The sequence below is a fragment of the Micromonospora sp. CCTCC AA 2012012 genome, from assembly GCF_040499845.1.
Classification (GTDB): domain Bacteria; phylum Actinomycetota; class Actinomycetes; order Mycobacteriales; family Micromonosporaceae; genus Micromonospora; species Micromonospora mangrovi.
The window spans coordinates 2911970-3027312 of sequence record NZ_CP159342.1; the positions used below are offsets into that span (position 1 = coordinate 2911970).

The following is a 115343-nucleotide window of genomic DNA, read 5'->3' on the forward strand; positions in this document are numbered from 1 at the left end:
GACCCGCTCCTTGCCCACCTCGAACTGGGGCTTGACCATCAGCGCCAGGTCGCCGTCGGCCCGGGTGCAGCCGGCCAGGGCCGGCAGGACCAGGCGCAGCGAGATGAAGGAGAGATCGGCCACGGTGAGGTCGACCTCGCCGCCGATCACCTCCGGGGTGAGGGTACGCACGTTGGTGCGCTCGAAGACCCGGACCCGTTCATCGGTGCGCAACGGCCAGGCCAGCTGCCCGTAGCCGACGTCCACGGCCACCACCTCGGCCGCGTCGGCGCGCAGCAGCACGTCGGTGAAGCCGCCCGTGGAGGCGCCCGCGTCGAGGCAGCGCCGGCCGGCGACGGTGAGGCCGCCCGGGGCGAACGCGGCGAGCGCGCCGGCGAGCTTGTGGCCGCCCCGGGAGACGTACTCGGAGACCGGGTCCTCGCCGGTGACCAGGAGCGGGTCGGCGGGGTCGACCATCGCGGCGGCCTTGCGGGCCGTCACCCCGCGCAGCTGGACCCGGCCGGCCTCCACCAGCGCGGCGGCCTGTTCCCGGGAGCGGGCCAGACCGCGGCGGACCAGTTCGGCGTCCAGCCGGTTGCGACGTGCCATGGGTGGTTCTCCGACTCGGTCAGGCCTGGTCGATGGTGGCCAGGGTCTCGCGCAGCGTGTCGTACGCCGCCTCGTACTGGGGGATCTGGTCGGCCGGCGACAGCGCGGCGGCGTTGGCCATGGCCTGGACGGCGGCGTCCACCGCCGGGTGCCGGGCGTCCTCGACGTCCTCGATCGACGGCGGCGGGCCGGGCCGGGCGCCCGACGGCGGCCCGGGACGCGGGCCGACGGGCGGGCCGGGACGGGCGCCGGGCGGTGGGCCGGGACGGAACGGCGTGCTCACCCGTCACCACCCGGCGACTGCCGGCGCGGCGCCGCCTTCTTCACCGGCCGGGACGGCGTGGCCGGGGACCCGTCGGCCGGGGTGCGGGACACGGTGGCCGGCGGCTTCTTCGCGATCGCCTTCTTCGCCACGGTCTTCTTCGCCACCGCGGTGGTGGGGGCCGGCGCGGGCACCGTCGGCGCCGCGGAGACCGGCCCGGTGGCCGGCGGCTGAGCGGTCGACGGGGTCGCCGCCGGCGCGGCGGAGACCGGCCCGGTGGCCGACGCGGTCGTGCCGGCTGACTTCGCCTCGCGGCGCTCCCGCTCCAGCTCGTGCACCCGGCGGGTCAGCTCGGCCACCTCGTCGGCGGTGGCCAGCCCGACCGCGCCGAGGGCCCGGTCCACCTCGAACCGGACCAGCTTGGTCAGCGCCTCCCGGTTCGCCGCGCCGGTGGAGAGCAGCTCCTCGGCCAACGCCTGGAGCTGGGCGGCGGTCGCGCCGCCCTGGCCCACCGCGCGACGCACCGCGTCCTGGGCCTTCTTCCGGGGCGCCTCCGTCAGGCCCATGGCCAGCTCAAGATAGGCGCGCCACGCGTCCTGCATGCCTGAGTCCTTCCGCGGGGCGGTGGTTGCGGGTCTCACGCTACCGGGCGCCCCCGACGGCCCATTGCGGTACGGTGCCGGGGAACGGCGTGGCGTGCGACGAGGAGACGATGTGGCCAGCGTGGACGAGTGCCGGCAGGCGTTGCGGGATCTGGCCGCCCGGCTGGACCGGCACGCCGAGATGCAGGGCAGGATCGATCTGGACCGGACGCTGGCCTGCCGGATCACCGACCTCGACACCGCGTTCCACGGCCGGATCGCCGGCGGGCGACTGGTCGACCTGACCGACGGCGACGACCCGAAGGCGAAGATCGCGCTGAGCACCACCAGCGACGACCTGGTCGCCCTGGTGCACGGTCAGCTCGACGTCGGCCGGGCGGTCACCTCTCGCCGCGTCTCCATCAAGGCCAACCCGTTCGACCTGATGAAGCTCCGCAAGCTGCTCTGAGCCGGCGTCAGGCCGCCAGGCCCAGCGCGGTGAGGGCCTCCGCCGCCCGCGGCGACGCCGCCCGCACCACCGGGCCCGCCGACGCGGCCCAGGCCACCGCGCAGAGCGCCGCCAGCGCGTCCAGCGGCCGACCCGCGCCGTCGAGCACCAGCTCGCCGTCGGTCACGGTGACCGACCAGCCGTCGACGTCCGGGGCACCCGGCACCCGCACCACCGCCGCCGGGTCGAAGAGCCCCGCCAGGTCCTGCGAGACGTACGTGGGACGGCGCGACTCCGGCGCGGCCAGCAGCTCCGCCACGTCGCTGACCCCGGTGAGCACCAGCAGACTGTCCAGCCCGGCCCGCCGGGCGCCCTCGATGTCGGTGTCCAGCCGGTCACCGACCACCAGGGAGCGCCCCCCGTCCGCCCGACGGGCGGCGGTGGCGAAGAGCGCCGGTTCGGGCTTGCCCACCACCACGTCCGGCTCCCGGTCCAGGGCGGTACGCAGCACCGCCACCAGGGAGCCGTTCCCGGGCAGCGGCCCTCGGCCACTGGGCAGGGTCCGGTCGGTGTTCGTGGCGTACCAGCGCGCGCCGGCCCGGACCGCCACCGACGCCTCGGCCAGCTCCACCCAGCCGACCTGCGGCCCGTACCCCTGGATTACCGCGGCCGGTTCCTCGTCGGCCAGGGTGACCGGGCGGAGGCCGACGGCGCTGATCTCGGCCCGCAGCGCCTCCGCCCCGACCACGAGCACCGCGGCGCCCGCGGGGAGCGCCTCCCGCAGCAGTTCGGCGGCCGCAGCGGCGGAGGTGAGCACCTCCTCCGGCCGGGCCGGCACGCCCATGCCGGTGAGCAGCTCGGCGACCTCGCTGGAGCGGCGCGAGGCGTTGTTCGTGGCGTACGCCACCGCCCGGCCCTCGGCGCGCAACCGGCCGACCGCGTCGACCGCGCCGGGGATCGGCCGGTCGATCAGATAGATCACCCCGTCCAGGTCGAAGACGACCAGGGTGTACCCGTCGACCAGCCGTTCCCCGGCGTGCGTACTCACCGCTGTCCGGCCTCCGGGTCACGGTCCGACCGGTCGGCGTGGTCGGCCGACGTACCGGCGGGGCGCTCGTCCGCCGACGCGGCGTCGGCCAGCGACTCCGCCCGGTCCTCGGTCAGCTCGTCGTCGGCGAGGTCGTCGCCGACCACGTCGTCCCGCTCGTCGTCCTCGTCGTCGTCAAGGTCGTCCGCACGGGCGTCGCCGTCGAGGTCGTCGTCCTCGTCGAGGTCGTCCTCGTCCTCGTCGTCGAGGTCGTCCTCGTCGTCGAAGTCGTCGTCGTCCTCGTCGAGGTCGTCGGCGTCGTCGGGCTCGCTGTCACCGCCGGTGAGCGAGGCGTCCGGCTGGGCCGGAACCGCGCCGGGCGTACCCGGTCCCGCGGTTGCCTCCTCCACCGGGAGCTCCTCGTCCTCGTCGTCGCCCTCGATCGACACGCCGTCGAGCTCGAGCAGCCGCTCGGCCGCATCCGTCTCGCCCTCGGAGTCCATGTCGGCGGCCCGGGAGAACCACTCCCGTGCCTCCTCGCGACGACCCACCGCCAGCAGCGCGTCCGCGTACGCGTAGCGCAGCCGGGCCGCCCACGGCTCGGACGAGTCGTTGGTCAGCTCAGGGACCTGGAGCATCGCCACGGCCGCGTCCTTCTGGCCGAGGTCGCCCCGGGCCCCGGCGGCGACGATCAGCAGCTCGATCGCCACGGCCTTGTCCAGCTTCGCCTGGTCGGCGCCGCGGAACAGGTCGATCGCCCGCTCCGGGCGTCCCAGCGCCCGCTCACAGTCGGCCAGCACCGCGAGGTGGCTCTGCAGCCCGCTCATCCGGTGGTAGGTGCGCAGCTCGGCGATCGCCGACTGCCACTCCCCCGCGTGGTACGCGGCCAGCCCGACCGCCTCCCGCACCGCCGCGATCCGGGACGCCAGCCGACGGGCCGCCAGCGCGTGCTCGAGCGCCAGCTCCGGGTCGTCGTCGATCAGCTGACCGGTGGCGACCAGGTGCCGGGCGACCTTCTCGGCCACCGGCTTGTTCAGCGAGAGCAGCTCGGCCCGGACGGCCGTGTCCAGGTCGGTCGCGACGATCTCGTCCGGCAGCACCGGACCGGTCGGGCGGTCGCCCTCGGGCCGGTCCGACCGGTCGTCCCCGCGCGGGCCGGCACCGTAGCCACGCCGGTCGCCGTCCCGCTCGGTACGCGGCCGGTCCTCGCCCCCGCGGTAGCCGCCCTCACGACGGTCACCGCCCTGGAAGCCACCCTCGCGGCGCTGCCCGCCGCCGAAGCCGCCCTCACGGCGCTCGCCGCCCCGGAAGCCACCCTCACGGTTGTCACCGCCACGGAAGCCACCCTCACGACGGTCACCGCCCTGGAAGCCACCCTCGCGGCGCTGCCCGCCGCCGAAGCCGCCCTCACGGCGCTCGCCGCCCCGGAAGCCACCCTCACGGGGACCGGATCGGAAGCCGCCCTCACGGTTGTCCCCGCCGCGGAAGCCACCCTCACGACGCTCACCGCCCTGGAAGCCACCCTCGCGGCGCTCACCGCCACGGAAGCCGCCCTCACGGCGATCGCCGCTGGGCGCGCCACCCTCGCGCGGACCGGACCGGAAGCCGCCCTCACGACGGTCGCCACCCCGGAACCCACCGTCACGGCGGTCACCGCCACGGAAGCCGCCCTCACGGGGCGCCTCACCGTCGCGGCGGAAGCCGCCCTCACGCGGGCCGGACCGGAAACCGCCTTCGCGGTTGTCCCCGCCGCGGAAGCCACCCTCGCGGCGGTCACCGCCCTGGAAACCGCCCTCGCGGCGCTCGCCACCCCGGAAACCGCCTTCGCGACGGTCGCCGCTGGGCGCGCCACCCTCACGCGGACCGGACCGGAAGCCACCCTCACGGCGGTCGCCGCCCCGGGAGCCGCCGTCGCGGTCGTCGCGGCGGAAGCCGCCCTCACGAGGACCGGACCGGAAACCACCCTCGCGGTTGTCCCCGCCACGGAAGCCACCCTCGCGACGCTCACCGCCCTGGAAGCCACCCTCACGACGCTGTCCGCCGCCGAAGCCGCCCTCACGGCGGTCGCCGCCACGGAAGCCGCCCTCGCGACGCTCACCGCTGGGCGCACCACCCTCGCGCGGACCGGACCGGAAGCCACCCTCACGGCGGTCGCCACCCCGGAAGCCACCCTCGCGGTTGTCCCCGCCCCGGAAGCCACCCTCGCGACGCTCACCGCTGGGCCCGCCACCGTCGCGCGGACCGGACCGGAAGCCACCCTCACGGCGGTCGCCACCCCGGAAGCCACCCTCACGGTTGTCCCCGCCGCGGAAGCCACCCTCGCGACGGTCACCGCCCTGGAAGCCACCCTCACGACGCTGTCCGCCGCCGAAGCCGCCCTCACGGCGGTCGCCGCCACGGAAGCCGCCCTCACGACGCTCACCGCTGGGCGCACCACCGTCGCGCGGACCGGACCGGAAACCGCCCTCACGACGGTCGCCACCCCGGAAGCCACCCTCACGGGGGGCCTCACCGTCGCGGCGGAACCCGCCCTCACGGGGACCCGACCGGAAACCACCCTCGCGGTTGTCCCCACCGCGGAAGCCACCCTCACGGCGGTCGCCGCCACGGAAGCCACCCTCGCGGTTGTCGCCACCACGGAAGCCGCCCTCGCGGGGGCCGGACCGGAAGCCGCCCTCACGGCGCTCACCGCCCCGGGAGCCGCCGTCGCGGTCGTCGCGGCGGAAGCCGCCCTCACGCGGGCCGGAGCGGAAACCACCCTCACGGCGGTCACCACCGCGGAACCCACCCTCGCGGGCACCGCCGGGGCGGAAGCCGCCCTCACGGCGGTCGCCGGCGGAGGCGCCACGCTCACCACCGGAGCGGTCGTCACGGCTGCCACGGTACGAGGGACGGTCGTGCCGGCGGGCGTCACCGCGCCCCTGCTGACGGTCGGACCGATCCTCGTAGCGGCGCGGACGATCTCCGCCCTGCGGTTCTGAACTCACAGGTACATCCTTCCTGATTGCGTCCCTAAGACGCTAACGCAGTCGAGGGCCGACCCAAATGGGGCGGCCCTCGACTGGAAGATTGTCCGGCGGTGTCCTACTCTCCCACACCCTCCCGAGTGCAGTACCATCGGCGCTGGAGGGCTTAGCTTCCGGGTTCGGAATGTGACCGGGCGTTTCCCCTCCGCCATGACCGCCGTAACTCTATGAACATGTCAAACACACCGGCACACACACGGGTGTTCGCTTGTTCAGAGTTGCACAGTGGACGCGTAGCAGCTTCGTAGTCAAGTCCTCGGCCTATTAGTACCGGTCAACTGAACCCGTTACCGGGCTTACATTTCCGGCCTATCAACCCAGTCGTCTAGCTGGGGGCCTTACCCCACCAAAGGTGGGTGGGATACCTCATCTTGAAGCGAGCTTCCCGCTTAGATGCTTTCAGCGGTTATCCCTTCCGAACGTAGCTAACCAGCCGTGCCCCTGGCGGGACAACTGGCACACCAGAGGTTCGTCCGTCCCGGTCCTCTCGTACTAGGGACAGCCCTTCTCAAGTATCCTACGCGCACGGCGGATAGGGACCGAACTGTCTCACGACGTTCTAAACCCAGCTCGCGTACCGCTTTAATGGGCGAACAGCCCAACCCTTGGGACCTGCTACAGCCCCAGGATGCGACGAGCCGACATCGAGGTGCCAAACCATCCCGTCGATATGGACTCTTGGGGAAGATCAGCCTGTTATCCCCGGGGTACCTTTTATCCGTTGAGCGACACCGCTTCCACTCGCAAGTGCCGGATCACTAGTCCCGACTTTCGTCCCTGCTCGACCTGTCAGTCTCACAGTCAAGCTCCCTTGTGTACTTGCACTCAACACCTGATTGCCAACCAGGCTGAGGGAACCTTTGGGCGCCTCCGTTACCCTTTAGGAGGCAACCGCCCCAGTTAAACTACCCACCAGACACTGTCCCTGAACCGGATAACGGTCCGAAGTTAGATACCCAAATCAACCAGAGTGGTATTTCAAGATTGCCTCCACCCATACTGGCGTATGGACTTCACCGGCTCCCACCTATCCTACACAAGCTAATTCGGATACCAATGTCAAGCTATAGTAAAGGTCCCGGGGTCTTTCCGTCCTGCCGCGCGTAACGAGCATCTTTACTCGTAATGCAATTTCGCCGGGCCTGTGGTTGAGACAGTGGGGAAGTCGTTACGCCATTCGTGCAGGTCGGAACTTACCCGACAAGGAATTTCGCTACCTTAGGATGGTTATAGTTACCACCGCCGTTTACTGGCGCTTAAGTTCTCCGCTTCGCCCCGAAGAGCTAACAGGTCCCCTTAACGTTCCAGCACCGGGCAGGCGTCAGTCCATATACATCGAATTACTTCTTCGCATGGACCTGTGTTTTTAGTAAACAGTCGCTTCCCCCTGCTCTCTGCGGCCATACAACGCTCCACCCGCGCGGGGCTTCACGTCTCCGGCCCCCCTTCTCCCTAAGTTACGGGGGCAATTTGCCGAGTTCCTTAACCACAGTTCGCCCGATCGCCTCGGTATTCTCTACCTGACCACCTGTGTCGGTTTGGGGTACGGGCCGCTAAGAACTCGCTAGAGGCTTTTCTCGGCAGCATAGGATCACTGACTTCACCTGAATCGGCTCGGCATCACGTCTCAGCCTCCATGCACCGCGGATTTGCCTACGGTACGGCCTACACGCTTACCCCGGCACAACCACCGGCCGGGCTCAGCTACCTTCCTGCGTCACCCCATCGCTTGACTACTACCCGCCAGGTTCCCACGCTCCCCAACCTTGACCCGAAGGTCGCCGCTGGTTTGGGTGGTTAGCACAACGAGGTTCGTCAGGGTCGCTCTTTCGCGGGTACGGGAATATCAACCCGTTGTCCATCGACTACGCCTCTCGGCCTCGCCTTAGGTCCCGACTCACCCAGGGCGGATTAGCCTGGCCCTGGAACCCTTGGTCATCCGGCGGAAGGGTTTCTCACCCTTCTTTCGCTACTCATGCCTGCATTCTCACTCGTGCCGCGTCCACAACTAGGTCACCCCGTTGCTTCACCCCCGGCACGACGCTCCCCTACCCATCCACACACCTGCACAAGGAATCAAGTCCAAGCGAGGTTGAAATGTGAATGCCACAGCTTCGGCGGTGTGCTTGAGCCCCGCTACATTGTCGGCGCGGAACCACTTGACCAGTGAGCTATTACGCACTCTTTAAAGGGTGGCTGCTTCTAAGCCAACCTCCTGGTTGTCTATGCGACCCCACATCCTTTTCCACTTAGCACACGCTTAGGGGCCTTAGCTGGTGATCTGGGCTGTTTCCCTCTCGACTACGAAGCTTATCCCCCGCAGTCTCACTGCCGCGCTCTCACTTACCGGCATTCGGAGTTTGGCTGATTTCGGTAAGCTTGTGGGCCCCCTAGACCATCCAGTGCTCTACCTCCGGCAAGAAACACGCGACGCTGCACCTAAATGCATTTCGGGGAGAACCAGCTATCACGGAGTTTGATTGGCCTTTCACCCCTAACCACAGGTCATCCCCCAACTTTTCAACGTTGGTGGGTTCGGCCCTCCACGCGGTCTTACCCGCGCTTCAGCCTGCCCATGGCTAGATCACTCCGCTTCGGGTCTAGAGCATGCGACTGAATACGCCCTATTCAGACTCGCTTTCGCTACGGCTCCCCCACACGGGTTAACCTCGCCACATGCCACTAACTCGCAGGCTCATTCTTCAAAAGGCACGCCGTCACCCCGCAAGGCTCCGACGGATTGTAGGCGAACGGTTTCAGGTACTATTTCACTCCCCTCCCGGGGTACTTTTCACCATTCCCTCACGGTACTCGTCCGCTATCGGTCACCAGGAAGTATTTAGGCTTACCAGGTGGTCCTGGCAGATTCACGGCAGATTTCAGGGGTCCGCCGCTACTCGGGAACACCCACAGAAGGTCAGCAACTTTCACGTACCGGACTATCACCGTCTACGGTTGGCTTTTCCACACCATTCGGCTAGCCACTGACTTTGTAACTCCTCGAGCGCATGTCAGTACACTCAGCGGGGTCCCACAACCCCGACCACGCAACCCCTGACAGGTATCACACGCAGCCGGTTTAGCCTCAATCCGCTTTCGCTCGCCACTACTCACGGAATCACTAAATTTGTTTTCTCTTCCTACGGGTACTGAGATGTTTCACTTCCCCGCGTTCCCCCCATACACCCTATGTGTTCAGGTGCAGGTGACACCACATGACTGGTGCCGGGTTCCCCCATTCGGACACCCTGGGATCACAGCTTGGTTGACAGCTCCCCCAGGCCTATCGCGGCCTCCCACGTCCTTCATCGGCTCCTGGTGCCAAGGCATCCACCGTTCGCCCTTGACAACTTGACCACAAAGATGCTCGCGTCCACTGTGCAATTCTCAACAAACGACCAACCCACAACCCGAACTGCCCCACACCAGCACCACCACAGTGATCGGTATGCGAGGCCAGGCCATGCCTGGCAGACTCCCGAAGCTTCCGCCTCGGACAAGTCTCTGAAAGACAACCGATGGTTGTTCTTTCAGGACCCAACAGGGTGCTTTACGCCTTTCCTCAGCCGCATCCAGGACATCCGTTCCCACCACCGAAGTGGCTGTACTAGGCGCCCCCGACCGTTGCCGAGAACAAACTGGCCAGTGTCTCCGCCATCTGAGCACCCCGACCCGACATTCGCGGGCCGCGGGCTCCATGCCGTCTTTCGACGGATGGTGCTCCTTAGAAAGGAGGTGATCCAGCCGCACCTTCCGGTACGGCTACCTTGTTACGACTTCGTCCCAATCGCCAGCCCCACCTTCGACGGCTCCCTCCACAAGGGTTGGGCCACCGGCTTCGGGTGTTGCCGACTTTCGTGACGTGACGGGCGGTGTGTACAAGGCCCGGGAACGTATTCACCGCAGCGTTGCTGATCTGCGATTACTAGCGACTCCGACTTCACGGGGTCGAGTTGCAGACCCCGATCCGAACTGAGACCGGCTTTTTGGGATTCGCTCCACCTCACGGTATCGCAGCCCATTGTACCGGCCATTGTAGCATGCGTGAAGCCCTGGACATAAGGGGCATGATGACTTGACGTCATCCCCACCTTCCTCCGAGTTGACCCCGGCAGTCTTCGATGAGTCCCCGCCATAACGCGCTGGCAACATCGAACGAGGGTTGCGCTCGTTGCGGGACTTAACCCAACATCTCACGACACGAGCTGACGACAGCCATGCACCACCTGTGACCGCCCCCGAAGGACCCCCCATCTCTGGAGGTTTTGCGGCCATGTCAAACCCAGGTAAGGTTCTTCGCGTTGCATCGAATTAATCCGCATGCTCCGCCGCTTGTGCGGGCCCCCGTCAATTCCTTTGAGTTTTAGCCTTGCGGCCGTACTCCCCAGGCGGGGCGCTTAATGCGTTAGCTGCGGCACAGGGAACCGGAGAGGCCCCCCACACCTAGCGCCCAACGTTTACAGCGTGGACTACCAGGGTATCTAATCCTGTTCGCTCCCCACGCTTTCGCTCCTCAGCGTCAGTATCGGCCCAGAGACCCGCCTTCGCCACCGGTGTTCCTCCTGATATCTGCGCATTTCACCGCTACACCAGGAATTCCAGTCTCCCCTACCGAACTCTAGCCTGCCCGTATCGACCGCAGGCTTGGGGTTGAGCCCCAAGTTTTCACGGTCGACGCGACAAGCCGCCTACGAGCTCTTTACGCCCAATAAATCCGGACAACGCTCGCGCCCTACGTCTTACCGCGGCTGCTGGCACGTAGTTGGCCGGCGCTTCTTCTGCAGGTACCGTCACTTACGCTTCGTCCCTGCTGAAAGAGGTTTACAACCCGAAGGCCGTCATCCCTCACGCGGCGTCGCTGCATCAGGCTTCCGCCCATTGTGCAATATTCCCCACTGCTGCCTCCCGTAGGAGTCTGGGCCGTGTCTCAGTCCCAGTGTGGCCGGTCGCCCTCTCAGGCCGGCTACCCGTCGTCGCCTTGGTAGGCCATCACCCCACCAACAAGCTGATAGGCCGCGAGCCCATCCCAGGCCGAAAAACTTTCCACCAAACGCCATGCGGCATAAGGTCATATCCGGTATTAGCCCCCGTTTCCGAGGGTTATCCCAAAGCCTGGGGCAGGTTACTCACGTGTTACTCACCCGTTCGCCGCTCGAGTACCCCGAAGGGCCTTTCCGCTCGACTTGCATGTGTTAAGCACGCCGCCAGCGTTCGTCCTGAGCCAGGATCAAACTCTCCAACAAAAACTTGTTGAAAAACTGTCCCGGCAACAAAATGTTGCCAAAGGAATCCCCACCAGCCAGACAAAAGCCTGACCAGTGCGGGGTATAAAACAATTGGCACTGGCTTATCAAGCACCCTGTTGAGTTCTCAAAGAACAACCACACATCGCCGGAAGCTCCACATTCGCGGAACCCCGTCCGGGGCATTTCATTCGTCTCGCACCCGCCGCTCTCGCGCCAGGCACTTTTACTACGTTACCCGGTGGTTTCCGCCGCGTCAAACCGCTCTGTAGCGATCCGCGCCACTTCGACCCGATTCCGGGCGCCACGATTCAGACCGGCTTTCGCCGCTCTCCCTCGTGGCTTCCGGCAGGCCGGCCGCTGCGGTCTCCCGCATGCTCGCCCGTTTCCCTGCCGGCGTTGAACCTTACCCGGTCGGTTCCGCCTCGCCAAATCCGCCTCGCGGCGAATCCGGGGCACCACCCGGAGGTCCACTCCCGCGCTCCGGCCTCGCAGGCTCTTTGGCCTGTTTCGTCCGTTCCGCGCTGGCAGAGAGAAAGTTACGCCCCCGGGGAGTTGATCGTCAAATTCCCCGGGGGCGTCCCGCGTCACATCGCTCTCAACGCGTCATTTCCGCAGCTCAACGCCCGCGAAGGAGCGCTTGCCCCGCCGCAGCACCAGGTAGCGGCCGTGCAGCAGGTCGGTCGGCGCGACGGTCGCGTCCGCCTCGGTGACCCGGGTGTTGTTCACGTAGGCCCCGCCCTCGGCGATGACCCGGCGGGCCTCCTTCATGCTCGGCACCAGACCCGACTCCTTGAGCAGCCCGGCGACGTCGGGCAGTTCGGTGAGGTGGACCAGACCCGCCTCGGTGAGCGCGGCGCGCAGCGTCTCCGGGGCCAGGTCGTCCAACGACCCACGGCCGAAGAGCGCCTGACTCGCCGCGACCGCCTGGGCCATCTCCCGCTCGCCGTGCACCAGCGTGGTGAGCTCCTCGGCCAGGGCCCGCTGGGCGAGGCGGGCCGCCGGGCGCTCCGCGGTCTCCTTCTCCAGCGCCTCCAGTTCCTCCCGGGAACGGAAGCTGAAGTAGCGCAGGTAGCGGGTGACGTCGCGGTCGTCGGCGTTGACCCAGAACTGGTAGAACGCGTACGGGCTGGTCATCTCCGGGTCGAGCCAGACCGCGCCGCCCTCGGTCTTGCCGAACTTGGTGCCGTCGGACCGGGTGACCAGCGGCGTGGTGAACGCCTGGACCGGCCCGGCACCCCGCCGGCGGACGTAGTCGACGCCGGCGGTGATGTTGCCCCACTGGTCCGAGCCGCCGTACTGGAGCTGGCAGCCGTGCCGGCGGTGCAGCTCGAAGAAGTCGTTGGCCTGGAGCAGCTGGTAGCTGAACTCGGTGAAGCTGATGCCGGTCTCCAGCCGGGCCTTGACCACCTCGCGGGCCAGCATCTTGTTCACCGGGAAGTGCTTGCCGACGTCGCGCAGGAACTCCACCACCGACATCTCGCCGGTCCAGTCCAGGTTGTTGACCAGTTGGGCCGCGTTCTCCCCGGTGTACGACACGAACGGCGAGAGCTGGTCACGGATGCGCTGGACCCAGCCGGCGACCACCTCGGGCGGGTTGAGGGTCCGCTCGGCGCTCTCCTTCGGGTCGCCGATCTGGCCGGTGGCGCCGCCGACGAGCAGCAACGGCCGGTGCCCGGCGAGCTGGAGCCGGCGGGCCGTGGTGACCTGCATGAGATGGCCGACGTGCAGGCTCGGGGCGGTCGGGTCAAAGCCCACATAGAAGGTGGCGCTCCCGCCGTCGAGCAGCGCGCGCAGCTCGTCGAGGCCGGTCGAGTCCTGGATCAGGCCCCGCCACCGCAGGTCTTCGGTCAGGGAGTCCCGCCCGTGCGGGAGGTTGCTGTCGGTCACGGTCACCGATTGTCCCCCATCGCGGGGCGCGGACCGTACCGGGTTTGCCGGCGGCGGGGCGGCTAGGCTGGCGCTCCGCACACCGCGAGGAGGAACTGCCGTGGAGATGCCGGACGTGACCGGGGGCTTCGTCGAGCTGCTCGGCCTCCAGTTCGACGAGGTCAGCGGGGAGAAGGTGGTCATCCGCTGGCGGGTCCGCCCGGAGCTGCACCAGCCCTTCGGCATCCAGCACGGCGGCGTCTACTGCTCGGTCGTGGAGACGGCGGCCAGCGTCGGTGGCGCGCTGTGGCTGGGCGACAAGGGCCAGGTCGTCGGCGTGGCCAACCAGACGGACTTCCTGCGGGCGGTCCGCGAGGGTGAGCTGACCGCGGTGGGCACGCCGATCCACCAGGGGCGCAGCCAGCAGCTCTGGCAGGTGGAGATCGCGGACGAGGCCGGCCGGCTGGTCTCCCGCGGCCAGGTCCGGCTGCAGAACCTCACCGACGCCTGACCCGTCCACCAGATCCGGCCGCCGGCCGGCCGTCGGGTCGGACCGACACCGCCGGGCCGAACGAGGACAGCGCCCGGCCAGCTGCGTGATTCGGCGGAAAAGGGTACCCCAGCGCCGATATCGTCGCGTCGATGACACCCTCCGATCCGCCGCCGCCGTGAGGAAGCTGCTCGCCGCCACGCTGGGCGTGCTCTCCGCCATCGGCGGCTTCGTCGACATCGGCGATCTGGTGGCGGCGAGTCAGGCCGGGGCGCGCTTCGGCATGGCCCACGCCTGGGTGCTGCTGGTCGGGGTGCTCGGCATCTGCGCGTACGCGGAGATGGCCGGACGGATCGCGGCGGTGAGCGGCCGGGCGGTGTTTGACCTGGTCCGCGAGCGGTTGGGGCCGCGACTGGCACTGCTCAACCTGGTCGCCTCCTACCTGGTCACGGTGATCACCCTGGCCGCGGAGCTGGGCGGGGTGGCGCTGGCGCTGCAACTGGCCTCCGGGGTGAGCTACCTGCTCTGGGTGCCGGTGGCCGCGCTCGCGGTCTGGCTGGTGCTGTGGCGGATGCGCTTCGAGCTGATGGAACGGGTCTTCGGTCTGGCCGGGCTGGCGCTGCTGGTCTTCGCGGTGGCGCTGCTCGCGCTGCCGACCGACTGGGGACGGCTCGGCCAGCAGGCGTTGCAGGTCAGCGCCGCCGGGCACGGCTGGGGCACCTACTGGTTCGTGGCGGTGGCGCTCTTCGCCTCCACGGTCAGCCCCTACGAGGTGTTCTTCTTCTCCTCCGGCGGGGTGGAGGAGAACTGGAGTGCCGCCGACCTGGCCGACGCGCGGTCCAACGTGCTGATCGGTTTTCCGGTGGGCGGCTTCCTGGCGCTGTCGCTGATCGCCACGGCCGCCGTGGTCTACCACCCCGGCGGGACGTCCCTGCAGACGTTGGACCAGGTGGCGCGGCCGGTGGTGCTGGCGTTCGGCGGGATCGGCCTGGCCGTGGCGGTGCTGGCGTTCTTCGCGGTGACCTTCGGCGCCGCGCTGGAGACCGGCATCTCGGCGGCGTACGCCGCGTCGCAGTACTTCGGCTGGCAGTGGGGCAAGCGGGTCAGCCCGCGCGAGGCGGCCCGGTTCCACAGCGTCCTGCTGGTCAGCGTGCTGGCCGGGATGCTGCTGCTGATGACGACCGTCGACCCGGTCGCGCTCACCGAGTACATGCTGGTCCTGAGCGCGGTGGTGCTGCCGCTGACGTACCTGCCGATCCTGGTGGTGGCGAACGACCGGACGTATCTGGGTGACCGGGTGAACGGGCGGTGGAACAACCTGCTCGGGGCGGTGTTCCTGCTGCTCATCGTCGTCGCGTCGGTGGCGGCGATCCCCCTGGCGATCGTGACGGGGATGGGGCGGTGAGGATCCAGCTCGGCAAGCGGCTGCTCGACCGGCAGATCGTCGACCGCGACGGTCGGCTGATCGGCCGGGTCGACGACATCGGGTTCGCCGTCGACGCCGACGGCTTCCCGTACGTGGACTGCCTGCTGACCGGGCAGGGGGCGCTCGGGCAGCGGATCGGTGGCCGGGTCGGGCGGCTGCTGGTCGCCGTCGCCGACCGGTTCGTCGACGACCCGCCGGTGCCGCCGGTGCGGATCCCGCTCGCCCTGGTCGACCGGCTGGACAGCGTGGTGCGGCTACGGGTGGGGGCGGCGGAGCTGCCGCCGTCACCGGTGGAGTCGTGGCTGCGCCGGCACCTCATCGACCGGATCCCGGGAGCCAACCGTGCGAGCGGGTGAGCTGCTCGGGCGGACCGCGTACGACCTGCACGGCCGGCGGCTCGGGCGGGTGGTGGACGTGGTGGTGCGGGGCGGTTTCCCGCCGGCGACGTTCCGGCTGACCGACGTGATCGTCGCCGGGCACTGGTGGACCCGGGTGACCGGGCGGCTGATCGGGCCGGAGCTGCACCCGGCGGGCCCGTGGCTGCTGCGCGCGACGGCGCGGCTGCTGGGGCGCAGCACCCGTCAGCTCCCCGTCGACCAGGTGCGCCTGCATCCCCCGGTGCCCGACTTCCCGTTCGGCACGCCCCGCCCCGACCGGCTCTGACCCCGCGGGCCGCCGGCTCAGCTGCGGGCCTCGTCCAGCACCGGCAGGTCGGTGTCGTCGGCGGCGTCGCCCTCGGCCGGGGCGTCGCGGCGGATCCGCACCTCGCTGATCGCGTGGTGGTCGATGTCGGCGACGACCAGCTGCCAGCCGTCCATGGTGACGCTCTCCCCCGCCACGGTGGGGATGTGCCCGAGGCAGGTGAGCACCAGCCCGGCGACGGTGGTGTAGTCGCCGGCCGGCCGACCGGGCAGCTCCACCCGCAGGTTCGGCAGGTCGTGCACGGGGAAGGTGCCGGGCAGCACCAGCGCGCCGTCGGGCTCGGTGCGTACCGAGCTGAGATCCCGGTCGGTCTCGTCGTAGATCTCGCCGACGATCTCCTCGAGGATGTCCTCCAGGGTGACGATCCCGTCGACCGCGCCCCGCTCGTCGACGACCAGGGCGATGTGCTGCCGCTCCGCTTTGAACTGGCGCAGCGCGTCCACCACCGGCAGCGAGTCGGGCAGCAGCATGGGCGGGCGGGCGATCTCGTCGACCGGTCGGTCGTCCGGCACGCCGACCAGGTCGCGCAGGTGGATCACGCCGACCGCCTCGTCCAGGCCGCCGTGCCGGACCACCGGGGCCCGGGAGTGGCCGGTGGCGGCGAGGACCAGCCGGGCGGCCTCCGCGGTGGTCCCGCTGTCGAGCGTGAAGACCTGCAACCGGGGTACGAGCACCGCCCGCAGCTGCCGGTCGGCGATCTCCACCGCACCGGCGATGATGGTCCGCTGCTCCTTGGTGAAGCCGTGGTTGCCGGCGACGATGTCGCGCAGCTCGTCCGGGCCGATCTCGTCGGGCTGGTGCTTCGGGTTCAGGCCGAACAGGCGTACCACCAGGTCACTGGTGGCGCCCAGCGCCCAGACGGCGGGCCGGGTGAAGGTGGCCAGCAGGTCCAGCGGCTTGGCGACCATGAGCGCCCACCGCTCGGCGGACTGCATGGCGATCCGCTTCGGGGCCAGCTCACCGAAGACCAGCGTGACGAAGGTCAGCGCCAGGGTCACCACCACGATCGCGACCGTCTCGGCGGCGTCGCCGAAGAACCCGAGCAGCGGGATCAGCGGCTTCGCCAGGGAGACCGCCGCCGCGGCGGAGGCCAGGAAGCCGGCGAGGGTGATGCCGATCTGGATGGTGGCGAGGAACCGGTTCGGGTCCTTGGCGAGCCGGGCGAGGGTGCGGCCGGCACGGCTGGTGCGCTCCAGGCGCTGGAGCTGGCTCTCCCGCAACGACACCAGCGCCATCTCGCTGCCGGCGAAGACCGCGTTGACGATGACCAGGACTCCGACCAGGGCCAGTTGGCTCCAGTAGCTCTGCACGCCCGGTTCTCTCCCTCACGCGGCCGGCACCGGCCGACCGGCCGACGCCGCCGACCGGAGGACCCGGTCGGCGTAGGCCCCTCTGTGCCCCGTGGAGGGGTCGCGCAATCCTCCCCGCGGGTCAGGCCGGCGCGGGCAGGTCGAGCACGTACGCGTCACCCTCCGGGCGGAAGCCCAGCCGGTGGTAGTACGGGGCGACCATGCCCGGCGGGCTGACCACGCGACGGAACCCGCGGTCGGTGAAGAGGCTGCTGCGCCGGTAGACGAACTCGCCCGGGGTGAAGTCGCGGAACCGCTGGGTCACGTAGTCGAGGTCGATCTGGGCGACCCCGCCGGCCTCGGCGTGCGACACCACCACCCCGACCACCTCGTCGGCGCGGACCACCAGGAACGCCGACCGCCGCCCGTCGCCGGGCGTCCAGCGGAAGTCCGGGTTGAACCGGGCGATGTCGGCGGCGTGCACGCGCAGGGTGTGGGCGAGGAACGCGTCGTCGGTGCCCACCTCGACGACCTGGTAGGTCTCGTCGTCGTGCCGGGTGGCCAGCATCTTCCGCAGGTACCACACGTTGATCACGGCCAGCACCACGTTGAGCCCGACCATCGGCCAGACGTGCACGGCGGCGTTGTAGCCGATCAGGATCAGACAGCCGACCAGGTTGAGCGCGCGCAGGCGCAGGATGCGCGTCTGCAACAGGGACCAGACCAGCAGCGCGGAGCCGGCCCAGCCGACGAGTTCCAGCCAATTCACCCTGGGGAGACTAGTGGTCGTGCTGGTCAGCCGACCCGGCGGGCAACTCCAGCACCCACTCCTGCACCTCGGTGCCCCGGCCGTGGGCGTACCCGGAGTCCTCGCCGACCACGACGAAGCCGCACTTGCGCAGCACGGCGAGGGAGGCGCGGTTGTCCTTGGCGGCGCGGGCGTGCACCGGCCGCTGCGGCACCTCGCGCAGCAGCGCGGTCAGCGCGGCGGTGGCGTGACCGCGACCCCACCGGCGCGGGTCGATCCAGTAGCTCACCTCGGTCTGCTCGTCGACCGGGAAGGCCGCGACGTAGCCGACCACCTCGTCGCCGGCCAGCACGGTGCGGTTGACGATCCGCGGGTCGGCGCGGATCCGCGCCCAGTGCGCGTCGAAGGCGGCCCGGTCGGCCGGGTCGGCGGGGCCGAAGGCGGCCATCCAGTTCGCCTCCGGGTCCTGCTGGTGGGCGAAGAAGGCGGACAGGTCCTCGTCGCGTACCGGCCGCAGCCGCAGCTCACTGGTCACGGCCGGAGGATACGTCTGCGCACCGACACGATCGGGACCTCTGGCCCGGTCGGCGTCCCGTCCGGCCCTGCCGGCCGGTGCCCGCCGGTTGCTACCAACGAGGGGACGGGGGTCGAGCGGTAGCGGAGCGGAGGCCGGGACCATGCCCAAGTACGTCTACGACTTCATCGAGGGTGACCGGAGCAGGGCCGACCTGCTCGGCGGCAAGGGCGCGAACCTCGCCGAGATGACCCGGCTGGGGCTGCCCGTCCCGCCCGGCTTCACCGTCAGCACCGACGCCTGCCGGGCGTTCCTGGCCGCCGGGTCGCCTCCGGCCGGGCTCTTCGAGGAGGTGACCGCCCACCTGCGGCAGGTCGAGGCCAAGCTGAACCGGTGGCTCGGCGACCCGCACGACCCGCTGCTGCTGGCGGTCCGCTCCGGCGGGCGCTACTCGATGCCCGGGATGATGGAGACGATCCTCGACATCGGGCTCAACGACGCCACCGTCGGCGGGCTCGCCGCGCGTCTCGGTGACGAGCGGTTCGCCTGGGACTCGTACCGCCGGTTGATCCAGATGTTCGGCCGGACCGTGTACGGGGTGCCCACCGACGAGTTCGAGCGGGAACTGGCGGCGCTGCGCGCCACCGCCGGGGCCGGCGGGCCGAACGCCGGGCAGCTGCGGGACCTGGTCGAGACGTACAAGAAGATCTTCCTGCGGCACGTCGGGCACGACTTCCCGCAGGCCCCGCACGAGCAGCTCTTCCTGGCCGTCCGCGCGGTCTTCGAGTCGTGGAACTCGGAGCGGGCCCGGCTGTACCGGCGGCAGGAGCACATCCCGGACGACCTGGGCACCGCGGTCAACGTGATGGCGATGGTCTTCGGCAACCTCGGCCCCGACTCCGGCACCGGCGTGGCGTTCACCCGCGACCCGGCCACCGGCGCGCCCGGCGTGTACGGCGACTACCTGGCCGACGCCCAGGGCGAGGACGTGGTGGCCGGCATCCGCAACACCGTCCCGCTGCCCGAGCTGGAACGCCTCGACCCGGTCAGCTTCCACCGGCTGCTGGAGATCATGACCACCCTGGAGCGGCACTACCGGGACCTGTGCGACATCGAGTTCACCATCGAACGCGGGAAGCTGTGGATGTTGCAGACCCGGGTCGGCAAGCGCACCGCCGCGGCGGCGTTCGTGATCGCCGGGCAGCTCGTGGACGAGGGCCTGATCACTCTCGACGAGGCGCTGCTGCGGGTCACCGGCGGGCAGCTCGCCCAGCTGATGTTCCCCGCCTTCGACCCGGCCGCGGCGCCCGCGCCGCTGGCCGCCGGGGTGGGCGCCTCCCCCGGCGCCGCCGTCGGACGGGTGGTCTTCGACTCGGCCGCCGCCGCGGCGGCCACCGACCCGGTGATCCTGGTCCGCCGGGAGACCAACCCCGACGACCTGCCCGGCATGATCGCCGCGCAGGGGGTGCTCACCTCGCGGGGCGGGAAGACCTCGCACGCCGCCGTGGTGGCCCGGGGCATGGGCCGGACCTGCGTCTGCGGCGCGGACGCGCTCGACATCGACCCCGACCGCGGCGAGTTCACCGTCGGCGACCGGGTGGTCCGGGCCGGCGACGTCATCTCGATCGACGGCACCACCGGCCGGATCTATCCCGGCGAGGTCCCGGTGCAGCCCTCCCCGGTGGCCCGTTACCTCGCCGGCGAGCTGAGCCCCGAGGCGGACCCGCTGGTCGCGGCCGTGCACCGGCTGCTCGGCCACGCCGACCAGGTCCGCAAGCTGGGCGTACGGGCGAACGCCGACACCCCGGACGACGCCCGCCGGGCGCACCGGTTCGGCGCCACCGGCATCGGGCTGTGCCGCACCGAGCACATGTTCCTCGGCGAACGGCGGGAGCTGGTGGAGCGGCTGATCCTGGCCGACGGCCCGGACGAGCTGACCGCCGCGCTGGACGCGCTGCTGCCGTTGCAGCGGGCCGACTTCGTCGGCATCCTCGCCGCGATGAACGGGCTGCCGGTGACCATCCGGCTGCTCGACCCGCCGCTGCACGAGTTCCTGCCGCCGCTGGCGGAGCTGACCGCGCGGGTGGCCCGCGCCGAGGCGCTCGGTCGGGACCCCGGCCGGGACGCGACGCTGCTGGCGGCGGTCCGCCGGATGCACGAGGCCAACCCGATGCTCGGACTGCGCGGGGTGCGACTCGGCCTGGTGGTGCCCGGACTCTTCGCCATGCAGGTCCGGGCGGTCGCCGAGGCGGCGGCGCAGCGGATCCGGGCCGGCGGCGACCCCCGGCCGGAGATCATGGTGCCGCTCGTCGGCGACGTGCGGGAGCTGGCCGCGGTGCGGGACGAGGCGGAACGGGTCCTCGCGACGGTCGACGGCGCGCCGGAGATCCCGATCGGCACGATGATCGAGGTGCCGCGGGCGGCGCTCACCGCCGGGGAGATCGCCGCCGAGGCGCACTTCTTCTCGTTCGGCACCAACGACCTCACCCAGACCGCCTGGGCGTTCTCCCGCGACGACGTCGAGGGCTCGTTCTTCAGCACCTATCTGGAGCGCGGCATCTTCCCGGTGTCGCCGTTCGAGACGATCGACGCGCGGGGCGTCGGGCGGCTGATCCGGCTGGCCGTGGCGGAGGGCCGGGCAGCCCGCCCCGAGCTGACCATCGGGGTGTGCGGGGAGCACGGCGGCGACCCGGACTCGGTGGCCTTCTTCGCCGAGGCGGGCCTGGACTACGTCTCCTGCTCGCCGTACCGGGTGCCGATCGCCCGGCTGGCAGCCGGGCGGGCCGCCGTCGAACCCACCACCGGCACGTCCGACTCCCGTTAGGAGGGCAGCGCGATGACCGCGATCTTCAACCCGACCGGGACCGCCCCGGCCAGCCCACCCCTGCCCCGGCCGGCGTCCACGCCGGCTCCCGCCCCGACCGCACCCGAGCCGGTCGCCCCGGTCGCCCCGATCGGGCCGGTGCTGGAACTGCCCGGCACGCCGGCCGCCGCGCTGGTGCCGGTCACCCACGCCGGCCGGCCGATCGGCGCGTTCGTGCTCGCGCAGGGGCGGGTCCGGTACCGGCGGGTGGTCGACCCCGACCAGCTCGTCGCGGCGGCCGCCGGGGCCTTCGCGGTGGCCGTGCTCACCGCCGCCGTCGCGGTGACGGCCCGCCGCCGGGCACCGGCGATCGGCGCGGTGACCATGGGACCGGGCGGCTGGGTGAGCCTGCGCGGCGTACGCCCGTCGACCCTGCGGCCCGCCGACCGGCCCTGGTGGGCGCGCGTGCTGCGGGCCCGGCGGCTGGTCGTCGAACGCTGACCCGCCGCGACCGCCGCCGGGCGTCGGCCCCCTCCTGCGGGGTCGGCGCCCGGCGGCCGTTCCGGTCCCCGGGGCGCCGGGGTCGACCGGCCCGTCGACAGGGGCGGAGGTCCCGGACCGGTCGGTACCGGCGGCCCTGCCCGGTGGCACCGCCACGCGGAAGGCTTGCGGTGGAAGGTCAACCGGCTCGACGGGAGCAGATCATGACCGGCAACCAGCGCACCCTGGACCCGTGGCGGGGCTTCACCGACGGCCCCTGGCGCGAGACGATCGACGTGGCGGACTTCGTGCGGCGTCACCACGAGCCGTACACCGGCGACGCGTCGTTCCTGACCGGGGCGACCTGCCGCACCCTGGAGGTCTGGGGGCGGTTGCAGGCGATGTTCGTCGACGAGCGCCGCAAGGGCGTCCACGACGTCGACGCGGCCACCCCGTCCACCATCACCGCTCACGCGCCCGGCTACATCGACCGGGACCGGGAGCTGATCGTCGGCCTGCAGACCGACGCGCCGCTGCGCCGGGCGATCATGCCGGCCGGCGGGCTGCGGATGGTGGAGACGGCGCTGAAGGCGTACGGCTACACCCCCGACCCGACGGTGCACCGGATCTTCACCAGCTACCGCAGGACGCACAACGACGCGGTCTTCGACGCGTACCCGGCCGACGTGCTCGCCGCGCGGCGCTCGCACGTCATCACCGGGCTGCCCGACGCGTACGGGCGGGGCCGGATCATCGGCGACTACCGGCGGGTCGCGCTCTACGGCGTGGACCGGCTGATCGCCGAGCGGAAGGCGCACAAGGCCGCGCTGGACGACCGGCCCTCCACGGACGACGTGATCCGCGACCGGGAGGAGCTGGCCGAGCAGATCCGCGCGCTGGGCGAGCTGAAGGAGATGGCCGCCTCGTACGGGTACGACATCTCCCGTCCGGCCGCCACCGGCCAGCAGGCCGTCCAGTGGCTCTACTTCGCCTACCTGGCCGCCACCAAGGAGCAGAACGGCGCGGCCATGTCGCTCGGCCGGACCGCGAACTTCGTCGACGTCTATCTGCGGCGGGACCTCGCCGAGGGGCGCCTGACCGAGATGACCGCCCAGGAGCTGATCGACGACTTCGTGATCAAGCTGCGGATCATCCGGTTCCTCCGCACCCCGGAGTACGACCAGCTCTTCTCCGGCGACCCCACCTGGGTCACCGAGGCGCTCGGCGGGATGGGCGCGGACGGTCGGCCGCTGGTGACCCGGACCAGCTTCCGCTACCTGCAGACCCTCTACAACCTCGGCCCCGCGCCCGAGCCCAACCTGACCGTGCTCTGGTCACCGCGGCTGCCCGACGGGTTCCGGAAGTTCTGCGCCCAGGTGTCCCTGGACACCAGCGCCATCCAGTACGAGAACGACGACCTGATCCGCCCCGCGTACGACGACGACACCGCGATCGCCTGCTGCGTGTCGGCCATGCGGGTCGGGAAGGACATGCAGTTCTTCGGGGCGCGGGCGAACCTGGCCAAGGCGCTGCTCTACGCCATCAACGGCGGCCGGGACGAGCTGACCGGCGAGCAGATCGCCCCGGCGACCCCGCCCGTCGACGGCGAGACCCTCGACTACGACGAGGTGCTCGCCGCGTACGACCGGACGCTGGACTGGCTGGCCGAGACGTACGTGGACGCGCTGAACGTGATCCACCACCAGCACGACCGGTACGCGTACGAGCGGCTGGAGATGGCGCTGCACGACCACCCGGTGCGCCGCTTCATGGCCACCGGCATCGCCGGGCTCTCCGTCGCCGCCGACAGCCTCGCCGCGATCCGCTACGGCCGGGTCAAGGTGCTGCGCGACGAGACCGGGCTGGCGGTCGACTACCTGGTCGAGGGGGAACCCCCCACCTACGGCAACAACGACGACCGGGCCGACTCCATCGCGGTGTGGCTGACCGAGACGTTCGCCGAGAAGCTGCGCCGGCAGCGCACCTACCGCGACGCCGAGCTGACCATGTCGGTGCTGACCATCACCTCGAACGTGGTCTACGGCAGGCACACCGGCAACACCCCGGACGGCCGGCGGGCCGGTGAGCCCTTCGCGCCCGGGGCGAACCCGATGAACGGGCGGGACACCCACGGGCTGGTCGCCGCCGCGCTGTCGGTGGCGAAGCTGCCGTACGCCGCCGCCCGGGACGGCATCTCGCTGACCGGCACGGTCACCCCGGACGGGTTGGGGCGCACCCGGCAGGAGCGGATCGACAACCTGGCCGGTGTGCTCGACGGGTACGCCGACGCCGGCGGCTTCCACCTCAACGTCAACGTGCTCGACCGGGCCACCCTGGTCGACGCGATGGCCCACCCGGAGCGCTACCCGCAGCTCACCGTCCGGGTCTCCGGGTACGCGGTGAACTTCGTCCGCCTCACCCCGGAACAGCAGCGGGACGTGGTGTCCCGGACGTTCCACGGGTCGCTGTGAGCACGCCGACGCCCGGGCCGGTCCGGCCCGGGCGCACCGGCGGGCCGCTGACCGGGGCCGTCCACTCGTACGACCTGTCGGTCGGGGTGGACGGGCCCGGCACCCGCTTCGTGGCGTTCCTCGCCGGCTGCCCGCTGCGCTGCCGGTTCTGCCACAGCCCGGACACCTGGTACCGGCGCAGCGGCCGGCACCGCACGGTCGACGAGCTGATGGCGGAGGTGGCGAAGTACCGCCGGTTCATCACGGTGGCCGGCGGCGGGGTGACCGTCAGCGGGGGCGAACCGCTGCTGCAACCCCGGTTCACCGGCGAGGTGCTGCGCCGCTGCCACGACCTCGGGCTGCACACCGCGCTGGACACCTCCGGCTTTCTCGGCGCCCGCGCCGACGACGCGCTGCTGGACGCCACCGACCTGGTGCTGCTGGACGTCAAGTCGCGGGACCCGGCGACGTACCGGCGGGTGACCCGGACCGGCGAGATCGCCCCGACGCTGCGCTTCGGCCGGCGGCTCGCCGACCGGGGCACTCCGATCTGGATCCGGTTCGTGCTGGTGCCCGGGCTCACCGACGACGAGGCGAACGTGGCCGGGGTCGCGGACTTCGCCGCCGAGCTGGCCACCGTGCAGCGGGTCGAGGTGCTGCCGTTCCACCGGTTGGGCGCGCACAAGTACGCCGAGCTGGGCATCACGTTCCCGCTGGCGGGGACCGAGCCGCCGGGCGCCGAGCTGCTGGACCGGGTACGCGGGCAGTTCGCCGCGCGGGGGCTGACCGTCTACTGACCCGCCGCCGGGGTGGTCCCCCGGCGGCGGTCGCAATCAGCCGGTCCGCGGCAGCGCGGTCGGGTAGCCGTACAGGTCGAGCAGGCGGACCCGGGAGGACTGGAGCCGGTCCACCACCACGCTCATGAACCGGGTGGTGAGCTGCCGGCCGAGCCGGTCGTCGGCCTCCATCAGCCGGCGCACCCCCTCCGCGGTGAACTCCACCGCCGTGCTGCGCTGCACGGCCACCGCCCCGAACTGCCAACGGTAGGGCGGGAAGAGCCAGGACCAGCCGAGGACACCGCCCGCGCCGATCGTCTCGATCCCCACGTCGCCCCGGCCGGGCACCGGGAAGTCCAGCGCCACCTGGCCGCCACGGACGAGCCAGAACCGTTCCGCGGGCTGCCCGGCCCGGAACAGCCGGTGCCCGGGGTGCCACACCACCGGGCGGGCGTAGCCGGTCAGCCGGGGCAGCCACTCCTCGGGCAGTCCGGCCAGGAAGGGATGTACGCGGAGCATCTCCAGCGGGGTCATCGCACTCGCGCCTCCGTGCTCGGGTGAGGGACCCGGCGTACCGCCGGGCCCCTCGGGTCTGGTCACCGCCGGCCGGCGTGCTCCGCCTTGACGGGGGGCTCCACCTTGACGGCGGGCTCGACGGTGATCGGGATCTCGCGGGCGGTCGGCTCGGTGAGGCCGACGGTCGCGGTGATCTCGAGGATGCCGTCCGCGTACCGGGCGGCGATGGTCTCCTCCTTGACTCCGCCCGGCAGCGGGATCAGCCGGGAGAAGGAGCCGTAGTGGAACTCGGAGTGGACCTTGTCGGTGTGGCTCTCCCGGCGGACCACGTCCAGCCGCAGGGTGTCGCCGGTACGGGTGATCCGCACGTCCTTCGCCGGGTCGATGCCGGGCAGTTCGGCGCGCACGACGTACCGGTCGCCGTCGAGGTAGTCCTCGACCCGGATGGTGGGCGCCAGCATCGGCAGCCAGGACAGGTTCGTCCAGTCGAACGGCGCCAGGGCACCGCCGCGGAACTTGGTGGAAGTGGACATCTCCGACCTCCTTGTCGATCGTCCTGAGTCCATCCGACTCCCCACCGGGGGCCCGGCGTCAGGGCCGATGGTCCCGGGCCTCGCGGGCGCAACGCCTCTGCCGCCACACCTTCGACGGGACGACGGTGGAGCGGGACGGTGCGCGCAGTCGGCGCGCCACGAGGACGGAGGCCACCGGTGGGCACAGTCGGTACGACGACCCGGACCGGCCGGCCCGCGGCAGCCGCCGTCCCCGTGGCACCGGTCGGCCTGAGCGCGGCGACCGCCGAGGCGCGGCTGCGTACCGACGGCCCGAACCGGGTGGCCCCGCCACCCCGCCGGCACCTGGCCGTCCGGGTCCTGCACCAGCTCACCGACCCGCTGGTGGCGCTGCTGCTCGCCGCCGCCGTGCTGACCACGGTGCTCGGCGACCACCCGGACACCGCGGTGATCCTGCTGGTGGTCGCCGTGAACACCGCGATCGGGGTGGCGCAGGAGCTGCGCGCCGACCGGGCGATCGCCGCGCTGGACCAGCTCGCCGCGCCGACCGCCCGGGTGGTCCGGGACGGACACGACCTGATCGTGCCCGCCGCCGAGGTGGTCCGCGACGACCTCGTCCGGGTCGAGGCGGGTGACGTCGTCCCGGCGGACCTGCTGCTGACGCAGGCCAGCCGGCTGCGGCTGGACGAGTCGGCGCTGACCGGTGAGGCGGCGCCCGTGGCCCGGGACGCCGGCGGGGAACTCGCCGCGGGCACGGTCGTCGCCACCGGCCGGGGCACCGGGGTGGTGCTGCGGACCGGGCCGGCCAGCGCGCTGGGCCGGATCAGCGGCCTGGTCGCCGGGACCCGCCCCGGCCCCACCCCGTTGCAGCGCCGGCTGACCGGCCTCGGCCGGGTCCTCGGGCTGGTGGCGGTGCTCCTGTCGGGTCTGGTCTTCGTGCTCGGCGTGGCCGGCGGGCGGCCGGCGGTGCAGATGGCGGTCACCGCGGTCAGCCTGGTGGTGGCGGCGGTGCCCGAGTCGCTGCCCGCCGTGGTGACCCTGGCCCTGGCGCTGGGCGCCCGCCGGATGGCGCGGTCCCGGGCCGTTCCCCGCCGGCTGCACGCGGTGGAGACGCTCGGCTCGGTGACGGTGATCGCGTCGGACAAGACCGGCACCCTCACCCAGGGGCGGATGGCGGTGCAGCGGGCGGTCACCGCCGACGGCGCCGGCTACGCGGTCACCGGCACCGGCTACGCGCCCGAGGGCGTGGTACGACAGGACGACGGGCGGGTGGCCGTACCGGACGAACTGCGCCGCCTGGCGCGGGCCGGGCTGCTCTGCAACGACGCCGCGCTGGCGCCACCGGACGACCGGCGACCGGAGTGGACCGCCGTCGGCGACCCGCTGGAGGCGGCGCTGGTGGCCTTCGCCGCCCGGTGCGGCCTGGACCCGGAGGCCACCCGCGCGGCCTGGCCCCGGGTCGCCGAGCACCCGTTCGACCAGGACAACCGGCGGATGACCACGGTGCACCGCAGCTGCGGCCGGGGCTGGCTGGTGGTGTGCAAGGGCGCGCCGGAGAACGTGCTGGTCGCCCCGCTGGTGGACGCGTCGGCGGAGGAACTCGCCGCGCTGACCGCGCGGGCGCACCTGCTGGCGGCGGAGGGGCTGCGGGTGCTCGCCGTGGTCAGCGGGTGGGTCGGCACCGCGCCCGACCCGGCCGCCCCGGTCGGCCTGCGGCCGGTGGGCCTGGTGGCGGTGGGCGACCCGCTGCGCGCCGGCGCCGCCGCGCTCGCCGACAGCTTCGACCGGGCCGGCGTACGCCTGCTGCTGGTCACCGGCGACCACCCGGCCACCGCCGCGGCGGTCGGCGGGCAGCTCGGCCTCTGGCGCGACGGCGACCCGGTGGTCCGGGGCGACGACGGCGACCCGGCCGACGCGGACCCGGCGACCCGGGTCTTCGCTCGCACCCAGCCGGACCAGAAGCTGGACATCGTCGCCGGCCTCCAGGCCCGGGGCCACGTGGTGGCGATGACCGGCGACGGCGTCAACGACGCCCCGGCGCTGCGCCGCGCCGACATCGGGGTGGCGATGGGCGGTGGCACCGAGGTGGCCCGCCAGGCCGCCGACCTGGTGCTGGTCGACGACGACCTGGCGGTGGTGGCCGCCGCGATCGGCGAGGGCCGCCGGATCTACGACAACATCCGCCGGTTCCTGCGCTACGCCCTCGCCGGCGGGGTGGCGGAGCTCGCGGTGATGCTGGCCGGACCGCTGTTCGGGCTGGCGCTGCCGCTGCTGCCCGCGCAGATCCTCTGGATCAACCTGCTCACCCACGGGGTGCCCGGGGTGGCGCTCGGCGCGGAACCGGCGGAGCCCGGCACGCTGCACCGCCCGCCCCGCTCCCCGCAGGAGTCGGTGCTCGGCGCGGGCCTGGGCCGGGACGTGCTGCTCACCGGCGGGCTGATCGCGGCCGTGACCCTGGGCGCCGGCGTGGTCGCCGCCCACGCCGACCGGCCCTGGCAGTCGGTGGTCTTCCTGGTGCTCGGCCTGGCCCAGCTCGGGGTGGCGCTGGCGGTCCGCGCGCGTCGCCTCGCCGGCGCCCGGCGGGGCAATCCGGGGCTGCTCGTCGCGGTGGCGGCCTCCGCGCTGCTCCAGGTCGGCGGGGTGCTCGTCGGCCCGTTGCGGGCGCTGCTCGGCACCGCTGCGCTCGGTGCCGAGCAGCTGCTGGCCTGCGCGGCCGTCGCGGCGCTGCCCGGGCTCGTGCTGCGGCTGACCCGCCGGTGGCGGTGAGGACGGGACCATCGTCCCGGCGCCCCCGGGACCGCCGGCCCTGCCCGCCCGCAGCGCCGCGGAGCAGGCTGGAACCGGACGAAGGAGGACGTCATGACCAGCAGATCCGGTGCCCCCGTCGTGGTGGGCGTGGACGGTTCCCCCTCAGCTCTGGACGCGGTGCGGGTGGCCGCGCGGGAGGCGGCCGCCCGGCACCGGCCGCTGCGGGTGGTGCACGCCTTCATCTGGCCGCTGCTCGGCACGCCGCTCGGGCCGGTGCCCGGGGGCCCGCCCGACGCCGGCCTCCAGCAGCAGGCGCTGTCCCTGCTGGACGAGGCGGTCGACGAGGCCCGCAAGGTCTCCACCGACGTGGTGGTGACCGGTGAGGTGGTGGCCGGCGCGCCGGTCGCGGTGCTGCGCCGGGAGAGCCGGGACGCGGCCCTGCTGGTGCTCGGCCACCGGGGGCTGGGCGGCTTCGCCGAGCTGCTGGTGGGCTCGGTGGCGGTCCAGGTGACCGCCCGGGCCGACTGCCCGGTGCTGGTGGTGCGCGGCGAGGCGCGCGCCGACGGCCCGGTGGTGGTGGGCGTGGACGGCTCGCCGCTGTCGCACGAGGCGATCGGTTTCGCCTTCGCCGAGGCCGCGCAGCGCGGCACCATCCTGGTCGCGGTGCACGCCTGGCTCTATCCCGCGCCGGTCGGCCCGGGCGACATCGTGCCCCTGGTGTACGACGTGGACACGCTGCGCGCCGAGGAGGAGCGGGTGCTCGTCGAGTCCCTCGCCGGCTGGTCCGAGCGCTATCCCGAGGTGCCCGTGCGGCACCGGCTCGTCGCCGGCACGGCGGCCCGGGTGCTGGTCGAGGAGTCCACCGACGCGCAGCTGACCGTGGTCGGCGCGCACGGTCGCGGCGCCCTCGGCGGACTGCTGCTCGGCTCGGTCAGCCACGCGGTGCTGCACCACGCGCGCAGCCCGCTGGCCATCGTCCGGCACCCGAAGGACGGCGACGGCTCCTGAGGCGTCCCGGTCCCCCACCGTCCGCGTCGACCGCTCCCCCGGCCGACGCGGACGGCTCCGTCGGTGGGGCAAATGCGCGGCGGTGACGGCGCGGGCGTCCACAATGACCTGACCGACCTCTGGGGGGAGTCATGAACCGACCTGTCGTGGTGGGCGTCGACGGATCGCCGTCCAGCCTGGTCGCCGCGGAGCACGCGGCCCAGGCCGCGAGTCGGCGTTCCCGACCGCTGCACCTGGTGCACGGCTACCTGCACCCGCTCGGGTACGGCGTGCCGCTCAACCCGTACGACCTCGGGGTGCCGGCGCCCACCGAGGAGGCGCAGAAGATGCTCGAACAGACCGCCGCCGACCTGGTGACGCGGCACCCCGGGTTGACCGTGGAGGTGCGTCAGGTCGCCGGCGGGCCGGGCGCCGCCCTGGTCGAGGAGTCCCGCCGGGCCGACCTGGTCGTGGTGGGCAGCCGGGGGGTGGGCGGCTTCGCGGGGCTGCTGCTCGGCTCGGTCAGCGCCCAGGTGGCGCTGCACGCGCACTGCCCGGCGCTGGTGGTCCGCCCCGCCGAGCAGCCGATCCCGGTCGGTGGGCCGGTGCTGGTGGGGGTGGACGGCTCGGAGTCGGCGGCGCTGGCCGTACGACTCGCCGCCGAGGAGGCGGTCCGGCGCGGCGCTCCCCTGGTGCTGCTGCACGTCCGCGCCGCCGACGACGGGCGCGGGGTGCCCGACGAGGTGGCCGAGTCGGGTGCCGCCGGGCACGCCGAGTCGACCGACCTGCTCGCCGGTACGGCGGCCCGGGTCCGCTCCGACCATTCCGGGCTGCCGGTCGAGGAGCGTACGGTCCGGGCGGCCGAGCCGGAGCAAGCGTTGATCTCCGCGAGCGGGCAGGTCGCGCTGGTGGTGGTCGGCTCGCGGGGTCGGGGCGGCTTCGCCGGGCTGCTGCTCGGCTCGGTCAGCCAGGCCGTCGTGCAGCACGCGCACTGCCCGGTGCTGGTGGCCCACCCGCACGAGCCGGCGGACTGAACCGGGCGTACCGGATCGGTGGGGTCCGGAACGCGGACCGCCGGCCGCTCCGGTGCGGAACGGCCGGCGGGCCGGGGTGTCGTGTCCGCCCGGTCAGGCCGGGTCGCGGCCGGCGAGCAGGTCGGTGAAGGTGGTGGTGAGGGCGAACGGGTCGGCCGGGCCGGTGGCCGCCGGCCGCCGGTCCACCTGGTCGGCCAGCTCCGCGCCGGCCCGGCGGATCCGGCCCCGCAGCGCGCCGTCGACGCCCTCGCCGGACCAGTCCTCCGGCGCGGCGAAGACCGCGGTCGGCACGACCACCGCCCGCAGGTAGGCGAACATCGGCCGGAGCGCGTGCTCCAGCGCCAGCGAGTGCCGGGCGGTGCCGCCGGTCGCGCCGATCAGCACCGGCCGGTCGACCAGGGCGCCGGGGTCGAGCACGTCGAAGAAGGACTTGAACAGGCCGTTGTAGGAGGCGTTGAAGATCGGTGTGACGGCGATGACGGCGTCCGCGCCGGCCACCGCGTCCAGCGCCGCCCGCAGCGCCGCCGACGGGAAGCCGGTGAGCAGGTGGTTCACCACGTCGTGGGCGTGCTCGCGCAGCTCCACCGGGCGGATCTCCACCTCGGCGCCGCGCCGGGCCAGCTCGTCGCGAGTGGCCGCGGCGAGCTGGTCGGCGAGCAGCCGGGTCGACGAGGGCTGGCCGAGACCGGCCGAGACCACGGCGAGGGTACGCCGGGTCATCGCTCCTCCTTCGCGCCGGTCAGGCTCGCCTCCCGCGCGGCGACCAGCGACGCGTGGGTCGGCGCCTCCGGCACGTGCGCCGGTCGCAGCGTGTCGAACTCCTTGCGCAGCACCGGGACCACCTCCTCGCCGAGCAGGTCGAGCTGCTCCAGCACGGTCTTCAGCGGCAGGCCGGCGTGGTCCATCAGGAACAGCTGGCGCTGGTAGTCGCCGACGTACTCGCGGAAGCCCAGGGTGCGGTCGATGACCTCCTGCGGGCTGCCGACGGTCAGCGGCGTCTCCCGGCTGAACTCCTCCAGCGACGGCCCGTGCCCGTAGACCGGGGCGTTGTCGAAGTACGGCCGGAACTCGCGGACGGCATCCTGGGAGTTGCGCCGGAGGAAGACCTGCCCCCCGAGCCCGACGATCGCCTGCTCCGGGCTGCCGTGCCCGTAGTGCGCGAAGCGCTCCCGGTAGAGGCCGACCATCCGCTGGGTGTGCTCCTTGGGCCAGAAGATGTGGTTGGCGAAGAAGCCGTCACCGTAGTAGGCGGCCTGCTCGGCGATCTCCGGGCTGCGGATCGAGCCGTGCCAGACGAACGGGGGCACCCCGTCGAGCGGGCGCGGCGTCGAGGTGAACGACTGGAGCGGGGTGCGGAAGCGTCCCTTCCAGTCGACCACGTCCTCGCGCCACAGCCGGTGCAGCAGGTCGTAGTTCTCGATGGCGAGCGGGATGCCGCTGCGGATGTCCTGGCCGAACCACGGGTAGACCGGCCCGGTGTTGCCGCGGCCCATCATCAGGTCGACCCGGCCGTCGGCCAGGTGCTGGAGCATCGCGTAGTCCTCGGCGATCTTCACCGGGTCGTTGGTGGTGATCAGCGTGGTCGAGGTGGACAGCAGCAGCCGGGACGTACGCGCGGCGATGTGACCCAGCAGCGTGGTGGGCGACGAGGGCACGAAGGGCGGGTTGTGGTGCTCGCCGGTGGCGAAGACGTCGAGCCCGACCTCCTCGGCCTTGAGCGCGATGGCCACCATCGCCTTGATCCGCTCATGCTCGGTCGGCTCCCGGCCGGTGGTCGGGTCGACCGTGACGTCGCCGACGGTGAAGACTCCGAACTGCATGACCCGCTCCTCGTGTGACTCCCGGACCGGTGCGTCCGGGTCGCCCCGCACAACATGCTTGACGCGTCAACTATTTCCGTCGGGTGCGGGGGACGTGCCGGCGGTAGGCGCTCACCGTCGGGTCGCCGGCGATCCAGAACCGCCACGGCACGTCGTGGGCGCCGGTGACGCCGACCCGGGGACCGGCCTCGACCGCCGCCCCGGGCACCGGCACGGGGGCGGGACGCAGCCGCACCGGGCCGTCCGCCAGCAGGTCCGCGCCGTAGGCCGTGCGGTCGACGCCGAGGGTGGCGCAGAGCCGCGCCGGCCCGCGCGCCAGGTCCACGTCCCGGCGTACGGCGGGGCGCCGCGCCCGGGCGACGTCGAGGCCGTCGACCACCTCCCCGGCGCGCAGCAGCACCGCCGAGGCCTCCCCGTCGGGGCCGGTCACCACGTTCATGCACCAGTGCATGCCGTAGGTGAAGTAGACGTAGGCGTGCCCGGCCGGCCCGAACATCACCGCGTTGCGCGGGGTGCGCCCCCGGTGGGCGTGCGAGGCCGGGTCACCGGCGGTGCCGGCGTACGCCTCGGTCTCGGTGATCCGGACGGTGACGTCGTTGGCGGTCAGGGTGCAACCGAGCAGGCCCCGTGCCGCCGCCACCACCGGGCCGGCGAGCAGGTCGGCCAGCTGGGCGCCGGTGTCCGGGTCGACGGTGGTCATGGTCCGACCCTAACCGGCGGCCGGGAGATGAGCAGGACTTGCTTTCAACGGAGTGTTGACAAAGCATCGTTCAAGGGGCTGTGATGGAGCACATGGTCACCCTGGACAACGACCCGTTCACCGCTCCGGATGCTGCTCAGGCGCGAGCGCACCGCAACTACGCGGCGCTGGTGCGGATCGCCGAGCGGCACGCCGGCAGCGACGCCCGCCGCCGGCGCTACGCCCACCCCGACGTGCCCGACGCCTACGAGGCGGCGACGCTGGTGATGGCGCTGGCCGGCGGGGCGGAGCTGGAGCCCGGCGAGGAGCCGGTCGACCAGGCGGACCTGATGGCCGCGCTGACCCTGATCCCGCACGTCCGCGCCGAGGTGGACGCGCTGGAGGCGGGGTTGCTCCAGGTGGCCCGGGGCCGGGGGCTGACCTGGCAGGCGATCGCGTTCGGGCTCGGGCTGGGCAGCGCCCAGGCGGCGCGGCAGCGCTACGAGCGGCTGACCGTCCGGACCGGCACCGGCGACTGACCCGGCGGGAGCGCGCCGCGGGAGGCGGACGGGCGGAACGTGTCGGTGGCCTGCGCGAGACTGGGCGGGCAACCGGCACGGGAGGACGCGATGACGCGCGCGGAGATGCTGACGTACTGCCTGGCGAAGCCGGGCGCCTGGCGGGACCGCCCGTGGGAGGGCGACGAGGTGGTGAAGGTGGGCAGCCGGATCTTCGCGTTCCTCGGCTCCCCCGACGGCGAGCCACGGGTGGGCGTCAAGTGCGGCCCGAACCGGGACGTCGCCGACGAGTGGCTGCACCGCTTCCCGGCCGACGCGAAGCCGTCGCCGTACATCGGCCGGTCCGGCTGGAACAGCCTGCGGCTGGACGGCGGGATCGACGACGAGGAGCTGATCGACGCCGTCGACGGGTCATACGACGCGGTGGTGGCGAAGCTGCCCCGCCGCGAGCGGCCGACGGCCTGAGGGTCGGCGCGGGTGGTGCCACCCGCGCCGACCCGACGGACGTCAGCGGGGCACGACCCGCTCGGAGGCCCAGTCCCGCCAGCCGGCCAGCTTGTCGGCGGCGGCCGCGAGCTGGTCGGCGACCGGGCCGGGCCCGGTGGAGCCGGGCGTGGTCCGGGCGGCGAGCGCGGAGCGGACCGAGAGCACGTCCCGCACCGACGGGTCGAGGTGCTCGCTCACCGCGGCCAGGTCGGCGTCGGAGACCTCGTCCAGGGCGCAGTCGCGGGCCACGCAGAGCGCGACCAGCTTGCCGGTGATCTCGTGAGCGTCGCGGAACGGCACGTTCCTGCGGACCAGCCAGTCGGCGACCTCGGTGGCGAGCGAGAAGCCGACCGGCGCGGCGGCCACCAGGCGGTCCACCCGGACCGTCATCGTGGAGATCATCCCGGCCAGCGCCGGCAACAGCAGCTCCAGGGTGTCGACCGCGTCGAAGGCCGGCTCCTTGTCCTCCTGCATGTCCCGGTCGTAGGTCATCGGCAGGCCCTTGAGCATGGTGAGCACGCTCATCAGCCCGCCCACCAGGCGGCCGGACTTGCCCCGGGCCAGTTCCGCGACGTCCGCGTTCTTCTTCTGCGGCATGATCGACGAGCCGGTGGCGAAGGCGTCGTCCAGCTCGACCCAGCCGAACTCGTGCGACGTCCAGAGCACCACCTCCTCGCCGAGGCGGGACAGGTGCACCCCGATCAGCGCGGTGGTGAAGAGGAACTCGGCGACGAAGTCCCGGTCGGCGACCGCGTCCATCGAGTTGGCGAACGAGGTGCGGAAGCCCAGTTCCTTGGAGACCGCCACCGGGTCCAGCGGCAGGCCGGAGCCGGCCAGCGCACCCGCACCGAGCGGGCTGATCGCCGCCCGGTGGTCCCAGTCCCGCAGCCGTTCCAGGTCGCGCAGCAGCGGCTGCACGTGGGCGAGCAGCCAGTGCCCGAACGTCACCGGCTGCGCGTGCTGCAGGTGCGTCATGCCGGGCGCGGCGGTGTCCACGTGCCGCTCGGCCTGCTCGACCAGCGCCTCGGCCAGCTCGACCAGCCGGGCGGCCACCCCCCGCGCGTGGTCGCGCAGATAGAGCCGCAGGTCGGTGGCGACCTGGTCGTTGCGGGACCGGCCGGCGCGCAGCTTGCCGCCGAGGCTGCCGAGCCGCTCCAGCAGACCCCGTTCCAGGGCGGTGTGCACGTCCTCGTCGTCGATGGTCGGCCGGAACTGCCCGGAGGCGCAGGCCGCCTCCAGGTCGTCCAGGGCGGCCAGGATCCTCCCGAGTTCCTCGGGGTCGAGCAGGCCGGCGCCCGCGAGCACCCGGGCGTGCGCCCGGGAGCCCGCGATGTCGTACGGGGCGAGGCGCCAGTCGAACTGCACGCTCACCGACAGCCGCGCGAGGGCCTCGGCGGGGCCGCCGGCGAACCGGCCGCCCCACAGGCTCGTCCGGTTGGTGGCGGCACTGTTCTCGGTCAGGCTCTTGTCGTCCACCCCGCCCATTGTGGTGCCCATTGTCAGGCGCCGCCGACCCGGGCGTCCCGCGCGGCGGCCATCTTGCTGGGCAGGCCCCAGAGCTGCACGAAACCCTTGGCGAGGGACTGGTCGAAGGTGTCGCCGGTGTCGTAGGTGGCCATGCCGAAGTCGTAGAGGCTGGCCTCGGAGCGCCGGCCGGTGACGGTGGCCCGGCCGCCGTGCAGGGTGAGGCGCACCTCGCCGGTGACGTGCCGCTGGGCGTCGTCGATGAAGGCGTCCAGGCTGTCCTTGAGCGGCGAGAACCAGAGGCCGTCGTAGACCAGCTCGCCCCAGCGCTGGTCGACACCGCGCTTGAACCGGGCCAGGTCCCGCTCGACGGTGACCGCCTCCAGCTCCTGGTGGGCGGTGATCAGCGCGATCGCGCCGGGCGCCTCGTACACCTCGCGGCTCTTGATGCCGACGAGGCGGTCCTCGACCATGTCGAGCCGGCCGACGCCCTGGGCGCCGGCACGCCGGTTCAGCTCCAGGATCGCCTGGTACGGGGTGACGGTCTCGCCGTCCACCGCGACCGGTACGCCGGCGTCGAAGGTGATCACGACCTCGTCGGCGTCGCGCTCCTGCGCCGGGTCCGAGGTGTACGAGTACAGGTCCTCGATCGGACCGTTCCAGATGTCCTCCAGGAAGCCGGTCTCCACCGCGCGGCCCCACAGGTTCTGGTCGATCGAGTACGGCGACTTGGCCGACACGTCGATCGGCAGGCCCTTCTCCTCGGCGAAGGCGATGGCCTTGTCCCGGGTCCAGGCGAAGTCCCGGGCCGGCGCGACGATCTTCAGGTCGGGGGCGAGCGCGCCCAGGCCGACCTCGAAGCGGACCTGGTCGTTGCCCTTGCCGGTGCAGCCGTGCGACACGATGGTGCCGTTGTGCTTGCGGGCCGCGGCGACCAGGTGCTTGACGATCAGCGGCCGGGACAGCGCGGAGACCAGCGGGTAGCGGTCCATGTAGAGGGCGTTGGCCCGGATCGCCGGCAGGCAGTACTCGGCGGCGAACTCGTCGCGCGCGTCGACCACCTCGGACTCGACGGCGCCGCAGTCCAGGGCGCGCTGCCGGATGGCGTTCAGGTCCTCGCCGCCCTGCCCGACGTCGACCGCGACCGCGATCACCTCGGCGCCGGTCTGCTCGGCGAGGTAGGGAATGGCGACGGAGGTGTCGAGACCTCCGGAGTAGGCAAGGACGACCCGCTCGGTCATGATGTGGTGCTCCCTTCAACGTTGTCTTCCCGGCGGGCCCAGCCGGCGAGCTTGTCGCCGAGCGCGGCCCCGCCGAGGGCCTCGCGGGCCACGACGAGGATGGTGTCGTCGCCGGCGATGGTGCCGACGATCTCGGGCAGGCCCGCTCGGTCCAACGCGCTGGCCAGGTAGTGGGCTGCGCCCGGCGGGGTACGCAGCACGGCGATGTTGCCGCTCGCGTCGACCCCGTTGAGCAACTCGCGCAGCAGCCGGAGGAGCCGGGCCGGCGCGGCCTCGGCGTCCCGCAGCGGCCGGTGGCCGTCCTCGGGGATCAGATAGACGCCCCGCCCGTCGCCGCCGCGCGCGGTGACCGCCCCCAGTTCCTTCAGGTCCCGGGAGAGGGTGGCCTGGGTGACCTGGATGCCGTCGGTGGCGAGCAGGTCGGCCAGCTCGGTCTGCGAGTGGATCGCCGTGTCGCGGATCAGCTCGACGATCCGGGCGTGCCGGGCGGTACGGGTCAGCGGGGCGGTCATGAGGAGGCCTCCAGGAGAAACGTCAGCAGCGCCTTCTGGGCGTGCAGGCGATTCTCCGCCTGGTCGAAGACCGCGCTGCGCGGCCCGTCGAGCACCTCGTCGGTGATCTCCTCGCCCCGGTGGGCGGGCAGGCAGTGCAGCACGATGACGTCCGGCCCGGCCGCGTCGAGCAGCGCGTCGTTGACCTGGTACGGCCGGAACGGGGTGATCCGGTCGAGCCCGTCGGACTCCTGGCCCATCGAGGTCCAGGTGTCGGTGGCCACCACGTCGGCGTCGCGGACCGCCTCGACCGGGTCGGTGAGCACCCGTACCGACCCGCCGGTGCCGGCGGCGATCTTCGCCGCCCGGGTCACCACGTCCGGGTCGGGCTGGAACCCGACCGGCCCGGCGATCCGCACGTGCATCCCGGCGGTCGCCCCGGCCAGCAGGTACGAGTGCGCCATGTTGTTCGCCGCGTCCCCCACGTACGCCAGGGTCCGTCCGGCGGTGGCGCCGAACCGCTCGCGGACGGTGAGCAGGTCGGCGAGGAGCTGGCACGGGTGGTAGTCGTCGGTGAGCGCGTTGACCACCGGGACGGTCGCGTGCGAGGCGACCTCGGCGATCCGGTCGTCGCCGTGGGTACGCAGCACGATCGCCGCGACGTAACGCGACAGCACCCGGCCGGCGTCGGCCAGGGTCTCGCCGCGCCCGAAGTGGGTGACCTGGGTGTCCACCACGAGGGGGTGGCCGCCCAGCTCGGCGATGCCCACGTCGAAGGAGATCCGGGTCCGCAGGCTCTGCTTGTCGAAGAGCACCGCCACCGACTTCGGCCCGGCGAGCGGCTGGTGGCCGAACCGGTCGGCCTTCATCCGCGCGGCCAGGTCGAGCACGCCCGCCTGCTCGGCCGGCGTCAGGTCGTCGTCCCGCAGGAAGTGCCGGATCACGCGTCCACCTCCATGGCGGCGGGGGCGCCGGCCGGCGACGCGGCGTCGAGGGCGGTGGGGAGGGCGGCCAGGAAGGCGTCGACCTGGTCGGCGGTGAGGATCAGCGGCGGGGCGAGCCGGACCACGTCCGGCTGCACCGGGTTGACCAGGAAGCCGGCGTCGCGCAGGGCGGCGGTCACCGCGCCGGAGACCGGCCCGGTGAGCACGATCCCGAGCAGCAGCCCGGCGCCGCGCACCTCGGCGACGAGGGGATGGTGCAGCGCCTCCACGCCCCGCCGCAGCCGCTCACCGACCCGCTTGACGTGGTCGAGCAGCCCCTCGCTGGCGATGGTGGAGATGACGGCGAGGGCCGCCGCGCAGCTGATCGGGTTGCCGCCGAAGGTGGTGCCGTGCGAGCCGGGACCGAGCAGCTCGGCGGCCGGACCGAAGGCCAGGCAGGCGCCGATCGGCAGGCCACCGCCGAGCCCCTTGGCCAGGGTGACGATGTCCGGCTCCACCCCCTCGGCCTGGTGCGCGAACCAGTGCCCGGTCCGGCCGATGCCGGTCTGCACCTCGTCCAGGACCAGCAGCGCGCCGCGCCGCCCGGTGATCCGACGCGCCTGCGCCAGGTAGCCGGCGGGCGGGACGACGACGCCGTTCTCGCCCTGGACCGGTTCGAGGATCACCATGGCGGTGGCGTCGGTGACGGCCGCGTCGAGGGCGGCGGTGTCGCCGTACGACACGTGGGTGACGTCGCCGGGGAGCGGGCGGAAGGGGTCGGCCTTGGCCGGCTGGCCGGTGAGCGCGAGCGCGCCCATGGTCCGGCCGTGGAAGCCGCCGGTCGCGGCGACCACGTGGGACCGGCCGGTGAGCCGGGAGAGCTTGAACGCCGCCTCGTTGGCCTCCGCGCCCGAGTTGGCGAAGAAGACCCGCCCGGGCCGGCCGGCGAGCGCCAACAGCAGCTCGGCCAGGGCCACCGGCGGCTCGGCGACGAAGAGGTTCGAGACGTGCCCGAGGGTGGCGACCTGCTTCGACACTGCGGCCACCACGGCCGGGTGGGCGTGGCCGAGGGCGTTCACCGCGATGCCGCCGAGCAGGTCGACGTACTCCCGGCCGGTCTCGTCGGTGACCACCGCGCCGGTGCCGGCGACCAGCGCCAGCGGCGGAGTGCCGTAGTTGTCCATCATGGCCTGGCCCCAGCGTTCCACCAGCGTGCTCATGACCCGATCACCATCGTTCCGAACCCCTCTGAGGTGAACACTTCGAGCAGCGTGGAGTGGGCGACCCGGCCGTCGACGACGTGCGCGGCGGGCACACCCTCGCGGACCGCCCGCAGGCAGGCCTCCATCTTGGGGACCATCCCCGACTCCAGGGCGGGCAGCAGCTTCGCCAGGTCGTCCGTGGTGATCTCGCTGATCAGGCTGGACGTGTCCGGCCAGTCGGCGTACAGGCCGGGGACGTCGGTGAGGACGACCAGCTTGCGGGCCTGGAGGGCGACCGCGAGCGCGGCGGCGGCGGTGTCGGCGTTGAGGTTGTGCAGCACCCCGTCGACGTCCGGCGCGACCGTGGAGATCACCGGGATCCGGCCGGCCGCGATGAGGTCCGCCACGGCCGAGACGTTCACCGACTCGACGTCGCCGACCTGGCCGACGTCGACCGGCTCCCCGTCCACGTACGCCGGGCGGCGCACCGCGGTGAAGAGGCCGGCGTCCTCGCCGGAGAGGCCGACGGCGAACGGGCCGTACGCGTTGACCAGCCCGACCAGTTCCCGCCCGACCTGGCCGACCAGCACCATCCGGACGACGTCCATCGCCTCGGGGGTGGTGACCCGCAGGCCGCCCTTGAACTCGCTGGCGATGCCGAGCCGACCCAGCATGGCGGAGATCTGCGGCCCGCCGCCGTGCACCACGACCGGCTTGAGCCCGGCGTAGCGCAGGAAGACCATGTCGGCGGCGAAGGCGCGCTGGAGTTCGGGGTCGACCATGGCGTTGCCGCCGTACTTGATCACGACGGTCGCGCCGGAGAAGTCGGCCAGCCAGGGGAGCGCCTCGATCAGCGTCTCGGCCTTGGCCTGGGCCCGGGTGAGGTCGGCGGAGAGACTCATGAGGAATAGGCCGAGTTCTCGTGGACGTACGCGTGCGACAGGTCGTTGGTCCAGACGGTGGCCGCGGCGTCGCCGGCGTGCAGGTCGATCCGGATGGTGACGTCCCGCCCGCTCAGGTCGACCTTGGAGCGGTCCTCGGCGGCGGCCCCGCCCCGGCAGACCCAGATCCCGTTGACCGCGACGTCCACGCCGTCCGGCTCGAACGCGGCCGAGGTGGTGCCGACGGCGGCGAGGATCCGGCCCCAGTTCGGGTCGTTGCCGAAGAGCGCGGTCTTGACCAGGTTGTTCCGGGCGACGGACCGGCCGACCTCGACCGCGTCGTCCTCGGTCGCGGCCCCGACCACGTCGATGGCGATCTGCTTGGTGGCGCCCTCGGCGTCGGCGATGAGCTGCTGGGCCAGGTCGTGGCAGGCGGCGGTGACCGCGGCGGTCAGCTCCGCCTCGCTCGGCTCGACGCCGGACGCGCCGCTGGCCAGCAGCAGCACCGTGTCGTTGGTGGACATGCAGCCGTCCGAGTCGATCCGGTCGAAGGTGACCCGGGTGGCGGCGCGCAGCGCGGCGTCGAGCGCGTCCGGCCCGGCCACCGCGTCGGTGGTGAGGACGCAGAGCATGGTGGCCATGGCGGGGGCGAGCATGCCGGCGCCCTTGGCCATGCCGCCGACGGTCCAGCCGCTGCCCTTCGCGACGGTGGTCTTGGGCCGGGTGTCGGTGGTCATGATCGCCTCGGCCGCCGCCGCGCCGCCGTCCCGGGTGAGCCCGCGGATGGCGCCCCGGACGCCAGGGAGCAGCTTCTGCATCGGCAGCCGCTCGCCGATCAGGCCGGTGGAGCAGACCGCCACCTCGCCCGCGCCGAGCCGCCGCCGGGGGCTGCTGGCGGTGAGCGCCGCGGCGGTGTGCTCGGCGGTGGCGTGGGTGTCCTGGAAACCGGCCGGGCCGGTGCAGGCGTTCGCGCCGCCGGAGTTGAGCACCACGGCCCGGACCACGCCGCCCCGCACGACCTGCTGGGTCCAGAGCACCGGCGCGGCCTTGACCCGGTTCTCGGTGAAGACGCCGGCGACGGTGGCGTCGGGGCCGTCGTTGACGACGAGGGCGATGTCGGCGGCGCCGCTGGCCTTGAGCCCGGCGGCGACGCCGGCGGCCCGGAAGCCCCGGGGGGTGGTGACGGTCATGGTGCCATCCCGAACGTGGAGAGCCCGGTGGTCTCGGGGAGGCCGAGCATGAGGTTGGCGTTCTGCACGGCCTGACCCGCGGCGCCCTTGCCGAGGTTGTCGATGGCGCTGACCACGATCACCCGGCCGGAGTCGGCGTCGACCGTGGCCTGGAGGTGGCAGGAGTTGGAGCCGGCGGTGGCGGCGGTGTGCGGCCAGGCGCCCTCGGGCAGCACGTGCACGAACGGGGTGTCCGCGTACGCCCGGGCCAGCACCTCGCGCGGGTCGGCGTCGCCGGTGGGCACGGCGGTGACGGTGGCGAGGATGCCCCGCGGCATGGGCGCGAGGACGGGGGTGAAGGAGAGGCTGGTCGCGCCGGTGGCCTGCTTGATCTCCGGCACGTGCTGGTGGGCGCCGACCTTGTAGGGCGACAGGTCGCCCATCACCTCGCTGCCGAGCAGGTGGGCCTTGGCGGCCCGGCCCGCGCCGGAGGTGCCGGAGGCGGCGACCACCACCACGTCGGCGGGGAAGACCGCGTCGGCGGCGATCAGCGGGGCGAGGGCCAGGGTGGTGGCGACCGCGTAGCAGCCGGTGCTGGCCACCCGGGTGGCGGCGGCGATCGCCGCGCGTTGACCGGGCAGCTCGGGCAGGCCGTAGGTCCAGGCGCCGGCGTGCGGGCCGCCGTACCAGCGGGCCCACGCGTCGGCGTCGTGCAGCCGGTGGTCGGCCCCGAGGTCGACCACCGTGACGGTTTCGGGCAGGGCGGCGGCCAGGGCCGCCGACTCGCCGTGCGGCAGGGCCAGGAAGACCAGGTCCGCGTCGGCCAGGGTGGCCGGGTCGGTCGCCCCGAGGACCAGGTCCAGCCCGGTGAGCTGCGGGTGTACGGCGGCGACGGGTTGGCCGGCCTGACGGTGCGCGGTGGCGGCGACCAGGTCGAACTCCGGGTGCCCGGCGACCAGGCGCAGCAGTTCGCCCCCGGCGTACCCGCTGGCCCCGGCGACCGCGACTCGGATGCCCATACTCACCTCCGCATGACTATGCAGCTCAGCCTAGCGGCGCGGGCGATGTCCTGCAAGTTCATGCATCCCACTGCATGGACATGTGAAGGTGACGGCGGTCACCGCATTGACAGATCGGGATACGGGCCGGATGCTGAGAGAGCGCTCTCACAGCCACCAAGTGGGGGCGTACCACACCAACCACCCCTTTTCCCGCCCCGTCCCGCGCGGCCGGCCCGGCCGCGTCGAAGGAGTCGTCGTTGCGCATCACGAGGAGATTCGTCGGAATCCTGGCGGCGCTCGTCCTGGCCACCGCCACATCGATCGGAGCGGCGACGCTGGCCCGGGCCGTCGGCCCCAACCTGCTGCCGTTCACCGTCACCAACAGCACCGGACGCACCGACGCCGTGCACCTCTACGTGCTCGGCGTCGACCTCACCTCCGGCCGGCTGGGCTACGTCAACGCCGACGGCGTCTTCACGCCGTGGCCGGCCGGCGGCCTGCCCCCCACCCCGGCGCCGGACGTCTCCATCCCCGGCCCGGCCGCCGGGGCGAGCACCGTGCTCAAGGTGCCCCGCAACCTCTCCGGCCGGGTCTACTTCTCCTTCGGGGAGAAGCTGAGGTTCCTCCTCACCCCCGACGGCCTGGTCCAACCCGCCCCCTGGGCGGCCGGTGACCCGAACCGGGACATCCTCTTCGACTGGTCCGAGTTCACCTACAACGACTCCGGGCTCTGGCTCAACAGCTCACAGGTCGACATGTTCGCCGTACCCCACGTGGTGAGCGTGACCGGCGCCGACGGCACCACCCGGAGCACCGGCGCCCTCGTCGACGACGGGCGGAACAAGGTGATCGACGCGGTCCGCGCCCAGCCCGGCTGGGGCAACTCGGTGCAGACCCGCGCCGACGGCACCGTGCTGCGGGTGCTCTCCCCCGGCAAGGCCGCCGACGCCGGCCGGTTCAGCACCAGCTACCTCGACCCGTACATCACGGCCGCCTGGAACACGTACGCGACGAGGACGCTGACCGTCGCCCCCTTCACCGAGCAGCCGAACGTGACGTACTTCGGGCGCACCAGCGGCGACACCATGACCTTCACCGACGGCGCCGGCCAGCGGGTCGCCTCGTTCACCAAGCCGTCCAGCTCGGACGTGTGGGACTGCGACGGGGCGCTCGCCGCCCCCAACGACCTCGTGGTCGGGCCGATCGCCCGTACCCTCTGCGCCGCGCTGCACCGCTCCACCCTCGCCAGCCGGGACGTGCAGCCCTCCGGCGGGCCGGCCGACTTCTACCAGGGCACGCTCACCAACCACTACTCGCGGATCGTGCACGCGAACATGGTCGACGGGAAGGCGTACGGCTTCGCCTTCGACGACGTGCTCAACCAGGAGTCGCTGGTCCACGACGGTGACCCGCGCGCTGCCGGCATCGACCTGAGCCCGTTCGGGCCGGGCGGTGGACCGACCAGCCCGCCGCCGAGCCCCACCCCGACCAGCGCCAGCCCCTCGCCGACCGTGACCGCCAGCCCGCCACCGGCATGCGACGACGGCAGCGGCGCCATGAGCCGGATGCTGCAGGCCAACGGCTCGCTGACGTTCCTGCCCCGACCGGCCACCACCGTGTCGCTGCCGGCCGCCGCCGGCAACCACGACGGCACCCCCACCAACGCCGAGGTCTTCACCGCCTGCGGCCTCACCGGCCGGTACACCGGCGCGGGCACCGGCTTCGACCTGCTCGTCGACGCCGGCACCGCGGCCGGCGACGGGGTCCAGCTCCGGGTCTCGTACGACCTGACCGGCGACGGCACGTTCGACCGGGTGGAGACCTACCGCTACTTCGCCACCGACCCGGTCACGGGCATGGAGCACTACCGCCAGACGCAGGGCCTGGCCTCCGCCACCGGGACCCTCGGCGACCTGCGCAACGGCACCGTACGCGTCGAGGTCTGGAACGCCATCGGCGGCACGGCGACCACCCTCGGCGTCGGCAACGGCTCGACCCTCACCCTGCCGTACAGCGGTGACACCCCGCCCCCGCCGAGCCCCACTCCGTCGGCGTCGGTGTCGGACAGCCCGTCGCCGGACCCGACGATGAGCCCGTTCGGGCCGCAGCTCTATCTGGAGGAGCCGAACGTGCTCTGGCAGCGCCCGGCGGGCACCGCGCAGACCACGATCGCGGCGGCCAACGGCAGCTGGGTGGGCACCCCGCACACGCCCCGGGTCTACCGGTCGGGCAACCTGACCGCGACGTACACCGGAGGCACGACCTCGTTCCGCCTACTCCTGGACGCCGGTACCGCGGTCGGCAACGGCACCCAGGTCCGGGTCTCGTACGACCTGACCGGCGACGGCACCTGGGACCGGGTGGAGACCTACAACTACTACGCCACCGACCCGGTCGTCGGATGGGAGACCTACACCCAGAACCAGGGCCGCGTGTCGGCCACCGGCGCCCTCGGCGACCTGCGAGGTGGCCTCGTGCAGGTGGAGGTCTGGAACGCCATCGGGTCGGCCTCCACCAGCCTCGCCGTCGGCGACCAGTCCAGCGTCGTCCTGCCGTACACGGCCTGACCGGTCGGCAGGGGGCCCTGACCGGGCCCCCTGCCGATCCCGCTCAGGCGCCGCGCAGGGTGGCGTCGACGCGGCGGGCGGCCTCGGCGACGGCCGCGTCGCGGGCGGCGACCGCCTCCTCGACGGTCAGCGTCCGGTCCGGAGCCCGGAAGGTCAGCTTGTACGCGAGCGACCTGCGCCCGGCGCCGAGCTGGTCCGAGGCGTACACGTCGAAGAGCCGGACCCCCTCCAGCAGCTCGCCGGCCCCCTCGACCAGGGCGCGCTGCACCTCGGCCGCCGGGACCGACTCGTCCACCACCAGCGCCACGTCGATCAGCGCCGGCGGGAAGGTGGAGATGGCCGGCCCGGTCACCGTGGGCGCGGCGGGCACCGCGTCCAGGTTCAGCTCCATGGCGCTGGTGCGGCGGGGCAGCTCCAGCGTCGCCACCACGCTCGGGTGCAGCTCACCGGCGTGCCCGACCACCACGTCGTCCACCAGCAGCTCGGCGCAGCGGCCGGGGTGCCAGGGGGCGTACGTGGCGGCGCGGACGCCGATCCGGTCGGCGGGGATGCCGGCGGCGGCCAGCACGTCCCGGCCGGCCTGGACCGCGTCCGCCCAGCCGGCCGCGCGACCCGCGCCCCACCAGCCGGCCGGCTCCAGCTCACCGGCGAGCACCACGGCGACGTGCCGGGGCTGGTCCGGCACCACGGCGTCGGCGGCGGCGAACTCGGCGTCGGTCGGCCGCCGGTCCACGCCCATCGCGGGCGGGGCGCCGGCACCGGGACGCGGGTGGAAGACCGCACCGATCTCATAGATCGCCACGTCGCGCAGGCCCCGGCCGATGTTGCGCCTGGCGATGCCGAGCAGCGGGCCGAGCAGCGTGGTACGCAGCAGCGGCTCCTCCTCCGACAGCGGGTTCGCCACCCGGACCGCGGGGCGACGCGGGTCGTCGGCCGGCAGGCCGAGCTGGTCGGCGAGGTCGGCGGCGACGAACGGGTGCGCGAGCACCTCGACGTACCCACGCTCGGCCAGCGAGCGGGCCACCGCCCGGCGGCGCTGCTGCTGCCAGGTCAGGCCACGGCCGGCGGGCGCGGTCGGCAGCACCGACGGCACCCGGTCGTACCCGTCGAGGCGGACCACCTCCTCGACCAGGTCGGCCGGGTCGGTCAGGTCGGGCCGCCAGCTCGGCGGGGTCACGGTGAGCACGTCACCGCTGCCGGCGGGCACCCCGACCTCGCCGGCGTCCTCGCCGAGCCGGTCCGCGCCCCGGGTGACCGTGCAGCCGACCAGCTCCAGCAGCTCGACCACCCGCTGCGGCGAATAGCCCACGCCGACCCGCCGGGACGGCAGGTCCGCCGGCAGCACCACCGGGGTACGCGGCCGGACGTGGTCGAGGTCGAGGATCTCCTCCCCGACCGTGCCGCCGGCGTGCTCGGTGAGCAGCCGTACCGCCCGCTCCAGGGCGACCAGCGGCAGGGCCGGGTCGACGCCCCGCTCCCAGCGCTTCGCCGCCTCGCTGAACAGCTTGTGCCGCCGGGCGGTCCGGCCGACCATCGCCGGGTCCCAGTGCGCCGCCTCGAAGAGCACGTCGGTGGTGGACGCCACGACCTCACTGGTCTCGCCCCCCATCACCGCGGCGAGCGAGATCGGCCCGGTGTCGTCGCAGATGACCATGTCCTCGGCGGCCAGGGTGCGCTTCACCCCGTCCAGCGTGGTCAGCTGCTCCCCCGGCTCGGCGCGGCGGACCACCAGCGGCCCGCTGATCCGGTCGGCGTCGAAGGCGTGCATCGGCTGACCGAGTTCGAGCATCACGTAGTTGGTGATGTCCACCGGCAGGGAGATGCTGCGGATGCCGGCCACGGTGAGCCGCCGGGCCATCCAGCCGGGGGTCTGCGCGGTCGGGTCCACGCCGCGGACCAGCCGGGCCGCGAACCGGTCGCACCCCACGGTGTCCCGCACCTCGACCGGGTACGCCGGCTCGGCGGTGCCGCCCGGCGCGGCGGCCAGACCGGGGTCGCGGAACTCGACGGCCAGGGCGTGGGCCAGCTCCCGGGCCAGGCCGCGCAGGCTCAGCGCGTACCCCCGGTCCGGGGTGATCTCCAGCTCGACCACGACGTCGTCGAGCCCCACCACGGGCCGCGCGTCGTCGCCCGGCTTGGCGGGGGTGTCCTCCGGCAGCACGATGATGCCCGAGTGGTCGTCGCCGAGGCCCAGCTCCTTCGCGGAGCAGATCATGCCGTGGGAGTTGCGCCCGTACGTCTTGCGCGCGCCGATGTGGAAGTCACCGGGCAGCACGCCGCCGGGGAGGATCACCACCACCCGGTCGCCGGGGGCGAAGTTGCGCGCCCCGCAGACGATCTCCTGGGGCTCGCCGGTGCCGTTGGCGGCACCCACGTCGACCCGGCAGAACCGGATCGGCTTCTTGAAGCCGGTCAGCTCCTCGATCTCCAGGACCTCACCGACGACCAGCGGACCGCTGACGGTCTCCCGCAGGTCCACGATCGACTCGACCTCGATGCCGAGGTCGACCAGCGCCTGCTCCAGGTCGCCGGTGGGCAGGTCGGCGGGGAGGTCGACGTACTCCCGCAGCCAACTGACAGAAACTCGCATGACTCTTTACCACCGTCTCCGTAGCTCGTGGCGCCGCTCAGGCCCCGAACGCGCGGGTGAACCGCACGTCGCCCTCGGCCATGTCCCGCATGTCGCTGACCCCGTGCCGGAACATGACCGTGCGGTCGATGCCCATGCCGAAGGCGAATCCGGAGTAGACCTCCGGGTCGATGCCGCAGGCGCGCAGCACCCGCGGGTTGACCATGCCGCAGCCGCCCCACTCGACCCAGCGCGGTCCGTCCCGGTGCTCCGGGAACCAGACGTCGAACTCGGCGGACGGCTCGGTGAACGGGAAGTAGTGCGGGCGGAACCGGGTCTTCGCCCCCTCGCCGAACATGGCCCGGGCGAAGTGGTCCAGCGTGCCGCGCAGGTGCGCCATCGTGATGCCCTTGTCCACCACCAGGCCCTCGACCTGGTGGAAGACCGGGGCGTGGGTGGCGTCCAGCTCGTCGGTGCGATAGACCCGGCCGGGCACGATGACATAGATCGGCGGCTTGCGGGTCAGCATGGTGCGCGCCTGCACCGGCGACGTGTGGGTGCGAAGAACAAGGCCCGAGCGCGCTGAGCCGCCGGCTGCCGCACCGGCTTCGCCGGCGGCGGCGGAACCCGCCGGGGGTGCGATGTGGAAGGTGTCCATCAGGCCGCGGGCCGGGTGGTCGGCGGGGATGTTGAGGGCGTCGAAGTTGGTCCACTCCAGCTCGACCTCGGGCCCCTCGGCCACCTCGTAGCCCATCCCGACGAAGAGGTCGCTGATCTGCTCCATCAGGGTGGACAGCGGGTGCCGCGCGCCGCGCGGGCGGCGGTCGTACGGCAGGGTCACGTCGACCCGCTCGGTGACCAGCACCCGCTCGGCCTGCTCGCGCTCCACCGTCTCCTGTCGGGCGGCGTACGCGGCCTCGATGGCGCGTCGGGCCTCGTTGACCCGCTTGCCGGCGTCGGACTTCGCGGCCGGCGGCAGCGCGCCGATCTCCCGGCGGGCCAGCGAGACCGGTGACCGGTCACCGAGGTGCGCGGGGCGCAGCGCGGTCAACGCGTCCGGGTCGGCGGCGGCGGCGAACGCCTGCTCGGCGTCGGCCACGGCCTCGGCCAGGGCGTCCGGGTCGAGCAGGGCGACCTGCTTCGGGTCGTACGGATCGTTGCGGTAGCTCATGGCGTACGGGCACTCCCTCACGGCGGCGCCGACCCTCACGGGCGGCTAGGCGAGTCTACGGACGCGCGGCTTCGCCGCTGCCCGCCGGTGGGAGTTACGCGCAGGAGGAAGGGTCAGGCCCGCCGCCCGCCGACACCGGCGGGCTGGGTAAACGAACGCCGAGACGCGTTCATCACGTGGCCGACTCCCCTGCTGTGGACCGCGCGACCGGAAGTCAGCGCAGTGCTCTGGCTGAAGCGTACAGGCAGACGGCGGCGGCCGCAGCCAGGTTCAGGCTCTCGGCGCGCCCGTGCAGCGGCACCCGGACCCGGGCGTCGGCGGCGGCCGTCAGCTCCTCGGGCAGCCCGTGCGCCTCCGAGCCGAAGAGCCAGGCGGTGGGAGCGGCGAGCCGGCCGTAGTCGATCAGGTCGTCCAGGTCGCTGTCGCCGTACCCGGTCGTGGCGAGCACGGTGAGCCCGGCGGTGCGCAGCGCGGCGACCACGTCCGTCGGGTCGGGGGCGCGGACCACGTCGACGTGGAAGAGGCTGCCGGCCGACGCCCGCACGCACTTGCCGTTGTACGGGTCGACCGCCTCGCCGGCGAAGACCACCGCGCCCGCGCCGGCGGCGTCGGCGGTGCGCAGCACGGTGCCGGCGTTGCCCGGGTCGCGGATCTCGGCGAGCACGGCGACCAGCCGGGGCCCGTGCGACAGCGCCTCGGCCAGCGGCACGTCGAGGTGCCGGCAGACGGCGACCAGGCCCTGCGGGGCGACGGTCTCGGCGAGCGCCGCGAGGCCCTCGCCGGTCACCTCGGAGACGGGTACGTCGGCGTGGGCGGCCTGCGCCGCGAGGTCGGCGTACCGGTCGAGGGCGGCCGGCGTACCGAAGAGTTCGGTGACGGTCCCGGCGCGGGCCAGGGCCTCGCGGACCGCCTGCGGGCCCTCGGCCAGGAACCGGCCGGCGGCCTCGCGGTCCCGGCGGCGCTGGAGCCGGCGGGCGGCGACCACCCTGGGGGTACGCGGGGTGAACGGGCCGGAGACAGCGTCGAGGCGCCTCCCGCGCGATGGTGACTGCATGGGAGACGCCTCGATCTGCTGCGGTCGGTGGATCAGGCGGCCTGGGCCGCGGCGCCACCGGTGCCCTCGGCCGCCACGGCGGCGCGGGCCAGCTCGACGATCGCGGCGAAGGCCGCGGCGTCGTTGACGGCCAGGTCGGCCAGGATCTTGCGGTCGACCTCGATGCCGGCCAGGCGCAGGCCCTGGATCAGCCGGTTGTAGGTCATGCCGTTGGCCCGGGCGCCAGCGTTGATGCGCTGGATCCAGAGCTGCCGGAAGTCGCCCTTGCGGTCACGACGGTCCCGGTAGGCGTACTGCATCGAGTGCAGCACCTGCTCCTTGGCCTTGCGGTACAGCCGGGAGCGCTGACCGCGGTAACCGCTGGCGGTCTCGAGCAGGGTACGACGCTTCTTCTGGGCGTTAACAGCCCGCTTGACGCGTGCCATCTCAACTCCTTCTTCGGTTCAGGTGGCGCGCGTCAGCGGCCGAGCAGCTTCTTGATTCGCTTGACGTCAACCTTGGCCAGCTCGACCGTGCCGGTCAGCCGCCGGGTCTGGGTGGACGCCTTCTTCTCCAGGTTGTGGCGAAGGCCGGCCTGCTGGGCAACGATCTTGCCCTTGCCGGTCACCTTGACCCGCTTGCCCATACCCGTGTGGCTCTTCATCTTCGGCATGTGGAACGTCTTCTCCCTGTTACTGGCCGCTGGTCTCAGCGGTCGGGCCGGTCTCGCCGGCTGCTGCGGTCTCACCGGCTGCCGGAGTCTCGCCGGCCTCCGGCGCACCGGTCTCCTCCGCCCGTTCCCGAGGTCCACCACGGGACGCCGTGGCGGCGACCGCGGAGGCCTTCACGGCCCGGTGCGGAGCGAGCACCATGATCATGTTTCGACCGTCCTGCTTCGGAGCGGCCTCGACGTATCCCAGGTCCGTGATCTCAGACTCGAGCCGACGCAGGAGCCGGTAACCCAGCTCCGGGCGGCTCTGCTCGCGACCGCGGAACATGATCGTCACCTTGACCTTGTCGCCCGCCTTGAGGAACCGCACCACGTGACCCTTCTTGGTCTCGTAGTCGTGCGGGTCGATCTTCGGGCGGAGCTTCATCTCCTTGATGACGGTCTGCTGCTGGTTACGCCGCGCTTCGCGCGCCTTGAGTGCGCTCTCGTACTTGAACTTGCCGAAGTCCATGAGCTTGCACACCGGCGGGCGCGCCATCGGCGCAACCTCGACCAGGTCCAGGTCGACGTCCGCGGCCAGCTGCAGGGCGCGCTCCAGCGGGACGATGCCCACCTGCTCACCCTCAGGGCCGACCAGTCGGACCTCACGTGCCCGGATCTGTTCGTTCACGCGTGGTTCGACGCTGATGTGGCCTCCTCGAGTCGAGTCTCCTGCGGTGCCGACTCCGCGGACTCCCGGGCGGGAGCCAACCCGGAAAGCAGAAGGCCCCGGCGCATGCCAGGGCCCGCTCGACCGGTCGGCACGATCACAGGATCGCGCATCCGGGACCGGGATGTGCCCGGAACCGGGGACCGGACCCGGCCACCGTCAGGGGCGACTCGGGTGGGAGCAGGCGCTCCGCTTCAAGACCGCCCGCACGTCGGAACGGGGGCAGTCTGGTCGACATGGCAACACTACACCCCCGGCCCGGCCGGCCCCAAACCAGGGCGGCGGCCCGGCGCACCGAACCCGGCGCGGGCGGCGTCGCCCGGCTCAACGGTCGGCGGTGTGGCCCGGCTCAGCGGGGGGCGGCGTCGCCGGCGAGGGCGGCCAGGTGGGCCTGGTGCAGCCGGCGCAGCGCGCGGACACCCGCCACGGCGAGTTCCTTGTCGGCCGCCTGGAGGGCGACCATCGGCAGCAGGTCGTCGTCGTGCAGCTCCAGGCTCGCCCACGGGGCGCCCCGGTCGAACCGCACCCCGCGGACGACCTCCCACGGCAGCTCGTACGAGCCGAGCACGTTGCGCACCCGGACGCCCTTCGCGTCGGCCACCACCCGGGGCCGGGTGAAGAGCAGGATGCCGAGCGCGCCGAGGACCCCCAGGCCGACCATGGCGAGCTGGTCGCCGCGCTGGAAGGTGCCGTAGCCGTCCCCGGTACGACCGGTCAGCGACGTCGCCACCAGGCTGAACACCAGCAGCAGGGCCGCCGCCGACGCCCAGCAGACCAGCCGGATCCGGCGCGGCCGCACGGTCACCTGTGCTTCGCTCACCCGACCAGTCTGCCATCCGGTTCCCGGCTGCGGTCCGGCGCCACACGGATCGGGCCGCGCCGCCGCACCCCGGCCACCAGCACCGCGACCACGGTGAGCGCCGCGCCGGCCAGCACCGGCACCCGCACGCCCGCCCCGCCGGGCAGCAGCACGTCCAGCAGCAGGGCACCGGCCAGCTGCCCGGCGACCAACGCCAGGCCGGTCCGGAGCACACCGACCGCGCGGACGCCGACCAGCAGGGAGAGCACGATGCCGACGCCGAGCAGGCCACCGCCGTACCACCACCACTGGGTGGGCCAGCTCGGGCGGGCCGCGAACGCCCCGACGAGCGCGGCGACGGCCAGGATGACCGGGGTGCCGACGGCGAAGTTGACCGCGATCCCCGCGGCGGTGGTGCCGGCGGCGGAGACCCGCCCGTTCAGCGCGGACTGGAGGGCGACCGCCAGGCCGCCGGCCACCGCGACGAGGACCGCGCCGACCGCCAGCTCCCCGACCGGCCGGCCGAGCTGGGCCAGGGTGACCGCCGCGATGCCGAGCAGCGCCCCGGCCACCCGGGGCACGGTGAGCGGCAGCCGCCCCACCGGGGCCAGCCCGACCCGGTCGGCGGCCAACCCGCCGAGGCTGCCGCCGGCCACCTGGGCGATGGTGAAGACCGCGACCCCGAGCACGGGTACGACGTACGTGCCGATCACCACGATCGCCGCGCCGCCGAGCCCACCGAGATATGACCACCACGGCAGCCCGGAGCGGCGCAGCGCGGCCAGCCCGGCCCGCATCGACGGGACGGCGAGCAGCCCCAGCGCCACCAGCAGGCTGCCACCGAGGTTGTTGACCACCGCGCCGAGCACCGGGTTGCCGGCCCGCTCACCCAGCCCGGCGTTGACCACGCCCTGCGCCGCCGAGGCCGCCCCGCCCAGCACGACCAGGGCGAGGGCGGCCGACGGCGGCAGTGGCCTCACAGCCGGCAGGCGTGGATGTTGGTGACCAGGATGGCCCGGGCGCCCAGCTCGTAGAGCTCGTCCATGATCCGGTGCACGTCGTCGCGCTTCACCATCGCCTGCACCGCGACCCAGCCCTCCCGGTGCAGCGGGGAGACGGTCGGCGACTCGATGCCCGGGGTCAGCGAGCTGGCCCGCTCCAGCAGGCCGGCCGGCACGTCGTAGGCGAGCATCACGTACCGGCGGGCGACCAGCACCCCGTGCAGCCGGCGCAGCAGCTGCTCGGCCTGGGTGCAGGCCGGCGCGCCGGCCCGGCGGACCAGCACCGCGGACGAGCGCAGCAGCGGCTCGCCGAAGACCACCAGGCCGGCCTGGCGCAGCGTGGCACCGGTCTCCACGACGTCCGCGACCACGTCGGCCACGCCCAGCCGGATGGCGTTCTCCACCGCGCCGTCGAGGCGGATCACGTCGGCCTTGACGCCCTGCTCGCCGAGGTAGCGCTCCACCAGCCCCGGGTACGCGGTGGCGATCCGGTGCCCGCCCAGCTCCTGCACGGAGTGGACGTCGTCGGGGCGGGCGGCGAAGCGGAAGGTGGCCCGCCCGAAGGCCAGGTCCACCACCTCCTCGGCCGGCGCGCCCGAGTCGATCAGCAGGTCCCGGCCGGTGATCCCGACGTCGAGGTCACCGGAGCCGACGTAGGTGGCGATGTCCTTCGGCCGCAGGTAGAAGAATTCGATGTCGTTGGGCTCGTCCCGGCAGACCAGGTCCTTCGGGTCGGTGCGCTGGCGGTAGCCCGCCTCGCGCAGCATCTCGGCGGCCTTCTCGGCCAGGGCGCCCTTGTTGGGTACGGCGACACGCAGCATGACGGAGTGCTCCTTCGATCGGTTCTGATCAACGGGTGGAGGCACTCAGAGATGTCGGTAGACGTCCTTGAGTTCGAGACCGGTGGCGATCATCAGCACCTGGGCCTGGTAGAGCAGCTGGGAGATCTCCTCCGCGGCCCGCTCGGGGCCCTCGTGCTCGGCGGCCATCCACGACTCGGCCGCCTCCTCGACGACCTTCTTGCCGATGAAGTGCACCCCCTTGTCCAGCGCGGCGACCGTGCCGGAGCCCGGGGTGCCGGCGGCGGCCTTGGCCTGCAGCTCGGCGAACAACTCCTCGAACGTCTTCACGCCGTGATTCTTCCAGCCGCCCCCGGCCACCACACGCGCCGGGTACGGTGCGGCGCGACACCGGCCACATCGTGGGCGCGCGGAGACCCGGGCCGACCAGGAACGACGGGCCGGGCCCCGCAGCGGGCCGGATCAGCCGCCGAAGCCGACCCGCTGGGCGCTCGCGGAGAGGCCACGGATCGCCAGCGCGGCGTCCAGGGCGGCCACGGTGGCCGCCCAGCCCTTGTCCTCGGCGGAGCCGGGCAGCCCGGCCCGGTCCCGGGCCTGCTCGATGGTCTCCACGGTGAGCACCCCGTGCGCGACCGGCTTCCCCTCGTCCAGCGCGACCCGGGTCAGTCCGTCGGTCACCGAGCGGCACACGAAGTCGAAGTGGGCGGTCGCGCCGCGGACCACCACGCCGAGGGCGACCACCACGTCGTACCGGCGGGCCATCGCCTGGGCCACCACGGGCAGCTCGACCGAGCCGGCCACCCGGGCCACCACGGCCCGCGCGCCGCACGCCCGCGCCGCCTCGACCGCCCGGTCGACCATGTGGTCGGTGAGGTCACCGTGCCAGCGGGCGGCCACCACGCCGACGGTCAGCCCCGCCGCGTCGACGGTGTGCACACCCGGTTCGCCGAAACCCGCCACGTCTACGCTCCGATCTCGTCGCCGGCGACCGGGCGGCCCATCGGCGCCTCGGTCTGCTCGTCCAGCTCGTCCAACTCGTCCAGCAGGTGCCCCATCCGGTCCCGCTTGGTGCGCAGGTAGCGCACGTTCTCCGGGTTCGACCGGATGGACAGGCCCTCGCGGCCGCTCACGGTCAGGCCGTACCCCTCCAGCCCGGCCCGCTTGGCCGGGTTGTTGGTGATCAGCCGCATCGAGCGCACCCCGAGGTCGTAGAGGATCTGCGCGCCGGTGCCGTAGTCCCGGGCGTCGGCGGGCAGCCCCAGGTCGAGGTTGGCGTCCACGGTGTCCCGGCCGGAGTCCTGAAGCTGGTACGCCCGGAGCTTGTGCAGCAGGCCGATGCCCCGCCCCTCGTGGCCGCGCACATAGAGCACCACTCCGCGCCCCTCCTGCGCCACCCGGGCCAGGGCGGCCTGCAACTGCGGCCCGCAGTCGCAGCGCAGCGAACCGAAGACGTCCCCGGTGAGGCACTCGGAGTGCACCCGGACCAGCACGTCCCGCCCGTCGCCGAGGTCGCCCATGACCAGCGCGACGTGCTCGGCGGAGTCGTGCTCGCTGCGGTAGCCGAGCGCCCGGAACACCCCGTACGGGGTGGGCATCCGCGCGTCGGCGACCTGCTCGACCTGCTTCTCGGTACGCCGCCGGTGCGCGATCAGATCGGCGATGGTGACCAGGGTCAGCCCGTGCTCGGCGCAGAACTTCTCCAGGTCCGGCAGGCGCATCATGGTGCCGTCGTCGTTGACCAGCTCGCAGAGCACGCCCGCCGGGCGCAGCCCGGCCAGCCGGGTCAGGTCGACGGCCGCCTCGGTGTGCCCGGGGCGGCGCAGCACCCCGCCCTCGCGGGCGCGCAGCGGCACCACGTGCCCGGGTCGGGCCAGGTCGGTGGGGTCGGTGCCGGCGTCGGCGAGCAGCCGGATGGTGTGCGAGCGGTCGGCGGCGGAGATGCCGGTGCTGACCCCCTCCCGGGCGTCCACGGTCACCGTGTAGGCGGTGCCGCGCCGGTCCTGGTTGGTGTGGTGCATCGGCGGCAGGTCCAGCCGGTCGCACTCGCTCTCGGTGAGCGGCACGCAGATGTAGCCGGAGGTGTAGCGGACCATGAACGCGACCAGCTCCGGGGTGGCCAGCTCGGCCGCGAAGATCAGGTCGCCCTCGTTCTCCCGGTCCTCGTCGTCGACCACGACGACGGGCCGGCCGGCGGCGATGTCCGCCACCGCCTGCGCGATACTGCCGAAGCTGCTCATACCGGCACTCCGCTTCGCTCCGTGCCGCCCTGAGGCACCAGGTGACTGCGCCTGACGATTCGTTCGCTTCGCTCACTCATGCCACTGCCTCCGAGTACGTCGGCGGAATCGGGGTGCGGTTCGGCGGGGTCGCCCGGGAGGTCCGCCACCAGGCGGCGAAGCCCCAGGCGCAGAAGGCGCCGTAGACCAGGTACATGGCGGCCGACGGATAGAAGCCGCCGTCCAGCAGCAGCGGCACGCCGACCGCGTCGACGGCGATCCAGACCAGCCAGAACTCGACCCAGCCCCGGGCCATGCCGTAGGTGGCGAGCAGGCTGCCGACCAGGATCCAGGCGTCCGGCAGCGGGCCCCAGGAGCCGAGCGCGGCCAGCACCGGGTAGGCCGCCGCGGTGCCGACGGCCGCCGCCGCGAGCAGGACGAGGCGTTCCCGGCCGGTGGCCCAGCGCGGCAGCACCGCGGGCTGCTCCCCGCCGGCCGAGCGGCGGTTGCGCGACCAGCGCCACCAGCCGTAGACGCTGACGGCGAAGAAGAAGACCTGCCGGCCGGCCTGGCCGTAGAGGTCGTGCGCCTGCGGGGTGGCGAAGACGCCGCCGAGGAAGACGGTGAACAGCAGCGCGTTGCCGATCATGCCGACCGGCCAGGCCCACACCAGCCGGCGCAGCCCGAGCAGCGCCGAGGCCAGCCCGAAGACGTTGCCGACGATCTCCCGGACCAGCACCGGCGAGCCGGCCACCTGGACCTGGGCGTCGAGCAGCCAACCGAGCGGGCCCATCAGCGGACACCCCCCGCCGACCGGTCGCCGAGCAGCCGCTCGACGTACTTGGCCAGCACGTCGACCTCCAGGTTGACCGGGTCGCCGGGGCGCTTCGCGCCGAGCGTGGTCAGCGTGAGCGTGGTCGGGATCAGCCCGACGGTGAACCAGTCGTCCCCGACCTCGGCGACGGTCAGCGAGACGCCGTCGATGGTGATCGAGCCCTTCTCCACCACATAGCGGGCGAGCCCGGCGGGGAGCCGGAAGCGGACGGTCTCCCACTGCGCGGCCGGCTCCCGGGAGAGCAGCTCGCCGACCCCGTCGACGTGCCCCTGCACCAGGTGCCCGCCGAGCCGGCTGCCGAGCGCGGCGGCCCGTTCCAGGTTGACCGGGTCGCCGGGGCGCAGCCCGCCGAGCGCGGAGCGGCGCAGCGTCTCCCCCATCACGTCGGCGGTGAAGACCCCGCCGTCGACGTCCACCACGGTCAGGCAGACCCCGTTGACCGCGATGGAGTCGCCGTGCCGGGCGTCGGAGGTGACCAGCGGGCCACGGATGGCGACCAGCGCGGAGTCCGCCGCGGTCTCGGTGGCGCGGACGACCTCGCCCAACTCCTCGACGATGCCGGTGAACATGTCAGGCCTCCCTCTTCCGGGGCAGCGCGGTGATCCGCAGGTCGGGGCCGACCTGCGTGACGTCGGTGAGTTCCAGGTCGATGGCGTCGGCGATGGTGCCGACGCCGGCGTCCAGCAGCGCGGTCGGGCCGGCGCCGAGCAGCTTCGGGGCGACGTAGCCGACGACCTTGTCGACCAGCCCGGCGGCGAGGAACGCGCCGGCCAGCCGGGGGCCGCCCTCCAGCAGCGCGGCCCGCACGCCGCGGTGGTGCAGCTCGGCCAGGAGCGCCGGCAGGTCGACCCGGCCGTCCGGGCCCGCCCCGACCTCCGCGGTGGTGGCGATCCAGGTCCGGGCGGCGCCGTCGCGGACCCGGGCGTCGAGGGGGGTACGCCCCGAGCTGTCCACCACCACCCGCAGCGGCTGCCGGATGGCCAGGGTGCCGTCGCGCAGGTTGCGGGCGGTCAGGCGGGGATCGTCGGCGAGCACGGTGCCGACCCCGGCGATGACCGCGTCGACCGTGCCGCGCAGGGCGTGCACGTCGATCCGGGCGGCCTCGGAGGTGATCCACATGCTGCTGCCGTCGGCCGCCGCGGAGCGCCCGTCGAGGGTGGCCGCGTACTTCCAGATCACGTACGGCCAGCCGCGGCGCATCGAGGTCAGCCAGGCGATGTTGCCGGCCTCGGCCTCGGGCGCGCGTACCCCGAACTCGACCTGGACCCCGGCGGCGCGCAGCGTGGCCGCGCCCCCGGAGGCGACGGGGTTGGGGTCGGGCACGGCGACGACCGCCCGGGCGATCCCGGCGGCGATCAGCGCGTGGCTGCAGGGGCCGGTGCGGCCGGTGTGGTCGCAGGGTTCCAGGGTGACCACGGCGGTGCCGCCACGGGCCCGCCGGCCGGCCTGGGCGAGCGCGACGATCTCGGCGTGCGGTCCGCCCGCGTACGCGTGGAAACCCTCGCCGACGACCTCACCGTCGGCGTCGAGCAGGACGCAGCCGACGACCGGGTTGGGGCTGGTGGTGCCGAGCCCGCGGGCGGCCAGCGCGATCGCGCGACGCATCGCCTCGTCCACGGAGACGCTCGCCATCGCCTGCCCCTGCCCTCTCGCTCGCCGGTCCACGCGCGGGCGGGGAGTGACGGCGGGACGCCGCAGGCGGGCGGCGGCGGAGATCCGGGGACGGCGGAGCCGACCCCGGGGAGCCCACGCGGCAGCTGAGGGTGTCAGCGGCCGGCAGGGGGCCTCCCCGTCCCGCGCGCTGTCTCCCATCCGGACTTTCTGGAAGCGGACGAACCGCTCCCAACCGTCGGCCCCGGATTCTCACCAGGTCCACCGGGCGGCAGAGCCGTCCGGGTCGCGGGCTTACCACGGTCGGACCGTGGATCACCGCCGGTTCGGAATTTCACCGAGCCCCGCCAGCGCGTGGTGGGTACACGGGAAGTCTTACACGCCGGGCGGGGGGCCGCGCCACAGAGGGGAGCTACCTCACAGCAGGAGCGCACGATCACGTAACACCGCGGCGGCGGTCGACCGCCACGTACGACCCGGGTTGGCTCTTGGCGACCGTTTTCATCTCGGAGGCGACCGCGATCGCCTCCAGCGGGTCGGTGAACCGCTTGCTGGCGTCGGAGAGCGAGACGCCGATGGAGAGGGTGACCAGGGCGGCCCGCCGGATGTTGCCCCGGCGGTCCTTCAGCTCGACGAACCCGCGCGCGGCGTCGGTGGGGTCGTAGAGCGCGTCGGCGGCCTTCTCGAAGTCGACCACGGCCCGGCTGGTGAGTGGGCGGACCTGGCTGGGCGTGCAGACGATGACGAAGTCGTCGCCGCCGACGTGACCGAGGAAGGCCGGCGGCAGGCCGATCGAGACCACCGCCCGGTGCAGGCTGCGGGCCAGCGCGGAGATGAACTCGTCGCCGCGGACGAACCCGTACCGGTCGTTGACGCTCTTGAAGCGGTCGATGTCGATGTAGCCGACGGCGTAGTCGACGCCGCTGCGGACCCGGTCGCTGATCTCCCGCCGGATCCGGCTGTTGCCGGGCAGCCCGGTCAGCGGGGAGACCTCCCGGAACTCCTTGTTGCGGCGCAGGGTGGAGCTGACCCGGGCCACCAGCTCGGCGGTGTCGAAGGGTTTGACCAGGTAGTCGTCGGCGCCGGCGCTGAGGCCGTGCACCTTGTCGACGGTCATCCCCTTGGCGGTCAGCATGATCACCGGCAGGGCGGAGGTCATCGGGTCGGCGCGCAGCCGGCGGGTCAGCTCCAGGCCGTCGATGCGCGGCATCATCAGGTCCACCACGGCCAGGTCGGGCCGCTGCCGCTCGATCACCTCGAGCGCCTCCTGGCCGTCGCTGGCGTGGATCACCTCGAAGCCGTGCAGCCGGAGGTTGAACTCGACGAAACGGGCGATGTCCTCGTCGTCGTCGACGACCAGGATGACGTCGGGTCGCTCGCCGGCCGGCTCCACCTCAGGCCCCGGTGGACGCGCGCTCCGCCAGGGCCCGCAGGCGGCGTACCGCCTCGGCCGGATCGTCCGCGCCGTAGACCGCGGTGCCGGCGACGAACGCGTCGGCGCCGGCCTCGGCGGCCTGCTCGATGGTGTCGGCGGCGATCCCGCCGTCGACCTCGATACGCAGCTCCAGGTGGCCGGCGGCCACGTGGCGGCGGGCCGCGCGCACCTTGTCCAGCAGGTGCGGGATGAACCGCTGCCCGCCGAAGCCGGCCTTGATCGTCATGATCAGCAGGGTGTCGAAGCTGGGCAGCAGCTCCAGGTACGGCTCGATCGGGGTGTCCCGGTCGATGGCCAGCCCCGCCTTCGCCCCGGCCGAGCGCAGGTCCTTGGCCAGCGCCACCGGGTCGTCGCACGCCTCGGCGTGGAAGGTGACGTTGTACGCCCCGGCGTCGGCGTAGCCGGGCGCCCAGCGGCGCGGGTCCTCGATCATCAGGTGGACGTCGAAGGGGATCTCGGTCACCGCGCGCAGGCTCTGCACCACGGGCAGGCCGATGGTCAGGTTCGGCACGAAGTGGTTGTCCATCACGTCCACGTGCAGCCAGTCGGCGGCACCCTCGACGGCGCGGACCTCTTCGGCGAGACGGGCGAAATCGGCGGCCAGGATGCTGGGGGCGACGATCGACGGCGGTACGGTCACGGGGCCAGTGTACGAACGCGGCCACCCGCCGCCCGCAGCGCGGCACCGACCGAGACTCGCTGTGACCCAGCCGTGACCGGTGGTGCAGAATCGGACCCTCCGGGCCGGAAATCCGGAACGAATAGCCAGCCGTGACTGGCCGAACGACCGAAACACGACGACACTCCAACAGGGACGGTCTCGTATGCCGCACGTCCGGGGGCGGGAAGACGCCGCACCGGGCCCACGGCGGGACGGCTGTCATCTCCCGGGAAGGGCGGACGATGCGACGGTGGCTCCTGGCGCTGGCGCTGGCCGGCACGGCGACGGTGGCGCTGGGCGGTTGCGTCCAGCCGCACCGGGCCGACGGTGACCTGATCGACGACTGGCCCGCGCTGCCCGCGCCCCGGCTCTTCGTGCCCGCCACGGACGCCTGCCTGCCCCGGATCACCGCCGTCGTGCAGGCCGGCACGTACGAGACGGTGGAGTGCGCGCGCAGCCACCTCGCCGAGGCCGTGCACGTCGGCACCTTCACCGGCGCCACCGCCGGCGGCACCCGCCCCGAACCGGGCTCCCCGGCGCTGCGGACCGCGCGGGCCGAGTGCGACCAGCGGGCCCGCGAGGCGATCGGCGGCGACTGGCACGCGGCCCGGCTCACCCTCAACATCGCGCTGCCGTCGGTGACCGCCTGGCTCAGCGGCGCCCGCTGGTACCGCTGCGACCTCAGCGAGACCGACAGCATCGACAACACCCGCCCGGTGAACCGGGTGGGCAGCCTGCGCGGCGCGCTGGTCAGCGACAACCCCCTGGTGCACCGCTGCTTCGACCCGAAGCTGATCGGCAACAACCTCAACTACATGGCCCCGGTGCTCTGCACCGAGCCGCACCGGGCCGAGTTCGTCGGCGTCTACGTCGAACGCGACATGAGCTGGGCGGTCTTCACCCGCTCCAGCCAGCAGGTGCACCGGCGCTGCATGGGGCTGATCGCCGCCTTCGCCGACGTGCCGAACAACAGCGACCTGCCGTACCGGGCCGGGTCCATCTTCTATCCGCCGTCGCAGCGGGAGTGGGAGGAGGGCGACCGGGGGGTGCGCTGTTTCCTGTGGAGCGACGACCGGCGGCTGACCCGCTCGATGCGCGGCGTCGGGCCCAAGGGACTCCCCGCGATCTGAACGCCCGTGGCGTATGCTGCACCGCCGTGGCGTACCCCGGCGGTCGGAGCCGGTCGATGCGCCGCGCGACGGGGAGGTCGAGCAATGCGGCGCTGGTGGTCGGCGGTCGTCATGGGGGTGACGGCGACGCTGGCGCTCGCCGGCTGCGGCACGCCGGCCGGGGTGGACCGGGACGTCGCCGACGACTGGCCGGCCTTCGGCCCGGCGAAGGGCTTCGTGCCGGCGAACAACACCTGCCACACCATCATTCCGGAGACCGGCTACCTGACCGGCTACAACCCGGTCGGCTGCACCGAGCCGCACCGGTCGGAGACGCTGCACGTCGGCACGCTGACCGGCACCGACGCCAACCGCGGCACTCCCCCGCGCCCCGGCTCCACCGGGATGCGGACGGCCTCGGCCGAGTGCGACCGGCAGGTCAGCCGGGCGGTCGGGGCGGACTGGCGCACCGGGCGCCTGCACGTCACCGTCATCTTCCCGTCGACCCAGGGCTGGTCGGGGGGAGCCCGCTGGTTCCGGTGCGACGTCTCCGAGACCGTCAGCCTGGACGACTTCGGCGTCATCACCCGCGAGGCCGGCCTGCGCAACGCGCTGGCCGCCGGTTCTCCGCTGGCGTACGGCTGCTTCAACCCGAAGCTGGTCAAGGACGACATCGACGAGATGCCCTCGGTCGCCTGCACCGCCAAGCACCACGCCGAGTTCGTCGGCATCTGGCAGGCGCCGGACGTCAGCTACGCCACCTTCGTCAAGAGCACGGTGCGCGCCCACCGGGCGTGCCGGTCGCTGATCGCGAAGTACGTGAAGGTCCCCGACAACAGCGACATGCAGTACCGGGCCGGCACGATCATGTACCACCCCTTCGAGGAGGAGTGGAACAACGGCAACCACGGGGTGCAGTGCTTCCTCTGGCTGGACGACCGGACCGTGACCCGCTCGTTGCGGGGCGGCGGGAGCAAGGCCCTGCCGATCCAGTGAGCGGGGCGGGCCGACCGGCCCACCCCGCCCCGATCCTCAGCTGGCCTGCAGCGTCACGTCGTCGACGACGAAGCTGGTCTGCAGCGAGGCATCCTCGACGCCGGTGAACTTCAGCGTCACCGTCTGACCGGCGTACGCGGCCAGGTTGAAGGTGCGCTGGGTGTAGCCGGTGACGGCGTTGACGTTCGAGTACGTCGCCAGGGTGGTCGTGCCGACCTGGACGGTCAGCTTGTCGTACGCGGTGGTGCCGCTCTCGGCCGTGTCGATGTGCAGCCAGAACGCCAGGGTGTAGCTGGCACACCCGGCCGGGATGCTCACCGACTGCGACAGCGTGTCGGTGTGGCTGCTGCCGTACCCGTCCAGCCACGCCTTGTACGACCCGCCGTGCGCGGCCTGGCCGGTGTCGCTGGTGATCACGCCCGAGCTGGCGGTCCACGGCGTGCTGCCCGACTCGAAGCCGCTGTTGCCGATGAGCTGGCCGCCCGCGCAGCCGCCGGTGCCGGTCACGGTGAGGCTGTAGGTGGCGGTGTGGGTGACCGCGCCGGTGCCCGTGACGGTGAGGGTGAAGGTGCCGGTGGTGGCGGTCGACGAGGCGCTGACCGTCATGGTGGCGGAGCCGCCTGAGGTCACCGAGGACGGGCTGAACGACACCGTGACCCCGCTCGGCGCGCCGGAGGCGGAGAGGCTGACCGTCTGGGCGGTGCCGCTGGTGGTCGTGGTGCTGACGGTCGCGGTCGTGGAGCCGCCCCGGGCCACGCTGCCGGAGGTGGGGCTCACCGCCACGGAGAAGTCGTTGGTCGCGGTGCCGCCGACCGCGAGCTGCCAGATCGCGTACGCGACGCCGTCGGCGCTGCGGTTGAGGATGGTCGCGTTGATGTTGCTGGCGGTGTCGCAGGAGCGGTGGTAGCAGGAGTCGTACGCCGCACCGGCGGTGCCGCCCCACTTGCTGGCCTGCGCGGAGGTCTTGGTGGCGCTGGCGCCCGCGGCGTAGCCGGAGGTCTGGATGCCGGCGTTGGCGAACGAGTAGTCGTCGGAGCGGCCCTGCCCCTCGACGTTCTCCTCCGGCTGGATGCCGAAGCTGTCCCAGTACGCCTTCAGCGGCGCGGCGGTGGCGGAGGTGATCCGGTTGATGAAGTAGCCGCCGTTGGGCGAGGCCACCATGTCGAAGTTGTAGTAGCCCTTGATGTAGCTCTTCTGGGTGGCACTGAGCGAGTTGACATAGAAGTTCGAGCCCTGCAGGCCCTGCTCCTCGCCGTTCCACCAGGCGAACCGGACCCGCTTGGTCATGGTCGGGTTCTGGCTGGCCAGCACCAGCGCGTTCTCCAGCAGGGTGGCCGAGCCTGAGCCGTTGTCGTTGATGCCGGGGCCGGCGGAGACGCTGTCGAGGTGGGCGCCGAACATGACCACCTGGTCGGCGGGGCCCTGCGGCCACTCGGCGATCAGGTTGCTGCCCGGGTAGGTGCAGCTGGTGCAGGTCTGCTCGGTGACGGTGTAGCCGGCCGCCTGGAGCTTGCCCTTCACATAGCTCACCGAGGCGGTGTAGCCGGCGGAGCCGGCCCGCCGGGTGCCGCCGTTGTTGGTGGCGATCGTGTTGAGCTGGGTCAGGTGCGCCTGGACGTTGGTCACCGAGATGTCCGGGGCGGCGGCGACCAGGGTGGGGGTGGCGGTGGCCGGGCGGGCGGTGGCGGCGGCCGGGACGGCCAGGGTCGCCGTCATGGCGGCGAAGAGGGCGAGCGCGAGGCCGGCGGCCGGCGTTCTCCGTCTCATGGTGACTCCTCGTGGGGTCGGCGGGGGTGCCTTCGGGGTGGCCCGACCCGTGGGCTCCCGGGGGTGGGGAGCCCCGGCGTCGATTCCGGTGATCGGAACAGTTACATGTATCGATCGCATAGTCAACGGCGCTGTAACAGTTCCGCCGGTCCGGGCGGAGCACCGGAGGTGCCCGGGCGGTGGACGCGGGGTGCTGCCGGGCCGTCGGCGACTGAGGGGTTCACCGATCGGCCCGGCCCGTCCACCCCCGGGCCAGGAGACGTTCACATCCGCCGATCCCCTGGTCAACGAGGAACAGGCCGACCGGGAGCGGTTGTCACAATCCGGCAAAGTGGACCGGCCCGGGTCAGTGGGCGGATGGACCCAGCAGGTCGGTCAGCTCGCGGACCTCCGGCAGGTCGTCCCAGCCCTGCCGCAGCCGGGCGCGCAGGCCGTGCAGCTCGTGGACGATGGTCGCCCGGCCGGTCCGCAGCGCCTCCTCGGCGACCGGCGTCGCCACCGCCACCGCCGCGTCCGGCTCCCCGGCACAGGCGTGGGCGTCGGCCAGCCGCACGGTCAACAACAGATAGGTGGGGCGCATCCGCGCCGGCAGGTGGGCCAGCGCCCGGCCCGTCGCGTGCACCGCCCGACGGGCCACCGCCCGGTCCCCGGTGGACGCCGCGAGGTCCCGCAGCGCGCCGCCGATCGAGGACTCGGCGCGTACCACCCCCGCGTCACCGAGCAGCCACGGCGCCTCGGCGGCGTCCCGGGTGTCCAGCCGGTCCAGTCGACGGCGGGCCAGCAGGACCTGCCGGCGGCACTCCCCCACCGCGCCGGCCAGACCGTACGCCCGCGCCTGGTAGAGGTGCGACAGGGTGGTCATCCAGCCGCGTTCCCGGTCCACCGCGCCGAGTGCCCGCGCGTACGCCAGCGACGAGGCGGCGTCCCGGTCCAGCCGGGTCAGCGTGCAGAAGTCGCTGAGCAGCGTCGCCCGGGCCACCGCGTCCGCACCCGCGCCCGCCCAGCGCAGCCCGTGGGTGACCCAGGCCATGCCGACCGCGCGCTGCCCCCGCTGCATCCGCAGCCGGGCGGCGAGCTGCGCGTACTGGGCGGCGAGGCGGAGCGGGGCGAGCGGCGAACGGCCGGCCGCGTCGACCACCTCCGCCCAGCGCACCAGCAGATGCAGGATCCGCTCGATCGAGGCGACCACCGCGGTCGACACCTGCTCGATCGCGACGCTGGTGTAACCCGGCAGCAGCGCGGTCAGCCCGTGCACCAGGTCGGGCACCGGTCGGTCCGGCAGCGCCGCCACACCACCGGCGTCCAGCCGGGCCAGCAGCGGCAGCACCTCCTGCGGGCCGGGCACCGGGCACTGGGTGTCGTCGTGCAGCGGGCAGGTGAAGCCGCCGTACGGCAGCAGCCGCGGCCAGACCGGCAGGCCGGGCGGGGCCAGCGCGTCGGTCCCCTCGACGGCCGGCAGCACCGGGAAGAGCGTCGGGTCGGACGGCCCGCTGCGCGGTCTGCGCCGGTCGCCCGGCTCGGCCAGGGCGGTCAGCGCGCCGTCCGACCCGAGCAGCACGTCGAGCCGCGCCGGCAGCCCCATCGGCGGCTCCCGCAGCCCGCCCTCCAGCTTGCTGATCACGCTGTGGTGGTAGCCGATCCGCAGCCCGAGCTGCGCCTGGGTCAGCCCGGCCCGGCGCCGCCACACGCGCAGCTCCCGACCGAACTCTCCCCAGGGCGGCGTCCGCACGTCCTCGCCGTCCATCGACCCCTCCCGGACGACCCGGGGCGCACCGGCGCGCCCGCGGGTCGGGTGGTGCAGGAATACACCACCGATCCGGGCAGGTCAATGCGGTCCGTCGACGGGTCAGCCCCGGCGCAGCACCGCCAGGAACATCGCGTCGGTGCCGTGCCGGTGCGGCCAGAGCTGCACGGTCGGCCCGTCGCCGAGCCCCGGCATGCCCGCCGGCAGCAGCGGCCGCGCGTCGACGAAGTCCACCGGCAGGCCACACCGGCGGGCCGCCTCGGTCACCGTCACGTGCGTCTCCACCGTGTGCGGCGAGCAGGTGACGTAGGCGACCAGGCCGCCGGGGCGGACCGCCTTGAGCGCGGCGGTCAGCAGCTCCCGCTGCAACCGGGTCAGGGGCGGCAGGTCCGACGGCTGCCGCCGCCAGCGGGACTCCGGCCGGCGGCGCAGCGAACCCAGCCCGGTGCACGGGGCGTCCACCAGCACCCGGTCGAAGTGCCCCTCGGGCAGCTTCGGGTCCGCGCCGACCGAGCGCCCGTCGGTGGCCAGCACGGCCACCGGCAGACCCCGGGTGGCCTGCTCGACCAGCCGGGCCCGGTGCTCGGCCACCTCCACCGCGGTCAGCCGGGCACCGCGCTGCGCGGCGAGCGCGCCGAGCAGGCCCGCCTTGCCGCCCGGCCCCGCGCACAGGTCCAGCCAGCGGCCGTCCGGGCCGTCCAGCGGCGCGCCCGCCAGGGCGTTCGCCACCAGCTGGGAACCCTCGTCCTGGACGTGCGCCCGCCCCTCGGCGACCGCGCGCAGGTCACCCGGCGCGCCGCCGGGCAGATAGACGGCGTACGGGGAGAAGGCGCCCGGGGCGCCACCCACCTCGTCGGCCAGCTCGACCGGGTCGACCAGGCCGGGCCGCGCGCACAGGTGCACCGGTGGCCGCTCGTTGTCCTCGATGAGCAGCCGTTCCGTCTCGGCCAGGTCCCCGCCGAGCGCCTCGGCGAAGGCCCGCACGATCCACTGCGGGTGGCTGTACGCCAGCGCCAGGTGCCCGACCGGGTCGGTCTCCCGGTCCGGGGCGAGCTTCGCCACCCAGCCGTCGTGGTCGAGGGTGGTGATCTCCCGCAGCACCGCGTTGGCGAACCCGGTCGCCCCCGGGCCCACCGAGCGGACCAGGTCGACGGTGGAGGAGACGGCGGCGTGCGCCGGCACCCGGGTGTGCAGCAGCTGGTACGCCCCGATCCGCAGCGCGTCCCGCACCGGCGGGTCGATCCGCTGCACGTCCCGGCCGGCCGCGTCCGTGATGATCGCGTCCAGGGTGCCGGTGTGCCGCAGCGTGCCGTAGGTCAGCTCGGTGGCGAAGGCGGCGTCCCGACCGGTCAGCCCCTCCTCGCGCAGCATCGCCGGCAGCACCAGGTTGGCGTACGCGTCGTCCCGGTGGACCGCCGCGACGGCCTGGTACGCGACGTGCCGGGGCAGGTCCACGGCCGGCCGGACGGGCCGCCGGTCGAACCCCCGGCGGTCCCCGCCACGCGCACGGTCCCCGCCGAACTGCCCGCCGCGCGGCCGGTCCCCGCGCGGGAACCGGTCGCCGCGCTCGAACGACCGCTCGCCGCGGCCGGTGTCCCGCGGCCCGTCGGACGATCGCGCCGGACCACGCCGGCCCTCGTCGGCGAAGCGCTCACCCCGCGGCTCGGACGGCCCCGTCACGCGAGGTCCTCGCCGGTGGCGACCCGGACGCCGCGCGCCCAGTCACTCGCCGACATGGCCTTCTTGCCGGCCGCCCGGACCTCACCGAGCTGCACCGGGACGGTGGCGGTGCCCACCAGCACCCGTGACTTCTCCACCAGCAACTCACCGGGTTTCAGGTCGGGGCCGTTCGCCACCGGGGTGACCGGGCCGAGCTTCACCCGGTCGCCGCGGAAGGTCGTCCACGGCCCGGGGGCGGGGGTGCAGGCACGGATCCGCCGGTCGACGGCGAAGGCCGGGTCGGCCCAGCGCACCCGGGCGTCCTCGACGGTCAGCTTCGGCGCCAGGGAGACCCCGTCGGCGGGCTGCGGCTCGGCGCGCGCGGTGCCCGCCGCGATCGCGTCGAGGACGGCCACCAGCAGGCCGGCGCCCGAGTGGGCGAGCCGCTCCAGCAGGTCGCCGGAGGTGTCGGTCGGACGGACCTCGTCGGTCAGCGTGCCGAAGACCGGGCCGGTGTCCAGCCCGGCCTCCAACTGGAAGACACTGGCCCCGGTCAGCTCGTCGCCGTGCAGCACGGCGTGCTGCACGGGCGCGGCACCCCGCCAGGCGGGCAGCAGCGAGAAGTGCAGGTTGACCCAGCCGTGCGTGGGGATCTCCAGCGCCGACGGCGGCACCAGCGCCCCGTACGCGACCACCGGCACGCAGTCCGGGGCGAGCGCGCGCAGCCGGTCCAGGAACTCCGGCTCCCGGGGCTTCGCCGGGGTGAGCACCTCCACGCCGTGCGCGTCGGCCCAGGCGCCGACGGGCGAGCGGACCAGGCCCCGACCGCGACCGGCCGGGGCGTCGGGACGGGTCACCACGGCCAGCAGCTCGTGGTCGGAGGCGGCGACCGCCTCCAGGGCGGGTACGGCGACGGCCGGCGTGCCGGCGAAGACCAGACGCATCCGGGTCACCGCCCCAGACCGAAGGGGTTCCCCGCGGCGTGCGGGTTCAGCTTGACCGTGGGCGGCGCGGCCGGGTCGTACCACTCGGCCTGCCGGATCGCCTTCATCGCGGCCTTGCGGCCGGCCGGGTCCAGCCGGTCGACGAAGAGCACCCCGTCGAGGTGGTCGGTCTCGTGCTGCACGCAGCGGGCCATCAGCCCAGTGCCGACGATCTGCATCGGGTCGCCGTAGCCGTTGTAGCCCTTGGCGATCACGTTCTGCCGACGCTTGGTGTCGAAGTAGAGGCCGGGGATGGAGAGGCACCCCTCCGGGCCGTCCTGCTCCTCGGCGTCCGGGAACTCCAGCACCGGGTTCACCAGGTGGCCGACGACGTCGTCGACGTCGAAGGTGAAGACCCGCAGGCTCACCCCGAGCTGCGGCGCGGCGAGGCCGGCCCCGCTCTGCTCCCGCATCGTGTCGGTCAGGTCGGCGATCAACGTGCGCAGCTCGACGTCGAAGTCGACCACCGGATCGGCCGGCGTGCGCAGCACCGGATCCCCGAACAGACGGATGGGCTGAACGGTCACGCGGGGTGGCTCCTTAACTGGGACGGGCGGTGCCGTACCAGTCTACGGAGTACCCGGAGCCGCCCCGGCCGGCGTACCGCGATCGGTGAGCGGGGACTCCTCACCCACCGTCACCGGCAGGGTGGCGTAGCCGCGCAGGGTCAGCCGGACCCGGCGCTCCGGCTCGCCGGCCAGGGCCAGGCCGGGCAGCCGACGCAGCAGCTGCGGGAAGGCCACCTGCGCCTCCAGCCGGGCCAGCCCCGCGCCGAGGCAGTAGTGCGGTCCGGCGCCGAAGGAGAGCGGGTGGATCTGCGGTCGCCACGGGTCGAACCGGTGCGGCTCCGGATAGCGCCGGGGATCCCGGTTGGCGGCGCCGAGCAGCAGGATCAGCCAGCTCCCGGCGGGCAGGTCGACGCCGCCGTAGCGGCTCGGTGCGGTGCTCATCCGGGAGGTGAGCTGCACCGGGGAGTCGTACCGCAGCAGCTCGTCGACGTAGTCGGCGGCGAACTCGGGGTGGCCGCGCAGCGCGTCGGCCGCCCGGGGGTGCTCCAGCAGCACCACCAGGCCGTTGCCGAGCAGGTTGGTGGTCGTCTCGAAGCCGGCCACCAGCAGCACCACCAGGTTGGCCAGCAGCTCGTCGCCGGAGAGCCGCGCGCCGTCCGCGTCGTGCGCCTGCACCAGCGCGGTGGTCAGGTCGTCGGCCGGGGCCCGGCGGCGGGCCGCGACCAGCTCGGCGAAGTAGTCGCTCAGCTCGGTGGCCCCGCGGTCGGCGACGGCCAGCTCCTCGGGCGTGATCTCCGGCTCCAGCACGCCGGTCAGGTCGGTCGCCCACCGCCGGAACAGCGGCCGGTCCGCCGCCGGCACGCCGAGCAGCGCGCAGATCACCCCGACCGGCAACGGGTACGCGAAGTCGGCCATGAAGTCCAGGGGCGCGCCGTCACGGCCCCGGTCCCGCATCCGGTCGATCAGCTCGTCGGCCTGCGCCACCACCACGTCCCGCATGGCGGCGATCCGGCGCGGGGTGAACGCGCCGGCCGCGAGCCGCCGCATCCGGCTGTGGTCCGGCGGGTTGGTGCGCAGCATCGACCGGGAGATCGACCGCACGGCGGCGCTGTCCCGCCACCCGGGCAGGAACTGGTCGCGCAGCTCGTCGTCCATCACCCCGAAGCGGGGGTCGCGCAGGATCTCGTCGGCCTCGGCGTAGCCGGTGACCGCGTAGAAGACCGGGCCGGCCTGCGCCACCGGGCCGTGCGCGCGCAGCCGCTCGTACGTCGGATAGGGGTCGATCCGGCCCTGCGGCGACATGAGCAGGGCGAGAGCGTCGGCGGCGTCCACGATCGGCCTCCCCGGGCGTCGGAAGCCTCCATCATGCCCCCGGCTGTCCGGTTCCCGCGATCCCCCGACCGCCGCCGGGACGGCTCAGGCGCCGGTGCCCGGCTCCCCGGCGAGCACCGCGTCCCCGCCGAGCAGGGCGTGCTCGGGCAGCGGGAGGGTGATGCCGTGGGCGGCCTCCCAGTCGTGGATCAGGCTGGGACGCACCTGGGCGGCGAAGTAGTCGACCGCGCTCATCCCGCCGACGACCGGCTCGTCGACCTCGGCGACCAGCCGGGCCGGGACCATCGGGAAGCCGCTCTGGATCGCCGCGCTGAGCCGGCGGTGTCCGTCCACGACGAAGAAGTACTCGCCGGTGTAGCCGATGGTCAGCGGCTCCAGGGCCTCGTCGCCGGCGTCGGCCACCTCGCCGACGAACTCGGAGTCCCAGAGCCCGCGCAGGGTGGCGATGTCCTCGGTCGGATAGACCCGACGCGGGTCGAGCAGCAGCAGCGGCGGGGCGTCGCGCAGCACGTCCGCGCCGAGGCGCCCCTCGTACGCGTCGACGATGTGCGAGATCACCTGCGCCGGGTTCGCCCGGGTGGTGTCGCAGATCAGGTCGTAGTTGCGCAGCCGGGCCTTGTCGACGCCGTAGCGGAGGATGAACCGGTTGCGCTCGCTCTCGCTGCGCTCGCGGAGCTTGGCCCTCGCCTCCTCCAGCGAGGTGTAGCTCTCGGCCGGGCCGGAGGGGCGGGCGAGCACCCGCCGGGCCGCCTCGGTCGGCTCGGTGATCATGTGGACCTTGAGCGCGTTGGTGAAGAAGTGCCAGGCCAGCCGGGAGTCCATGACGAGACTCTCGCCAGAGGCGGCGATGTCGCGCTGGAGCTGGTCGACGTAACCGTCGACGGCCTGGTCCAGCTCGGCGTGCAGGTTGAGCTGGAGCGCGGTCATCTGCCGGTCCTGCGCCATCTGGCGGTAGAGGTCGCCGACACTGACCCGGCGCAGCCCCAGCCGCTCGGCGATCTCGACGGAGACGGTGCTCTTGCCGCTGCCGAGGTCGCCGTTGAAGACGATCGATTGACGAACGGTCACGACTGGTCCACCCCTGATCGCCGGCTGGTTGACATCATCGATGTGGCTTCGGCTCGACGCGTCCGCCAGTCCTCGTCCGGTCCGGCGCGTCTGACGCCGGGCCGTGCTGCGAGCCGTCGTACGCCCGGGCATGACGGGCGATGCTATCACGCAGCTTCCACCCAATTGCCGGACCACGTGTCCGTCAAACCCCAGGTCACCACGGTCGGCGACCACGCCGGTGCGCCACGTCACCGGGAATCGGGCGGCGGCGAGCGGTCAGAAGAGGCTCAGCGGGTCGACCTGGAGGCGCACCGGGTCGGCGGCCTTGCGGGCGCTGCGCTGGCCGGCGGCGGCGCGCAGCGCCTCGGCGAGGGCGGCGGCCCGGGCCCGGGGCACCCGGACCAGCATCCGTTCCTTCCCCTCGTCCGCCGGCACCGGGCCGAGCACCTCGGCGTCGTCGGGCAGCGGCGCCCCGGCGAGCAGGTCGGCCACCGCCTCGGCCACCCCGGTGACGCTGGCCATCCGCACCGCGGGCGGGAAGCCCAGCTCGCGCCGCTCGGCCAGCTCCCGGGCGGCGAACCAGGCCGCGTCCCAGCGCAGCAGCGCCTGCACCGGCGCGAGCGCGCCGTCGGCGACGACCACCACCCGGCCTCCGGCGCCGGCGGGGCGGGCCAGCGCGGCGGCGGCCAGCCACCGGCGCAGCGCCTCCTCCCCCGCCCGCAGGTCGGCCCGGGTGAGCAGGGCCCAGGAGTCGAGCAGCAGCACCGCGCCGTAGCCCCCCTCGGCCACCGGTTCCGCCCCCGGGGTGGCGATCACCAGCCCGGCGCCGTCGGGCACCGAGGCGAGCACCTCCTCCCGGCCGGAGGTGCGGACCGGCACGCCGGGGAAGGCCCGGCCCAGCTCCTCCGCGGTCCGCCGGGCGCCGGTGACGGAGGCCCGCAGCCGTCGCCCGCCGCACTCCGGGCAGGCGTACGCGGCGGCGACCCGGCCGCACCAGCGGCAGGCGGGCGTCCCCGCGGCCGACGGCAGCGCGAGCGGGCCGGCGCAGTGCGGGCAGCGGGCCGGGGTCCGGCAGTCGGCGCAGGCCACCGAGGGCAGGTAGCCGCGGCGGGGCACCTGCACCAGCACCGGGGCGTCGGCGCGCAGGGTGTCCCGCGCGGTCGTCCAGGCCAGGCTGGGCAGCCGGGCGGTCGCCGCACCCGGGTCGCGGGCCAGCTGCGGGTCGTCGCCGGTCGGCAAGATCACCGGGGTACGCGCCCGCACGGTCGCCCGGTCGGCCACCACCTCCCGCGCCCAGCCGGTCTCCACCAGCAGCTGCGCCTCGGCCGTGCGGGCGTACCCGCCGACCAGGGCAGCCGCGTCGGCGAGCTGGGCCCGGGTGAGCAGCACCTCCCGGGCGTGCGGGTAGGGCGACCGGGGCTCGGCGTGCAGGTCGTCGCCGTCGTCCCAGATCGCCACCAGGCCGAGCCGGTCGACCGGGGCGAACATGGCCGCCCGGGTGCCGATCACCACCGGCACGTCGCCGTGGCGGGCGGCGAGGAAGGCGCGGTAGCGGCGGGCCGGGCCGAGCGCGGCGGAGAGGCAGACGTGCCGGTCGGGGCCGAGGGTGGCGGTGAGCGCGGCGTCGAGCCGGTCCAGGTCCCGGGCGTCGGGCACCACGACCACCGCGCCCCGACCGCCGGCCACGGTGGCGGCGACCGCGTCGGCGTACCGGGCGGTCCAGTCCTCCCCGGCCAGGGCGGACCAGACGGCCCGGGGTGCCCGCCCGTCGGTCAGCGCGCGCAGCAGGGCCGGCCCGGCCGGGTAGTCCCGCCAGCCGCGCGGGTCCACGGGCCCGCCCCCGGAGGCGGAGCCGACGGCCGGCGGAACGTCCGGTGCCGGCGGGGCCTCGGCGGCGTCGGGTACCGGCGGGGCGTCGGCGGAGTCGGCGCGGGCGGCGAGGTCCTTCTCGACCCGGGCGTGCCGGGGCGGCACGGCGAGGCGCAGCACGTCGGCGAGGCTGCCGGCGTACCGGTCGGCGACCGCCCGGGCCAGCCGGGCCACCTCCGGGGCGAGGACGGGCTCCGGTGAGACCACCTTCTCCAGGTACGCCAGCCGGGGATGGTCGGACCGCTCGACCCGCTCCAGCAGCCAGCCGTCCACCAGCTGGCCGGCGAAGCGCACCTTCACCCGCACCCCGGCGGTCGCCTCGGCGTCCAGCTCGGCCGGCACCAGGTAGTCGAAGGGACGGTCCAGGTGGGGCAGGGGCACGTCCACGCAGACACGAGCGACCGGCGACCCCGCTGCGGGTCGCCGGTCGCTGCGCCTGGTGGCGGTCAGGCTCCCGCGGCCGACTTGAGATCGGCGGCCCGGTCGGTGCCCTCCCAGGTCAGGTCCGGCAGCTCCCGGCCGAAGTGGCCGTACGCGGCGGTCTGCTGGTAGATCGGGCGGAGCAGGTTCAGGTCGCGGATGATCGCGGCCGGGCGCAGGTCGAAGACCTCGCTGACGGCCTTCTCGATCGAGCTGACCGGCACGGTCTCGGTGCCGAACGTCTCGATGAAGAGGCTCACCGGGTGGGCCTTGCCGATCGCGTACGCGACCTGCGCCTCGCAGCGCTCGGCCAGGCCGGCGGCGACGACGTTCTTGGCGACCCAGCGCATCGCGTACGCGGCGGAGCGGTCGACCTTGGACGGGTCCTTGCCGGAGAAGGCGCCGCCGCCGTGCCGGGCGTAGCCGCCGTAGGTGTCGACGATGATCTTCCGGCCGGTGAGGCCGGCGTCGCCCATCGGGCCACCGATCTCGAAGCGCCCGGTCGGGTTGACCAGCAGCCGGTAGCCGTCCGTGTCGAGGCCGAGGCTCTCCAGCTCGGGGGCGATGACGTGCTCGCGCACGTCCGGGGTGAGCAGCGACTCCAGCGAGATGTCGGCGGCGTGCTGGCTGGAGACCACCACCGTGTCGAGGCGTACCGGGCGCAGCCCGTCGTACTCGATGGTGACCTGGGTCTTGCCGTCGGGCCGCAGGTAGGGGATGGTGCCGTCCTTGCGGACCGCGGCGAGCCGGCGGGCCAGCCGGTGCGCGAGCGCGATCGGCAGCGGCATCAGCTCGGGGGTCTCCGAGCAGGCGAAGCCGAACATCATACCCTGGTCGCCGGCGCCCTGCGCGTCGAGCGCACTCTCCGACGACCCGGTACGCAACTCGAAGGCGTTGTCGACACCCTGGGCGATGTCCGGGGACTGCGCGCCGATCGAGACGCTGACGCCGCAGGAGGCGCCGTCGAAGCCCTTCTTCGACGAGTCGTACCCGATCTCCAGGATGGTCTCCCGGACGATGGTCGGAATGTCCGCGTACGCCTTGGTGGTGACCTCACCCGCGACGTGGACCTGACCGGTGGTGATCAGGGTCTCGACCGCGACCCGGCTGTGCGGGTCCTGGGCGAGCAGGGCGTCGAGAATGCCGTCGCTGATCTGGTCGGCGATCTTGTCCGGGTGGCCTTCCGTGACCGATTCGGACGTGAAGAGACGTGTCACGGCACTCCTAAGCATGTGAAAACTCTTGAACGGTCGCTCCGCGGCAGTTTAGTCACCGTACTTCTAGGGTGACTCACCGAATACGAATGTGCCCAGCGTTCAGGACCGGTCCGTCAGCCGGGTCAGCACGAGGTCCCAGACACCGTCGGCGAGGTCCTCCTTGGACTGCTCGGGCAGCCGCTGCACCGAGTCGTCGGAGCCGATGACGGTCGCCGCGTTGGTGTCGGCGCCGAAGACCTTGTCCACGCCCACCTCGTTGATGACGATGAGGTCCGCCCGCTTCCGGGCGAGCTTGGCGCGGCCGTTGGCCTCGGCGTCGCCGGTCTCCGCGGCGAACACCACCAGCACCTGGTCCGGCCGGCGGCGCCGGCCCAGCTCGGCGGCGATGTCAGGGTTGGTGACCAGGTCGATCGTCGGCGCGCTGCCGTCGTCCGCCTTCTTGATTTTGCCAGTCGCGTACGTTGCCGGGCGGAAATCGGCGGGAGCCGCGGCCATCACCACCACGTCGGCGTCGGCGGCGGCCTCCAGGGTGGCCTTGCGCAGTTCCTCGGTGGTGCCGACGCGGACCACGTCGACGCCGGCCGGGTCGGCGAGCGACACGTTGGCCGAGACCAGGGTGACCCGGGCGCCCCGGGCGACGGCGGCGCGGGCGAAGGCGTACCCCTGCTTGCCGGAGGAGCGGTTGCCGAGGAACCGGACCGGGTCGAGCGGCTCGCGGGTGCCGCCGGCGGTGACCACGACGTGCCGGCCGGCCAGGTCGGCCGGGGCGGCGACGCCCCGGGCGAGGGCCCGGCGGGCGACGGCGAAGATCTCCGCCGGGTCGGGCAGCCGGCCCTTGCCGCTGTCGGCGCCGGTGAGCCGGCCGACGGCGGGTTCGATCACCCGGACACCCCGGGACCGCAGGGTCGCGACGTTGGCGACGGTGGCCGGGTGCTCCCACATCTCGGTGTGCATCGCCGGGGCGAGCAGGACCGGGCAGCGCGCGGTCAGCAGGGTGTTGGTGAGCAGGTCGTCGGCGAGACCGTGGGCGGCCTTGGCGAGCAGGTCGGCCGTGGCGGGCGCGACCACCACCAGGTCGGCGTGCTGGCCGAGCCGGACGTGTGGCACCTCGTGCACGTCGGACCAGACGTCGTCGGCGACCGGCCGGCCCGACAGCGCCGCCCAGGTCGGCGCTCCGACGAACCGGAGCGCCGACGCGGTCGGCACGACGCGGACCCGGTGGCCCGACTCGGTGAAGAGCCGCAGCAGCTCACACGCCTTGTAGGCGGCGATGCCACCGCCGACCCCGAGGACGATCTCGGCGGACATCGACGCGGGCGAGCTTACGGCTGGTCGGTCGGCTCGGCGGTGAGCAGGCCGGCGTTGATCTCGCGCATGGCGATGGAGAGCGGCTTCTCCTGCGGGGTGGTCTCCACGAGCGGGCCGACGTACTCCAGGAGGCCCTCGCCGAGCTGGCTGTAGTAGGCGTTGACCTGGCGCGCGCGCTTGGCGGCGAAGATCACGAGCGCGTACTTCGAGGTGGTCTTCTCGAGCAGCTCGTCGATCGGCGGGTTGGTGATGCCTTCGGGGTTGGCGATGGATCCCACGAAATAACCTCTGCGTCTCTTCACCGCGCGGGCGCGGTGGGTCTCTCAACCGCATCCGCGCGGTTGGGCCGGAGCCAGGAAGGAAGAACCGAGTAAGCCTACCAGCTCGTCGGCTGCCCGCTCGGCACGGTCGTGCCGCACGGTGTGGGCGAAGGCGACCGCCACGGCGGGGTCCGGCCGGTACGCCGGCGGGGCGAGGAGCACCAGCTGGGCGTCGGGCGTCACGGCCCGGACGGCGAGCGCCCCGGGCAGGTCCAGCGGCAGCAGCACCGGCACCCCGGCGGCCAGCCGGTCGCGTACCCCGGCGCGGGGCGTACCGCGCCGGAAGGGTCCGGCCCGGCTCCACTCCAGCAGCTCGCCGGCGGCGATCATGCGGTCGAACGCGGCCGGGTCGACGAAGCACCGGTGGAGCCCGTCGACCTCACCCGGCCGGGGGGGCCGGGTGGTGGCCGGCACGGGCACCCAGGCACGTGCGAAACGCGCCCGGACCAGCTCGACGACACTCTCCCGACCGGCACCCGAAGGTCCCCCCAGGACAGTGAGCCGAGCCGCCGGGCGCGCCTCGTCATCCGTGCTCACTGCTTGTTTCTACACGCTGCCGCGTTCAGTTGGCGGCGAACTCTCCAAGCAGGGCCTTGCGCTGCTGCTCGCCCAGGCCGCGCAGGCGACGGCTGTCGGCGATCTTGAGCTTCTCCATGATCTGGGTGGCCCGGATCTTGCCGATGCCCGGCATCGCCTGGAGGACGGCCGAAACCTTCAGCTTGCCGACGACGTCGTCGGACTCGGCCCGCTCGAGGACGGTGGCGAGGGTGGTCTTGCCCTGCTTGAGCTGCTCCTTCAGCTCAGCACGGGCCTTGCGGATCTCCGCGGCCTTCTCCAGCGCGGCAGCACGCTGTTCGGGGGTCAGTGACGGGAGCGGCACCAGTTCTCCTCAGGTCCCTAACGCGGCGGGCGGGACGCACCGCCGCTTCTGTGAAACGTGGTGTCGCTGGCAACCAAAGGGGTCCGTGGTTCCCAGCGCGGGGAAAACTAGCGGTCAACGGAGCTTTCGGCAACGTGGGCACGCGAAGATCAACGGAAAGTGACCGAGCTGTCAGTCAGTCACGCGCCGGTCAGGGCGGCCCGGCAGTCGGCCAGGACCCGCTCCGCGGCGGCCCGCAGGGCGGCGGTGTCCGGGCCCGCGTGCAGCACCTCCCGGGAGTACGACGGCAGCACCGACGGGAGGCTGGAGCCGAAGACCGTACGCAGCCCGGCGGCCGTCCCGCCCTGCGCGCCGAGGCCCGGAGCGAGCAGCGGACCGTTCACCCCGGAGAGGTCGTGACCGGTGTCGCCGATCGTCGCGCCGACCACCAGACCGAAGCTGCCGAGCGGCTCCGCACCCCTGTTGAGCTGGGAAATCTCGTCGATCACGGTCTGCGCGACGGTCCGCCCGTCGGCCGTGACGGCGCGCTGCACGGCGGCTCCCTCGGGGTTCGAGGTGAGGGCCAGCACGAAGACCCCGCCGCCGTGCGCGGCGGCCAGCTCGAACATCGGTGCCAGCGAACCTACTCCCAGGTAGGGGCTCGCGGTCACCGCGTCGACATACAGCGGGCTGGATGGATCGAGGTACGCGGCGGCGTACGCGGCGACCGTCGAACCGATGTCCCCGCGCTTGACGTCAAGCAGAACGAGCGAGCCGGCATCGCGCAACTGTCGGATAGTTGACTCAAGAATTCCGACACCCTGGGACCCGAAGCGCTCGAAAAAGGCCGACTGGGGCTTGACGACCGCCACCCGGTCCCCCAGCGCCTCCACCACGGTCCGGCTGAACCGGTCGAGACCCCGTACGTCGTCGGAGAGCCCCCAGCGGGCCAGCAGCCCCGGATGCGGGTCGATCCCCACGCAGAGCGGTCCCCGCTCGGTCACGGCCCGGTGCAGGCGGGCGCCGAAGCTCTCCATCACGACTCTCCCTCTTCCGTCCCGCGGCACCCCGCCACGGTGGTCGTACGGCGGTGGACGCCGCCGCTCGTCGTCCCTCGTGCCGGCGCCGGGGCCGGCGGGACCGTTCAGCCGGCCGCGACCGCCGCCCGGATCCCGGTGACGATCCGGGCGACGTCGGCCTCGTCGGTCACGTACGGCGGCATGGTGTAGATCAGGTCCCGGAAGGGGCGCAGCCAGACGCCCTGCGCCACCGCGGCGGCGGTGGCCCGGGCCAGGTCGACCTCGTGGTCGAGCTGCACCACGCCGATCGCGCCGAGCACCCGCACGTCGGCCACCCCCGGCGCCCCCCGCAACGGCTCCAGCCCTTCGCGCAGGCCGCGCGCGATCGTCGCCACCCGTCCGGCCCAGTCGCCGCCGGTCAGCAGCCCCAGCGAGGCGTTGGCGACCGCACAGGCCAGCGGGTTGCCCATGAAGGTGGGGCCGTGCGCCAGCACCCCGTCGGCGGAGATGCCCCGGGCGATCTCCGGCGTGCAGAGCGCCGCGGCCAGGGTCAGGTAGCCGCCGGTCAGCGCCTTGCCCACACAGAGCACGTCCGGGACCACCCCGGCGTGCTCGGCGGCGAACATCGCGCCGGTCCGGCCGAACCCGGTGGCGATCTCGTCGAAGACCAGCAGGACGCCGTGCGCGCGGGTCACCTCGCGCAGCACCCGCAGGTAGTGCGGGTGGTGGAAACGCATCCCGCCGGCGCCCTGCACCACCGGTTCCACGATCACCGCGGCCAGCTCGTCGGCGTGCCGCTCCACCGCGTCCACCAGGGCCTGCTCGTACGCGGGGTCGGGCGGGGCGTCGAAGCCGGCCGGGGGCACCGGGGCGAAGACCTGCCGGGGCAGCACGTCCCCCCAGAGGTGGTGCATGCCGCCCTCGGGGTCGCAGACGCTCATCGGGTGGAAGGTGTCGCCGTGGTAGCCACCCCGCCAGGTGCCGAGCCGGTGCCGCTGCGGGCGGCCGGTGGCCCGCTGGTACTGCAGGCACATCTTCACCGCCACCTCGACGCTCACCGAGCCGGAGTCGGCGAGGAAGACGTGCTCCAGGCCCTCCGGGGACAGCTCGACCAGCGTGCGCGCCAGCCGGACCGCCGGCTCGTGGGTCAACCCGCCGAACATCACGTGGCTCATCCGGCCGAGCTGGTCGGTCACGGCGGCGTCCAGCACCGGGTGGCGGTAGCCGTGGATGGCCGCCCACCAGGACGACATCCCGTCCACCAGCTCCCGACCGTCGGCCAGCCGCAGCCGTACGCCCTCGGCGCTCTGGACCACGTACGGCGGGCCGGCCGGCGGCAGCGCCGCGTACGGGTGCCACACGTGCGCCCGGTCGGCGGCCAGGATCTCCTCGGGGGTCATGCGCTTCCCTTCGTCCTCTCGCGCCGCCAGCTGGGCGCCGGCCGGCGCGGGCGGTCGGGGCGGGCCGCTGCGCGCGGCGGCGGGGCCGGACGGTCCGGGTGGACGGCCGGGCCGCGCCCCGGCAGGGCCGGGCAGCCTCGGCGCGCCGCCTTTGCTCTGCTTACATGGGCGCGGCAGTTGTCGTCCGACATCCGGACGCCGGGTGCTGCGTCGGTGTGTGCAGAGCAAAGGGAGCGCCGGGACACCCTCGCCCGGCCACGACCCACCGTCTCCCCGCCCGCACCCACCGTCGACCGGTGCCGGCTCACCGCCGGCCGGCCGGTACCGCCGCCGCCCGGGCGGCGGCCCGGACCAGCGCCGGACCCCGGTAGATGAACCCGGTGTAGAGCTGCACCAGGCTGGCGCCGGCGTCGAACATCCGCGCCGCGTCGTCCTGGTCGAGGATGCCCCCCACCCCGACGACGGGGAGCCGACCGCCGGTCTCCCGGTGCACGAACGAGACCACCTCGCGGGCGCGTCCGGTGAGCGGACGGCCCGACAGGCCGCCGGCCTCCGCGCCGCGCTCCCGGTCGGCCGGTGCCAGCCCGTCCCGGGACAGCGTCGTGTTGGTGGCGATCACCCCGGCCGCGCCCCGGTCCAGGCAGACCTCCAGCAGCTCGGCGATGGCCGGCTCGGTCAGGTCGGGGGCGATCTTCACCAGCACGGGCTTCTCCCCCACCAGCGCCGTGAGCAGCGCGTCCAGGTGGGACCGGTCCTGCAGGGACCGCAGCCCCGGCGTGTTCGGCGAGGAGACGTTGACCGCGAAGTAGTCACCGTGCCCCTTCAACGCCCGGTAGGAGGCCAGGTAGTCCTCGACCGCCTCGTCCAGCGGAGTCACCTTGGACTTGCCGAGCGAGATGCCCAGCGGCACCCCGATCGGGCGCGGCAGCGCCGCCAGCCGGGCGGCCAGCCCCGCCGCCCCGGCGTTGTTGAAGCCCATCCGGTTGACCACGGCCTCGCTGTCGCGCAGGCGGAACAGCCGGGGCCGGGGATTGCCCGGCTGGGCGTGCGCGGTGACCGTGCCGACCTCGACGAAGCCGAAGCCCAGCGCCGGCCAGGCCGGCAGCGCCGCCCCGTCCTTGTCCATCCCGGCCGCCAGCCCCACCGGGTTCGGGAACCGGACGCCGAAGACCGTGCGCGGCGCGTCGACCGCGTACCGGGCGCGCAGCGCCGCGAGGGCCGCCGGCCGGCGGGACAGCCCCGCCAGCCGGTGCAGCGTCCACTCGTGCGCCCGCTCGGCGTCCCCGCCCCCGATCCGGAACAGCTGCGGCCGCACCACCCGCTCGAAGATCACTGGGCGGCCCGCAGCGCGGCGTGCAGCTCCTGGAGCGGCCGGACCCGCATGTCACCCCGGATCCGGGCCTCGATGCCCATCACCGCCGCCGCCGCACCCGGCACCGTGGTGATGCAGGGGATGTCGGCGGTGACCGCGGCGCTGCGGATCTCGTACCCGTCGGAGCGGGCGCTCGCGCCGGAACCCTGCGGGGTGTTCACCACCAGCGCCACGTCACCGCCGAGGATCAGCGACACCGCGTCCTCGCCCTCGCCCGCCTCGTAGTGCTTGCGGATCTGCTCGCAGGCGATGCCGTGCCGGCGCAGCACCTCGGCCGTGCCGGTGGTGGCGACGATTTCGAAGCCCAGGTCCGCGAGGCGCTTGATCGGGAAGATCATGCCGCGCTTGTCCCGGTTGGCCACCGAGACGAAGATCTTCCCGGCGGTCGGCAGCGACCCGTACGCGGCGGACTGCGACTTGGCGAAGGCGTGCCCGAAGTTGGTGTCGATGCCCATCACCTCGCCGGTGGACTTCATCTCCGGCCCGAGCAGCGAGTCGATGCCCTTGCCCGACGGGGTGCGGAACCGCTTGAACGGCAGCACCGCCTCCTTCACCGCGATCGGGGCGTCCGCCGGCATCTCGCCGCCGTCCCCGGTCGCCGGGAGCAGCCCCTCGGCGCGCAGCTCCGCGATGGTGGCGCCGAGCGCGATCCGGGCCGCCGCCTTGGCCAGCGGCACCGCGGTCGCCTTGGAGACGAACGGCACCGTCCGGGACGCCCGCGGATTCGCCTCCAGCACGTAGAGCATGTCGTCCTTGAGCGCGTACTGGACGTTGAGCAGGCCCTTCACCCCGACGCCCCGGGCGATCGCCTCGGTGTAGCGCCGCACCTGCGCCAGGTGCGAGCCGGCCAGGGTGATCGGGGGCAGCGCGCAGGACGAGTCGCCGGAGTGGATGCCGGCCTCCTCGATGTGCTCCATCACGCCGCCGAGGTAGACGTCACCGTCGGCGTCGACCAGCGCGTCCACGTCGATCTCGATGGCGTCGTCGAGGAAGCGGTCCACCAGCACCGGGTGGTCCGGGGAGATGTCGGTGGCCCGGCCGATGTAGGCGCGCAGCGTGGCGTCGTCGTAGACGATCTCCATGCCCCGCCCGCCGAGCACGTACGACGGCCGGACCAGCACCGGGTAGCCGATCTCGTCGGCGATCGCCTTCGCCTCGTCGTACGAGGTGGCCATGCCGTGCGCGGGGGCGCGCAGCCCGGCCCGGGCCAGCACCGCGCCGAACGCGCCGCGCTCCTCGGCCAGGTGGATCGACTCCGGGGAGGTGCCGACCACCGGGACCCCGGCGTTCTTGAGCCGCTGGGCCAGACCGAGCGGGGTCTGCCCGCCGAGCTGCACGATCACGCCGACCACGCCGGGGCCACCGGCCGCCTTGCCGGAGGAGTCCTCGGAGTGCCAGACCTCCAGCACGTCCTCGAAGGTCAGCGGCTCGAAGTAGAGCCGGTCGGCGGTGTCGTAGTCGGTGGAGACGGTCTCCGGGTTGCAGTTGACCATGACGGTCTCGTAGCCCACCCCGCGCAGCGCCATCACCGCGTGCACGCAGGAGTAGTCGAACTCGATGCCCTGCCCGATCCGGTTCGGCCCGGAGCCGAGGATGAGCACCTTGGGCCGGTCCGAGGGCGTGACCTCGGTCTCCTGGTCGTAGGTGGAGTAGTGGTACGGGGTGGCGGCCTCGAACTCGGCGGCGCAGGTGTCCACCGTCTTGTAGACCGGCCGGATGCCGAGCCGGTGCCGCAGGGTGCGGACGCCGTCCTCGGCGGCCAGCTCCGGGCGGAGCGCGGCGAGCTGCCGGTCGGACAGGCCCGCCCGCTTCGCCCGGCGCAGCAGCTCCGCGTCCAGCACCGCGGCGTCCACGATCTCCTGGCGCAGCTCCACCAGGGCGGCGATCTGGTCCAGGAACCAGGGGTCCATCCCGCCGGACGCCTCGGCGACCTCGGCGATGGACGCACCGAGCCGCAGCGCCCGTTCGACCGTGTAGAGCCGGCCGTCGTGCGGCATCTTCAGCGCGGCGAGGGTGTTCTCCTTCGTCGCCCCCTGCGGGTCCGGCACACTCCAGAACCCGGCGGAGCCGGTCTCCATCGAGCGCATCGCCTTGTTCAGCGCCTCGGTGAAGTTGCGGCCGAGGCTCATCGCCTCGCCCACCGACTTCATGGTGGTGGTCAGCTCCGGGTCCGCGCCGGGGAACTTCTCGAACGCGAACCGGGGGATCTTCACCACCACGTAGTCGAGCGTCGGCTCGAACGCGGCGGGCGTCTTCAGGGTGATGTCGTTGGGGATCTCGTCCAGGGTGTACCCGATGGCGAGCTTCGCCGCGATCTTCGCGATCGGGAAGCCGGTCGCCTTCGAGGCCAGCGCCGAGGAGCGGGACACCCGGGGGTTCATCTCGATCACGACGATCCGGCCGTCGGCCGGGTTGACCGCGAACTGGATGTTGCACCCGCCGGTGTCCACCCCGACCTCGCGCAGCACCGCGATGCCCAGGTCCCGCAGGTTCTGGTACTCCCGGTCGGTCAGCGTCATGGACGGGGCCACGGTGACGCTGTCGCCGGTGTGCACGCCCATCGGGTCGATGTTCTCGATCGAGCAGACCACCACCACGTTGTCGTGCCGGTCGCGCATCAGTTCGAGCTCGTACTCCTTCCAGCCGAGCACGCTCTCCTCGATGAGCACCTCGTGCACCGGGCTGGCGGCCAGGCCCGAGCCGGCGATGCGCTCCAGGTCCTCGTCGGTGTGCGCCATGCCGGAGCCCAGGCCGCCCATGGTGAACGACGGCCGGATCACCACCGGCAGGCCCAGCTCGGCGACGGTCTCGCGGACCTCGTCCATCGAGTGGCAGACCCGCGAGCGCGGGGTCAGCGCGGACGGGTCCTCGATGCCGAGCCGGACGCCCGCCTTGGCGACGATGTCCTTGAACAGCTGCCGGTCCTCGCCGCGGTGGATCGCCTCGATGTTGGCGCCGATCAGCTCGACGCCGTACTTCTCCAGGACGCCCGCCTCGTGCAGGGCGACCGCGGTGTTCAGCGCGGTCTGCCCGCCCAGGGTGGGCAGCAGCGCGTCGGGGCGTTCCTTGGCGATGACCAGCTCGACGAACTCCGGGGTGATCGGCTCGACGTAGGTGGCGTCGGCGAACTCCGGGTCGGTCATGATCGTGGCCGGGTTGGAGTTGACCAGGCTGACCCGGATCCCCTCGCTGCGCAGCACCCGGCACGCCTGGGTGCCGGAGTAGTCGAACTCGCAGGCCTGACCGATGACGATCGGCCCGGAGCCGATCACCATGATGTGCTTGAGATCGGTGCGCTTAGGCATTCCTACCGCCTTCGATGAGCTCCGCGAAACGGTCGAACAGGTAGTCCGCGTCGTGCGGGCCGGCCGCCGCCTCCGGGTGGTACTGGACGGTGAAGGCGGGCACGTCCAGCGCCCGCAGCCCCTCGACCACGTTGTCATTGAGGCAGACGTGACTGACCTGGACGCCGCCGAATCCGGTGTCGATCACCTGGTCGGGGACGACCGCGCCGGCCTGCGCGCCCGGCACCTCGACCGCGAAGCCGTGGTTGTGGCTGGTCACCTCGACCTTGCCGGTGACCCGGTCGAGCACCGGCTGGTTGATGCCGCGGTGGCCGTAGCCCAGCTTGTAGGTGCCGAAGCCGAGCGCCCGGCCGAGGATCTGGCTGCCGAAGCAGATGCCGAAGAGCGGGATCCGCCGGGTCAGCACCTCCCGGGCCAGCGAGACCGGGCCGTCGGCGGTGGCCGGGTCGCCCGGGCCGGGTGAGAAGAAGACCGCGTCCGCGCCGGTGGCGACCAGGTCGTCGATGCTCGACCCGGCGGGCAGCACGTGGGTGGTCACCCCGCGGGCGGCGAGCCGGCGCGGCACGTTCCGCTTGATGCCCAGGTCCAGGGCGGCGACGGTGAACCGGTGCTCCCCCTCGGCCGCCACCACGTACGGCTGCTCGGTGGTCACCTCGGCGGAGAGGTCCGCGCCGACCATCTGCGGCGACCGGCGGACCCGCTCCAGCAGGGCGCGCGGGTCGTCGTCGACGCTGGAGATGCCGACCCGCATCGCGCCGCGTTCGCGCAGGTGCCGGGTGAGCGCGCGGGTGTCCACGCCGCTGATGCCGACGACGCCCTCGGCGGCGAGCCGGTCCTCCAGCCCGCCGGTGGCCCGCCAGTTCGAGCCGATCCGGGCGGGGTCGCGGACCACGTACCCGGCGACCCAGATCCGGGTGGACTCGTCGTCCTCGCCGTTGACGCCGGTGTTGCCGATGTGCGGGGCGGTCTGCACCACCACCTGGCGGTGGTAGGACGGGTCGGTCAGGGTCTCCTGGTAGCCGGTCATGCCGGTGTTGAAGACCGCCTCGCCGAAGGTCTCCCCGACGCTGCCGTACGCCTCGCCGTGGAAGGTGCGCCCGTCCTCGAGGACGAGGATCGCTGATCGTCTCCGGGTCACTTGATTGCCTTTCCGTCCAGGACCGTCGGCTCGCCGCGCAGGAAGGTCGCCACGATGCGACCCGGCAGCGTCATGCGGGCGTACGGGGTGTTGCGGCTGCGGCTGGCCAGCTCGGCCGGTTCGATGACGCGGCGGGCGGCCGGGTCGACCAGGGTCAGGTTGGCCGGCACCCCGGGGGCGGGGTCGAGGCCGTGCCCGGTCAGGCCGGCGATCCGGGCCGGGGCCCGGGACATCCGCTCGGCGATCAGGTCCCACTGCGGGCCGAGCACGTCGAGGGCGATGGAGAGCGCCGTCTCCAGGCCGAGCATCCCCGGCCGGGCGTACGCCCACTCGCACTCCTTGTCCTCCACGGCGTGCGGGGCGTGGTCGGTGGCGATGATGTCGATCACGCCCTCGGCGAGGGCGGCGCGGAGCGCGGCGATGTCGGTGGCCGTCCGCAGCGGCGGGTTGACCTTGTAGACCGGGTCGTACGTCTCGGCGTGAGCGTCGGTGAGCAGCAGGTGGTGCGGGGTGACCTCGGCGGTGACCTTCACCCCGCGCGCCTTGGCCTGGCGCAGCACCTCGACGCTGCCGGCGGTGGAGACGTGGCAGACGTGCAGTCGGCTGCCGACGTGCTCGGCGAGCAGCACGTCCCGGGCGATGATCGCCTCCTCGGCGACCGCCGGCCAGCCGGTCAGCCCGAGCCGGGTGGAGACCTCGCCCTCGTGCATCTGCGCGCCCTCGGTGAGCCGGGGCTCCTCGGCGTGCTGGGCGATGATCCCGTCGAACGCCTTGACGTACTCCAACGCCCGGCGCATCAGCTTCGGGTCGGCGACGCAGTGCCCGTCGTCGGAGAAGATCCGCACCCGGGCCGCCGAGTCGGCCATCGCGCCCAGCTCGGCGAGCTGCTCGCCGGCCAGGCCGACGGTGACCGCGCCGATCGGCTGCACGTCGACCAGCCCGGCCTCCCGGCCGAGCCGCCAGACCTGCTCGACCACGCCGGCGGTGTCGGCGACCGGGGAGGTGTTGGCCATCGCGCAGACCGCCGTGTAGCCGCCGAGCGCCGCCGCCCGGGACCCGGTCTCCACGGTCTCGGCGTCCTCCCGGCCGGGCTCGCGCAGGTGGGTGTGCAGGTCGACCAGGCCGGGCAGGGCGACCAGCCCGGTGCCGTCGAGCACGGTGGCGTCCGGCGCGCTGAGCGCGGCGCCGGTCTCCGCGACGACGCCGTCGCGGATCAGCAGGTCGGTCGGCTCCGCGCCGACCACGCTCACGCTCTTGATCAGGTACGCGGTCACCGGTTGTTCCCTCCGAGCAGCAGATAGAGGACGGCCATCCGCACGGAGACCCCGTTGGCGACCTGTTCGACGATGGTGGAGCGGGGTGAGTCGGCGACCTCGGGAGTGATCTCCATGCCGCGGTTCATCGGGCCGGGGTGCATGACGATGGCGTGCTCCGGGAGCCGCCGCATGCGCGCGCCGTCGAGGCCGTAGCGGCGGGCGTACTCGCGGGCGGAGGGGAAGTAGGAGTCGTTCATCCGTTCCCGCTGCACCCGCAGCATCATCACCACGTCCACGCCGCCGAGGACGCTGTCGAGGTCGTAGGAGACGTCGGTGCCGGGCGCGAGGGCCGCCGCGATGTCGACCGGGATGAGCGTGGGCGGCCCGACCAGGGTGACCTTGGCGCCGAGGGTGGACAGCAGCAGCACGTTGGAGCGGGCCACCCGGGAGTGCAGCACGTCCCCGACGACCGCGACGTGCAGGCCGGCGAGCCGGCCCAGCCGGGAGCGCATGGTGTACGCGTCGAGCAGCGCCTGGGTGGGGTGCTCGTGGGTGCCGTCGCCGGCGTTGACCACCGAGCCGTCCACCCAGTTCGCCAGCCGGTGCGGGGCCCCGGAGGCCGGGTGCCGGACGACCACCGCGTCGGCCCCCATCGCCTGGAGGGTGAGCGCGGTGTCCTTCAGGCTCTCGCCCTTGGTGACGCTGGAGCCCTTGGCGGAGAAGTTGATCACGTCGGCGCTGAGCCGCTTGGCGGCCGCCTCGAAGGAGATCCGGGTCCGGGTGGAGTCCTCGTAGAAGAGGTTCACCACGGTCCGGCCGCGCAGCGCGGGGAGCTTCTTGACCTCCCGGCCGGCGACCGTGGCCATCTCGCCGGCGGTGTCGAGGATGAGCGTGGCGGTCTCGGCGTCGAGGTCGGCGCCGGAGAGCAGGTGGGTGATCACTGGGCCGGCCTTTCGGTCGCGCCGAGCAGCCGGACCTCGTCGGTGCCGTCGGTCTCGGCGAGGGTGACCTTGACGTTCTCGGCGAGCGAGGTGGGGATGTTCTTGCCCACGTAGTCGGCGCGGATCGGCAGCTGCCGGTGTCCCCGGTCCACCAGGACCGCGAGCTGCACCGAGGCGGGGCGGCCGACGTCGTTGAGGGCGTCGAGCGCGGCCCGGACCGTCCGACCGGAGAAGAGCACGTCGTCGACGAGGATGACCCGCTTGCCGTCGATCCCGCCGGGCGGGAGCTGGGTCGGGCCGACCGCGCGGGTGGCGTGCCGGCGCAGGTCGTCGCGGTAGAGCGTGATGTCGAGCACCCCGACCGGGACGGTCACGTCCTCGAAGGTGCCGATCCGGGCGGCGAGGCGGTTGGCCAGCGGGGCACCGCGGGTGGGAATGCCCAGCAGCACGGTGTCGGCGGCGCCCTGGGTCTTCTCCAGGATCTGGTGGGCGATGCGGTCGACCACCCGCGACACGTCGGCGGCGGCGAGGATCACCTTCACCGAGGGTTGTGGTGGCGGCGTTGTCCGGGCAGCCGGTGGGTAGGCCACGGCGGACCTCCTTCCCCGCCTCACGGGACGGGTCGTTAAAGGACGTCTGACTTCACCGGTCGGCCCGCGCGGGGCGCGGACCGGGGCTTCCGGCCACGTTACCAGCGGTCACCGGGCAGATCGCGGGCGGTACTGACCCCAGGATCAGGGTGGAGAAATGCGGATAACTCCCCCCGTGCACCCCAACGGTAATGTCACGACCACTTGACCACGTGTCGCAATCCCCGTACCGTCACGCTCCGTAGCGATCGCTGGGAGAACCCCAAAGCAGCACTGGGAGTGTCCGAATGCCCTCTGAATACGCCAAGTCGCTGGGCGCCCGCCTGCGCTCCATCCGCCAGCAGCAGGGTCTGTCCCTGCAGGGGGTGGAGGAGAAGTCGAACGGGCGGTGGAAGGCCGTGGTGGTCGGCTCGTACGAGCGCGGCGACCGGGCCGTCACCGTGTCCCGCCTGGCGGAGCTGGCCGACTTCTACCGCGTTCCCGTCTCGGAGCTCCTGCCCGACGGCAGCGGGGTGCGTCACGAGCCCACCAGCAAGATCGTCCTGGACCTGGAGCGGCTGTACGACGAGGCCTCCGAGGACCTCGCCTACGTCGCCCGGTACGCCCGCGCGATCCAGCAGCAGCGCGGCGACTACAACGGCCGGGTGCTCTCCATCCGCGCCGACGACCTGCGTGCCCTCGCGATCGTCTACGACGCCTCGCCGTCGGGCCTGATCGAGCGGCTCACCGAGCACGGGGTGCTGGTCGCCGACCCGCGGGCGTTCTTCGCCTCCTGACCCGCTGTCACCACGAAGGGCCCGTGCCGTCCGGCACGGGCCCTTTCGTCGTACGTGGCGCGGGTCAGCGGGTGGCGTACTCCGCGATCCGGCCGAGCACCCCGTTGAGGAAGCGCGGCGAGTCGTCGGTCGACATCTGCCGGGCCAGCTCGACGGCCTCGCTGATCGCCACCGCGTCGTCGATGTCGTCGACGTAGAGCAGCTCGTAGACGGCGATCCGGGCGAGGTTGCGGTCGACCGTCGGCATCCGGTCGAGCGTCCAGCCCTCGGCGTAGCTGGCGATCAGCTCGTCGATCCGGTCCAGGTGCGCGGCGACGCCCTCGACCAGGCTGACCGCGTACCCCAGGTGCTCGGGCCGGGGCTTCTCGATCCGCTCGACGTAGCCGGCGAGCACGTCGACCGGGGGCCGGTCCCGCAGGTCGGCCTCGAAGAGCACGTCCAGCGCCCGCTTGCGCGCCTTGCGGCGCGCCGGCATCTGCTGCTTGGGCCCCTCAGCCATCAGGCGCGGCCGAGGTAACGGCCGTCGCGGGTGTCGACCTTGATCTTCTCGCCGGTGGTGATGAAGAGCGGCACCTGCACGGTCGCGCCGGTCTCGACGGTGGCCGGCTTGTTGCCGCCGGTGGACCGGTCGCCCTGCAGACCCGGCTCGGTGTAGGTGACCTCGAGCACGACGGAGGTCGGCAGCTCGATGTAGAGCGGCACGCTCTCGTGGGTGGCGACGGTCGCCTCGGCCTCGGGGAGGAGGTAGTTGGCGGCCTCGCCGACGGTGCCGCCGGGGACGGTGATCTGGTCGAACGTCTCCAGATCCATGAAGACGTAGTCCTCGCCGTCGGCGTACAGGTACTGCATGGTGCGCTTGTCGACGGTGGCGGTCTCGACCTTGGTGCCCGCGTTGAAGGTCTTGTCGACGACCTTGCCGGACAGCACGTTCTTCAGCGTGGTGCGCACGAAGGCCCCACCCTTACCGGGCTTGACGTGCTGGAACTCGACGACGGCCCACAGCTCTCCGTCGAGGTTGAGTACGAGGCCGTTCTTGAGCTCGTTGGTGGTGGCCATTTCCTGCCTTGATCATCAATTGGCGGACAGACCTGGAAAGTCTACTAGCTGTGTCGAACCGGGACTCCACGCTGCGCCACCGCACGGACCGACCGCCGCGATCGACATGACGGAGAGTGCCCTCCCCGCCACCCGCACCACCCCGCCCTGGCGCCCTTTGCTCTGCAGTCACGGACGCAGCGGTCACCCAAAGTGACGATTGTCACCTCTCGGCCTGCTCCGGACCGCAACGAAAAGACCAGGTCAAACGGGTGCTGCGTCCGTGTGCGCAGAGCAAAGGGGCCGCCACGAGGGTCCGGTCCCTAGCGTGCCGACCGTCACCCATGGTGCCGACCCTTCGGCAACAAGGGTCACGGAAGGTCACCGACGATGGACCAGCGGGCGACCGGAGAACCGCGCGACGGGCGCACCCGCCCCCTCCGCCGCCGAGCGGGCGCCGACCCGGAGCGGTCAGGCGCCGGCGTCGCGGCGGGCGGCGAGGTGGTGCAGGGCGAGCCGGTAGCCGTCCACGCCGAGCCCGCAGATCACCCCGGTCGCCACCGCGGAGACCACCGAGTGGTGCCGGAACTCCTCGCGGGCGTGGATGTTGGAGATGTGCACCTCGACCAGCGGCCCGCGCAGCATCGCGCAGGCGTCCCGGACCGCGATCGAATAGTGCGACCAGGCCGCCGGGTTGAGCACCACCGCCGCACCCTCGTCGGCCGCCGCGTGCAGCCAGCCGAGCAGCTCGTGCTCCGCGTCGGTCTGCCGGACCACCACGTCCAGACCCAGCTCACGACCGGTGTCCACGCAACGGTCCACCAGGTCGGCATAGCTGGTCACGCCGTAGACGTCGACCTGGCGGGTGCCGAGCCGACCCAGGTTCGGGCCGTTGAGCACGTACACCCTCATCCGGCGATCTCCCGGTAGGCGGCGTGCAGCAGGTCGTCGTCCGGCCCCTCCAGGATCGCCGGCCGGGCCAGCCCGTCCAGCACCACGAAGCGCAGCGTGCTGCCGCGGGCCTTCTTGTCGACCCGCATCGTGGCGAGCAGCCGCGGCCACGCCTCGGCCGGATAACTGGTCGGCAGGCCGAGCGCCGCCACCGTGCTGCGGTGCCGCTCGGCGGTCGCCGCGTCCAGCCGGCCGGCCAGCCGGGCCAGCGTCGCGGCGTAGACGAGGCCCACCGCGACGGCGTGCCCGTGCCGCCAGCGGTAGCCCTCCACCTTCTCGATCGCGTGTGCCAGTGTGTGCCCGTAGTTGAGCACCTCGCGGAGCCCGGATTCGCGCAGGTCGCCGGAGACCACGTCGGCCTTGACCCGGATCGCCCGTTCGATCAGCTCGCGGGCCACCGGCCCGGTCGGGTCGAGCGCGGCGGCGGGATCGCGTTCGACCAGGTCGAGGATCACCGGGTCCGCGATGAAGCCGCACTTGACCACCTCGGCCATCCCGGCCGCCAGGTCGGCGGGGGGCAGGCTGTCCAGCGTGGCGAGGTCGCAGATCACCCCGGCCGGCGGGTGGAAGGCACCGACCAGGTTCTTGCCGGCGGCGGTGTTGACGCCGGTCTTGCCGCCGACCGCCGCGTCGACCATGCCGAGCAGCGAGGTCGCCACCGGCACCCAGCGCACCCCGCGCAGCCAGCAGGCCGCCACGAAGCCGGCCAGGTCGGTGACGGCGCCGCCACCCACCCCCACCACCGCGTCGGTACGGGTGAACCCGGCCGCGCCGAGCCGGTCCCAGCAGTCGGCGGCGACGTCGATCTGCTTGCCCGCCTCGGCGTCCGGCACCTCGATCAGCAGCGGCGCCACCCCGGCCGCGCGGACCCGTTCGGCGAGCCCCTCAGCCAGCGCCTTCAGCGGCGGCGCGTGCAGGAACGCCACCCGGTCCGCGCCGGGCAGCAGGCGGGGCGGGGGATCGAGCAGGTCGCGTCCCACCAGCACGTCGTACGGCCGCTCGCCGCCGACCGGAATCCGGGTCACCTCGTCCATCGCCGGCAGCCTAGTCGAGTGGACGGCCGCCCGGCGGGCACTGTCCACTTCGTGGCCACCCCGAACCGTCGCCGACGGTTGACCTGGCGACCACAGGCAGTGATCCTGGGGGCCGACCACCAACGGCGGAGGTACGGGCGTGAACCGATCGACCATCGACGGAACGGACATCCGGGTGCCGGCGACGATCCTCGGCGTCGGCCTCGGCGGGTTCGCCGACGGCATCGTGCTGCACCAGGTCCTGCAGTGGCACCACATGCTCAGCAGCACCGGCACCGACCGGATCGGGATCAAGGCGTACCCGGTCGACACCGTGCCCGGGTTGCAGATGAACACCCTCTGGGACGGGCTGTTCCACGTGGTGACCTGGGTGGCGGTGCTGACCGGCCTGGCCCTGCTCTATTCGCGGGTCACCCGCTCGCGGGGCCGGCTGTGGCGCTCCCCCGCCCTCTGGGGCTGGGCGCTGGTCGGGTGGGGGCTGTTCAACCTGGTCGAGGGAATCGTCGACCACCAGATCCTCGGCATCCACCACGTCCACGGCGGGCCGCACCAGCTCGCCTGGGACCTCGGCTTCCTCGTCCTCGGCGCGCTCTTCGTCGGGGCCGGCTGGGCGATCCAACGGCGGGCCGCGGCGGTCGACCTCTGCGCCGTCGAGCGGCCGTGACGTCCACCCACCTCGGGCACCCGGCGGGCGGTTTTCCGCTCGTGGCGCTCGTACCCCTGGTGCTGTTCTGGGCCTATCTGGCCGCGGCGCTGCGGCAGCGGGACGACGGTGGGCGCGGCTGGGACCACCGGCGGACCGCGAGCTTCGGTCTCGGCGCGGCGCTGCTCGTCGCCGGACTGGCCTGGCCCGCGCGCGGCCTGCCCGGCCACATGTGGCAGCACCTGCTGCTCGGCATGCTGGCGCCGCTGGCGCTCGTGCTCGGCGCGCCCGGCACCCTGGCGCTGCGGACGGTGGACCCGCGGGTCGGTCGGGCGGCGCTCCGCCTGCTGCGGCACCCCCTCGCCCGGGTCCTCGCCCACCCGGTGACCGGACTGCTGCTCACCGCCGGCGGTCTCTGGCTGCTCCTGCTGACGCCGCTCTACCGGGCGACGCTGGCGAACCCGTCGCTGCACGCGCTGGTGCACCTGCACTTCGTGCTCAGCGGATACCTCTTCGCGTGGTCCATCGCCGGCCCCGACCCGGGCCCGCACCGGCCCCGCGTGCCGGCGCGCCTGGTGGTGCTCGGCCTCGCGGTGGCGGCGCACGCCACCATCGCCCAACTGCTCTACGCCGGCCTGCTGGTCGACGTCCCGGCGACGGTGGGCGAGCTGCGCGCCGGGGCGATGGTCATGTACTACGGCGGTGACCTCGCCGAGATCCTGCTCGCCCTGGCCCTGCTCGTCACCTGGCGCCCGGAGACCACGCGGGTGCGGCGGGCGGCGCTCAGGGCTTGAGCAGGGCCGCCACCTCGGCGGCGAGCTCCTCCGGGGTACGCCCGTCGGTGACCACGGTCGCCGTCGCCACCTCGGCGTAGAGCGGGCGGCGCTGCTCCATCAGGTGCTTGAGGGTGGCGCGCGGGTTGATCGCCAGCAGCGGACGACCCGCGCCCAGCCCGACCCGCTTCACCGCGTCGGGCAGCTCCACCGAGAGGTGCACCACGGTGTGCCCGATCAGCGCGGCGCGGTTCTCCTCGGCGAGGATCGCGCCGCCGCCGAGGGCGAGCACCCCGCCGTGCGACGCCAGCGCCGCCGCCACCGCCGCCCGTTCGAGGGTACGGAAGTGGTCCTCCCCCTCGTCCACGAAGATCTCCGGGATCGGCTTGCCGGCCAACTGCTCGATGTCGGCGTCGGTGTCCCGGAAGCCGACGCCCAGCGCGGTGGCCAGCGCCTGCCCGACGGTGGTCTTGCCGGAGCCGGGCGCCCCCACCAGCACGCAGACCGGTCGGGTCAGCGGGACGCGCGCCCCGCCGGTCACCGGATCACCAGCGCGTCGAGGTAGCCGGTCAGGTTGCGGCGCATCTCCACGACCGAGTCGCCGCCGAACTTCTCCACCGCCGCCTCGGCCAGCACCAGCGCCACCATCGCCTCGGCGACGATCGCCGCGGCGGGCACCGCGCAGACGTCGGAGCGCTGGTTGATGGCGGTGGCCGGCTCCCGGTGGTCACGTCGACCGTCGACAGCGCCCGGTTCAGCGACGAGATGGGCTTCATGGCCGCCTTCACCCGCAGCGGCTCACCGGTGGTGATGCCACCCTCCAGGCCACCGGCCCGGTCGGTGACCCGCCGGACGCCGGTCGCGGTGGGGATGATCTCGTCGTGGGCCTCGGAGCCCCGGGAGCGGGCCTGCTGCCAGCCGTCGCCGATCTCCACACCCTTGATCGCCTGGATGGACATCAGCGCGGTCGCCAGCCGGGCGTCGAGCTTGCGGTCCCACTGCACGTGGCTGCCCAGCCCCGGCGGCACCCCGTACGCCAGCACCTCGACCACGCCGCCGAGCGTGTCGGCGGCCTTCTTCGCGGCGTCGACCTCGGCGACCATCCGGGCGCTCGCCTCCGGGTCGAGGCAGCGCAGCGGGTCGGCGTCGATCCGCGCGGCGTCCTCCGGGGTCGGGCGCAGCCCCGGCTTGGCGGCGACCGGGCCCAGCTCCACCACGTGCGAGACGATCTCGACGCCGAGGGCCTGCCGCAGCAGCGCCTTGGCGACGGTGCCGACGGCGACCCGGGCGGCGGTCTCCCGGGCGCTGGCCCGCTCCAGGATCGGGCGGGCGTCGGTGTGGCCGTACTTCTGCATGCCGGCCAGGTCGGCGTGGCCGGGCCGGGGCCGGGTCAGCGGCGCGTTGCGGGCCTGCGCGGCCAGCTCCTGCGGGTCCACCGGGTCGGCGGCCATCACCGTCTGCCACTTGGGCCACTCGGAGTTGCCCACCCGGATGGCGACCGGGCTGCCCAGGGTGACGCCGTGCCGCAGGCCGCCGATCAGCTCGACCTCGTCCCGCTCGAACGACATCCGGGCGCCCCGGCCATAGCCGAGCCGGCGGCGGGCCAGCTCGTCGGCGATCTCGGTGGTGGTCACCTCGATCCCGGCGGGCACCCCCTCGAGCATCGCGACGAGAGCGGGTCCGTGGGATTCACCTGCAGTCAGCCAGCGCAACACAGCGGTCAGTCTGTCACGCCGGGTGCCCGCCCCGACGCCGTGCCCGGCGCGTCCCGCCCTGCGGACGCGCACAGGACCACGCACGAGACAGGAACAGGAGAGGTGTCCGACGGACCCCTCTCCTGTTCCCCTGGCCATCCGCAGTCGGGCGTACCGGCTACACGGTCGACGTCGACCTGGTTCGCCGCAAGGCGAACACATCTCGACAATCAGGCGACCCGCCCGGTACGCGTTTGCGACCGCGTATCACCCTGAGGTGCTGCTCGTCAGCACCAAGAGGGCTTCGAATTGTAGTAGACGACCGACCACGTGTCGTACGAGTTGTAGAACAGGGTCGAATACCGTCCGTTTGCCCGCTTGAATGCGGAAACGCCGTTCGAGCCGTTGTAATAGACATAGCCGTTGCCCTTGTCGGTGAGCCGGTTGTCGGCCTTCCCGAAGGTGGCGGGCCCGACCTTCCCGTCGGCGTCAAGGTTGTTCCGGCTCTGCCAGGTCTTGGTGGCGGCCAGGGTCTTCGGGCCGAACGAGCAGTCCACGTCCAGATTGCTCATCAGCCCGTCGGCGACCAGAACCTGCTGCCAGAGTCCGACGGCAGCGCTGTTGGCGTAGCTCGTGGTGCTGAGCGTTCCCTCGTCGCCCCAGTCATCGGTCACCGCGTCGACCCCGCTGATGTAGCCGGCAGAAGCGGATGCCACCGCGGGCGTGGCTCCCCCCAGCACACCGAGCATTGCCGCCGCGGTGATCAGGGCAGCGCTCGCCGCTGTTCCCTTTGATTTCCTCAACACTCTCTTCCCCCGTTCTCGCCGCACAACTGCTGACTCTCCACAGTGGCCCGCGCAGGCGCCTGATCAGTATGGTCACAAGTTGGCAGCTTGGGAAGAGCTGGCTTTGAAGCATTTGGATGGGTGACAGTTGTCGTACCGCAAATGGTGTCGGAATCGATGGTGGCTCCGACACCTGCCACGAATCACCTCTGCCGGGGTCCGACGAGAACACCAACGAGCCGACAGCGCTGTCTCATGTCTCAGCGACTGGGCGACCGGTCGCTGTTCATGGCGGCGGCCATCGCCGCGCGGGGCGCCGCCACGCCGGTGAACCGCTCGAACTGGCCGACCGCCTGGGCAAGCAGCAGGTCGAGGCCCGAGATGACGCGGCAACCGGCGGCGAGCGCTGTCGCGGCCAGCGGGGTCGGCCACGGATCGTAGACCACGTCGAAGAACACCGTGCCCGGCCGCCAGTCGAAGGTCTCGGCGAGCGGGTCCGCGACCCCCTTCGGCACTGTGCAGATCACCACGTCGTCTCGGGCGTGGGCACGGTTGCCGTCCCAAGGCGCACCGGACAGAGCGATCCCGACGGCCTCCGCCACGCCCCGCAGCGCCTCGACGGCCTCCGGCCGCCGGGCCACCACGGTCACCTCGGCCGCGCCGAGGCGGGCCGCCGCCGCGACGGCCGCCCGGGCGGTCCCACCCGCGCCGAGCACCGTCACCGTGACGCCGGCCGAGCAGCCCGCACCGGTGAGCACCTCGACCATGCCCGTGACGTCGGTGTTGTCGGCGAACCAGGTGCAGTCGGGGCGGCGTACCAGCGTGTTGGCGGCACCGACGGCGGCGGCGACCGGCGAGACCTCGTCGGCCAGCGCGAGCGCCGCCTCCTTGCCCGGCATGGTCACCGACAGCCCGGCCCACTCCGGGCCGAGGCCCGCGACCAGGCCGGCCAGCTCCGACTCCCCGCATTCGATCCGGGTGTACGACCAGCCGCTCAACCCGGCCGCCGCGTACCCGGCGTTGTGGATCACCGGGGAGAGTGAGTGGGCGATCGGCCGGCCCACGACGGCGGCTTTCACGTGCAGTTCGTTCCGCTCAGCACGCCGTTGTCGCACATCTGCTTCTGCAGCTGCCGGAACTCGGCGTCGTTGGAGCCGTAGCCCATCGTGCCCTTCTTGTCCACGGTCATGAAGAAGATCCAGTCGCCGTTCGGCGGCTCCAGCGCGCCCTTGAGCGCCCCCTCGCCAGGGTTGCTGATCGGGGTGATCGGCAGGCCGGCGACGTCGTGGGTGTTGTACGGGTTCTTCAGGTCGTGGATTTCGCTCTGGGTGAGGACGTCGGAGTCCTTCGCGCTCTTGCCCTGCAGCCGCTTCCAGTAGTTGATGCCGCTGTCGATCCCCAGGCAGTTGCATCCGATCTTGCCCGCGTACACGCGGTTGTAGATGACCCTGGAGACCTTGGGGAAGTCCTTCGGATCCACCGACTCGGCCTGGGCGATCGAGGCGGTGATCAGCACCTCGTAAGGGGAGATCTTGCGCTCCCCCTTCGCCCGGTCGACGAAGTCCATCTGCTGGGTGACGGCGAGGAACTGCGCCACCATCATCTTCAGGATCTGCTCGGCGGTCGCCTTCGGCGGGATCTCGTAGGTGGCCGGGTACAGGAAGCCCTCGATGCTCTTGGCGCTCTTCTTGCCGTCCTTGCGCTCGAACCAGAAGTCCGGCACGCCCAGCGCAACGGGGTCCTTCGCGGCGGCCTTGAAGTCGGCCACCGGGATCTTGGTCTGCTTGGAGAGGATGTCGTAGATCGCCAGGCTGATCGTGCCCTCGGGGATGGTCACCCCGTTGACGACGCGGCTCTTCGGGTCCAGCAGCAGGGTCAGCGCGAGGGAGGCCTTCATCTGCTTGCGGAGCTTGTAGGTGCCCACCCCGACGTTCTTGCTGCGGGAGTTCGTGTCCGCGGCCTCGATGAACGCCTTGGTGCTCTTGACGACCCCGGCATCGTACAGGGTGTCGCCGATGTCGGCGAGGAAGTCCCCCTGCTTGACCTGGACCAGCACCTCGCCGGTGCCCGGGCCGTCGTAGTCGGGGGTGACGAAGTGGTTGCGGATCCGGTCGAAGCCGACGAAGCCGACCCCACCGATGCCGCCCAGCAGGACCAGTGCCATCAGCAGAGCGAAGATCGTCTTGCCGCGGCCGCCCGACTTGCCGTTGCGCCTGTTGACGGCGCCACGGCGATGCCGGCCCTTCTCCCCCCTCTCCGGCTCGTCGAATCCCAGATCCAGGTCGTCGATCATCAGGTCCGCCTCCGCTGCGCGTCCAGCCAGCTCTGCAGAATCTCCACCGCGGCGGCCTGGTCGACCACCGCCCGTTGGCGCTTTCCCCGGACGCCCCGTTCGGCCAGCCTACGACTCGCCACGACGGTCGACATCCTCTCGTCCGTCAGCGTCACCGGAACCGGCGCTATTACATCGGCCAGACGGGCAGCGTACGCCGACACATGTGCGGCCGCGGGACCGTGTTTGCCGGCGAGGTTGACCGGAAGGCCGAGGACGACCTCCACCACCTCGTGCTCGGCGATCAGGGCCACCAGCTGCGCCATGTCGGCGGGCACCGCGTCGGGCGCCGCGCTCAGGTCCCGGGCCAGGGTGACCAGCGGGGTGGCCAGGACGCCGTGCGGATCGGACCGGGCGACACCCACCCGGACCTGACCCACGTCCACCCCGAGCCGGACACCACGCGACAACTCACTCATCCGTCGGACATCCCCGGTGAACGGGGCCAGGGCGGACCGGGTCGGTCCGCCCTGGCACCTGCTGGTGCGTCATCACGCCTCGGCGATCGCCTTCTCCACGGTGAGCAGCAGCTTCGGCGCCTCCGCGGCGGGCAGGCCACCGCCCTGGGCGAGATCGTCGCTGCCGCCACCCCGACCCGAGAAGGCCGCCTTGACCAGGTCCTTCGCGGTCACTCCACGACCCCGGGCCGCCTGGTTGACCGCCACCACCAGGGAGGCCTTCCCGTTCGCCCGGGCCGCCACGGCCACCACCGCCGGCCGCGCCGGGTCGATCCGGCCCCGGATCTCCTGGGCCAGCGTCCGCACGTCGTTGCCGGCAGCGCCCTCGGGCGCCTCGGTGCCGACGTACGCGACGCCGTGCACGTCCTTCGCCTGCGCCGCGAGCGCCGCCGCCCCGCCCAGCACCAGCTGGGCGCGCAGCTTCTCCAGCTCCTTCTCCGCGTCGCGGAGCTGGGTGACGGTCTGCTCCACCCGGTCGGCCACCTGGTCGCCGGGCACCCGGAACAGCTCGGCCAGCCGGGACACCAGCAGGTGCTCGCGGGCCAGGAAGCCGAACGCGTCCATGCCGACCAGCGCCTCGATCCGGCGGACGCCCGAACCGACCGACGCCTCGGAGAGGATCTTCACCAGGCCGAGCTGGGCGGAACGGGCCACGTGCGTGCCGCCGCACAGCTCCCGGGCGTAGTCGCCGACCTCGACGACCCGGACCCGCTCGCCGTACTTCTCACCGAAGAGGGCCATCGCACCGATCCGGCGCGCCTCCTCCTGGGTGGTGATGAAGGCGTTGACCTCCAGGTCCGCCAGGAGCACCTCGTTGACCTGCTGCTCCACGTCGTGCAGCACGCTCGGCGCCACCCCGGTCGGGGTGTTGAAGTCGAACCGCAGCCGGCCCGGCGCGTTCAGCGAGCCCGCCTGGGTCGCCGACTCGCCGAGGAAGTTACGCATGGTCTGGTGCACCAGGTGCGTCGCGGTGTGCGAACGGGAGATCGCCCGCCGACGGGACACGTCGATCTCGGCGTACCCGGTCTCCCCGGCGCGTACCTCGCCCCGGACCACCTTCGCCCGGTGCACGATCAGCCCCGGCACCGGCTGCTGCACGTCGAAGACCTCGACCTGACCGCCGCCGACGGTGATCAGCCCCTGGTCGGGCTGCTGACCGCCGCCCTCCGCGTAGAACGGGGTGGTGTCCAGGACCAGCTCGACCGTGTCGCCCTCGACCGCCGCGCCGATCGTCGCCCCGCCGGCCAGCAGCGCCCGGATCCGGGACTCCCGGGTCAGCTCGGTGTAGCCGGTGAACTCCACCGCGCCGCCGTCGTCCCGCACCGACCGGTACGCCGACACGTCCGTGTGCCCGGTCTTACGCGCCTGCGCGTCCGCCTTGGCCCGGCTGCGCTGGTCGGCCATGAGCCGGCGGAAGCCCTCCGCGTCGACCTGGAGCCCCTGCTCGGCCGCGATCTCCAGGGTCAGGTCGATCGGGAAGCCGTACGTGTCGTGCAGCTGGAACGCCTTGTCACCGGAGATCGCCGCCTTGCCCGACGACTTGGTCTCCGCGATCGCGGTGTCCAGGATCGTGGTGCCGGCCCGCAGGGTGGCGAGGAACGCGTCCTCCTCCGCGTACGCGTACTGGGAGATCCGGCCGAACTCCTCGGCCAGCTCCGGGTACGACGGGGCCATGCAGTCCCGGGCCACCGGCAGCAGCTCGGGCAGCGCCCGGTCCTGGTAGCCCAGCAGCCGGACCGCGCGGATCGCCCGGCGCATGATCCGGCGCAGCACGTAGCCGCGGCCCTCGTTCGACGGGGTCACCCCGTCGCCGATCAGCATCAGCGCGGTCCGCACGTGGTCGGCGATCACCCGCAGCCGGACGTCGTCCGGGTGTGACTCGCTCGCCACGTGGCCGGAGTGGGCGCCGTACCGCTTGCCGGTCAGCTCGGCGGCCCGGTCCAGGATCGGCCGGACCTCGTCGATCTCGTAGAGGTTGTCGACGCCCTGGAGGATGGAGGCCATCCGCTCCAGGCCCATGCCGGTGTCGATGTTCTTCGCCGGCAGCTCACCGAGGATCGGGTAGTCCTCCTTGCCGGTTCCCGGACCCCGCTCGAACTGCATGAAGACCAGGTTCCAGAACTCCATGTAGCGGTCCTCGTCGACCGCCGGGCCGCCCTCGCGGCCGTACTCCGGGCCCCGGTCGTAGAACAGCTCGGAGCACGGACCGCACGGGCCGGGGATGCCCATCGACCAGAAGTTGTCCGCCTTGCCCCGGCGCACGATCCGCTCCGCCGGCACCCCGACCGAGCGCCAGATCTGGAACGCCTCGTCGTCGTCGTGGTAGACGGTCGGCCAGATCCGCTCCGCGTCCAGCCCGAAACCGCCCTGATCGACCGGCTTGGTGACCAGGTCCCAGGCGAGCGGGATCGCCCCGTCCTTGAAGTAGTCGCCGAAGGAGAAGTTGCCGTTCATCTGGAAGAACGTGCCGTGTCGGCTGGTCTTGCCGACCTCGTCGATGTCCGGCGTCCGGATGCACTTCTGGACGCTGGCCGCGCGGCGGTACGGCGCGGTCTGCTGGCCCAGGAAGTAGGGGACGAACTGCACCATGCCGGCGTTGACGAAGAGCAGGTTCGGGTCGCTGATGGCGGGCAGCGGAGCGGACGGCACCACGGCATGGCCGTTCGCCTCGAAGTGCGCGAGGTACCGCCGCTTGATCTCCGCCGTCTTCATCGCTGGTGCTCCTCCGGGAAAATCTCTCGGTCGCCGACACGCGGGTCCTCCCGCAGCTCGGCGAACTGGTCGTCGAACGCCTCGCCGCGGGCGAAGGCCTCGTGGATCTCCTGCTCGCGTTCGGCCATCCCGATCCGGACGTCCTCCACGAAGCTACGCAGCGACTCGACGAGGCCGCCAGCGGATTCCGACAGCCCGCTGGCGATGCCCGCGGGCGTGTACGCCTGCGCGGTGCGGGTCGCCTTGCGGACCACCAGCACACCCACCGCCAGCCCGATGCCGAGCCAGAACAATCGCCTCATGATCGCTTCCTCCTGCTGCCGGCCGGGTCAGCGGTTGCCGCGCCGGGCAGCCCGCCGCTGAGACTTGATGGCGTCACGCACGTCGCGCTCGGTCTCGGCGTTGCGCCGCGCAGCGGCGGCCCTGCGGATGCCGTAGCCGAACGAGGCGACCTTGACCAGCGGGTTCGCGGCGGCGGCGGAGACCACGGTGGCCAGGTTCGCCACGTTGGCCGTGACGTTCTGCGCGTGGCTGGTCATGGTGTCCACCTTGGCGAGCTGCAGGTTCACCCCGTCCAGCGAGGTCTGTACCTGCTCCAGGGCGACGTTGACGTTCTTCACCGTGGTGTTGACGTCACCGAGCAGCGGGGTGGTGCGGTCGTTCAAGTCGTTGATCATGCGGGTCGTCGCGTCCACGGTGTGCCGCAGCCGCAGGATCGGCACCGCCAGCACGAGCACCAGCATCAGGAACGCGCCGGCCGCGATCAGCGCAGCGATCTGTCCACCATCCACGCGCATGTCCTCCTCAAGCCTTGTCCCGGGACCCGACGTCCCGGAACACGCGACCGTCCCGCCCGTTCCGCCGCACGCCGACCCACCACCGGTCGACGGGCGCGGACGGGCCGCCAGCCCCAGACCCTACCGTCCGTGATGGAAACCGGCTCACGACGGTGAGCGTGTCAGCTCGCCGAGTGGATCATCGGTGAGGGTGGGGAACGGATCCTCACCGGTGAGTGACGGGTCGGTGCTCGGCTGTGGTCCGGTCCGCTCGTCGTCGATCGCGTTGCGCACCTTCACCGACACCAACGAGCCGGTGCACTTCCCCGCTGCGGGCGAGGGCGCGGGAGACGGCGCCGGTTGGCCGTTCACCGGCGGCAGGGCGCAGGTGGGGTCGCGTACCCAGAGGTCCAGGGTCAGCTCGTCGCGCCGCCAGCAGGTGTAGCTGCCCTTGGCCGGCTGCTCCGGGCAGCGGCCCACCTTCCAGCGTCGCCAGCCGTCGGCGACGAGCGCCCGCTCGTACACCGGGGCGGTCTCCTTGGCGGACCGCTGCGACTCGACGGTGCGCTCGCGCAGCCGGCAGTCCTGGAGGCACCAACGGCTGCCGCTGACGTTGTCGACGGTCTTCACCGCCGCCCAGCCGGGCACGTCGAGCGCGTCCAGGGTGTCGAAGACCGGGTCCCGGGCGAGGGCGCTGATGCCGAAGTAGAGCGGCACCGCGCCGAGCAGCACCAGGCTGACCAGGGCGAGGATGCCCATCCGCAGCCGACGCCGTTCGCGCATCTGGCGACGCAGCTCCGACCGGGCGCCCCGCAGGCCGCCGGCGGCGGTGTCGCGCCCCGCCGGCTCCTGCTCGGCCCGGCGCAGCGCCGGCGCGTCGGCCGGTCCGGGCCGCGGCCCCACCGGCTCCTGCCCGGGTACGACCGCCGCCGCACGCGCCGTCGCCGGCTCGGCCGGACGTCCCGGTGCGGGTGCCGGCCCGTCCGGCTCGCCTCGCTGCGGCGTGACCCGGCCGGCTGCCCGCTCGTCAGCACCGGTGGGGCGGGGAACCGCGGCGGCCGCCCGGGCCACCCCCGGCGTCCCCGCACCGCGCGGCTCGGCATCGGGTGCGCCGCGCCGCTCGTCCGGCGGTCCGTCCGGTCCGGTCCCGGGACGCGCCGCGCCCCGGGCTGGCCCGTCGGCGCCGGGACGGGCGGCCCCGCGTACGGGTCCGTCGGGCCGGGCCGCCTGGCGTGGCGGTCCGTCGGGGCCGGGGCGGGCCGCCCCGCGCCCCGAGGTGTCGGGTCCACCCGCCTCGCGCGCCGGGCCGTCGGGCCCGGGGCGGGCCGCGCCGCGCGCCGCTCCGTCCGGTCCGGGTCGGGCCGCGCCACGGGCCGGGCCGTCGAAGCCGGACCGGCCGGAGGCTCCCTCCGGCGGGACACCGGGACGGGCCGCGCCGCGCGCCGGCCCGTCGGGCTCGCGTCGGGAGACCCCGGGCGCGGAACCGGCCCCGCCCGGCGCGTCGACACCGGGGCGACCGGGAGCGGGCGGGCGGGCGGTGGGTGCCGCGGCGCCGCGCCGGGCGGCCGGCGGGTCGGTCTCCGCACCGATCGGCGGCAGGCCGGGGCCCGGGACCGGTGCGGAGCCGGGCCGGGCGGTGGCCCGGGCGCCGGTGGTGGGAGCGGGGGGTACGGCGGCACGGGCCGGCCCGGTCGGGGCGGCGCGTCCGGTCCGGTCGTCGGCCGACGGCGTCGACGGGGCAACCACCGGCATGGCCGGGTCGCTGTGGTGGGCGCGGCCGGCCTGACGCAGCCAGTCCGCCGGTCGGTCCGGCCGGTTGGCCCGGGCCTCGCCGGTGTCGTCCGGCCCGCCACGACGCGGCCCGGTGGCCTCCGGTGCGGGGCGACGCGCGTCGGACGGACCGGGTCCCACCCGACGACCGGCCGACGGGTCGGGGGCGTCGGCGGCCGCCCGATGGCCGGTGGGCAGGTCAGGCGTCTCCGGCGCGGCACGGCGACCCGTCGACGGGCCGGGAGCCTCGGGCGCGGCACGGCGACCGGTGGACGGGGGCTCTTCCGTCGCCGCCCGCCGGCCCGCGGTCGGTTCCGGCCCGTCGGGGGCGGCCCGGTGCCCGGTGGCCGGCGCGGTGGGGCGGCGTCCGGTCGGTGCCTCCGGGCCCGGCCCGGCGCGGCGGCCGGTGGACTGGTCCGGGTGCACCGGTCCGACGGCCCGGCCACCCGGGGTGGGCGGGGCGATGCCGCCGGGCCTCCCCGGCGACACGGTGCCGGGCACGGGCGGGGCGTTGCCGCTGACCGGCACCGACGGCGCGGTGCCGCTACCCGGCAGCGGGGTCGCGTTGCCGCTGCGCGGCACGACCGGCGGTGCCGGTTCACCGGCGCGGCGACGCCCGGCGGGCGGCACGGCCGCGCCGCCGGCCGGGCCGGACCCCATCGGCACCGGGCCGGTGCCGGTCACCGGGTCGGTCGGGCCGGACGGCCCACGGCGGCGACCCGCCTCGGGGTCGCCGCCCGGGACGCGCGGCGCCCGTGGATCGACGCCGGGCGGCGCGGCCCGGGAGACGGGAGCGGCACCGGCCGGACCACCGCGCCGCTGGGGACCCTCGGTGTCGGCGGCGCGCCGGCCGGGGACCGGGCGGCCGGCCGGATCGGTGCCGTCGGGGCGACGCCCGGGACCGGCCGGAGGCGGCGCGACGGGGCCGCCGGCACGGCTGCGGGCGGCCGGGTCGGGCTGCGCGCCGGGACGCGGCGCGGCCGGCGCCCCCGACTGCCACCCGGCGGGCGGCCGGGCCGTCCCGGGCCGGTCGGCGGGAACGGGCCCCGGCACACCGGGGTGCACCGGGCCCGGTCGTCCCTCGGGGCTGCCGGCCCGGCCCTGCGGACCGGTGCCGGGCGGGGAGACGGGAGCGTGCTGGCCGGTGGAGGCGTCCACCCCGCGCCGGGGCGGCCGGGACTGCGGTGGCGGGCCGTCCTGGGGGCGACGGGCCGACGGCGGGACCTCGGGCGAGCCGGGCCACGGCCCGTCGACCGGGCGGGGCCGGGCGGTCGGTTCCGGGGCCCCCCGGCGGGCCGGCGGGACCGCCGGACCGGCGGGCGCGTCCCGGCGTACGGGCGGGGCGTCGGGGCGTACCGCGCCGGGCGGGGGCACGGCTCCCGGTCGCGGGGGGCGGGCCGGGGCGGCACCCGGGCGGGGGCCGGGCGGGACCGGACCGGGCGCCCCGTCCGGGCCCAGCTCGCCGCGCTCCTGCTTGGCGGTACGGAGGTCGTCGATCCAGCCGAACTCCTCGCCGACGGCGGCCTCCTCGGGCTCGGCGTCCGCCTTGCCCCGGCCCCACCGTCGGCCCTTGGCACTCCGGTCGCGCCGCTCGTCGGCACCGTCCTCGGGTCGCTCGGGACCACGCGCCATCACTGCTGACCCTCCTCGACGGCGTCGCTGCCGCCCTCATCCGCCGTGTCGGCCTGTGTCGTCTGCGCCGGGCGTCGACCGTTCACGGTGGCCGGTGCCTCCGCGCGGACGGCTGGCGTGGGCAGCCCCCGGACGATGCGACGCAGCAGCGGCAGGCGGGTCGCCACCGACCGCTCGGCGCCGTGCCCGCTGGGTTCGTAGTAGTCGGTCCCGACGAGATCGTCCGGAGCGTACTGCTGGGTGACCACCCCGCGGTGGTCGTCGTGCGGATAGCGGTAGCCGGTGCCGTGCCCGAGCCCCCGGGCACCGGAGTAGTGGGCGTCCCGCAGCCCGCGCGGCACCGGCCCGCCCCGCCCGGCCCGTACGTCGGCGATGGCCGCGCCGATGGCGGTGGTGGCCGAGTTGGACTTCGGGGCGGTGGCCAGGTGGATCACGGCCTGGGCGAGGTTGAGCTGCACCTCGGGCAGGCCGACGTACTCCACGGCGTGGGCGGCGGCGGTGGCGACCTGGAGCGCGGTCGGGTCGGCCATCCCGACGTCCTCGCTGGCGAAGATGACGAGCCGGCGGGCGATGAACCGGGCGTCCTCCCCGGCGACCAGCATCCGGGCCAGCCAGTGCAGCGCGGCGTCCACGTCCGAGCCGCGCATGCTCTTGATGAACGCGCTGGTCACGTCGTAGTGCGCGTCGCCGTCCCGGTCGTAGCGGACGGCCGCCACGTCGACCGCCTGCTCGGCGGTGGCCAGGTCGATCCGGCCGGTGCCGAGGGCGGTCGCGGTCGCCGCCGCGGCCTCCAGCGCGGTCAGCGCCTTGCGGACGTCACCGGCGGCCAGCCGGACCAGGTGGTCCTCGGCGTCGGTAGCCAGGGTGAGCGTGCCGCGCAGGCCGCGCTCGTCGGTCACCGCCCGGCGCAGCAGGCCCCGGACGGCGTCGTCGTCCAGCGGCTGGAGGGTGAGCAGCACGCACCGGGACAGCAGCGGCGAGATGACCGAGAAGTACGGGTTCTCGGTGGTCGCCGCGAGCAGGGTCACCGTCCGGTCCTCGACGGCGGCCAAGAGCGAATCCTGCTGGGTCTTGCTGAACCGGTGCACCTCGTCGATGAAGAGCACGGTCTGCGGCCCGCCCGCGCGCCGCTGCCGCCGGGCGGTGTCGATCACCGCCCGGACGTCCTTCACCCCGGCGGAGAGCGCCGACATGGCGACGAAGCGGCGGTCGGTGGCCCGGGCCACGAGGTGCGCGATGGTGGTCTTGCCGCTGCCCGGCGGCCCCCAGAGGATCACCGACATGGGCGCGTCGCCGCCGACCAGCTGGCGCAGCGGCGCACCGGGGGCGAGCAGGTGGTTCTGCCCGACCAGCTCGTCGAGGGAGGCGGGCCGCATCCGGACGGGCAGCGGGGAATCCTCCCCGGCGGCGGTGAGGCCGTCGACGCCGGGGGAACCGGCGGCGGCACCGGGCGCGCCGGCGGGTCCGCCGAGGGTGAAGAGGGCGTCGGATTCCATCGTGAAGACAGTACCGGGCCCGGTCCGCGACGCCGGAATCGCGCCGCGGGCCGGGCCCGGGATGATCGTTTCCGGTCAGCCGCGGCCGGGACGACGACCCCGGTACCACCGGCCACCGCCGCCGCCACCCCCGCCGCGCGGGCCGGAGCCGACGCCGGCCAGGTAGAGGGAGAGCAGCAGGAAGCCGATCAGCATGAGGGTGTGGGTGTTGAACAGATCCGGGGCGCCGAAGTTGGTGTTCAGGAAGTCGATGAGCAGCGCGAAGCCGAAGACGACGGCCGCGAGAATGGCGAGCATTTTCGTATCCTCCGGTGGGGGGTCCCAGTGGGTCGGCGCTGATGTACCCAATCGGTCTGTTCGTCAATCTCCACGGTGGAACGGCCGGTTCCGGGGGCCGCACCGGCCGGGTCCGGGCCGTTCTAGGCTGACGACATGATCACCGTCGACCAGACCCTCACCGGGCCGGAGGCACTGCTCGCGGCCACCGGGCACCACCCGTACGCCCGGCACGCGCTGCGGCGCGACCGCGCGGCGCACGGCTGGCGCCGGGACGGGACGGTGGCCTGGCTGGTCGCGCCGGAGCAGGGACCGGCGGGCGCGGCGCTCGGTCCGGCCGGCCCGGCGGTCGACCTCTTCGCCGCCCTCCTGGCGGACGGGACGCTCCGCCCGGGCCGGCGGCTGCACCTGCCCGGCACCTCGGCGGAGGAGCTGGCCGGCCGGTTGACCGTCGACCGGGTCGAGCAGTGGGAGTTCCGGTGGACGACCGCACCCCCGCCGCCGCAGCCGGAGGAGGACCGGGTGGTCCGCCTCGGCACGGCCGACCACCCCGCCCTCGCCGCGCTGATCGAGGACTCGTTCCCGGCCAGCATGTCCCGGCCGGGCGATCCCGGGATCGTCGACTGGTACGGCATCCGCGACGGCGACCGCCTGGTGGCCTGCGGGGCGGACCGCAGCCGGGGCGACATCGGCTTCCTGGCCGGCCTGACCGTGGCGACCGACCGGCGGGGCCGGGGCCTCGGCGCGGCGCTCACCGCCGGGATGACCCGGGCGCTGTCCGCCCGGTACGACCACGTGGCGCTCGGCGTCTACACCGACAACGTCGGCGCGATCCGCCTCTACCGTCGGCTCGGCTTCACCGGCACCGAGCCGCGCACCTCGGTCCGGCTGGGCTGAGCGCGCGCCGGGCCCCGGTCACCGGCTCGCGGTGGTGGCCGGCCGGCCCTCCGGCCCGGCGGACGCCGCGGGCAGGTCCGAAGCGGGCGACGTCGACGCGGGCAGGTCGGAAGCGGGCGGCGGTGTCACGGGCAGGTCCGAAGCGGGCGGCGGTGTGGCGGGCGCGGGCCGGTCGACGCCGCGTCGGCGTTCCGCGCGCCACGCGGGCAGGTACAGCGGCGCGGCCACGGCCAGCACCACCGCGCCGAGCACCATCGCGGCACCGACGCCGCGGCTGTCCGCGAGGGCGGTGAGCAGCACCGCGCCGAGCGCGAACCCGGGCTGACCCATCATCGAGTTCAGCGAGAGCACGCTGGTCCGGTACGGCCCGTCGACCTGGCGGTGCAGCAGGCCCACGTGCAGCGGGTTCGAGGCGCCGTGCACCGTGTAGCAGGCCAGGTAGGCGACGAGCACCCCGACCGGACCGGCGAACAGCCCCATGCCGAGCACGCTCGCGCCCTGGACGATCCGCAGCAGCGCGGCGGCCGGCGCGGCCCCCAGCCGGCGCAGCAGCAGCGGGGTCAGCGCCGCGCCCGCCGCCGAGGCCAGCCACGCCGCCGAGCTGGCCGGGCCGAGCAGCGCCGCCGCCCGTTCCGGGTTCCCGACCACCTCCGCGAGGCGGACCGGCAGCAGCGACTCGAAGGTCACCATGCCGAAGCCCCAGAACAGCTCGACGGCGACCAGGGCGAGCAGCACCCGCGAGCGGCGCAGCAGGCCGATCGCCTGGCCCACCATCCGGGGCGCCTCGACGACGGAGGCGCGCAGCGCGCCGGTGCCCCTGGCCGGCCCGGTCTCGACCAGCAGGAGCCACAGGGCGAGCACGGCCACCGCCTGCAGGGCGACGGCGGCCAGCACCGGCACGGTGAGGGCGCTGACCGGCCCGACCGGGCCGAGGGCGATCAGGCCGCCGCCCAGCAGCGCGCCGGTGGCGATGGCGACGCCGGAGACGGTGCCGCCGAGGCCGAGGCCGGCCTCGTACCGGGCGTCGGGGTCGGCGGCGAGGGTGGCGTCGACGTACCAGGACTCCAGGGGGCCGCTGTCGAGCGCCCGGTACACCCCCTGCAACGCCCAGACCAGGAAGAACAGCGCGAAGGAGTCGGCCACCGCGAAGAGCCCCAGCGACACGAGGCTGATCGTCCCCGCGGTGACCAGCACCGGCTTGCGGCCGAGCGCGTCGGCCAACCCGCCGGTGGGCAGCTCCAGCGCGAGGACCACCAGGCCCTGCGCGACGGAGACCAGGCCGATCTGGGAGAGCGACAGGCCACGCTCCTGCATCAGCAGGATCATCGCCGGGACGGTCAGCCCGGTGGGGAGCCAGCGCAGCCCGTAGAGGGTCAGGTAGCGGAACCGGACCTGGCGTACGGAGAGGGCGCTCATCGCCGCCCCTCCAGCAGCGGGTAGGCGGCGAGGAAGACCTGCACCGGTGCGGCGTCCGGCGCGTCGGGATCCGCCTCGGTGCGGTAGCGCTCCAGGACCTCCCACAGCTCCGCCTTGAGCGCCTCGACCCGGGCCGGCGGCACGGTGAGGAAGGCGTCGCCCATGCCGAGGGCGTCCCGCCAGGCCGGTGACCACTCGTGCTGGACGGCGAACCAGCGCTCGGCGTGCGCGACGAGCAGTCGTACCTGGTCGCCCTGGATCCACTCGATGGCCGCCCGGGCGTCGGGGTCGTCGTCGAAGTCGCTCGGCTCCCAGTTGGTGACGTCGTGCGCGGCCCGCCACCAGCGCTGCCGGCCGGTGCCCCGGTCGGGGTCCTCGACGACGAGGCCGACCTCGGCGAGCTGGCGCAGGTGATAGCTGGTGGCGCCGGTGTTGGTGTCGAGCAGCTGGGCGAGGGCGGTGGCGGTGGCCGGCCCGTGCACGCGCAGCGCGCCGACCAGGCGCATCCGCAGCGGGTGGGCGAGCACCCGCACCTGGCGGTGGTCGATCCGCACCGCGCGCACCGCCGGCGGGGTCTCCGGTTCGCGGTTCTCCATGTCTTGCACAATATCTGTGCACAGTTGGTATGCACAAGAAGTGTGCAGGATGCGACGCGGCGGGAGCGCCGGTCAGCGGGCGAGGAGTTCGCGGACCCCGCGCAGCCGGGTCCGCAGCAGGGCGGCGGCGCGGGTGGAGTCGAGGCGTACCTCGGTGGGGCGGAGCACGCCGTGGGCGGCCCCGGTGGCGGTCTTCATCCCGGCCGGGTCGATGCCCTCCCGGCGGGCCACCAGCAGGCCCAGCTCGGCGCGGCTCACCGCGTCCGGACCGGCCACGTTGAGCGGGCCGGCGTGGTCCGACGGCACCAGTTCCAGGACGGCGGCGGCCAGATCCGTCACGTCGACCGGGCAACGCCGCTCGTCGGTGAAGAGGGTGGCCCGGCCGGCGAGCGCGTCCCGGCAGAGCTGGATCTGCTTGCTCCCCTCCCCCAGGATCAGCGAGGTACGCACCAGCACCGCCGCCGGGTCGATCGCCCGCACCGCGGTCTCCGCCGCCGCCTTGGCCGCCCCGTACGGGAAGACCGGCGAGGGCGGCTCGTCGTCCAGGTAGGGCGTGTCCCGACCGGCGTGCAGCGCGTCGCTGGACAGGTGCACCAGGCGGGCGCCCACCTCGGCGGCGGCGTACGCGACGTGCGCCGCCCCGTCGGCGGTGACCGCCCAGTCGGCGTACCGGTAGGGGGTGCCGATCACGGCGTCGGGGAGTACCCCGGTGACCAGCGCGCGCACGGCGGTCCGGTCGGTGACGTCGAGCCGACGCGCCTCGACCCCCGCCACCCGGACCGCCGCCGAGTGGTACGTCCCGACCACCCGCCACCCGTCCGCCACCGCCCGGCGACACACCTCGGCCCCGAGAAACCCACTCGCCCCCACCACCAGCACCGTCCCCATCCAGCCCTCCACCCACTCAGAAACGATCAAGAGGTTCGCGTCACGCCGACCGGCGAATCATGACGCAAACCTCTTGATCAACGGGGTGAGGCCCGGAGGGCCGGGGGTCAGACCGGGTCGGCCACCGGGGCGGCGGGGCCGGCGGTGCCGGCGTGGGGGCCGGTGGGGGCCTTCGGCTTGGCGTCGATGCCGGCTTCGGTGCGCTGTTGGGCGGTGATCGGGGTGGGGGCGCCGGTCAGCGGGTCGAAGCCGCCGCGGGTCTTCGGGAAGGCGATGACCTCGCGGATCGAGTCCGCGCCGGCGAGCAGCATGCAGACCCGGTCCCAGCCGAAGGCGATGCCGCCGTGCGGCGGGGCGCCGTACTTGAACGCCTCCAGCAGGAAGCCGAACTTGTCCTGCGCCTCCTCCAGGGTGATGCCGAGCAGGTCGAAGACCCGCTGCTGCACGTCGCCCCGGTGGATACGGATCGAGCCGCCGCCGATCTCGTTGCCGTTGCAGACGATGTCGTACGCGTACGCCAGCGCCCGGTCGGGGGCCTCCTCGAAGCGGTCCATCCACTCGGCGTTCGGCGAGGTGAACGGGTGGTGCACGGCCGTCCAGCCGCCCTCGTCCGTGCGCTCGAACATCGGCGCGTCGACCACCCAGCAGAACGCCCAGGCGCTCTCGTCGACCAGCTTGGCCCGCTCGGCGATCTCGATCCGGGCCGCGCCGAGCAGCTCCTGCGCCTCGCGGGTGTTGGTGCTCGCGGCGAAGAAGACCGCGTCGCCCGGCTTCGCGCCGACCGCGTCGGCCAGCCCGGCCAGGTGCTCGGCGGAGAGGTTCTTCGCCACCGGTCCCCGCGCCTCGCCGGTCTCCGCGTCGAGCACCACGTACGCCAGGCCCCGCGCGCCACGCGCCTTGGCCCAGTCCTGCCAGCCGTCCAGCTCCTTGCGGGTCTGGGCGGCGCCGCCCGGCATGACGACCGCGCCGACGTACCCGCCCGCGTCGATCGCGCCGGCGAAGACCCGGAACGCGGTGCCGCGCAGGTAGTCGGTCAGCTCGGTCAGCTCGACGCCGTAGCGCAGGTCGGGCTTGTCGGAGCCGTACCGGGCCATCGCGTCGTGCCAGGTGATCCGCGGGATCGGCCGGGAGATCTCGTGCCCGGCCAGGTCCTTCCAGAGCGCCGACACGATCGCCTCGCCGAGGTCGATCACGTCGTCCTCGGTGACGAAGGACATCTCGATGTCGAGCTGGGTGAACTCCGGCTGCCGGTCGGCGCGGAAGTCCTCGTCGCGGTAGCAACGGGCGATCTGGTAGTACCGCTCCATGCCGCCGACCATCAGCAGCTGCTTGAACAGCTGCGGGGACTGCGGCAGGGCGTACCAGCTGCCCGGCTGGAGGCGGACCGGGACCAGGAAGTCGCGGGCGCCCTCCGGGGTGGACCGGGTCAGCGTCGGCGTCTCGATCTCCAGGAAGTCCCGCTCGTGCAGCACGCCCCGGGCGAGCTGGTTGGCCCGCGAGCGCAGCCGCATCGCCTTCGCCGGGCCGCCCCGACGCAGGTCCAGGTAGCGGTACTTGAGCCGGATGTCGTCGCCGGCCTCGACCTGGTCGTCCACCGGGAGCGGCAGCGGGGCCGCCTCGGAGAGCACCTCCAGCTCGCTGGCGGTCACCTCGACCTCACCGGTGGGCAGCTCCGGGTTCTCGTTGCCGGCCGGGCGGCGGGTCACCTCGCCGGTGACCTTCACGCAGAACTCGTTGCGCAGCGCGTGCGCGTCCTCCTCGCGGAAGACCACCTGGACCACGCCGGAGGCGTCGCGCAGGTCGACGAAGATGACACCGCCGTGGTCGCGCCGGCGGGCCACCCACCCGGCGAGGGTCACCGTGGTGCCGGCGTCCGTCGCGCGCAGGCTGCCGGCGTCATGGGTACGGATCACGACTTGCGTCTCCTCATCTGCGGTACGTCTGCTCCCCCGCATTCTGTCAGCCTCCGTACCCGCCCGGTCGGGGGGTGAGGAAGGGCACCCGCCCGACACCGGCGGCACGCCGTACGGTGTGCCGGTGCGCGTCGTACCCCCGTGGGCCCTGCTCTCCGCCGCCGCCGCGCCGGTCCTGCTGATCGGCGGCTGGACCGTCGCCGCGGCCCGGCAGCCCGGCGGCTTCGACCCGGTCGCCGGGACGATCAGCGCGCTCGCCGCGCGGGACGCCACCGACCGGTGGATCATGACGGCCGCCCTGCTCGGCCTCGGACTGTGCCACTGCGTGACCGCGGCCGGGCTGCGACCGCTGCGCCGCGCCGGCCGGCTGGTGCTGGCGCTCGGCGGTGTCGCCACCGTCGCCGTCGCCGCCTTCCCGCTCCCGGCCGGGGGCGGCTCCTCGGCCGCGCACGGCGTCGCCGCCGCGGTCGCCTTCGCCGCGCTGGCCCTCTGGCCGGCCGCCGCGATCCCCGGCCGCCGCGCCGGCCTGCCGGCATCCGGGGGTACGACCGCGGCCGTGCTGCTGGCGGCCCCGGTCGCCTGGTTCGCGGTGGAGCTGGTCACCGGTGGTCCCCGGATCGGGCTGGCCGAGCGGGTGGCCGCCGGCGCGGAGGCGCTCTGCCCGCTCCTGGTCGTGCTCGCCCTCCGCCGGTCGTCCCGGCTCAGCCCTCGTCGGTGGGGAGCAGGTGGTGGACGGTGACGGGCTCCTCGGCGAGGGCCCGCGCGCGTTCCTCGGCCGCCCGGTCGGCGCCGGTGAGCCGGCCGCCGTGCTGGCGCAGGTGCTCCTCCCAGGACGGCACCTGATAGACCTCGACGAAGCCGTGCGGGCGCTCACCGGCCCGGAAGAGTCCCCACCGCATCGCCCCGGTACGCCGACGGGACCGGCCGACGGCCTGCATCGCCTCGACGAACTCCCGCTGCCGCTCCGGCGGTACCGTGTAGGAGACGGTGACCAGCACCGGCCCGCCGCGCGGCTCGGCGTCGAGGGCGAGGTGCGGCTCCGGCCAGTAGACGGCCGGGTTCCGGTCGACGCCGCCGGTCTCCCGCAGCGGCCAGAGCAGCACGCTCAGCGCGCCGACCGCCATCACCGCCCCGGCGACGGCGAGCGCGACGACCAGGCTGGTCACCTCGCCGAGCGCGCCCCAGGCCACCGCGCCGAGCGCCTGCCCACCGGCGAAGATCATCTGGTAGACGGAGAGGCCCCGGGCCCGCACCCAGCCGGGGAGGAAGAGCTGCATGGCGGCGTTGATGCTGGACATCACCGTCATCCAGGCCAGCCCGGCGGGGACCAGGGCCGCGACCGCCAGCAGCGGCACCGGCACCAGGGCGAGGACCAGCAGCACGCCGGCATAGAGCAGGCCGGCGAGCAGCAGCAGGTGGTTGCTGGTGAGCACCCGGCGGATCCGGGGCAGCACCAGGGCGCCGGCCACCGCGCCGACGCCGAGCGCGCCGAGCAGCACGCCGTAGCCGCCGGCGCCGAGGCCGAGGCGACGGCTGGCGACCAGCGGCAGCAGGGCCCAGAGCGCGCTGCCGGGCACCACGAAGAGCGCCGCGCGCAGCAGGATCCGGCGGACCACCGGGGAGTGCCGGACGTACCGGCCGCCGGCCCGGAGCGCGGCGGTGAACCGCTCCGGCAGGTGGTGGGTGTCGGGCCGCGCGGGCCGCCACCGCAGCAGGGCCACCGCGAAGATCACGAACGAGGCGGCGTTGACCGCGAAGACCACCGCCACGCCGGCCTGCGCCACCAGCAGACCGGCCACCGCGGGGCCGACGGAGCGGGCCAGGTTGACGCTGATCGAGCCGAGCGCGGCGGCGGA

Annotated in this window: 103 protein-coding genes, 3 rRNA genes, 1 pseudogene and 1 riboswitch (2 of these 108 running past the window's edge); of the genes and pseudogenes, 23 read left to right on the forward strand and 84 right to left on the reverse strand. The window is 73.4% G+C overall.

The annotated features are described in order from the left end of the window. The 3 genes in view from ABUL08_RS12570 to ABUL08_RS12580 are tightly spaced (at most 19 nt apart) and all read right to left on the reverse strand, a layout consistent with a single transcriptional unit that may run on beyond the window. On the reverse strand, positions 1-588 hold the 5' portion of the coding sequence (locus ABUL08_RS12570; RefSeq protein WP_350937686.1) for a TlyA family RNA methyltransferase. 279 nt of this gene lie to the left of the window's left edge; the window shows 588 of its 867 coding nt (coding positions 1-588); the start codon lies at positions 586-588; its stop codon lies beyond the left edge, outside the window. 19 nt (positions 589-607) lie between these two features. Next, on the reverse strand, positions 608-871 hold the full coding sequence (locus tag ABUL08_RS12575; RefSeq protein WP_350937688.1) for a hypothetical protein: 264 nt from the start codon (positions 869-871) through the stop codon (positions 608-610). Beyond that, entirely contained in the window at positions 868-1452 is a 585-nt protein-coding gene (locus tag ABUL08_RS12580; protein ID WP_350937690.1) for a phasin family protein, read from the reverse strand. The genes ABUL08_RS12575 and ABUL08_RS12580 overlap by 4 nt, the downstream gene beginning before the upstream one ends. Positions 1453-1564: 112 nt before the next feature. On the opposite strand from ABUL08_RS12580, the gene ABUL08_RS12585 reads away from it, so the two are divergent. Beyond that, a complete protein-coding gene (locus tag ABUL08_RS12585; RefSeq protein ID WP_350937692.1) occupies positions 1565-1900 on the forward strand; it encodes an SCP2 sterol-binding domain-containing protein in 336 nt (111 codons plus the stop codon). Positions 1901-1907: 7 nt separating this feature from the next. Here the strand turns inward: ABUL08_RS12585 and ABUL08_RS12590 are convergent, their stop codons facing one another. Together ABUL08_RS12590 and ABUL08_RS12595 are read right to left on the reverse strand one after the other, a co-directional pair. Beyond that, entirely contained in the window at positions 1908-2927 is a 1020-nt protein-coding gene (locus tag ABUL08_RS12590) for an HAD-IIA family hydrolase (protein ID WP_350937693.1), read from the reverse strand. Beyond that, complete coding sequence (locus tag ABUL08_RS12595) at positions 2924-3952, reverse strand: tetratricopeptide repeat protein (RefSeq protein ID WP_350938601.1); 1029 nt, start codon at positions 3950-3952, stop codon at positions 2924-2926. Before ABUL08_RS12595 ends, ABUL08_RS12590 begins: the two co-directional genes overlap by 4 nt. Between ABUL08_RS12595 and ABUL08_RS12600 the strand changes: the two genes are divergently transcribed. Continuing rightward, entirely contained in the window at positions 3854-5887 is a 2034-nt protein-coding gene (locus tag ABUL08_RS12600) for a hypothetical protein (RefSeq protein WP_350938952.1), read from the forward strand. The genes ABUL08_RS12595 and ABUL08_RS12600 overlap by 99 nt on opposite strands. Positions 5888-5977: 90 nt before the next feature. Here the strand turns inward: ABUL08_RS12600 and rrf are convergent. The 4 genes from rrf to tyrS all read right to left on the reverse strand — a co-directional run bounded on the left by rrf (position 5978) and on the right by tyrS (position 13065). Continuing rightward, positions 5978-6094, reverse strand: a 5S ribosomal RNA gene (gene rrf / locus ABUL08_RS12605). A gap of 82 nt (positions 6095-6176) precedes the next feature. After that, a 23S ribosomal RNA gene (locus ABUL08_RS12610) occupies positions 6177-9289 on the reverse strand. Between the two features lie 371 nt (positions 9290-9660). Further along, a 16S ribosomal RNA gene (locus ABUL08_RS12615) occupies positions 9661-11175 on the reverse strand. Together the 16S, 23S and 5S rRNA genes form the textbook arrangement of a ribosomal RNA operon. A 606-nt stretch (positions 11176-11781) precedes the next feature. Next, on the reverse strand, positions 11782-13065 hold the full coding sequence (gene tyrS, locus ABUL08_RS12620) for a tyrosine--tRNA ligase (protein ID WP_350937695.1): 1284 nt from the start codon (positions 13063-13065) through the stop codon (positions 11782-11784). Between the two features lie 106 nt (positions 13066-13171). Here tyrS and ABUL08_RS12625 point away from each other — a divergent pair, with 106 nt between their 5' ends. The 4 genes from ABUL08_RS12625 (at position 13172) to ABUL08_RS12640 (ending at position 15623) form a co-directional block, all read left to right on the forward strand. Further along, positions 13172-13555 carry a PaaI family thioesterase gene (locus tag ABUL08_RS12625; RefSeq protein ID WP_350938603.1) on the forward strand — a complete coding sequence of 128 codons (384 nt, stop codon included), beginning with the start codon at positions 13172-13174 and terminating at the stop codon, positions 13553-13555. Between the two features lie 157 nt (positions 13556-13712). Then, the gene (locus ABUL08_RS12630) at positions 13713-14939 is read left to right on the forward strand and encodes an NRAMP family divalent metal transporter (protein ID WP_350937697.1); all 1227 of its coding nucleotides are present in this window, start codon (positions 13713-13715) and stop codon (positions 14937-14939) included. Further along, positions 14936-15316 carry a hypothetical protein gene (locus tag ABUL08_RS12635; RefSeq protein WP_350937699.1) on the forward strand — a complete coding sequence of 127 codons (381 nt, stop codon included), beginning with the start codon at positions 14936-14938 and terminating at the stop codon, positions 15314-15316. Before ABUL08_RS12630 ends, ABUL08_RS12635 begins: the two co-directional genes overlap by 4 nt. Then, entirely contained in the window at positions 15303-15623 is a 321-nt protein-coding gene (locus ABUL08_RS12640; protein ID WP_350937700.1) for a PRC-barrel domain containing protein, read from the forward strand. Before ABUL08_RS12635 ends, ABUL08_RS12640 begins: the two co-directional genes overlap by 14 nt. 17 nt (positions 15624-15640) lie before the next feature. Here the strand turns inward: ABUL08_RS12640 and ABUL08_RS12645 are convergent, their stop codons facing one another. From ABUL08_RS12645 to ABUL08_RS12655, 3 genes are all read right to left on the reverse strand, one after another. Beyond that, a complete protein-coding gene (locus ABUL08_RS12645) occupies positions 15641-16972 on the reverse strand; it encodes a hemolysin family protein (protein WP_350937702.1) in 1332 nt (443 codons plus the stop codon). A gap of 121 nt (positions 16973-17093) precedes the next feature. Further along, the gene (locus tag ABUL08_RS12650; RefSeq protein WP_350937703.1) at positions 17094-17720 is read right to left on the reverse strand and encodes a hypothetical protein; all 627 of its coding nucleotides are present in this window, start codon (positions 17718-17720) and stop codon (positions 17094-17096) included. Between the two features lie 10 nt (positions 17721-17730). Further along, positions 17731-18234 (reverse strand): GNAT family N-acetyltransferase, encoded by a 504-nt coding sequence (locus tag ABUL08_RS12655; RefSeq protein ID WP_350937705.1) that lies wholly within the window; start codon positions 18232-18234, stop codon positions 17731-17733. Between the two features lie 142 nt (positions 18235-18376). Here ABUL08_RS12655 and ppdK point away from each other — a divergent pair, with 142 nt between their 5' ends. The 4 genes from ppdK (at position 18377) to pflA (ending at position 24743) form a co-directional block, all read left to right on the forward strand. Then, a complete protein-coding gene (ppdK, locus tag ABUL08_RS12660; RefSeq protein ID WP_350937707.1) occupies positions 18377-21037 on the forward strand; it encodes a pyruvate, phosphate dikinase in 2661 nt (886 codons plus the stop codon). A 12-nt stretch (positions 21038-21049) separates the two neighbouring features. Further along, positions 21050-21517, forward strand: coding sequence for a hypothetical protein (locus ABUL08_RS12665; protein WP_350937709.1), 468 nt, complete (start codon positions 21050-21052; stop codon positions 21515-21517). 203 nt (positions 21518-21720) lie between these two features. Continuing rightward, positions 21721-23967 carry a formate C-acetyltransferase gene (pflB, locus tag ABUL08_RS12670; protein ID WP_350937711.1) on the forward strand — a complete coding sequence of 749 codons (2247 nt, stop codon included), beginning with the start codon at positions 21721-21723 and terminating at the stop codon, positions 23965-23967. Then, the gene (pflA, locus tag ABUL08_RS12675; protein WP_350937713.1) at positions 23964-24743 is read left to right on the forward strand and encodes a pyruvate formate-lyase-activating protein; all 780 of its coding nucleotides are present in this window, start codon (positions 23964-23966) and stop codon (positions 24741-24743) included. The genes pflB and pflA overlap by 4 nt, the downstream gene beginning before the upstream one ends. A gap of 36 nt (positions 24744-24779) precedes the next feature. On the opposite strand, the gene ABUL08_RS12680 is transcribed toward pflA, so the two are convergent. Together ABUL08_RS12680 and ABUL08_RS12685 are read right to left on the reverse strand one after the other, a co-directional pair. After that, entirely contained in the window at positions 24780-25256 is a 477-nt protein-coding gene (locus ABUL08_RS12680) for a cyclic nucleotide-binding domain-containing protein (protein WP_350937715.1), read from the reverse strand. Positions 25257-25318: 62 nt separating this feature from the next. Further along, positions 25319-25771, reverse strand: coding sequence for an Hsp20/alpha crystallin family protein (locus tag ABUL08_RS12685; RefSeq protein WP_350937716.1), 453 nt, complete (start codon positions 25769-25771; stop codon positions 25319-25321). 177 nt (positions 25772-25948) lie between these two features. Between ABUL08_RS12685 and ABUL08_RS12690 the strand changes: the two genes are divergently transcribed. The 3 genes from ABUL08_RS12690 to ABUL08_RS12700 all read left to right on the forward strand — a co-directional run bounded on the left by ABUL08_RS12690 (position 25949) and on the right by ABUL08_RS12700 (position 30519). Next, positions 25949-28516 carry a cation-translocating P-type ATPase gene (locus tag ABUL08_RS12690; RefSeq protein WP_350937718.1) on the forward strand — a complete coding sequence of 856 codons (2568 nt, stop codon included), beginning with the start codon at positions 25949-25951 and terminating at the stop codon, positions 28514-28516. A gap of 93 nt (positions 28517-28609) precedes the next feature. Continuing rightward, positions 28610-29506 (forward strand): universal stress protein, encoded by an 897-nt coding sequence (locus ABUL08_RS12695; RefSeq protein ID WP_350937721.1) that lies wholly within the window; start codon positions 28610-28612, stop codon positions 29504-29506. A gap of 131 nt (positions 29507-29637) precedes the next feature. After that, positions 29638-30519 carry a universal stress protein gene (locus tag ABUL08_RS12700; protein WP_350937723.1) on the forward strand — a complete coding sequence of 294 codons (882 nt, stop codon included), beginning with the start codon at positions 29638-29640 and terminating at the stop codon, positions 30517-30519. 93 nt (positions 30520-30612) lie between these two features. On the opposite strand, the gene ABUL08_RS12705 is transcribed toward ABUL08_RS12700, so the two are convergent. The 3 genes from ABUL08_RS12705 to ABUL08_RS12715 form a co-directional block, all read right to left on the reverse strand. Further along, complete coding sequence (locus ABUL08_RS12705) at positions 30613-31239, reverse strand: FMN reductase (protein ID WP_350937725.1); 627 nt, start codon at positions 31237-31239, stop codon at positions 30613-30615. Further along, positions 31236-32339, reverse strand: a complete 1104-nt coding sequence (locus ABUL08_RS12710; RefSeq protein WP_350937726.1) for an LLM class flavin-dependent oxidoreductase — start codon at positions 32337-32339, stop codon at positions 31236-31238. Before ABUL08_RS12710 ends, ABUL08_RS12705 begins: the two co-directional genes overlap by 4 nt. Positions 32340-32409: 70 nt before the next feature. Then, positions 32410-33039 carry a DNA-3-methyladenine glycosylase gene (locus ABUL08_RS12715; RefSeq protein ID WP_350937728.1) on the reverse strand — a complete coding sequence of 210 codons (630 nt, stop codon included), beginning with the start codon at positions 33037-33039 and terminating at the stop codon, positions 32410-32412. 83 nt (positions 33040-33122) lie between these two features. On the opposite strand from ABUL08_RS12715, the gene ABUL08_RS12720 reads away from it, so the two are divergent. Together ABUL08_RS12720 and ABUL08_RS12725 are read left to right on the forward strand one after the other, a co-directional pair. Beyond that, on the forward strand, positions 33123-33557 hold the full coding sequence (locus ABUL08_RS12720) for a DNA-binding protein (protein ID WP_350937729.1): 435 nt from the start codon (positions 33123-33125) through the stop codon (positions 33555-33557). 90 nt (positions 33558-33647) lie between these two features. Beyond that, complete coding sequence (locus ABUL08_RS12725) at positions 33648-34001, forward strand: MmcQ/YjbR family DNA-binding protein (protein ID WP_350937731.1); 354 nt, start codon at positions 33648-33650, stop codon at positions 33999-34001. Positions 34002-34043: 42 nt separating this feature from the next. On the opposite strand, the gene argH is transcribed toward ABUL08_RS12725, so the two are convergent. From argH to argC, 8 genes are read right to left on the reverse strand one after another with little or no spacing between them, the layout of a single operon-like run. After that, positions 34044-35507, reverse strand: coding sequence for an argininosuccinate lyase (gene argH, locus ABUL08_RS12730; RefSeq protein ID WP_350937734.1), 1464 nt, complete (start codon positions 35505-35507; stop codon positions 34044-34046). Positions 35508-35521: 14 nt separating this feature from the next. Continuing rightward, positions 35522-36727 carry an argininosuccinate synthase gene (locus tag ABUL08_RS12735; protein WP_350937735.1) on the reverse strand — a complete coding sequence of 402 codons (1206 nt, stop codon included), beginning with the start codon at positions 36725-36727 and terminating at the stop codon, positions 35522-35524. After that, entirely contained in the window at positions 36724-37239 is a 516-nt protein-coding gene (locus ABUL08_RS12740; protein WP_350937737.1) for an arginine repressor, read from the reverse strand. Before ABUL08_RS12740 ends, ABUL08_RS12735 begins: the two co-directional genes overlap by 4 nt. Continuing rightward, positions 37236-38162: an ornithine carbamoyltransferase gene (gene argF, locus ABUL08_RS12745; RefSeq protein ID WP_350937739.1), complete on the reverse strand. Its 927-nt coding sequence runs from the start codon at positions 38160-38162 to the stop codon at positions 37236-37238. Before argF ends, ABUL08_RS12740 begins: the two co-directional genes overlap by 4 nt. Beyond that, a complete protein-coding gene (locus ABUL08_RS12750) occupies positions 38159-39361 on the reverse strand; it encodes an acetylornithine transaminase (RefSeq protein WP_350937742.1) in 1203 nt (400 codons plus the stop codon). Before ABUL08_RS12750 ends, argF begins: the two co-directional genes overlap by 4 nt. Then, the gene (argB, locus tag ABUL08_RS12755) at positions 39358-40245 is read right to left on the reverse strand and encodes an acetylglutamate kinase (protein ID WP_350937744.1); all 888 of its coding nucleotides are present in this window, start codon (positions 40243-40245) and stop codon (positions 39358-39360) included. The genes ABUL08_RS12750 and argB overlap by 4 nt, the downstream gene beginning before the upstream one ends. Beyond that, positions 40242-41414: a bifunctional glutamate N-acetyltransferase/amino-acid acetyltransferase ArgJ gene (gene argJ / locus ABUL08_RS12760; protein WP_350937746.1), complete on the reverse strand. Its 1173-nt coding sequence runs from the start codon at positions 41412-41414 to the stop codon at positions 40242-40244. The genes argB and argJ overlap by 4 nt, the downstream gene beginning before the upstream one ends. Continuing rightward, positions 41411-42412, reverse strand: a complete 1002-nt coding sequence (gene argC, locus ABUL08_RS12765; protein ID WP_350937748.1) for an N-acetyl-gamma-glutamyl-phosphate reductase — start codon at positions 42410-42412, stop codon at positions 41411-41413. Before argC ends, argJ begins: the two co-directional genes overlap by 4 nt. Positions 42413-42651: 239 nt before the next feature. Between argC and ABUL08_RS12770 the strand changes: the two genes are divergently transcribed. Then, positions 42652-44961: a beta-1,3-glucanase family protein gene (locus ABUL08_RS12770; RefSeq protein ID WP_350937750.1), complete on the forward strand. Its 2310-nt coding sequence runs from the start codon at positions 42652-42654 to the stop codon at positions 44959-44961. A gap of 43 nt (positions 44962-45004) precedes the next feature. Here the strand turns inward: ABUL08_RS12770 and pheT are convergent, their stop codons facing one another. The 17 genes from pheT to rpe form a co-directional block, all read right to left on the reverse strand. Then, complete coding sequence (gene pheT / locus ABUL08_RS12775; protein WP_350937752.1) at positions 45005-47551, reverse strand: phenylalanine--tRNA ligase subunit beta; 2547 nt, start codon at positions 47549-47551, stop codon at positions 45005-45007. Positions 47552-47588: 37 nt separating this feature from the next. Then, positions 47589-48701 (reverse strand): phenylalanine--tRNA ligase subunit alpha, encoded by a 1113-nt coding sequence (gene pheS / locus ABUL08_RS12780; RefSeq protein ID WP_350937753.1) that lies wholly within the window; start codon positions 48699-48701, stop codon positions 47589-47591. Positions 48702-48915: 214 nt separating this feature from the next. Further along, on the reverse strand, positions 48916-49755 hold the full coding sequence (locus ABUL08_RS12785) for a TrmH family RNA methyltransferase (RefSeq protein ID WP_350937755.1): 840 nt from the start codon (positions 49753-49755) through the stop codon (positions 48916-48918). Between the two features lie 32 nt (positions 49756-49787). Beyond that, positions 49788-50180: a 50S ribosomal protein L20 gene (rplT, locus tag ABUL08_RS12790; protein ID WP_030335718.1), complete on the reverse strand. Its 393-nt coding sequence runs from the start codon at positions 50178-50180 to the stop codon at positions 49788-49790. Between the two features lie 32 nt (positions 50181-50212). Then, on the reverse strand, positions 50213-50407 hold the full coding sequence (gene rpmI / locus ABUL08_RS12795; RefSeq protein WP_350937758.1) for a 50S ribosomal protein L35: 195 nt from the start codon (positions 50405-50407) through the stop codon (positions 50213-50215). 19 nt (positions 50408-50426) lie between these two features. Further along, a complete protein-coding gene (gene infC, locus ABUL08_RS12800) occupies positions 50427-51074 on the reverse strand; it encodes a translation initiation factor IF-3 (RefSeq protein WP_350937760.1) in 648 nt (215 codons plus the stop codon). Positions 51075-51462: 388 nt separating this feature from the next. Next, on the reverse strand, positions 51463-51933 hold the full coding sequence (locus tag ABUL08_RS12805) for a PH domain-containing protein (protein WP_350937762.1): 471 nt from the start codon (positions 51931-51933) through the stop codon (positions 51463-51465). Beyond that, the gene (locus ABUL08_RS12810) at positions 51930-52892 is read right to left on the reverse strand and encodes a DMT family transporter (protein WP_350937764.1); all 963 of its coding nucleotides are present in this window, start codon (positions 52890-52892) and stop codon (positions 51930-51932) included. The genes ABUL08_RS12805 and ABUL08_RS12810 overlap by 4 nt, the downstream gene beginning before the upstream one ends. Next, positions 52889-53734 (reverse strand): ATP phosphoribosyltransferase, encoded by an 846-nt coding sequence (hisG, locus tag ABUL08_RS12815; RefSeq protein WP_350937765.1) that lies wholly within the window; start codon positions 53732-53734, stop codon positions 52889-52891. The genes ABUL08_RS12810 and hisG overlap by 4 nt, the downstream gene beginning before the upstream one ends. A gap of 45 nt (positions 53735-53779) precedes the next feature. Continuing rightward, complete coding sequence (locus ABUL08_RS12820) at positions 53780-54043, reverse strand: phosphoribosyl-ATP diphosphatase (protein WP_350937767.1); 264 nt, start codon at positions 54041-54043, stop codon at positions 53780-53782. A gap of 132 nt (positions 54044-54175) precedes the next feature. After that, on the reverse strand, positions 54176-54673 hold the full coding sequence (gene ribH, locus ABUL08_RS12825) for a 6,7-dimethyl-8-ribityllumazine synthase (RefSeq protein ID WP_350937769.1): 498 nt from the start codon (positions 54671-54673) through the stop codon (positions 54176-54178). A 2-nt stretch (positions 54674-54675) separates the two neighbouring features. After that, complete coding sequence (locus ABUL08_RS12830) at positions 54676-55950, reverse strand: bifunctional 3,4-dihydroxy-2-butanone-4-phosphate synthase/GTP cyclohydrolase II (protein WP_350937770.1); 1275 nt, start codon at positions 55948-55950, stop codon at positions 54676-54678. Positions 55951-56026: 76 nt separating this feature from the next. Next, a complete protein-coding gene (gene pnuC, locus ABUL08_RS12835) occupies positions 56027-56722 on the reverse strand; it encodes a nicotinamide riboside transporter PnuC (protein ID WP_350937772.1) in 696 nt (231 codons plus the stop codon). Further along, entirely contained in the window at positions 56722-57333 is a 612-nt protein-coding gene (locus ABUL08_RS12840) for a riboflavin synthase (protein WP_350937775.1), read from the reverse strand. The genes pnuC and ABUL08_RS12840 overlap by 1 nt, the downstream gene beginning before the upstream one ends. Before the next feature lies 1 nt (position 57334). Then, the gene (gene ribD, locus ABUL08_RS12845; RefSeq protein WP_350937777.1) at positions 57335-58396 is read right to left on the reverse strand and encodes a bifunctional diaminohydroxyphosphoribosylaminopyrimidine deaminase/5-amino-6-(5-phosphoribosylamino)uracil reductase RibD; all 1062 of its coding nucleotides are present in this window, start codon (positions 58394-58396) and stop codon (positions 57335-57337) included. A gap of 164 nt (positions 58397-58560) precedes the next feature. Continuing rightward, positions 58561-58731: riboswitch (FMN riboswitch) on the reverse strand. An 80-nt stretch (positions 58732-58811) separates the two neighbouring features. Next, positions 58812-59768: a GGDEF domain-containing response regulator gene (locus ABUL08_RS12850; protein ID WP_350937778.1), complete on the reverse strand. Its 957-nt coding sequence runs from the start codon at positions 59766-59768 to the stop codon at positions 58812-58814. A gap of 1 nt (position 59769) precedes the next feature. Further along, positions 59770-60450 carry a ribulose-phosphate 3-epimerase gene (gene rpe, locus ABUL08_RS12855; protein WP_350937780.1) on the reverse strand — a complete coding sequence of 227 codons (681 nt, stop codon included), beginning with the start codon at positions 60448-60450 and terminating at the stop codon, positions 59770-59772. Between the two features lie 263 nt (positions 60451-60713). On the opposite strand from rpe, the gene ABUL08_RS12860 reads away from it, so the two are divergent. Both ABUL08_RS12860 and ABUL08_RS12865 read left to right on the forward strand, forming a co-directional pair. Further along, entirely contained in the window at positions 60714-61601 is an 888-nt protein-coding gene (locus tag ABUL08_RS12860; RefSeq protein ID WP_350937782.1) for a septum formation family protein, read from the forward strand. An 84-nt stretch (positions 61602-61685) separates the two neighbouring features. Beyond that, positions 61686-62576 carry a septum formation family protein gene (locus ABUL08_RS12865; protein WP_350937783.1) on the forward strand — a complete coding sequence of 297 codons (891 nt, stop codon included), beginning with the start codon at positions 61686-61688 and terminating at the stop codon, positions 62574-62576. Positions 62577-62612: 36 nt separating this feature from the next. Here the strand turns inward: ABUL08_RS12865 and ABUL08_RS12870 are convergent, their stop codons facing one another. The 21 genes from ABUL08_RS12870 to pyrR all read right to left on the reverse strand — a co-directional run bounded on the left by ABUL08_RS12870 (position 62613) and on the right by pyrR (position 88634). Beyond that, entirely contained in the window at positions 62613-64343 is a 1731-nt protein-coding gene (locus ABUL08_RS12870) for a M28 family peptidase (protein ID WP_350937785.1), read from the reverse strand. 346 nt (positions 64344-64689) lie between these two features. After that, a complete protein-coding gene (locus ABUL08_RS12875) occupies positions 64690-66087 on the reverse strand; it encodes a helix-turn-helix domain-containing protein (RefSeq protein WP_350937786.1) in 1398 nt (465 codons plus the stop codon). A 102-nt stretch (positions 66088-66189) separates the two neighbouring features. Beyond that, positions 66190-67767: an RsmB/NOP family class I SAM-dependent RNA methyltransferase gene (locus ABUL08_RS12880; RefSeq protein WP_350937787.1), complete on the reverse strand. Its 1578-nt coding sequence runs from the start codon at positions 67765-67767 to the stop codon at positions 66190-66192. Beyond that, a complete protein-coding gene (fmt, locus tag ABUL08_RS12885) occupies positions 67764-68690 on the reverse strand; it encodes a methionyl-tRNA formyltransferase (protein ID WP_350938605.1) in 927 nt (308 codons plus the stop codon). Before fmt ends, ABUL08_RS12880 begins: the two co-directional genes overlap by 4 nt. 5 nt (positions 68691-68695) lie before the next feature. Continuing rightward, positions 68696-69256 carry a peptide deformylase gene (gene def / locus ABUL08_RS12890; RefSeq protein WP_350937789.1) on the reverse strand — a complete coding sequence of 187 codons (561 nt, stop codon included), beginning with the start codon at positions 69254-69256 and terminating at the stop codon, positions 68696-68698. Between the two features lie 42 nt (positions 69257-69298). Beyond that, positions 69299-70570 carry a cytochrome P450 gene (locus tag ABUL08_RS12895; RefSeq protein WP_350937792.1) on the reverse strand — a complete coding sequence of 424 codons (1272 nt, stop codon included), beginning with the start codon at positions 70568-70570 and terminating at the stop codon, positions 69299-69301. 84 nt (positions 70571-70654) lie between these two features. Then, positions 70655-71638, reverse strand: a complete 984-nt coding sequence (locus ABUL08_RS12900; protein ID WP_350937794.1) for an AAA family ATPase — start codon at positions 71636-71638, stop codon at positions 70655-70657. Between the two features lie 258 nt (positions 71639-71896). Beyond that, on the reverse strand, positions 71897-73876 hold the full coding sequence (locus ABUL08_RS12905) for a primosomal protein N' (RefSeq protein ID WP_350937796.1): 1980 nt from the start codon (positions 73874-73876) through the stop codon (positions 71897-71899). 59 nt (positions 73877-73935) lie between these two features. Continuing rightward, on the reverse strand, positions 73936-75126 hold the full coding sequence (metK, locus tag ABUL08_RS12910) for a methionine adenosyltransferase (RefSeq protein WP_350937799.1): 1191 nt from the start codon (positions 75124-75126) through the stop codon (positions 73936-73938). Positions 75127-75225: 99 nt separating this feature from the next. Beyond that, entirely contained in the window at positions 75226-76434 is a 1209-nt protein-coding gene (gene coaBC / locus ABUL08_RS12915) for a bifunctional phosphopantothenoylcysteine decarboxylase/phosphopantothenate--cysteine ligase CoaBC (RefSeq protein WP_350937801.1), read from the reverse strand. Positions 76435-76448: 14 nt separating this feature from the next. Continuing rightward, the gene (gene rpoZ / locus ABUL08_RS12920) at positions 76449-76712 is read right to left on the reverse strand and encodes a DNA-directed RNA polymerase subunit omega (protein ID WP_007075826.1); all 264 of its coding nucleotides are present in this window, start codon (positions 76710-76712) and stop codon (positions 76449-76451) included. A gap of 45 nt (positions 76713-76757) precedes the next feature. Then, positions 76758-77291 carry a nucleoside/nucleotide kinase family protein gene (locus tag ABUL08_RS12925; RefSeq protein WP_350937803.1) on the reverse strand — a complete coding sequence of 178 codons (534 nt, stop codon included), beginning with the start codon at positions 77289-77291 and terminating at the stop codon, positions 76758-76760. Positions 77292-77316: 25 nt separating this feature from the next. Next, complete coding sequence (gene mihF / locus ABUL08_RS12930) at positions 77317-77634, reverse strand: integration host factor, actinobacterial type (RefSeq protein ID WP_013285515.1); 318 nt, start codon at positions 77632-77634, stop codon at positions 77317-77319. A gap of 179 nt (positions 77635-77813) precedes the next feature. Then, a complete protein-coding gene (pyrF, locus tag ABUL08_RS12935) occupies positions 77814-78650 on the reverse strand; it encodes an orotidine-5'-phosphate decarboxylase (protein ID WP_350937806.1) in 837 nt (278 codons plus the stop codon). 107 nt (positions 78651-78757) lie between these two features. Next, entirely contained in the window at positions 78758-80032 is a 1275-nt protein-coding gene (locus ABUL08_RS12940; RefSeq protein ID WP_350937807.1) for an adenosylmethionine--8-amino-7-oxononanoate transaminase, read from the reverse strand. A gap of 304 nt (positions 80033-80336) precedes the next feature. Continuing rightward, complete coding sequence (locus tag ABUL08_RS12945; protein ID WP_350937809.1) at positions 80337-81365, reverse strand: quinone-dependent dihydroorotate dehydrogenase; 1029 nt, start codon at positions 81363-81365, stop codon at positions 80337-80339. Next, complete coding sequence (carB, locus tag ABUL08_RS12950; RefSeq protein WP_350937812.1) at positions 81362-84709, reverse strand: carbamoyl-phosphate synthase large subunit; 3348 nt, start codon at positions 84707-84709, stop codon at positions 81362-81364. The genes ABUL08_RS12945 and carB overlap by 4 nt, the downstream gene beginning before the upstream one ends. After that, entirely contained in the window at positions 84702-85847 is a 1146-nt protein-coding gene (gene carA / locus ABUL08_RS12955) for a glutamine-hydrolyzing carbamoyl-phosphate synthase small subunit (RefSeq protein ID WP_350937814.1), read from the reverse strand. The genes carB and carA overlap by 8 nt, the downstream gene beginning before the upstream one ends. Beyond that, entirely contained in the window at positions 85844-87121 is a 1278-nt protein-coding gene (locus tag ABUL08_RS12960) for a dihydroorotase (protein ID WP_350937815.1), read from the reverse strand. Before ABUL08_RS12960 ends, carA begins: the two co-directional genes overlap by 4 nt. Further along, complete coding sequence (locus ABUL08_RS12965; RefSeq protein WP_350937817.1) at positions 87118-88044, reverse strand: aspartate carbamoyltransferase catalytic subunit; 927 nt, start codon at positions 88042-88044, stop codon at positions 87118-87120. Before ABUL08_RS12965 ends, ABUL08_RS12960 begins: the two co-directional genes overlap by 4 nt. Continuing rightward, positions 88041-88634: a bifunctional pyr operon transcriptional regulator/uracil phosphoribosyltransferase PyrR gene (gene pyrR / locus ABUL08_RS12970; RefSeq protein WP_350937819.1), complete on the reverse strand. Its 594-nt coding sequence runs from the start codon at positions 88632-88634 to the stop codon at positions 88041-88043. Before pyrR ends, ABUL08_RS12965 begins: the two co-directional genes overlap by 4 nt. A gap of 287 nt (positions 88635-88921) precedes the next feature. On the opposite strand from pyrR, the gene bldD reads away from it, so the two are divergent. Then, positions 88922-89410: a transcriptional regulator BldD gene (gene bldD, locus ABUL08_RS12975; RefSeq protein WP_013285505.1), complete on the forward strand. Its 489-nt coding sequence runs from the start codon at positions 88922-88924 to the stop codon at positions 89408-89410. Positions 89411-89474: 64 nt separating this feature from the next. Here bldD and nusB read toward each other — a convergent pair whose 3' ends face one another. The 4 genes from nusB to aroB all read right to left on the reverse strand — a co-directional run bounded on the left by nusB (position 89475) and on the right by aroB (position 92430). Next, complete coding sequence (nusB, locus tag ABUL08_RS12980) at positions 89475-89885, reverse strand: transcription antitermination factor NusB (RefSeq protein WP_350938606.1); 411 nt, start codon at positions 89883-89885, stop codon at positions 89475-89477. A gap of 23 nt (positions 89886-89908) precedes the next feature. Next, positions 89909-90466: an elongation factor P gene (gene efp, locus ABUL08_RS12985; RefSeq protein WP_109802357.1), complete on the reverse strand. Its 558-nt coding sequence runs from the start codon at positions 90464-90466 to the stop codon at positions 89909-89911. 450 nt (positions 90467-90916) lie between these two features. Next, positions 90917-91357, reverse strand: coding sequence for a type II 3-dehydroquinate dehydratase (gene aroQ, locus ABUL08_RS12990; RefSeq protein WP_350937820.1), 441 nt, complete (start codon positions 91355-91357; stop codon positions 90917-90919). Beyond that, positions 91354-92430 (reverse strand): 3-dehydroquinate synthase, encoded by a 1077-nt coding sequence (gene aroB, locus ABUL08_RS12995; RefSeq protein WP_350937822.1) that lies wholly within the window; start codon positions 92428-92430, stop codon positions 91354-91356. The genes aroQ and aroB overlap by 4 nt, the downstream gene beginning before the upstream one ends. Before the next feature lie 139 nt (positions 92431-92569). Here aroB and ABUL08_RS13000 point away from each other — a divergent pair, with 139 nt between their 5' ends. Beyond that, the gene (locus ABUL08_RS13000; RefSeq protein ID WP_350937824.1) at positions 92570-93094 is read left to right on the forward strand and encodes a DUF2243 domain-containing protein; all 525 of its coding nucleotides are present in this window, start codon (positions 92570-92572) and stop codon (positions 93092-93094) included. Beyond that, entirely contained in the window at positions 93091-93867 is a 777-nt protein-coding gene (locus ABUL08_RS13005) for a cytochrome c oxidase assembly protein (RefSeq protein WP_350937825.1), read from the forward strand. Before ABUL08_RS13000 ends, ABUL08_RS13005 begins: the two co-directional genes overlap by 4 nt. On the opposite strand, the gene ABUL08_RS13010 is transcribed toward ABUL08_RS13005, so the two are convergent. From ABUL08_RS13010 to ABUL08_RS13065, 12 genes and pseudogenes are all read right to left on the reverse strand, one after another. After that, positions 93857-94363 (reverse strand): shikimate kinase, encoded by a 507-nt coding sequence (locus ABUL08_RS13010; protein WP_350938608.1) that lies wholly within the window; start codon positions 94361-94363, stop codon positions 93857-93859. The genes ABUL08_RS13005 and ABUL08_RS13010 overlap by 11 nt on opposite strands. 20 nt (positions 94364-94383) lie before the next feature. Further along, positions 94384-95561: pseudogene (gene aroC, locus ABUL08_RS13015) on the reverse strand (chorismate synthase). 266 nt (positions 95562-95827) lie between these two features. After that, the gene (locus ABUL08_RS13020; RefSeq protein ID WP_350937827.1) at positions 95828-96289 is read right to left on the reverse strand and encodes a peptidoglycan-binding domain-containing protein; all 462 of its coding nucleotides are present in this window, start codon (positions 96287-96289) and stop codon (positions 95828-95830) included. 296 nt (positions 96290-96585) lie between these two features. Beyond that, positions 96586-97404 carry a shikimate dehydrogenase gene (locus ABUL08_RS13025; protein WP_350937829.1) on the reverse strand — a complete coding sequence of 273 codons (819 nt, stop codon included), beginning with the start codon at positions 97402-97404 and terminating at the stop codon, positions 96586-96588. Next, positions 97401-98618 (reverse strand): endolytic transglycosylase MltG, encoded by a 1218-nt coding sequence (gene mltG, locus ABUL08_RS13030; RefSeq protein WP_350937832.1) that lies wholly within the window; start codon positions 98616-98618, stop codon positions 97401-97403. The genes ABUL08_RS13025 and mltG overlap by 4 nt, the downstream gene beginning before the upstream one ends. Further along, entirely contained in the window at positions 98618-99076 is a 459-nt protein-coding gene (ruvX, locus tag ABUL08_RS13035) for a Holliday junction resolvase RuvX (protein ID WP_350937834.1), read from the reverse strand. Before ruvX ends, mltG begins: the two co-directional genes overlap by 1 nt. Positions 99077-99148: 72 nt before the next feature. Then, the gene (gene alaS / locus ABUL08_RS13040; RefSeq protein ID WP_350937836.1) at positions 99149-101827 is read right to left on the reverse strand and encodes an alanine--tRNA ligase; all 2679 of its coding nucleotides are present in this window, start codon (positions 101825-101827) and stop codon (positions 99149-99151) included. Next, positions 101824-102129 (reverse strand): hypothetical protein, encoded by a 306-nt coding sequence (locus ABUL08_RS13045; RefSeq protein ID WP_350937838.1) that lies wholly within the window; start codon positions 102127-102129, stop codon positions 101824-101826. Before ABUL08_RS13045 ends, alaS begins: the two co-directional genes overlap by 4 nt. 27 nt (positions 102130-102156) lie before the next feature. Beyond that, positions 102157-102618 carry a DUF948 domain-containing protein gene (locus tag ABUL08_RS13050; protein WP_350937840.1) on the reverse strand — a complete coding sequence of 154 codons (462 nt, stop codon included), beginning with the start codon at positions 102616-102618 and terminating at the stop codon, positions 102157-102159. A gap of 150 nt (positions 102619-102768) precedes the next feature. Further along, a complete protein-coding gene (locus tag ABUL08_RS13055) occupies positions 102769-103386 on the reverse strand; it encodes a hypothetical protein (RefSeq protein WP_350938609.1) in 618 nt (205 codons plus the stop codon). A 2618-nt stretch (positions 103387-106004) separates the two neighbouring features. Further along, positions 106005-107501, reverse strand: a complete 1497-nt coding sequence (locus ABUL08_RS13060) for a replication-associated recombination protein A (protein ID WP_350937843.1) — start codon at positions 107499-107501, stop codon at positions 106005-106007. A 75-nt stretch (positions 107502-107576) separates the two neighbouring features. Further along, on the reverse strand, positions 107577-107798 hold the full coding sequence (locus tag ABUL08_RS13065; RefSeq protein ID WP_242798879.1) for a hypothetical protein: 222 nt from the start codon (positions 107796-107798) through the stop codon (positions 107577-107579). Between the two features lie 135 nt (positions 107799-107933). Between ABUL08_RS13065 and ABUL08_RS13070 the strand changes: the two genes are divergently transcribed. Beyond that, positions 107934-108674 (forward strand): GNAT family N-acetyltransferase, encoded by a 741-nt coding sequence (locus tag ABUL08_RS13070; RefSeq protein ID WP_350937846.1) that lies wholly within the window; start codon positions 107934-107936, stop codon positions 108672-108674. A gap of 18 nt (positions 108675-108692) precedes the next feature. Here ABUL08_RS13070 and ABUL08_RS13075 read toward each other — a convergent pair whose 3' ends face one another. The 4 genes from ABUL08_RS13075 to aspS all read right to left on the reverse strand — a co-directional run bounded on the left by ABUL08_RS13075 (position 108693) and on the right by aspS (position 113487). Next, positions 108693-110090, reverse strand: a complete 1398-nt coding sequence (locus ABUL08_RS13075; RefSeq protein WP_350937848.1) for an MFS transporter — start codon at positions 110088-110090, stop codon at positions 108693-108695. Then, a complete protein-coding gene (locus ABUL08_RS13080) occupies positions 110087-110686 on the reverse strand; it encodes a helix-turn-helix domain-containing protein (protein ID WP_350937850.1) in 600 nt (199 codons plus the stop codon). The genes ABUL08_RS13075 and ABUL08_RS13080 overlap by 4 nt, the downstream gene beginning before the upstream one ends. Before the next feature lie 72 nt (positions 110687-110758). Next, positions 110759-111574: an SDR family oxidoreductase gene (locus tag ABUL08_RS13085; protein ID WP_350937852.1), complete on the reverse strand. Its 816-nt coding sequence runs from the start codon at positions 111572-111574 to the stop codon at positions 110759-110761. A gap of 107 nt (positions 111575-111681) precedes the next feature. Next, on the reverse strand, positions 111682-113487 hold the full coding sequence (gene aspS, locus ABUL08_RS13090) for an aspartate--tRNA ligase (RefSeq protein WP_350937854.1): 1806 nt from the start codon (positions 113485-113487) through the stop codon (positions 111682-111684). A gap of 124 nt (positions 113488-113611) precedes the next feature. Here aspS and ABUL08_RS13095 point away from each other — a divergent pair, with 124 nt between their 5' ends. Further along, positions 113612-114226 (forward strand): DUF998 domain-containing protein, encoded by a 615-nt coding sequence (locus ABUL08_RS13095; protein WP_350937856.1) that lies wholly within the window; start codon positions 113612-113614, stop codon positions 114224-114226. Here ABUL08_RS13095 and ABUL08_RS13100 read toward each other — a convergent pair. Next, positions 114189-115343: the 3' portion of an MFS transporter gene (locus ABUL08_RS13100; RefSeq protein WP_350937859.1), read on the reverse strand. The gene runs 450 nt beyond the window's last position; 1155 of the gene's 1605 nt are visible here — the last part of the coding sequence; its start codon lies beyond the right edge, outside the window; the stop codon is at positions 114189-114191. The two genes, ABUL08_RS13095 and ABUL08_RS13100, sit on opposite strands and share 38 nt — an antisense overlap.

Excerpts from the sequence above, each read along its gene's own strand:
- ABUL08_RS12740 (WP_350937737.1), bottom strand. The coding sequence starts at position 37,239 with ATGACCGCCCCGCTGACCCGTACCGCCCGGCACGCCCGGATCGTCGAG.
- ABUL08_RS12715 (WP_350937728.1), bottom strand. The coding sequence starts at position 33,039 with ATGACCACCGTCGACCCGGACACCGGCGCCCAGCTGGCCGACCTGCTC.
- pyrF (WP_350937806.1), bottom strand. The coding sequence starts at position 78,650 with ATGGAGAGCTTCGGCGCCCGCCTGCACCGGGCCGTGACCGAGCGGGGA.
- pheT (WP_350937752.1), bottom strand. The coding sequence starts at position 47,551 with ATGCGAGTTTCTGTCAGTTGGCTGCGGGAGTACGTCGACCTCCCCGCC.
- ABUL08_RS12700 (WP_350937723.1), top strand. The coding sequence starts at position 29,638 with ATGAACCGACCTGTCGTGGTGGGCGTCGACGGATCGCCGTCCAGCCTG.
- ABUL08_RS12785 (WP_350937755.1), bottom strand. The coding sequence starts at position 49,755 with ATGCAGTCACCATCGCGCGGGAGGCGCCTCGACGCTGTCTCCGGCCCG.
- pflB (WP_350937711.1), top strand. The coding sequence starts at position 21,721 with ATGACCGGCAACCAGCGCACCCTGGACCCGTGGCGGGGCTTCACCGAC.
- ABUL08_RS12830 (WP_350937770.1), bottom strand. The coding sequence starts at position 55,950 with ATGAGCAGCTTCGGCAGTATCGCGCAGGCGGTGGCGGACATCGCCGCC.
- ABUL08_RS13060 (WP_350937843.1), bottom strand. The coding sequence starts at position 107,501 with ATGGAATCCGACGCCCTCTTCACCCTCGGCGGACCCGCCGGCGCGCCC.
- ruvX (WP_350937834.1), bottom strand. The coding sequence starts at position 99,076 with ATGAGTGAGTTGTCGCGTGGTGTCCGGCTCGGGGTGGACGTGGGTCAG.
- ABUL08_RS12870 (WP_350937785.1), bottom strand. The coding sequence starts at position 64,343 with ATGAGACGGAGAACGCCGGCCGCCGGCCTCGCGCTCGCCCTCTTCGCC.
- hisG (WP_350937765.1), bottom strand. The coding sequence starts at position 53,734 with ATGCTGCGTGTCGCCGTACCCAACAAGGGCGCCCTGGCCGAGAAGGCC.
- ABUL08_RS12720 (WP_350937729.1), top strand. The coding sequence starts at position 33,123 with ATGGAGCACATGGTCACCCTGGACAACGACCCGTTCACCGCTCCGGAT.
- ABUL08_RS12710 (WP_350937726.1), bottom strand. The coding sequence starts at position 32,339 with ATGCAGTTCGGAGTCTTCACCGTCGGCGACGTCACGGTCGACCCGACC.
- ppdK (WP_350937707.1), top strand. The coding sequence starts at position 18,377 with ATGCCCAAGTACGTCTACGACTTCATCGAGGGTGACCGGAGCAGGGCC.
- nusB (WP_350938606.1), bottom strand. The coding sequence starts at position 89,885 with ATGCCGGCGCGCCGCAAGGCGCGCAAGCGGGCGCTGGACGTGCTCTTC.
- pheS (WP_350937753.1), bottom strand. The coding sequence starts at position 48,701 with ATGAGCTACCGCAACGATCCGTACGACCCGAAGCAGGTCGCCCTGCTC.
- ABUL08_RS13080 (WP_350937850.1), bottom strand. The coding sequence starts at position 110,686 with ATGGAGAACCGCGAACCGGAGACCCCGCCGGCGGTGCGCGCGGTGCGG.
- ABUL08_RS12750 (WP_350937742.1), bottom strand. The coding sequence starts at position 39,361 with ATGAGCACGCTGGTGGAACGCTGGGGCCAGGCCATGATGGACAACTAC.
- ABUL08_RS12735 (WP_350937735.1), bottom strand. The coding sequence starts at position 36,727 with ATGACCGAGCGGGTCGTCCTTGCCTACTCCGGAGGTCTCGACACCTCC.
- ABUL08_RS12705 (WP_350937725.1), bottom strand. The coding sequence starts at position 31,239 with ATGACCCGGCGTACCCTCGCCGTGGTCTCGGCCGGTCTCGGCCAGCCC.
- ABUL08_RS12580 (WP_350937690.1), bottom strand. The coding sequence starts at position 1,452 with ATGCAGGACGCGTGGCGCGCCTATCTTGAGCTGGCCATGGGCCTGACG.
- ribD (WP_350937777.1), bottom strand. The coding sequence starts at position 58,396 with ATGGCGAGCGTCTCCGTGGACGAGGCGATGCGTCGCGCGATCGCGCTG.
- ABUL08_RS12940 (WP_350937807.1), bottom strand. The coding sequence starts at position 80,032 with ATGACCCCCGAGGAGATCCTGGCCGCCGACCGGGCGCACGTGTGGCAC.
- ABUL08_RS13020 (WP_350937827.1), bottom strand. The coding sequence starts at position 96,289 with ATGCTCGGTGTGCTGGGGGGAGCCACGCCCGCGGTGGCATCCGCTTCT.
- argB (WP_350937744.1), bottom strand. The coding sequence starts at position 40,245 with ATGAGTCTCTCCGCCGACCTCACCCGGGCCCAGGCCAAGGCCGAGACG.
- argJ (WP_350937746.1), bottom strand. The coding sequence starts at position 41,414 with ATGACCGTCACCACCCCCCGGGGCTTCCGGGCCGCCGGCGTCGCCGCC.
- pnuC (WP_350937772.1), bottom strand. The coding sequence starts at position 56,722 with ATGGGCCCGCTCGGTTGGCTGCTCGACGCCCAGGTCCAGGTGGCCGGC.
- alaS (WP_350937836.1), bottom strand. The coding sequence starts at position 101,827 with ATGAAGACGGCGGAGATCAAGCGGCGGTACCTCGCGCACTTCGAGGCG.
- ABUL08_RS12625 (WP_350938603.1), top strand. The coding sequence starts at position 13,172 with ATGCCGGACGTGACCGGGGGCTTCGTCGAGCTGCTCGGCCTCCAGTTC.
- ABUL08_RS12695 (WP_350937721.1), top strand. The coding sequence starts at position 28,610 with ATGACCAGCAGATCCGGTGCCCCCGTCGTGGTGGGCGTGGACGGTTCC.
- ABUL08_RS13075 (WP_350937848.1), bottom strand. The coding sequence starts at position 110,090 with ATGAGCGCCCTCTCCGTACGCCAGGTCCGGTTCCGCTACCTGACCCTC.
- argC (WP_350937748.1), bottom strand. The coding sequence starts at position 42,412 with ATGGGCATCCGAGTCGCGGTCGCCGGGGCCAGCGGGTACGCCGGGGGC.
- ABUL08_RS13055 (WP_350938609.1), bottom strand. The coding sequence starts at position 103,386 with ATGCGCGAACGGCGTCGGCTGCGGATGGGCATCCTCGCCCTGGTCAGC.
- coaBC (WP_350937801.1), bottom strand. The coding sequence starts at position 76,434 with ATGTCCGCCGAGATCGTCCTCGGGGTCGGCGGTGGCATCGCCGCCTAC.
- ABUL08_RS12680 (WP_350937715.1), bottom strand. The coding sequence starts at position 25,256 with ATGACCCCGCTGGAGATGCTCCGCGTACATCCCTTCCTGGCCGGACTG.
- fmt (WP_350938605.1), bottom strand. The coding sequence starts at position 68,690 with ATGCGTCTGGTCTTCGCCGGCACGCCGGCCGTCGCCGTACCCGCCCTG.
- rplT (WP_030335718.1), bottom strand. The coding sequence starts at position 50,180 with ATGGCACGCGTCAAGCGGGCTGTTAACGCCCAGAAGAAGCGTCGTACC.
- ABUL08_RS12685 (WP_350937716.1), bottom strand. The coding sequence starts at position 25,771 with ATGTCCACTTCCACCAAGTTCCGCGGCGGTGCCCTGGCGCCGTTCGAC.
- ABUL08_RS12865 (WP_350937783.1), top strand. The coding sequence starts at position 61,686 with ATGCGGCGCTGGTGGTCGGCGGTCGTCATGGGGGTGACGGCGACGCTG.
- ABUL08_RS13045 (WP_350937838.1), bottom strand. The coding sequence starts at position 102,129 with ATGAGGCGATTGTTCTGGCTCGGCATCGGGCTGGCGGTGGGTGTGCTG.
- aroB (WP_350937822.1), bottom strand. The coding sequence starts at position 92,430 with ATGGACGAGGTGACCCGGATTCCGGTCGGCGGCGAGCGGCCGTACGAC.
- rpmI (WP_350937758.1), bottom strand. The coding sequence starts at position 50,407 with ATGCCGAAGATGAAGAGCCACACGGGTATGGGCAAGCGGGTCAAGGTG.
- ABUL08_RS13065 (WP_242798879.1), bottom strand. The coding sequence starts at position 107,798 with ATGCTCGCCATTCTCGCGGCCGTCGTCTTCGGCTTCGCGCTGCTCATC.
- aroQ (WP_350937820.1), bottom strand. The coding sequence starts at position 91,357 with ATGAGGGTGTACGTGCTCAACGGCCCGAACCTGGGTCGGCTCGGCACC.
- efp (WP_109802357.1), bottom strand. The coding sequence starts at position 90,466 with ATGGCCACCACCAACGAGCTCAAGAACGGCCTCGTACTCAACCTCGAC.
- carB (WP_350937812.1), bottom strand. The coding sequence starts at position 84,709 with ATGCCTAAGCGCACCGATCTCAAGCACATCATGGTGATCGGCTCCGGG.
- argH (WP_350937734.1), bottom strand. The coding sequence starts at position 35,507 with ATGGGCGGGGTGGACGACAAGAGCCTGACCGAGAACAGTGCCGCCACC.
- ABUL08_RS12665 (WP_350937709.1), top strand. The coding sequence starts at position 21,050 with ATGACCGCGATCTTCAACCCGACCGGGACCGCCCCGGCCAGCCCACCC.
- ABUL08_RS12725 (WP_350937731.1), top strand. The coding sequence starts at position 33,648 with ATGACGCGCGCGGAGATGCTGACGTACTGCCTGGCGAAGCCGGGCGCC.
- ABUL08_RS13085 (WP_350937852.1), bottom strand. The coding sequence starts at position 111,574 with ATGGGGACGGTGCTGGTGGTGGGGGCGAGTGGGTTTCTCGGGGCCGAG.
- ABUL08_RS12860 (WP_350937782.1), top strand. The coding sequence starts at position 60,714 with ATGCGACGGTGGCTCCTGGCGCTGGCGCTGGCCGGCACGGCGACGGTG.
- mltG (WP_350937832.1), bottom strand. The coding sequence starts at position 98,618 with ATGATCGACGACCTGGATCTGGGATTCGACGAGCCGGAGAGGGGGGAG.
- ABUL08_RS13070 (WP_350937846.1), top strand. The coding sequence starts at position 107,934 with ATGATCACCGTCGACCAGACCCTCACCGGGCCGGAGGCACTGCTCGCG.
- ABUL08_RS12840 (WP_350937775.1), bottom strand. The coding sequence starts at position 57,333 with ATGTTCACCGGCATCGTCGAGGAGTTGGGCGAGGTCGTCCGCGCCACC.
- bldD (WP_013285505.1), top strand. The coding sequence starts at position 88,922 with ATGCCCTCTGAATACGCCAAGTCGCTGGGCGCCCGCCTGCGCTCCATC.
- ABUL08_RS12875 (WP_350937786.1), bottom strand. The coding sequence starts at position 66,087 with ATGGACGGCGAGGACGTGCGGACGCCGCCCTGGGGAGAGTTCGGTCGG.